Here is a 114,528-nt window from a genome sequence, read left to right as displayed (position 1 = left end):
GACATCGCCCTCCCGGGCCCGATCGGTGACCAGCTCCCACCCGAGACGGATGCCTTCGTGATAGATCCGGAGCATGTATTCGAGCCGGAAGCCGGCGCGGGCCCACTGGGCTGCGCTGCTGCGCAGGTCGGCGAGTTCCGCGTCGGAGGGTAGTTCTCCGGAGTCGAGGAGATGGATCGCGATGCGCAGGCAGCGCACGGTGACCTCGGTGACGTCACCGCGCAGCGATTCGCCCGGTCGCAGCGAACACGGCGCCACGTTGTCGGCGAAGTGCGCCACGAGTTTGCGAGCCACGGCGGGCAGATCGCGCAGCGGAACGGACGCGGGCTTCCCGTCCACCAGGAAGAGCGGAGCGTTGTCACCGTCCCCCCGACGATCGTGCCCGGTCACCCGGACCTGATCCGTTACAGACATCCCTCGAACCCCCATCGAAGTGAGTAGATCTACATACGGTGCAGTAGAGAATCCGCCTCGCAGTGTGACACATGCAACCCCTGTGGCCGATTTTCCACGAAGTTCCGGTGACAGGAACCTGCCCGCGGGCGCTCCCCACCGACCCTGTCAGCCCAGATTCTTCTTCTGCACCTTGCCCATCGCATTGCGTGGAAGGTCACCCACCACACGCACCTCCCGGGGCCGCTTGTGCACGGAAAGCTGTTGTGCGACAAGGTCGATCAGTTCCGACCCGTCGACTTGGGGGCCGTCGGCGGCGGGCACCACGAACGCGACGATCCGCTGACCGAGGTCGTCGTCGGGCAGGCCCACCACGGCCACCTCCCGCACCGCGGGATGACCGAGCAGAACGGTCTCGATCTCCCCCGCACCCACCCGGAACCCACCGGTCTTGATCAGATCGGTCGACTCGCGACCCACGATGCGGTGGAATCCGCCCTCGTCGACGGCCGCCACATCGCCGGTGACGAACCATCCGTCCTCGGTCCACGCGGCCGCGGTGGCCTCCGGCCTGTTCAGGTAGCCGTCGAAGAGCATCGGTCCACGCACCTGCAAGACGCCGATGCTCTCCCCGTCGTGGGGCACGTCGCGGCCCTGCTCGTCGCGCAGGCGCGTCTCGACCCGGGCCACCGGCGTGCCGACCCAGCCGGGACGGCGCTCGCCGTCGACGCGCGTGCTGAGCGTCAGCATCGTCTCGCTCATGCCGTAGCGCTCGATCGGAACCAGTCCCGTGAGCTCACGCAGTCGTTCGAAGACCGGCACCGGCAGCGGCGCGCTGCCGGAGACGAGCAGTCGCGCGCCGCTGAGCGCGCGGGCGGAGTCCTCGTCCTCGACGACGCGTGTCCACACCGTCGGCACCCCGAAGTAGAGGGAGCCCTGCGCTTCGGCGTAGGCCTGCGGAGTGGGCTTCCCCGTGTGGATCAGCCGGCTGCCCACCCGCAGGGCTCCGACCACACCGAGCACGAGTCCGTGCACGTGGAACAGCGGCAGCCCGTGGACGAGCGTGTCGCGCTCGGTCCAGGCCCACGCCTCGGCGAGCGCGTCGATGCCCGCGGCGATCGCCCGGCGGCTCAGCAGCACACCCTTCGGAGCGCCGGTGGTCCCGGAGGTGTAGAGCACGAACGCGATTCGCGCCGGGTTCGGCTCGGGCAGGTGGTGCCAGTCGCGGGCGTGCAGGCGGACCGGCAGGCTCGGCAACTGCGGAACGTCGGGATGCTGCACCTCCGGCGCCGGACCGAGCCAGGCCTGCGCGTCCGAGTCCGTCAGGATGTGGGCGAGTTCGGCGGGCCCCGAGTCCGGTGGCACCGGCACCACGGTCGTCCCGGCGAGCAGGGCACCGGTCACGGCGACGACGGTGGTCGCGCTCGGAGTCGCGAGCACGGCCACCCGATCGGCGCGCGCCACCCGCGCCGCGACGGCGGTGGCCGCGCCGAGCAGATCGCTGCGGGAGAAGGTGTGGCCGTCGATACGGACGACGTCCGGGAGATCGTCGCCGCGCGCGACGGCCAGCGGATTCAGCGAACGAAGCAGTGCAGACACGACAGTCACGATTCCATATCGATGCCGCAGCCTCGCGGGGGCGGTCGGGTGTGGCGGTCAGGTGTGGATGTCGCCGCGCGCCGCGGACATCGATGTCCGCGCCAGATGTGCCGGGGGAAGCACGGTGGCCAGGACCGCGCCCAGCAGCATTCCGATGAGGACGGCCACGCCGTGCGCATCGCCCGCGATCACGAGGACCACACCGAGAAGGAAGGTCGCCGCGGAGGCGACGAGCAGCGAGCGTGTCGCTCCGACGACCGGCCACAATCCCGCGAGGGTCGCGGCCGCCGCGAGCGTCGCGCCGGTTGTTCCCGCGCCGTCGGACGGGAAGACGAAGGTGGTGAACAACCCCCACAGCACCTGGCCGACCAGGAACAACCCGAGTGCGCGGCACCACCCCCACACCCGCACGATCGCGATGGCGACCACCGCGAGCAACAGCAGGTTCACGACGGTGAGGAGCACGCCGCCGTCCTCGATCAGACCTGCGGTGAGGACGCGCCACCACTCCCCCGAGTCCCGGGTGCGGACCGGCTGCCGCCGGAAGACGTCGAGCAGTCCCGGGAAGACCAGTCGCGCGAGCGAGGCCACCGCGACCACCGACCACAGGATCGTCGCCGCGACCGGCGGAGGCCACCAGAACGATCGCGTCGTCGCGTGCGCGGAGCTTCCCGAGTGGGGGCGCGACGCGCTCACCGCAGCGATGGCCACCACGGCGACGTAGAGCACCCACAGCAGCGGATCCTCACCGGACGAACTCACGGGGCCAATCTACCGGCGAGCTGCTCGCTGAGCGGTGCGTCGGCGCGCTCTATCGGCGCAGTCGGGCAGCGGCGGCGTCGATGGCGTCGTCGGTCGCGGTGAGCGCGATCCGGACGTGCAGGACACCTCCGGGACCGTAGAACTCGCCGGGTGCGACGAGGATGCCGCGGTCGGCGAACCAGTCGACGGTCGCGCGGCATCCCTCACCGCGCGTCGCCCACAGGTACAGGCCCGCCTCCGAATGGTCGACGGTGAAGCCGGCGCCGCGCACGGCCCCGAGGAGCACCTCGCGACGCTTGCGGTACTTCTCGCGCTGCGCGTTCTCGTGCTCGTCGTCGTTCAGTGCCGCGGTCATCGCGGCCTGGATCGGCAGCGGCAGCATCATGCCGGAGTGCTTGCGGACCTCGAGCAGGTCGGCGACGAGGTCGGCGTCGCCGGTGACGAAACCGGCCCGGTAGCTCGCGAGATTGGAGGTCTTCGACAGCGAGTGCACCGCGAGGAGGTTGGTGTGGTCGCCCCCGCACACGTTCGGGTGCAGGATCGACAGGGCCTCACACTCCCAGGTGAGCCCGAGATAACACTCGTCGGAGACGACGATCGCGTTGCGGCTGCGCGCCCAGTCGACGACCTTGCGCAGGTGGTCGGGTCCGAGCACCTTGCCGGTGGGGTTCGACGGCGAGTTCACGAAGACCAGCGACGCGACCTCGGGGCCGAGGCGGGTCAGCCCGTCGGCGCGGATGATGCGGGCACCGGCGAGCAGCCCGCCCACCTCGTAGGTCGGGTACGCCAGTTCGGGGATCACGACGAGATCGTCGGCACCGAGGCCGAGCAGCGACGGCAGCCAGGCGATCATCTCCTTGGTGCCGATCGCCGGCAGGATCGCCGAGTCGTCGAGACCGGTGATGCCGTAGCGACGTTCGAGCGCACCCACGGCCGCCCGCCGCAGTTCGGCGGTGCCGTGCGTGGTCGGGTAGCCCGGCTCCTCCGCGACGGAGACGAGCGCCTCCCGGATCACGGGGGCGACCGGGTCGACCGGTGTGCCCACCGACAGGTTGACGATGCCGTCGGGATGCGCCGCTGCCTTCGCCTTCGCGTCGGTCAGGGAATCCCAGGGGAAGTCCGGCAGGCTCTTCGCCACCGAACGGCGGACACGCGTGCTCACGAAAGTTCCACCGGTCCGTTCGTCACTCTTCGCCCATGGGAGGGAGATTCTTGACGAACGGCGGGTCGTAGTCGACCTTGCCGAGCTTCGCGGCGCCACCGGGCGAGCCGAGATCGTTGAAGAAGTCGACGTTGGCCTTGACGTACTCGGACCACTCGTCCGGGACGTCGTCCTCGTAGAAGATCGCTTCGACGGGGCACACGGGCTCGCACGCACCGCAGTCGACGCACTCGTCGGGGTGGATGTACAGCATGCGACCGCCCTCGTAGATGCAGTCGACGGGGCACTCCTCGATGCATGCCTTGTCCAACACGTCCACGCACGGTTCCGCAATCGTGTACGTCACTGCTGTTCTCCCTGCCTCTCTGTAAGCCCGCCGACCTGCGCGGTCTCGCCCGAGCGGGCACCCTCGGCGCCCACGGTCCTCCAGTATCCCCCGTGCCCGTGCCACACACCGGAGTAAGGGTCCCCTACTTCAGAGTGCAGACCGTCGAGGCGGGTCAGCCCGCGGTGACCGGGAGCTCGATCGGCGTGTACGCGGTGGTCCGTTGGCGCGCCGGCCGCCCGATGCCCTCGGCGATCGCGACCAGTTCGGCGACGGTCTTCTCCGAACCGTGCTGCGAGCCCGCCATGCGCGAGATCGTCTCCTCCATGAGCGTGCCGCCGAGATCGTTCGCCCCGCCCTCGAGCATGGCCTGCGTCCCGGCGACACCCAGCTTGACCCAGCTGGTCTGGATGTTGTCGATCCGGCCGTGCAGCATGACCCGGGCGAGGGCGTGCGCGGCACGGTTGTCGCGCATGGTCGGGCCGGGACGCGACGCGCCGGCCAGATACAGCGGCGACGACTGGTGCACGAAGGGCAACAGCACGAACTCGGTGAATCCGCCCGTGCGGTCCTGGATCCCGCGGATCACCTCGAGGTGGCCGACCCAGTGGTGCGGCTGGTCGACGTGCCCGTACATCATCGTCGAGCTCGATCGCAGGCCCACCTCGTGCGCGGTGGTCACCACCTCGATCCACTCGGCGGTCGGGAGCTTGCCCTTCGTGAGCACCCACCGCACCTCGTCGTCGAGGATCTCCGCGGCGGTGCCCGGGATGGTGTCGAGCCCGGCCTCACGCAGTTCGGTGAGCCAGTCCCGGATCGACGTGCCGCTGCGCGCGACACCGTTGACGATCTCCATCGGCGAGAACGCGTGGACGTGCATCGACGGCACCCGCGCCTTGACGGCGCGGACGAGATCGGCGTAGCCGGTCACCGGCAGTTCCGGATCGATACCGCCCTGCATGCACACCTCGGTGGCGCCGGCGACGTGCGCCTCCCACGCCCGGTCGGCGACCTCGCTCGCCGAGAGGGTGAACGCGTCGGCGTCGCCCTTGCGCTGCGCGAAGGCGCAGAACCGGCAGCCGGTGTAGCAGATGTTGGTGAAGTTGATGTTCCGGTTGACGACATAGGTGACGTCGTCGCCGACGGTGTCGCGGCGCAGCTGGTCGGCGAGCGCCACGAGTGCTTCGAGACCGGCGCCGTCGGCGTTGGCGAGGGCGATGTACTCCGCTTCGGTGCAACCGCCCGGATCCCGTTCGGCGGAGCGCAGCGCCGAGAGCACGTCGCTGTCGAGCCGCACCGGTGCGGAGGCGCCCAGCTCGAGCACCTGTTCGCGGACGGTCTCCCAGTCGCCGAAAGCGCTCCCGAGATCGGACCGGTGCTCGGTGTTGCGTCCGGTCACGTCGATCTCGGAGTTCAGATCGACGCGACCCGACGACTCCCAGTCGATGTCGGGTTCCTGCCAGGGCAGTCCGGACGGGATCACCTCGCGCGCGAGGCCCGTAGCCGGATCGGCGAGGGCGTGCACGTGCGCGGTGATGCGCGGATCGATCCACGGCTGCCCGGCGAGCACGTACTTCGGCTGCGCGGCGATCCGCTCGGTGAGCTCGAAGCCGGCCTCGGAGCTCAGGCGCGCCAGGGTGTCGAGATTCGGCCAGGGCCGTTCGGGGTTGACGTGATCGGGCGTCAACGGCGAGACACCACCCCAGTCGTCGACACCCGCCCCGAGCAGCGCGCGGCACTCGTCGAGCGAGACGAGATTCGGCGGGGCCTGGATGCGCATTCCCGGCCCGAGGACGAGCCGCGCGACGGCGATCGCGGCGAGGAACTCGTCGAGATCGGCGTCGTCGTGCTCGCGCATCGCGGTGTCGTCCTTGGCGCGGAAGTTCTGGACGATTACTTCCTGGATATGACCGAATGCCTTGTGCGACTTACGGATCGCGTGGATCGATTCGGCACGCTCGGTGAAGTCCTCACCGATGCCGACGAGGATGCCGGTGGTGAACGGCACCGCGAGTCGGCCCGCATCGGTGAGCACCCGCAGCCGCACCGCCGGATCCTTGTCGGGGCTGCCGTAGTGGCACTGCCCCTTCTCGGTGAACAACCGTTCGGAGGTGGTCTCGAGCATCATGCCCATCGACGGGGCGACCGGCTTCAGCCGCGAGATCTCGGCCCAGCTCATCACCCCGGGATTGAGGTGCGGCAGCAGACCGGTCTCCTCGAGGACGCGGATCGCCATCGCTCGCACGTAGTCGAGGGTGGAATCGTAGCCGCGCTCGTCGAGCCACTGCTTCGCTTCGGGCCACCGGTCCTCGGGCCGGTCGCCGAGTGTGAACAAGGCTTCCTTGCAACCCAGTTCGGCTCCCTGACGAGCGATCTCGAGGATCTCGTCGGGTTCGAGATACATGCCGTGACCCTCGGCGCGGAGCTTGCCGGGGACGGTGACGAAGGTGCAGTAGTGGCATCGGTCCCGGCACAGCCGGGTGATGGGGACGAAGACCTTGCGCGAATAGGTGACCGTGCCGGGTCGACCCTCCGCGAGAAGGCCGGCATCGCGCACCCGCGCCGCCGACGCACAGAGATCCTCGAGATCGGCACCCCGCGCCTGCAGCAGGACTGCCGCTTCGTCGACGTTCAGTGCGACCCCGTCGCGAGCCCGACGCAACGCTCGACGCATTCCCGAGGGAGTCGCCGTGGATCGGTGCGCAGCGCCGGGACGCACGGTGGGGGTCGGGAGCATCGCGGACTGCGGGGTGTCGTCTGCGGAATCGGTCATGGGCCCGATCATGCGCCTACGAGCACCCCCATGCCACTTCGGGGTCTATCCGCGCGGGTAGTCGTCGTCCGCCGGGACTTCGCGGGACTGCTCGTAGGTGTCTGCCGGGTCGGCTTCGAGGGGCACGTCCGAAGGCAGGTCGTCGGCAGGATCGTCGTAGACGGGAATGGCCTGCTCGAGCCGGTCGGCCTCGGAATCGTTGTCGGACTGGATCTCGATGCCGAGCGCATTCGACTCCGTCATTGCGATCTCCTCCTGATAGGGCCCGATCGTGAGATCGGATCGGGCGAGTCCGGCCGGGTTCTACGGATCCCAGCCTAGCGTGGAACCGGACACGGGGCCCGATGGAGCAGGAGGTGCGGGTGGAGGACGACGAGAGTTCGCCGGCGGGGTCGGCCGACAACACGGCAGCGACGAGCGTGGTGATGAGGGAACCGTCGTGGCGGCCGAGCCCGAAGGCGCGTGTGCTGTGGGCCGTGAGCGCAGCGCTGATGTGGTTGCCGCTGGTCGTCGCGCAGGTCGTGTGGGTGCTCGTCACGCCGGTGGGCGCCGGGTGGCACGTCGCCGCCGCGGCCGCGACCGTCGTCCTCGGTGGACTGCACGTCGCGGTGGTGCCGGTCTGGCGATACCGCGTCCATCGCTGGGAGATGGACGAGACCGCGGTCTACACGCGTTCGGGTTGGTGGACGCAGGAGCACCGCATCGCACCGATCTCCCGGATCCAGACCGTCGACACCGAGCGGGGACCGCTCGACCGGTGGCTCGGCCTGACCACCGTCACCGTCACCACCGCCTCGGCGGCGGGTGCGGTGGAGATCGTCGGGCTCGACAGCCGGGTCGCCGACGAGACCGTCGCTCGCCTGACCGCACTCGCGGCGAGCTCGGAGACGGACGCGACATGAACGACGCCCTCGTGGCCGGGACGGACGAGGAGGTGCCGTGGTCGCGTCTCGATCGCCGGATGCTGCTGATCCACCCGATCGAGGAGATCCTGCGCCTGCTGCCCGTCCTCGCAGGCTCGTTCGTCATCGGGTCCACCAGCGGCAATCCCGTGTGGGGCCTCGCGGCGACGGGCGTGCTCGTGCTGGTCGGTCTGCTGCGCTGGTTCACCACCACCTACCGCGTAGGACCAGAGCACGTCGAACTCCGCCGCGGCCTGCTGCAACGACGCGAGTTGTCGATCCCCCGCAGCCGCATCCGGTCGGTGGACGTCGAGCAACGCCTCCTGCATCGCGTGCTGGGCCTCGCGGTCGTGAAGATCGGCACGGGTCAGAGCGGGGGCGCCGATCGCAACCGGTTCGAACTCAACGGCCTTCCGATCGCAGCAGTCCCCGAGCTCCGTGCCGTTCTCCTGAGGGGTGGGCAGCAGGACGACGTGCCGGCCGAGACGACCTCGACCGCTGCCGTCACCGAGCGTCAGCTGGCGCGATTCGACCCGGCCTGGGTGCGCTACGCGCCGTTCTCCACGACGGGACTGCTCGCCGTCGCGGCCGTCGCCGGTGCCGCCTTCCAGTTCGGGCTCGGCCGGTCGATCGCCGAATCGCAGGTCGTCCGCCGCGCGGTGGAGACCGCGGAAGACCTCGGCCTGGTGGTCGCGCTCGTGATCCTCGTGCTGGTCGTCGTGCTCGTCGCCAGCCCGGCCGCGTGCGTGCGGTACCTGCTGCTCTACGGCGATCTGCGGGTGACCGACGACCAACGGGTCCTGCGCATCGCGCACGGCCTGCTCACGACCCGTCACACCACCCTCGACCGGGCGCGGCTGCGCGGGATCGCGCTGCACGAACCGCTGGCGCTGCGGCTCGTCGGCGCCGCACGGCTCGACGCCGTCATGACGGGCAGAACCGCGCAACAGGGCGGTTCGTCACTGGTCCTGCCGTCGGCGCCCGACGGGGAGGTCCGGCGGGTCGCGGCCGAGGTGCTCACCGGGGGGCTGCCGCTCGACGTTCCGCTGCGCAGTCACGGTCCCCGTGCCCGTCGTCGCCGCTACACGCGGACGCTGTGGCCGGTGGCCGTCGTGGTCGCCGCCGGGCTCGTCGCCCTGACCGTCACCGACCGGCACGTGCCGTTCGCCGTGATCGCCACGGTGGTCGTGGTGCTGGTCGCGGGGGCGTGCACGCTGGCGCAGGACCGCTACCGGGGTCTCGGCCACGCCGTCGTCGACGGACATCTCGTCGCCCGCAGCGGTTCGATCGACCGGCAGCGCATCTGTCTCGATGCGGACGGTGTGATCGGCTGGACGGTGCGGCAGACCTTCTTCCAGCGCCGTGCCGGTCTCGCGACCGTCGTCGCGGCGACGCCGGCGGGTGCGGGACGCTACGAGGTGATCGACATCCCCGTGGACGAGGCGTGGGCGCTTGTCCAGGAGGTCACACCGGGTATGGGAGAAGCATGGATCGACCGATGAAGCCGACATCCGGCAAAGGCCCCCTGCACGGCACTCCCCCGGCGACGCTGGCCGAGCTCGACGACGCGCTCGTCGACTGCCACGCGTGTCCGCGGCTGGTCGCATGGCGTGAGCAGGTCGCGCGGGAGAAACGAGCGGCCTTCCGCGACGAGGAGTACTGGGGCCGGCCCGTCCCGGGCTTCGGCCCGGCCGATGCGTCCCTGCTGATCGTCGGGCTGGCGCCCGCCGCGCACGGCGGGAACCGCACAGGACGGATGTTCACGGGCGACCGGTCGGGCGACGTGCTGTACGCGGCCCTGTACGACGCGGGACTGGCGTCGCAACCGACCGCGACGCACATCGGCGACGGCCTCGAACTGTTCGGCACGCGCATCACGTCGCCGGTGCACTGCGCGCCACCGGCCAATCGCCCCACGGTCGTCGAACGCGACACCTGCCGGCACTGGCTCGAACAGGAACTCGACCTGCTCTCCCCCACGCTGAGGTCGGTCGTCGTGCTCGGCGGGTTCGGTTGGCAGGCACTACTGCCGGTCCTGTCGGCGGCGGGGTGGACGATTCCGGTTCCCCGACCCAAGTTCGGGCACGGCGCACATGTGCTGCTCGCTCCCACCGAGGCGCGGGAGCACCCGTTGCACCTGTTCGGTTGCTATCACGTCAGCCAGCAGAACACCTTCACCGGCCGGTTGACGAAGGAGATGGTGACCGAGGTGCTCAGGGACGCGGCGCGGGCTGCGTCCCTCCCACTGCCTGGGTGATCTCCCTGATGCGGGCCGAGAACAGGTAGCCGCCGGCGGGGGCGAGCGCGGCCACGGGCAGCAGCAGGGTCCGCCAGTCGCCGAGCGCGAGCTGGTCGCCGCCCGGACCGCCCACGAGGCAGACGAGGAAGACGACGGCCCAGGCCAGCAGCGGCAGGGTCGCGCTGCGCAGGGATCCGGTCTCGGCGCGGAGGGCCATCACCAGCAGCAGGTTGACGAGGCCGGCCAGCAGGATGGTGATCGGGAAGGGCACTCCGGCGATGTACACGCCGAGATAGAAGACCGACAACAGGGCGCACAGCGCACCGTCGAGCACGAGCAGCGCGACGAGCCCCCGGCGGGGTTGGACGTCCACCGGTGACGCGAGGGGTGCAGCGGTTGCTGGATCGACCGTCATGCTTCGATGGTGCGCTACCGGACTCGCCCGAGCGCAACCGGGGTCCGCGGAACCATCCGCGACCCACGCACGGGACGTCAGGGAACCGGCGGGTATCCGAGCATGGTGAGCAGCGCGCTCTGCTGGTCGGCGAAGGAGTACAGAGCGTGCCAGTAGTCGGCCCGGATCTCGTCGGCGTACGGCCTCAACGACTCCACGAACGCGACGATCTGGTTCTGGACGGACCAGTTGTACATCGACAACCCCCTGACGGTGTGCCTGCGTGGTACGCGAGGCCGGGTGACGCGAACCACCCACAGCCTCGTTGATGACTCGGGTCACACTAGCCGATGCCGGAGAAGAGGTCGTCCTCTCGTCCCGTGGAGTCGGTCAGGCCGAGCTGCCCGCGCACGAGCACGAAGTGCTCCTGGTCGAAGACGGGCTGGGCGACGAGGTTGGAGAGCACGAACTGCTCGCCGTCCTCCGCGACCAGCACCTGGGTCGTGTGCGCGGCCATCGCGGTCCGCTTCGCGTCGAGAACCGAGCGGACGTCGACGACGGTGGTGACCTCGTCGTCGGGCACGCTCGGCAGTTCGCCGGCCTCCGGTCGGCGCCAGCCGTCGGGCAGCGTGCCCATGGCGGCGATGCCGCGTTCGAGCGCGGACCGTTCGGCGACGGTCCAGTACACCTTCGCGGGGGTCCACGCCGCCCCGGCGGACGGATAGTCCTCGGTGCCGGCCGCTTCGACGGCCGCGGTCACCCGTTCGTGCACCGCGATGTGATCGGGATGCCCGTAGCCACCGAACGGGTCGTAGGTGACGACCACGTGCGGACGCGTCTCGCGGATCACGGCGACGAGCGCCTCGATCGCCTCGTCGCGGTCGGCGTTGACCCAGGCGCGAGGATTGTCGGCGGACGGGGTGCCCGCCATCCCGGAGTCGCGCCAGTGCCCGGCACCGCCGAGAAAACGCGGTCGCTCGACGCCGAGCGCGTCGAGCGCCCGGGTGAGTTCGAGGATGCGGTATCCGCCGAGCTGATCGGCGCGGTCGGCGGTGAGCTGGGCCCACTCGTCGCCGATCACTTCGCCCTCCTCACCGAGCGTGCAGGTCACGACGGTGACCTCGGCGCCCTCGGCGACGTACCGGGCGATGGTGCCGCCGGTGGTGAGGGTTTCGTCGTCGGGATGGGCGTGGACGAGCAGAAGTCGTCGATCCGCAACGTCGGGGAGAGCTCCCGGAGCATCGGTCACGGTGTGGTCCTTCCCCACAGATGGGCGTCGCCGAGAATACCGGTGGCGACGGCGGCTGTCAGCGAGACGTTCTCGACGCCCGGACCGGCGGCGACAACGGCCCGGTCCTGCAGGATCGGCAGATTCACCGCGAGATCCCACAGCCTGGCCTGCGCGTCGGCGACGACCTTCGCCGGGTCGGTGGTGCCGTTCAGTGCAGCGAGCAGATCGGGTTCGAGACCGGGATCGCACGCACCCGAGAGGTTGCTCGGAGCCTCGAGCTGCGCTGCGAGCGCATCCTCACGTTCCTCGACGTCGTCCTCGTCGAGCGTGGTGGTCGCGGGGTCCGACGACTGTGCCGCCTCCGCCGTCCCGGGGGCGTCGGGCTGCGCCGGGAGGTCGGACTCGGGCACGGTCGGCAGGTCCTCCCCCGCCACGGTGGGTGCTGCGGCCACCGGGACGCATCCGAATCGGGACAGCGCGGCGGTGGCGGGGTCTCCACCGGCACGCATCCAGCCGACGACCGCGTGCACGGTGCCCTCGACGAGGGCTTCGCCGTACAGCTCGTCGGGGGGAAGTTCGTCGACCGATGCGTCGATCCCGGCGCCACGCCACAGGTCGACGGCGGTGCGTGCGACGGCGCGCGCGGTCTCGTCGCCCTCCGGCACGCCCACGACCAGCGTCAACGGCACGCCGGCCCGGGCCAGGGTGCCCTCGGGCAGGGCCGGCCCGTCGGGGGTTCTCGGTCCGGGAGTCGCGCTCGTCGGCGCCGCCGTCTCGGATGCCGCCGTCTCGGATGCCCCTGTCTCCGGTGCAGCGGCCTCCGGCGCTTCGGAGCCGGGTGCGTCGGGGTCCGTCGGCACCGGGGGCACGGCAGGCGGGACGGGTAGATATCCGGCCTCGGCGAGACGTCCGAGGGCCTGCTCCCGGGACAGACGCGCCGGCATCGTGTCGGTGTATCCCGGATCGGACGGCGCGAGCACCTGGGCCCGCGCCCGCACGACCCCGGTGCTGTTGGCCGTGGCGACAAGTCCGAGCAGCTCGGGGTCGAGCAGGTCGAGCATGCCTCGCCGGACGACCGGGTCGGCGAGTTCGGCGGTGCGCGTGTTGAGGGTCAGATCGAGGGTGCGCGGCTGGAGCTGGACGCCGGTCCGCACACCCGGCACGGCGGCGAGCTGCGCCTCGAGAGCGACACCGCCCGCGCTCTGGACCACTTGGGCGTCGTCGCTGCGCACCGATTCGGTCACCTGGGCGTCGGTGCCGGCGCGGCGCATGATCAGTTCGTCGGGTCCGGCCGGGGTGCCCCAGAACCGGTCGTTGCGTTCGAGCAGCACCTCGGCGCGCCCCCGATCGACGTTGTCGACGTGGAATCGCGCGCCGGACACGGGAATCGTCTCGGACAGGCCGGTGGAAAAGCCACCCGGAGTGTCCTTGACCAGGTGGGCGGGCAAGAGATTCGTGAACAGTTCGCGCCAGGCCGGATACGGCTCGCGCAGGGTGACGGTGACAATCTTGCCTCCGCCCGACGATCGGATGTCGTCGATGAGGCGGTAGCCGGCAGGATCGACGACGCCGGGCTGGGTGATCATCTGCCGCCACAGATACCGGAAGTCCTCGGCAACGATCGGCGCTCCGTCCGACCACTGGGCCTCGTCGCGCAGGCGGTAGGTGATGGTGAACGGCGCCTCGTCGGTGACCTCCGCGGACAGCAGCAGCGAGTCGTCCGGAACCCACAGTGCTGCAGCGGGATTCTCCGGATCGGGCACGGCCCGGAAGGCACTCGGGAGCACGAGTTCGGCAACCGCGTTCGCGACGGGCGACTGGTCTGCGAGCAGGTGGGGGTTGAAGCCCGAACCGACCTCGTCGATCGCGACCACCACCGTGCTGCGCTTCGGAGCGGGAGCCGGGGTCGTGGTCGGCTCCGTCTGCTCGATGGGCGGCGGCGGGTCGGCGGTGCAACCGGTGAGGACCAGCGCAGCCACGGCCAGGCCGGCCGTCGCCCCGATCAGTCGGCGACGAGCGCGCGTACGCGACACTCGGGCTCCTTCCGTGAGGCAGGTGGTACGTGGGTGGCCCCGGCCAGCATGCGCTCGCCGGGGCCACCCCACACCTGGACTACTTGTTACGGGCCTTCTCCCGCGACCGCGCACGCGCACGGTCGGTCTGCGAGAGGTGCAGCTTGCGCACGCGCACGTCCTCCGGCGTGACCTCGACGCACTCGTCCGCGGCACAGAACTCGAGCGCTGCCTCGAGGGTCAGCTCGATCGGCTTGGCGAGGGTCTCCATCACGTCGGCGGTCGAAGAGCGCATGTTGGTGAGCTTCTTCTCGCGGGTGACGTTGATGTCGAGGTCCTCGGCGCGCGGGTTGATGCCCACGACGTGGCCCTCGTAGGTGTCACTGCCCGGTTCGACGAAGAAGGTGCCGCGGTCGGCGAGCTGGATCATCGCGAACGGGGTGACCGAGCCTGCACGGTCGGAGACGAGCGAACCCGTGTGGCGGGCGCGGATCTCGCCGGCCCACGGCGCGTAACCGTGGAAGATGGCGTTGGAAATGCCGGTGCCGCGGGTCTCCGTGAGGAAGTCGGTACGGAAACCGATCAGACCGCGCGACGGGATGATGAACTCCATACGAACCCAGCCGGTGCCCTGGTTGGTCATCTGGACCATCTTGCCCTTGCGGTTCGCGAGCAGCTGGGTGATGGCGCCGAGGTGCTCCTCGGGGCTGTCGATGGTCAGCTCCTCGTAGGGCTCGTGGAGCTTGCCGTCGATGGTGCGGGTGACCACCTGCGGCTTGCCGACGGTCAGCTCGAAGCCTTCACGGCGCATCTGCTCGACGAGGATGGCGAGGGCGAGTTCGCCTCGGCCCTGCACCTCCCACGCGTCGGGGCGTCCGATGTCGAGGACGCGCAGCGAGACGTTGCCGACGAGCTCGGAGTCGAGCCGCGTCTTCACCATGCGAGCGGTGAGCTTGTGGCCCTTGACCCGGCCGACGAGCGGCGAGGTGTTGGTGCCGATGACCATCGAGATGGCCGGCTCGTCGACGGTGATGCGCGGCAGCGCCACCGGGTTCTCCGGATCGGCGAGCGTGTCGCCGATCATGATCTCCGGGATGCCGGCCACGGCGACGATATCGCCGGCGACCGCGACCTCGCCCGGCTGCCGCTCGACACCGACGGTCTTGAGCAGCTCGGTGATCTTGACGTTCTTGACGCCGTCGGCGTGCATCCACGCGACGGTCTGGCCCTTGCGCAGCTCACCCTGGTGGATGCGCAGCAGCGCGAGACGACCGAGGAACTCGGAGGCGTCGAGGTTGGTGACGTGGGCCTGCAGCGGCGCCGACGGATCACCCTTGGGTGCGGGGATGCACTCCATGAGGACCTCGAAGAGCTCGTCGAGGTTCTCGGCGTCGGGGACCTGGCCGTTCTCGGGCTGCTTCTTCGAGGCCTTGCCCTCACGACCGGAGGCGTAGAGGACGGGCAGCTCGAGGGCGAGCTCGGCGGCTTCGGCGGCCTCGTCGTCGAGGTCGGACGCGAGGTCGAGCAGCAGGGTCTGGCTCTCCTCGACGACCTCGGCGATGCGGGCGTCCGGGCGGTCGGTCTTGTTGACCACGAGGATCACCGGCAGCGACGCGGCGAGCGCCTTGCGGAGCACGAAGCGGGTCTGCGGCAGCGGGCCCTCGGAGGAGTCGACCAGCAGGACGACGCCGTCGACCATGGACAGGCCGCGCTCGACCTCACCGCCGAAGTCGGCGTGGCCGGGGGTGTCGATGACGTTGATGACAGTGACGGTGCCGTCCGGGTGGTGACGGTGCACCGCGGTGTTCTTCGCGAGAATGGTGATGCCCTTCTCGCGCTCGAGGTCGCCCGAGTCCATGACCCGGTCGACGAGTTCCGCACGTTCGGCGAACGCGCCCGACTGGCGCAACATGGCGTCGACGAGAGTGGTCTTTCCATGGTCGACGTGCGCCACGATGGCGACGTTCCGAAAATCAGCGGTGCTCACGCGATAGCTCTCCTGGCTGTAGTCCGGCCACACGGCACTGGACCCGGTCGGCACCTCGCCCGTACGGCGTTCGTCTCGATGGCCGCGACGCGAGATTGCGAGCTACCTGCCCCGTCCGATTCTCGGCGTGCAGGCACTGCGGCCGTCAATACACTTTACAGGCCGTTCGTCGGTCGCCGCTTCTACCTCATCAGATACCCGCAGGTCGGCGACGATCGGGGTGACGCTCGACACTCCCCCAGGAGACGTAACCGCCGAATCCGGCACCACATGCACCCCTGGGTCCACGAGTAAGGGGATGCTAACCTTCGCCCGCCGGTGATTCGCCGCGCGCTGGACCGTGGAAGGCAGGCGGGACGTATGGGGAAGGTGAAGGCGAGCAAAATCGCAGGCCTGAAGCCGAAGAAGAAGTGCTGCCGCAAGAAGACGCGGTGCCTCAAATGCCCCGTCGTCGTCATGCGCATGAAGAAGGTCGAGAACGACGGGCTCAGCAAGAAGGAACTGCGCAAATATCTCGACAAGGCCCGCGCCGCCTGACCACCAGGCGTGCGCCGTATGACCTCAGCGCCGCAGATGTTCGCGTAGATCGGGAATCCACGCACGATCGGCCGGGACGAGATCGACCTCCCCGAGTTCGTCCGCGTCGACCCACCGCAACGCCGCGTGGTCCAGCGGCTCGGGATCACCCGAGACGAGTTCGACCCTGTAGGCACACAACTCGCGACCTCCGGCCAACGGCACCGCGACCCCCAGTCGCTCCGCACCGCGCACCTCGACACCGAGCTCTTCCCTCAGCTCCCGCACGAGCGCCGCCTCCACGCTCTCCCCCGGTTCCGCCTTGCCTCCGGGCAGCTCCCACAGGCCCGCGAGGTCGACGGGCCGCGTGCGCTGGGCGAGCAGCACGCGTCCGTCCCGGATGACGGCGCCGGCCACGACGTGCCCGTCGGGCGCCGGTGTACTCGCGGACGATGTGCTTGCAGACATGACGTGCATCGTCCCAGAATGAGTCATGTCCCAGCTGCTGACGGACGGAGAGATCGACGCCGCGCTGGCCGAGTTGCCGCACTGGCACCGCGCGGGACAGTCGCTGGTCCGCACCATCGAGGCGCCCACCTTCCCCGACGCGATCGCACTCGTCGACCGGGTGGCCGTCGTCGCCGAGGAGGCGAATCACCATCCGGACATCGACATCAGGTGGCGGAAGGTGACCTTCGCGTTGAGCACGCATTCCGCCGGTGGCATCACGGAGTCGGATCCGGCTCTTGCGCGTCGGATCGACGAGGAGGCACGGCGCTCGGGTCTGTAGTCACCCGTTCGTCCTGCCCCTCACGTCCCCGGGCTGCGAGGATCACGACGACGTAGACGGCGAGGACACCGACCACGTTGACGGCGCCGAGCCAGGCGAGCGGAGCGGGACGTTCGACATCCCAGATCGAGTTCTGCGCCGTACTCAGTACCCACGGAACGCCGATCAGCGTGACCGCGGCCCAGCACGCGGCGACGATGCGGGCTCCGAGCGACCGCGCCAAGGGTCCGTAGAGAAGCCACAGCAGCAAAGGGACCACCCACACCCAGTGGTGGACCCACGAGATGGGCGAGACGAGCAGACCGAACAGCTGCACGATCAGCAGCGTGCCGAGACGGTCGCGCGTTCCGTCGGGCAGCGGTTCCAGCGACCGCCACGCCGCGAACGCGAGGACCGCGCAGACCACGACGCCGACCAGCCACACCGGCCCGAGTCCGACGTCCTCACCCGCGATACGACCCAGCGCTCCGCGCAGCGACTGGTTCCACACCGACACGACCGGCCCGATCCGATCCGCGTCGCCGAAGAGGGACCCGAAATAGGTGGCGGCTTGGGAGCCGAGCACGAGCAGGCTCACCAGGACGGTCCCCACGAAGACGACCGCGGAGAACACCGCCTCGCGCCAGCGTCGCTGCGCGAGGAAGTACAGGCCGGTGATGGCAGGCGTGAGCTTGATCCCGGCGAGCACGCCGACGAGCCCACCCGACAGCCACCACCGGGAACTGCGGGCCGCGAGCATCACGCCGAGGACGAGAAAGACGTTGATCTGGCCGTAGTCGAGGGTCGTGCGTACCGGCTCGGTCCATATGCCCGCAGCCGTCCACAGCATCGCGACACCGACCCACGACCGGCTCCGTGCCCGCGCGTCCACGACGAGTTCGAGCGAGATCCACACGACGGCGAACAGCGCCGCGACCGTCAGCAGCTGCCAGGCCACGCCCAGGATCCCGAACGGGATCAGGTGCAGGGGCAGGAAGACGAGCGCGGCGAAGGGCGGATAGGTGAACGGCAGGGGGAAGTCGGGGGTGTCCTCCGAATAGGTGAACCCGTAGAGGTCGCCCTGCAGCAGAGCGGCCGATCCGTCGACGTAGACGTGCAGGTCGACGAGGTTCATGCCGTTGGGAGTGATGAATCCCCAGGCGATCCGGACGACGACGGACAGCGCCAGTAACGCCGCGCACCACCACATCCGGTGCGAAGGAAACCCTCGTGGCACTGCGGTGCGGCCTCTCCCGTCGAACGTCCGTCCGGTGAACCGGACCCGGCGAAGGAGATTACCGTTCCGATAGGCATGCAAACGAACCGGAGTTCACTCCCGTAACGATTTCATCTACAGTCACAATCTTCTCAGGTCGAACGCGTTATGTTCGACAGGATCCGAGGGACGGAACACCCCGTGGTTAGAATCCCGAACCAGCGATGGGCGCGCCGTTCCGAAACGGCAGGCTTGTCCCGTGTGCGGGGGGTCCATAGAGTGTCTCCTCGAGCCGTCAGCATCCGGTCGTTCGTCCCGAACAACCGGATGCTTCAACGACAAGGATGGGGAACAGTGCTTCGTACTCGAGGAATGCGACGGGCGCTCACGCTGTGCGCACTCGCCGCCACCGCGGGATTGGCCGTGCCTACGCAGGCCGTCGCGCAACCGGCGCCACCCGTACTGCCGGACCTGGCAGGGCTCGTCGAACTGCCCCAGTTCGAGATTCCCGCTGATCTTTCCGTAGAGTCGTTGACCGACCTGCTCGCCGGGGTCCGGGCGAACCCCGAAGAGGCCGAGGCCCTGGCTTCCCTCGCGCCCGCGATCATCGGTGCGGCCGCGGGCCCCGCCGATGTCGCCGACGCGGCCGACGGCAAGAACGACCTGCTGGCGCAGGCCAAGGAACTGCTCGCGAACTCCGAGCTCCCCGAATCGGTGAAGAGCACGCTCCAGCGCGTCATCACCTTCCTCGATGGCAGCGGCGGCGGCGGACCCGAGATCCCCGAGCCCGGCGCCGTGGTGATCTCGCAGTTCCTCTACCCGACTATCGGCAAGGGCTGCATCGGCGACAGCCAGGACTCCGTGGGCACCGCCCTCGCGGTCGCGGGCCCGTCGCACCTTCCCCCTCCCGGACCGGGCGCAGGCCAGACCGGCTTCGTCTTCACCGCGCTGGGCACCGCACCCGCCGCCGGCGAACAGCAACAGCCGCTCACCCTGAGCTGGGTCAACGTCTCTAACGGACGCACGGGCACGCAACCGCTCACCAACGACGCGAAGATCAACCCCGACGGCCCGACCACGCTGAGCGCGATCGCCGACACCGGTTCGGGTCAGGTCCTTGCCGTGATCTCCGGTGGAATCACCACGCAGGACGAGGGCGCCGATCCGCGTTCGTGCACCTTCCTGCCCACCGTGGGTCTCGTCGCCGTTCCCTGATTCACGTACTCACCGAAGGCCGCCGGGAGTTTCTCCCGGCGGCCTTCGTGTCTTCCCCCGTCGACGCCGGGCGTGATAGACCGGAGCATGACCTTCACCGCGTCGCGCATCCCGTCGAAGCAGCGTCGTCTGCGGCACCCTGCCGGCGCCGCGTCCGTGAATTCCCGCCGCTCACTCCTCTCTCACCGCTCGATCCTGTCGATCGCCTCGGAACGGTCGATCCTGTCGATCGGTTCCTCGTACTCGATCCTGTCGATCGGTAGCTGCGGGTCGGTTCTGTCCATCGGCTCCGTCGGGTCGTTCGGTTCGGCGTTGTCCTCACTGTCGTTCGCGAGTCTCGGCTCGGCACTGTCCGGCCTGTCGCGCTGGTCGCTGCTGGCGTGGCGCGGCGATCATTCCGCGCCCGACGAGCATCCGCCGCTCTCGATCACCGTCGACGAATCCGAGCCCGACAAGCACTGTCAGTCCTGACACCGGACGCCGGTCGAACGGCCACGCAGGACCGGACGGCGGGAGGGTACTAGGGATCGACGGCCCTGCCGTGTTAGACACGATGGCAGCGTCGTTCGTATTGCGCACAAATTGTCGTTGTAGGCCGCGTCACCCCGGCCCCGGACCGAGGAGCCGCATGGCCGTAGAGACACCGCTCTCCACCCGGGAGATTCCTGCCCCGCGCGGCATCGTGCCGGTCCTCGCGACCGTCGGGATCAGCGTCGCGCTCATGCAGACCCTGATCGTCCCGATCCTCCCGCGGCTGCCGGTGCTCGTCGGCGCGTCACCCGAGAACACGTCCTGGGCTGTGACGGTGACTCTGCTCGCCGGCGCGGTGGTCACCCCCATCAGCGGTCGCCTCGGCGACATGTTCGGCAAACGCCGGATGCTGCTGACCTCGCTCTCGCTCATGGTGCTCGGTTCGGCGGTCTGCGCGCTCGCGACGAGCCTCGTCCCGCTCGTGGTCGGCCGGGCTCTCCAGGGCGCCGCGATGGGCGCGATCCCGCTCGGTATCGCGATCCTGCGCGACGAGCTGCCTTCCCGGCGACTCCCGGGCGCCATGGCCACCATCAGCGCCACGATGGGTGTCGGCGGCGCGATCGGCCTTCCCTCCGCGGCCTTCGTCGCCCAGGCGACCGACTGGCACATGCTGTTCGTCGCGTCGCTGGTCCTCGGGCTCATCGGGATCGCCGCGATCCTGTTCGTCGTGCCCGAGTCGTCGCAACGCAATCCGGGACGCTTCGACGTCGCCGGGGCACTGTTGCTCTCCGTCGCCCTCGTGTTGTTGCTGCTGCCGGTCACCAAGGGCAACGACTGGGGTTGGACCGCCCCGGCCACCCTCGGGATGCTCGCCGGGGCAGTCGTGGTGTTCGTCGGTTGGGGCCTGTACGAGCTGCGGGTACCGCGACCTCTCGTGGACCTTCGACTGTCCGCCCGCCGACCGATCCTCATGACGAATCTCGCGTCGGTCGCGATCGGCTTCTCGATGTACTCGAACATCCTGGCGTTCCCGCAGCTGCTGATGGCACCGACGGAGACCGGCTACGGCTTCGGGCAGACGATGGTCACCGCCGGTATCGCGCTCGCCCCCGCGGGGCTCGTCATGATGGCGCTGTCCCCCGTCTCGGCGCGCATCACGACGCGGTTCGGCGCGCGCGTGACCCTCGGTTGCGGCACGGTGCTCGTAGGCCTCGGATACCTGATGGCGTACGTGCTGTACCAGGAGGTCTGGCACATCGTCGGCGCGTCGATGCTCATCGGCGCCGGCATAGGCCTCGCCTACGCCGCGATGCCCGCACTCATCATGGGTGCCGTGCCGCTACGCGAGTCCGCCGCGGCCAACAGCCTCAACACCCTGATGCGGTCCATCGGCACGACGAGTGCCGCAGCGGTGGTGGGCGTGATGCTGGCGGCGATGACCCAGCGCATCGGCGACTCCGTGGTGCCCGCACTCGAAGGGTTCCGCGCCACCTTCCTGGTGGCGATGGGGGCGGCGGTGGTGGGACTGGTCTTCACGATCCTCATCCCGCCGCCGGGCCGCTCCGTGCGACCCGTCGACGACACCCGACCGGCTCGCTAACTGCCCGGCAGTCCTGGGTCGGAACTCGGTGCGCTGCCGGCGAGCGACCACTGGCCGTAGTCGGGCGTGAGCACGTGGTTGATGTCGACGCCGATGCCGTCGATCCGGACCTCGCCCGGAATCTGGTGCAGGTTCGCCCGCGGATGCACGTAGCCCTTGGGCGTGCCCCAGTCGTGCTGCCAGTAGAAGGACCCGAGGGAGACCGCCGACGCCCAGTCGATCGTCGGCGAGTTGGCGTACACACCGAGATTTCCGGCGCCGACCACTTCCTGCCAGCCCAGCAGATACGGCACGACCTGGAGCGTGAACTGCTCGAAGGTCGGGTTGTCGTCGATCGAGGCGTAGATCGGCCGGTTCTCCGGGCCACCGGCCGCGTAGTGGAGGTCGAGGCCGCGCCGGGCGTGCTTCAGCCCCGCCTCGTAACCACCGAGCCAGTCGGCGGTCGCGGCCTTGCCGTACTGGTAGCACGAGACCACTTCGAGTCCGCTGTCGAGCAGCGCATCCGCTTCCCGTCCGGTGAGCGGCTTGGCGCGCATCCAGGCGGCATCGGGTCGCGCATCGGACACGTACCGGATGGCGCCGATATGGCCGGCGGCGCGGATCGACGACGGCGAAGGTACGGCGGCCGAGTAGTCGATGATGGTCCCGAGCACCGGGCGTCCCTGGGCCAGACCCGGTGCGCCGAGCGCAGAGATCAACGCGACGCCCGATCCGAGCGTCGCGTACCGCAACATGTCCCGCCGCGAAAGGCTCATCGCAACCTGTCCTTCGTATTGCCGTCTGTACGTCCGCCGTATTGCATCACAATCACAGGCGTCCCACCGGCCACACCGAGAATTCGACAGGTCGCGGCAGGCGATATCCGCAACGGCGCTACGAGGTCAGCGGCCGGACAGTTCGGCGAAGAAGGCCGGCACCAGGGAAACGTCCTCGACCGTCCGCACCGTGGAACGGACACCGAGACCGTGCTCCTTGAGCAGATCGCACAACCCGTCGCCGTCGACGAGATCGATCGGCGGGGCGCCGTGCCGGTGGGCTTCGGCGCGCGCGTCCTCGGTGAACGATCCGGTGGCGACGAGCAGACCCTTCTCGCCCCGCCCGACCATCGCGGCGCGGAACTCGCGGACCACGTCGGCACCCGCCTTCTCCGGTGCCCGCAGGAAACGGAAGAACACCGAGAAGCTCAGCAGCGATACGCGCAGGACACCGGTGCCCTCGACGTGACCGGCGCCCTCGGGAGCGTGGGATCCGCCCGGGGCCGGAATCGTCAGGGTGGTGAATCCGGCCGCGCGCAGTACCGCGGTGGCGAGCCGTTCGAAACCGTCCTCCGACAGGTCGGCGACGGCACCGAGGACGGGTTCGCGCCACAGTTCGGGATCCTCGGGGGCGGCTGCGAGCGGCACGACCTGGGCACCCTGCGAGACGTTCCGCACCATGCGCTTGCGACGCTTCTCGGCCGTGTACGCGACCTGCATGGGCTTGATCTCCGACTCGCGCACGGCGCGGCCACGGTCGGTCACGCTCCACACACCGCGGCGGGTATTCGACAGCAGACCCATGCCCTTGAGGTAAGTCCGGGCCCAGGCCAGCCGGTATTCGATCTCCGTTCCGGGGCCGTCACCGTGGAGTACCGCCTGTGCGGCCTCGGACAGTCCCGTCCGGGAGATCACGGCGCAATCGATCTCCTCGATGACACCGGATCCGCCGAGTTCGATCACCGCCTGCACGGTCGGCCAGAGAAGATCCGTGTACGGCGGCAACGTGGCCTCGTCACCTCCGGTGTTCCGGACGGAGTTTCCGATCGCGTTCCGGCGCTGCACACCTTCCCCTAACGTCGCGGCCGTGCGGCCGCACTATCAGTCCTGCACGTAGGCAACAACCCTATCCGATGCACGGTCCCCGTCCGTGGGTGTGGGATCGGGCGCGCCGAATCACGAACCGATCGCCCTTCCCGGTCCTACGATTGCCCCACAGAAGAATCGCCTCCACCGAAGCGAGTCGTCATGCAACGTCCGGCGCCTGTCGACCTGGCACACCATCCGCATCTCAGTGGCCTGTTCGCGCCTCAACGCGAGGAAGTGGACGTCCGCGAGCTGGAGGTCCACGGGGAACTGCCCGCAGATCTGCACGGAAGCTATCTCCGCAACGGACCCAATCCGCGCTTCGACCCGATCGGTCACTACGTCTACCCGATCGACGGCGACGGCATGGTCCACCGCGTGCAGATCGCCGGGGGCACCGCGCGCTACACGAACAGGTTCGTGCGGACCCCGCAGGTCGTCGCGGAGGAGAAGGCCGGTCGCGCGCTGTGGGCCGGCATCACCGATCCGTACTTCCCTCCCGAGGAGGAGGTCGGGCCCGACCTGGCGAACACCATGCGCGAGCTGCCGGACATCAACATCGTCCGGCACGGCGGGCGGCTCATGGCGATGGCCGAAGCGGCGCCACCGTACACCCTGGGTTCCGACCTCGAGACGCTCGGACGCGAGACCTTCGACGGAACCCTGCCGGTCGGGCTGACGGCGCACCCGAAGATCGATCCGCACACCGGCGAGATGGTCGCCTTCTGCTACATGCTCGACCCGCCGTATCTGACCTGGTCGGTGGTCGCACCGGACGGGACGGTGACGCGCGCGCCCACCCCGATCGACGGCATGGACCGGCCGTTGATGATCCACGACATGGCACTGACGCCGACCTATGTCGTCCTGGTCCTGGCCCCGCTCGTGTTCGATCTCTCGCAGATCTTCTCCGGCGGGTCGCCGCTCGACTGGAAGCCGGATCTCGGAACGCGTGTCGCGCTCGTCCCCCGCGACGGCGGCGCGGTGCGGTGGTTCTCGACCGACACCTTCTGGATGTGGCACACCGCCAACGCCTTCGACCTGCCCGACGGCGACGTCGCGCTCGACTACGTCGAATGGTGTTATCCCGGCGGATTGACTCGGCAGAGCGAACCGAACCGGTCCACCCTGAGCCGTGCGGTGATCGGACGGAACGGGATCACGCGGACCGTCCTGTGCGAGCGCGACATGGAGTTCCCGCGCATAGACGACCGGTCCACAACCCTCGGTCACCGCGTGGTAGCGACGATCGGCAAGAGCGGATCCTCGAATCTACCTCCTGGATCGGCCGATTCGTTGTGCTGGTTCGACGTACAGGCGGGTACGGAGTCGGTGTGGACGCACGACAGTCTCGCTCCCGGCGAGCCGATCCTGATGCCGGGAGACGCGGCGGACCACTGGGGCACCATCGCCACCGACCGCGCGGACATGTCGAGCTGGTTCCTGATCTTCCCCGCATCCGACCCGGCATCGGGCCCGATCGCGCGGGTCCGTCTGCCGATCCGTGTCCCGGCCGGCCTGCACGGAGCCTGGCTCCCGCCGGACTGAGCGTCGCTCCGGCTAGTTTGGATGGATGGGTTTCACACGAGCCGAACTCGAGTCCTTCCGCGATGCGGTGATCCCCGATCTCGTCGCGCCCGGTTGCCGCCTGTTGTTCGTCGGCATCAATCCGGGATTGTGGACCGCGGCGACGGGAGCCCACTTCGCGCGGCCCGGAAATCGCTTCTACCCCGCCCTGTTCCGTGCCGGCATCGTCGACCGGCCGATCGACGCGTCGTCCGGTATGAGCGACGCCGACCGCGATCACCTGCTCGAGCGGGGTGTCGGCATCACGAACCTGGCGCCGCGTGCGACGGCCCGCGCCGACGAGCTCACCGACGAGGAACTGCGTGAGGGCGGACGCCATCTGGCGCACGTGGTGGCAGAGTTCCGCCCTCGCGCCGTGGCGGTCGCGGGCATCACCGCCTACCGCGCGGCCTTCGGCCGGCGCAAGGCGAAGGCCGGGCGGCAGGACGACACGATCGGCGACGTCCCGTTGTGGGTGGTGCCCAATCCGAGCGGGTTGAACGCCCACGAGACGGTGGAGTCACTGGCGCGGGCCTACGCCGAACCGGCCCGGGCGGCCGGCATCCTGTCCTGAACTACCGCTGAGCGCCGAACACCTTGTCGAGGAAGTGGGTGGCGCGGTAGCCGGGCGGTGTGCCCTGCACGACGACCGCCCATCCCTCGGAGTTCTCGGTGCGGAGCGGGAGGATCGCCTGGTACTCCGGGGATTCGTACCAGGACCGGGCACGGTCGACGTCGGGGAATTCGATGATCACGAGGTTCCCCTCGAAGGGTCCTTCCATCCCTTCGGGGTCGACGCCGTGGACGAGGAAGCGTCCGTCGTACGGGGCGAGGGTGTCGTCGATGGTCTCGATGTACCGGACGATGTCGTCGTTGAGGTCGACGTTGCGGAGATGAGCCACTGCGTATGCGTTCATGGGGACCACCCTGCGCCGCGTCGTGCACGGAATCGATTACCCCGGAAGTAATGGTGACCGTTCCCCGCCGGCTCTACTGTCGGGTGCATGACCACGGTCGACACTCCCCACGCCGGCGCCCTGCTGCGGGCATGGCGCGAGCGCCGCGGCCTGAGCCAGCTCACCCTGGCCCATACCGCCGGCATCTCGTCGCGGCATCTCAGCTTCGTCGAGACCGGCCGGTCCCGCCCGTCACGCGCGACCGTGCTGAAGCTGAGCGACCGGCTGGACATCCCGCTGCGCGAACGCAACACCATCCTGGTCGCGGCGGGACATGCGCCTGTCTACCCCGAGCATCACCTCGGCGATATGCCGATGGCGGCGATCTCCGACGCGATCACGCGAATCCTGTCGTCGCACCACCCCTTTCCCGCACTCGTCGTCGACCGGCACTGGACGATGGTCGATTCCAACGACGCCGTCGGGGTGTTCGTCGAGGGGTGCGCTCCGGAACTGCTGGAACCGCCGATCAACGTGCTGCGACTGACTCTGCACCCGCGGGGACTGGCGCCGCGCATCGTCGATCTCGGGCAGTGGCGCGGTCATCTGCTCGCCCGGCTGCAACACCAGATCGGTGCGACCGCCGACCCTGTCCTGCTGCGCCTGTACGACGAACTCGCCGGTTATCCCTGCGACGATCCGGTGGAGGAGATCGAACCGCATTCGCTGGTCGTGCCGATGCGGTTGCGGACCGAGGCCGGCGAGTTGTCGTTCTTCAGCACGACCACCCTCTTCGGGACCCCGCTCGACGTGACGGTGTCGGAACTGGCGATCGAGGCGTTCTATCCCGCCGACGAGGCGACGGCCCGGGTCCTGAACGGATCGTGATCGCCGAATCGGCCGATCACGAACGGTTTCCGCGCTAACGTGGGAGGTGCGCGTCTGCCGAGCGGATCATGCGGAGGACACCGACATGAGCACTGCGAAATGGTGGGTTCTCGATCAGCGGGAGTCCGGCTTCGCCCTCCAACACCGCCCCAGCGGCGACCTCGTACTGATGAACACCGCGACGTCGGAAGAACACGTCCTGCACGGCTACGTGTGGAAGCACTGTCCGCACTTCGGCCTGCAGATCCAGAGCGAGGGCCCACCCCCGTACGGACCGTGGGTGGAGAACCCCGAGGAGTGAGTTTCCCTCACGGGATCATCCGTAGCGGCGTGTGCTCGCCGGTGGCGGTGTCGATCAGCACCGCGCGATCGAGTGTCGCTTCGATGGGCAGCACGTCGTAGACGACCGCGCCCAGACGGTCGAGTTCCTCGCGCCGGGTTCGGGGACTCAGCGAACAGTGCGGGGTCCAGCGTCCCGGGACGTAGTAGCGGTGCAGGTCCGCTCCCGTCGTCTCCACGACCCGCACGACGCGGTCCTGTCGCTGCACGAGTTCGGACGAGGGGGCGGGCACGAGCGACGCCCGGCCGCGCCGGAACAGCCCGAGCGTGTCGATGTAGACCGGGACCGGTCCCCCGTCGGGCATGTCCTCGAGGGCCGAGACGACGGCGCCCCGGTCGTAGGTCCGCAGTACCGCGTACGACAGGTGCGGCACGTGCTTGCGGTGCGTGTGGGTGAGCAGGGTCGGGATGCCGCTCTCCTCGAGCCGGCCCCACAGGCGCCGGATCGCGCGGTCGGTCTCGGTGTCGAACAGGAGACAGACCGCCAGCGCCATCAGTTGAGTGTGGCGTGCCAGACGAGCGCGGCGGCGAGGGCACCGGCGCCGTTGAGCGACCAGTGCAGGGCGATGGGCGCGAGGATGCTGCCGCTGCGACGACGCAGCCACGTGAAGACGAAGCCCGCGGCGGCGGTCGCGATCACCGCGCCGACGATGCCGGCGATCTGCGCGAGCAGCCCGGCACCGAGGAAGGCGCTGAGGCCGGCGTTACCCGCCGTGAGACCGAACGACGAGGCGACGTGCCACAGCCCGAACAGCAGGGATCCCGCGGCGAAGACCCCGCGTGCGCCCCACACTCGCTCGAGGGTTCCGTGGAGCACCCCGCGGAAGGCGAGTTCCTCGGGGATGACGGTCTGGAGCGGGATGATGATCATCGAGGCGACGAGGGCACCGGAGATCGTGGCGTAGCGCTCGGAGAGGAAGAACTGCCTGGTGAACGGCAGGGCGATGCCGATCGCCACCACCGCCAGGACGAGGGCCACGGCTGCTACCGAGTAGAGCGTCCCCTTCTTCCAGTGCCGGGGTGAGAGGCCGAGTTCCGACCAGCGCATGCCGCGTCGACGCATCATCGCGACCAGCACGCATGCTGCGATCGGCACGGTCGCGATCGACGCCCACGCCGTGGTGAAGTGGGCGATCAGGTTGGTGGTGACGAGCACCGCGATCACGACGGCGAGATCGATCCAGGCGTGGAAACGGGAAAGCCAGGCCAGCGACGGCAGGCGTCCGGTCTCGGGCGAGGGCAACCGTTCGATTTCTACGGTCACGTGCGATCCCTCCGGAAACTCTCGAACATCCGGTCAAGTGTACGGATCGGGGCCTGCCGGCCGCCGTGACGGCGAACACTCCGGCCTCGACTCCCTTGCGGGATTTCCGGTCGTCGGCGACATAAACACGCCGCCGAAAGTCGCGAGACGCAGGTCACATCGAGTTTGCAGGTCGAGTCCGTCACATGCCCCGTTGTCAAGGCCTTGCGCCGGCGCCGCTAACGTGTACGGCGATCACCAGCCCTCTTCCAGGAGAAACAATGGCCGACTTCCTCTACGAGGACCTGCTGCCGATCGGGGAAGACCCCACCGAGTATCGGTTGCTGACCACCGAGGGGGTGTCCACCGTCGAAGGACCCGACGGCCGCACCTTCCTGAAGGTGGAGCCCGAGGCCCTGCGCCTGCTCACCGAGACCGCGCTGCACGACATCTCCCATTACCTGCGCACGGATCACCTGAAGCAGCTGGCGAGCATCCTCGAGGACCCCGAGGCGTCGAACAACGACAAGTTCGTTGCGCTCGACCTCCTGAAGAACGCGAACATTGCCGCCGGCGGCGTGCTGCCCATGTGCCAGGACACCGGCACCGCCATCGTCATGGGCAAGCGCGGCCAGCAGGTGCTCACCCCGGGTGACGACGAGGAGTCCATCGCGCGCGGCGTGTACGACGCGTACACGAAGTTGAACCTGCGGTACTCGCAGAACGCCCCGCTGACGATGTGGGACGAGAAGAACACGGGCAACAACCTGCCGGCGCAGATCGAGCTGTACGCGGACACCGCGAAGGGCCACGAGAACGCCTACAAGTTCCTGTTCATGGCCAAGGGCGGCGGATCGGCCAACAAGTCGTACCTGTACCAGGAGACGAAGGCCATCCTGAACCCGGACTCGATGATGCAGTTCCTCGAGGCCAAGATCCGGTCGCTCGGCACCGCGGCGTGCCCGCCCTACCACCTCGCGATCGTTGTCGGCGGCACCTCCGCCGAGTTCGCGCTCAAGACGGCCAAGTACGCCTCGGCGCACTACCTCGACGAGCTGCCCACCGAGGGTGCCATCACCGGCCGCGGCTTCCGCGATCTCGAACTCGAGAAGAAGGTCTTCGAGCTCACCCAGAAGATCGGCATCGGCGCGCAGTTCGGTGGCAAGTACTTCTGCCACGACGTCCGCGTCGTCCGCTTGCCGCGCCACGGCGCGTCGCTGCCCGTCGCGATCGCCGTCTCCTGCTCGGCCGACCGCCAGGCCAAGGCCAAGATCACGCCCGAGGGTGTCTTCCTCGAGCAGCTCGAGTTCAACCCCGGTCAGTTCCTGCCCGAGGTCACCGACAGCCAGCTCGACTCCGAGACGTCGGGCGTCTCGGGCACCGGCAAGGGTGCCGCGGTCAAGATCGACCTCACCCGGCCGATGCCGGAGATCCTCGCCGAGCTGTCCAAGCACCCGGTCAAGACGCGCCTGTCGCTCACCGGTCCGCTGGTCGTCGCGCGCGACATCGCGCACGCGAAGATCAAGGAGCGCCTCGACCGTGGTGAGGAGATGCCGCAGTACCTGAAGGATCACCCGGTCTACTACGCCGGTCCGGCGAAGACCCCCGAGGGTCTGGCGTCGGGTTCGTTCGGCCCGACGACGGCCGGTCGTATGGACTCCTACGTCGACCAGTTCCAGGCCGCCGGTGGCTCGATGGTGATGCTCGCGAAGGGCAACCGCTCCAAGCAGGTCACCGACGCATGCCACACGTACGGCGGCTTCTACCTCGGTTCGATCGGCGGTCCGGCCGCGCGTCTGGCGCTCGACTGCATCAAGAACGTCGAGGTCGTCGAGTACGAAGAGCTCGGCATGGAAGCGGTCTGGAAGATCGAGGTTGAGGACTTCCCCGCATTCATCGTCGTCGACGACAAGGGCAACGACTTCTTCGCGCACACCGGCGAGGTCACGCTCACGGTCGGCAAGCGCCCCGGTCTGTAGACCCGGCTCGCTGTAGACGCACTACTCCGAACGGCCCGGCAGGGTTCCTGCGGGCCGTTCGTGATGTCAGCTCCGGGGTGCTGCTCCGGCCGGTTGCCGGATCGTGGCGTTGACCCGGTTCCACATGTTGATCGTCGCGATCTGCATGACCAGCGCGGCCAGCTGCTTCTCGTCGTAGATGTCGGCCGCGGCGTCCCACACCTCGTCGGAGACGGCCTCCGGCCGGTCGGCGATCCGCGTGACGGCCTCGGTGAGCGCGAGTGCGGCGCGCTCGGCCTCCGTGAATCGTCGCGATTCGCGCCAGGCCGCGACCGCCGTGAGCCGTTCGACGCTCTCCCCGTCATCCAGCGCTTCGCGCGTGTGCATCTCCACGCAGAAGCTGCACCCGTTGATCTGGCTGGCCCGCAGGTGCACCAGGTGGACCGTGAGGGCCGGGAGCCCGGTGTTCTCGTAGGTCCGGCCCGCGGCCTGCAACGCGTCGAGGGTGCCGGGCAGCACCATCACGGGATTGTTCATTCGTGCTTCCATCGCCTGCTCCTGTCACATCGGTTCTTCGGAATCCGTCACTTCCTTGACGGATCCCGACGGAAGAATGTGACGACCATGGACGAGGAATTTCTGGCGAGGGAGTTCGACGCGCACCGCGAGCGCTTGCGCGCGGTCGGTTTCCGGATGCTGGGGTCGGCTGCGGAGGCGGACGATGCGGTGCAGGAGACGTGGTTCAAGGTCGCCCGCGCCGACACCGAGTCCGTGGACAATCTCGGCGGCTGGCTCACCACCGTGATGAGCCGCGTGTGCCTCGACATGCTGCGCGCACGTTCGGCGCGTCACGAGGTCGTCGTCGGCGAACCCGTCGAACCGCCTCGACGGAGCGACAGCTCCGAGGCACCTGAAGACGAAGCAGTGCTTGCAGATTCGATCGGTATCGCGATGATGGTGGTCCTCGACGCGCTCGGTCCCGCCGAACGTCTCGCCTTCGTGCTGCACGACATGTTCGGCATGCCGTTCGACGAGATCGCGCCCGTCGTGGGCCGCTCCCCTGCCGCGACGCGTCAGCTCGCCAGCCGTGCCCGGCGGCGGGTGCGCGGTGCTCGCACGGCGTCGGCGGGTGCCGGGGATCCGCGTCGGGTGGTCGACGCCTTCCTCGTCGCGGCCCGCGAGGGCCGCTTCGAGGATCTGCTCGCGGTGCTCGATCCCGACGTGGTGCTCCGCGCCGACACTGTGGCGGCAGCGAATTCCGAGACGGGCCGGCTGCACGGTGGCCCCGCACTCGAGCCGGAACTGCGCGGCGCCGACGCGGTGGCACACGCCTTCCACGGCCGCGCACGCGGCGCGGTGCCCGCGACGATCGACGGTGTGCCCGGGGCGGCGTGGGCGCCGGGCGGGATCGTGCGGTCGGTGTTCCGCTTCACCGTCGAGGACGGTCGCATCGTGGCGCTCGAGGTGATCGCGGATCCCGAGGCGATCACCACGTTCGACACGGCTCTGCTCTGACACCTGCTCCGATACGGGTCGAGCCCGGCGGGAGTGATCCCACCGGGCTCGAACGGTCGTGTGCTCGTCAGGCAGCGCAGGTATGCGTCCGCGCGAGCACCGCGGGCGACTGCACGACCACCTGCTGCAGGAAGTCGAGGACGATGCCCGGTGCCGGTTCGGCGCCGGGTGCGAGCACCGAGCACAGTGCGCGGTACTGGTCGTCGCTCATCACGGGCGCGATACGGAAATGCGTGGTCATCGCGAGCGTGAAGTCGATCCCGAAGTCGCGGGCGCGGACCTGCAGCTGCGGGCCGTGCTCCCCCGCGATCAGGCAGACGTCGAAGACGGCCCGTCCAGCGGTGTGCTCGAACGATGCGGCCGGAACGTTGTTGCGGACCATCTGCCGGTAGAGAGGTCGCAGTCCGCCGAGCACGACCGGCGGAAGCGTCACTGCTCGAGGACGGTCGGCGGTGAACATGTGATCACTCCTTCAACCCTGCGACCCCACCCGGGTCGCCCACTTCTTCTGGAATAAATCCAATAACTGGAACTATTCCAGAAAACTGTTCAAGACGCAACCACCTCGTTGGCCGATCATCCAACCGGCGCACCCGCGGCGAACCGAACTCTGTAGCGCTTGCACCTCCCCCGCCGCACGCCCACCGGACAGTATCGAATGCACCGACGAAAGGAGGGTCCGTGCAGCTCACAACGGCCCGGTTCGATGCGATGCCCGAGGACGAGGCCGTCGCTCTGTTGCTCGACTGCTGTTCGAGCCGGACATGGGCACACTCCGTCGTCGCAGCGCGCCCGTTCGGTTCGCGCACCGTGCTGCTCACCGCCGCCGCGGCCGCGGCCGAGAACCTCGACGGTGACGACCTCACCGACGCCCTCGCCGGCCACCCGCGCATCGGCGAACGCAGCGAAGACGCTGCTTCCCGTCGCGAGCAGTCCGCCGTCGCCACGGCCGACGCCGACATCCTCGACCGGCTCGCCGCCGGCAACCGTGAATACGAGGAACGGTTCGGGCACGTCTACCTCGTCCGCGCCGCCGGCCGCACGGCGCCGGAACTGCTGGAGATCCTCGAGCGTCGCCTCGACAACGACCCGGAGAGCGAGAAGGCCGAGATGCGTGCGGCGCTCGCCGAGATCACCCGACTCCGACTCGAGCGGATCGTCATCGAGACCGCAGGGAGCCGCGCATGAACACCCTGAGTACCCACGTGCTCGACGCGACGGCCGGTGCCCCCGCGGTGGGGTTGCGCGTCGCCCTCACCGATACGCACGGAACCTCGTTGGGCGCCGGTGTCACCGACGACGACGGTCGTCTCACCGGTTTCACCGATCCATTGCCCGAGGGCACCTACCACCTGACCTTCGCCACCGGTGACTGGTTCTCGCGCCGCGGAGTCGCGTCCTTCTATCCGGAGGTGACCGTCACCTTCCGTATCCCGGAGGGCAGCAGCCACTTCCACGTGCCGCTCCTCCTGTCGCCCTATTCGTATTCCACCTACCGCGGGAGCTGACCACCATGACCGAACTGACCGGCAAGATCGTCCTCGGACCGCACCGCTACGGCAAGGCCGAGAATCGGGTGGTGCGCATCGTGCGCGACACCGACCGGCACGAGATCCGCGACCTGAACGTCTCGTCCTGCCTGCACGGCGATTTCGACGCCGCACATCTCGAGGGAGATCAGGGCACGGTGCTGCCCACCGACAGCCAGAAGCAGACCATCTACTCCTACGCCAAGGAGAAGGGCGTCGAGTTCGTCGAGGAGTACGGCCTCGCGCTCGCGCGGCATTTCGTCGACGACGTCGAACCCGTCCGCTCGGCGCGCATCGAGATCGAGGAGTACGCCTGGGAGCGGGTCGTCGTCGACGGCGCCGAGCACGACCACACCTGGACGCGCAAGGGATCCGAGGTCCGCACCGCCGCGATCACCGTCGAGGGCACCGGGACCGACCGACGCGAATGGGTGGTCGGCGGCCTGAAGGATCTCGTCGTCCTCAAGTCCACCGGCTCGGAGTTCCAGGGCTTCCTCACCGACCCGTACACGGTTCTCGAACCGGCGGAGGATCGCATCATGGCGACGAGCCTCCAGGCGCGCTGGCGGTTCGCATCGACCGACGTCGACTGGGACACCGTCTACGCGGGCGTGCGCGCCACCCTCCTCGAGGTGTTCGCGAACCTGCATTCGAAGGCCCTGCAACAGAGCCTGTACGAGATGGGCCGCGCCGTGCTCGAGCGGTACCCATCGATCGCCGAGATCCGCCTGTCCGCACCGAACAAGCACCACTTCCTCTACGACCTGGCACGTTTCGGAGTCGAGAACGCCGGTGAGGTCTTCCACGCCGACGACCGGCCCTACGGACTGATCCAGGCGAGCGTGCTGCGCGAGGACGCCCCCGATGCCGGCATCTCCTGGGAGCCCTACACCGGCGCCATGTGACCACTCACGCGGCACGACAACGGATACCGCTCACGCGAGAGCGGGTTCCAACGAACGCAGCGCGAGATACAGATCGAAGCGGTCACCGGTGCGCGCGAGGGAACGCCCGGTGAGCGCTTCGACTCGCCCGATGCGGTAGCGGACCGTGTTCAGGTGCACGTGCAGTCGATCGGCCGTGCGCCGCCACGATCCGTCGCAATCGAGGAATGCCTCGAGGGTCGCGAGCAGACCCGCGTCGGTGCGTCGGTCGTGTTCGACGACGCCCCCGAGCAGCCGGTCGGCGTACGCGCGACGCAGTTCGTCGGGCAGGGTCGACAACAGGTCGAGCGCCGAATCGAGTTCGGCACGTCGCACCGCCACCGGACCCGGATCGTTGTGTGCTGCAGCGCATGCCGATGCCGCCGCGCGGACCGCGCCGGCCGGGTCGTCGTCAGAACTCTGCCCGCCGACACCGACGAACATCCGGTCGCCGCGCAACGCCGGCGCGAGACGCCCGAGGCGTCGGCTCAACAGCCGTGCCACGTCGACGTCGCTGCCGATCGCCGGGGCGACCACCCTGTTCGCCGCGTCGATCGACGTGACCGCTCCGTCCAGGACGTCCTCGACGAGACCGCGTAGGACGTCCGGCGAGATCCGGCCCTCGGCTTCGGCCACCACCGCGACCCGCGAGTCCGCAGCGCGCACGGTCGGGGTCCGGTCGGTGATCTCCCATGCCACCCGGCGCCGTTCGTCGCGCCGGATCCGATCGAGAGCGACCACCGCGGCGAGTTCGGAGAACGCCTCGACGCACTCCGGTCCGCTCTCGTCGTGCCGGATCACCAGGAACCACGCGTCGATCCGGTCCGTCAGTCCGCGTCCCACCGGCAGGACGGTGAAGTCACCGTCGAGCCGCAGTGGAAAGCGGTCGGCGGTCAACGCTGCTGCGGTGATCCGGTCGAGTTCGGCGTCGTCGAGCTCTGCACCTCCTGCGACCGTCACGCCTGTGGAGGTGATCAGCGCCGATTCCACCCCGAGCTGCTGCGCGAGTCCGTCGAGCAGCTCCCCCACACTCCGACCGTCGGCGACGGCGGCGAGCCATTGCCGCTGCCGTGCCAGTCCCGTCTGCAGACGATCCATCCGGGCTCCGGCCATATGCCCGGTCATGTATTCGATGACTCGGCTGAACGGCACCTCGTCGGGCACGACCAGCAGCGGCATGCGATGTCGTGCACACGCCTCGATCACGTCGTCGGGTATCCGGCCGTGCAGGGCCTCGCCGGCGGCCATCGCCGTCACCCCCGCTCGGACGAGCCGTTTGACGAACAGGTCGGAGTCCTCGGCGGAGCGTCGCCACACCAGGCCGGTGAACACGAGCGAGCCTGCGCTGACGTAGCGCGTGGGGTCGGGCATGTCGGTGGTGCACGCGCGCAGCACGGGACGGCTCAGGGCCTCCGCGTCGCCGTGCAGTACACCGATTCCCAGCCCCGGCGCCTCCACCACATCTCGAAGAAGCACGATGTTCACCTCCTGGTGACGGTCTTGGACGATCGCACAGTACGAGCCGCGGATTTCCGAGGTGTTTCGTGCGTGCTGCCGCAGAGGTACATCTGTTCGGCGCAGTTGACTGAAGACTCCCGACGATCCGAGGAGTCGACTATGCACGCGCATCCCACCACCCGGCCGCTCGTCATCCGCGGCGCACACGTGGTGAGCATGGACGCCGCCCGCGCCGAACACCGCGACGGTTATGTCGTCGTCTCCGGCAACCGGATCGTCGCGGTCGGGTCGGGCGAACCGACCGGCTACGACGATGCGCAGATCGTCGACGGCACCGGTTGCGTGCTCACCCCCGGCCTGATCAATACCCACCACCACCTGTACCAATGGATCACGCGTGGGCTCGCCGCCGACCACACCCTGTTCGAATGGCTCACCACCCTCTATCCAGTCTGGGGTGGCATCGACGCCGACGCCGTGCACGTCGCGGCCAAGGGCGCACTCGCGCATCTGGTGCGCACCGGATGCACGACCAGCACCGACCACCACTACGTCGTGCCCCGCGAGGGCGGTGACGTCTTCGGCGCGGAGATCGCCGCAGCGGCCGAGGTCGGTATCCGCTTCCATCCCTGCCGCGGGTCGATGGACCTCGGTGCGAGCGCCGGGGGTCTGCCGCCCGATCACATCGTCGAGGACATCGACGCGATCCTCGAGGGCAGCCGCGAGGCCGTCGACCGCTGGCACGATCCGTCGTTCGATTCGATGTTGCGGGTCGCGCTCGCGCCGTGCTCGCCCTTCTCGGTGACCGGTGAGCTGCTGAAGCAGTCCGCGTTGCTCGCCCGCGATCTCGGGGTGCGGCTGCACACCCATCTCGCCGAGACCCTCGACGAGGAGGACTTCTGCCTCGAGAAGTTCGGATGCAAGCCCGTCCAGTACATGGAGTCGCTGGGCTGGACCGGACCCGACGTCTGGTACGCGCACGCCGTGCACCTCGACGACCGTGACATCGGTGTGCTCGCCGCGTCGGGTACAGGTGCGGCCCACTGCCCCACCTCGAACGCCCGGCTCGGTGCCGGCATCGCCCGCGCCGCCGACCTCTACGCCGCGGGCGTGCCGCTCGGCCTCGGCGTCGACGGTGCCGCGAGCAACGAGTCGTGCTGCATGCTCGAAGAGGCCCACCACGCCGCACTGCTCGCCCGTGCCCGCAGCGGCCCCCGCGCCATGACGGTGCGGCAGAGCCTCGAACTCGCCACCATCGGCGGCGCCCGGGTCCTCGGACGCGAGGACGAGATCGGATCGATCGAGCCCGGCAAGCTCGCCGATCTGGCGTTGTGGCGGATCGACGGCCTCGCCCACTCCGGCATCGCCGACCCGGTCGCGGCCCTCGTCCTCGGCAGCACACCGCCTCTCGAACTGCTGTTGATCAACGGCCGTGAGGTGGTCGTCCGCGACGAGGTCCGGACCGTCGACGAGGACGTCGTGGCACGGCAGGTCGCGGCGGAACACGCCGCGCTGGTCGCCAAGGCGGGGTGAAGGCGATGGATCTGCACAACATCACCGCCTACGACATCGCCCGCGACCGCACCGATCTGACCTTCGAGGAGGGCGCGGCCCCGCTCGGCGGTGGCACCTGGTTGTTCTCCGAACCGCAACCGCACCTCCACCGACTCGTGGATCTGTCCGGTCTCGGCTGGCCTGCCGTGACCCGGCACCCCGACGCTCTCGAGATCGCCGCGACCTGCACGGTCGAACAGATGGCCGCACTCTCGGACGAGGCGGAACATACTGCGGCACCGCTGTTCCGGCAGTGCGCCGAGGCACTGTTGGCGTCGTGGAAGATCTGGAAGCGCGCCACGGTCGGCGGCAACATCTGCCTGTCCTTCCCCGCCGGTGCCATGATCTCGCTGGCGACCGCACTCGACGCGGACGCGGTGATCTGGACGATCGACGGCGGCGAACGGCGGATCCCGGTGGCCGACTTCGTCCTCGGAGTCGCCTCCAACGCCCTCGCACCCGGAGAGATCCTGCGGAGCATCCGGATTCCTCTGCGGGTCCTAAGTTCCCGCACGGTCTTCCGCAAGATCGCCCTCTCTCCGCTGGGACGTTCGGGGGCCGTCGTGATCGGACGCCGCGACGACGACGGCAGTGTCACGCTGTCGATCACCGCGTCGACGGTGCGTCCCTGTCTCCTGCGGTTCACGGAAGTCCCGTCGGCACAGGCGTTGTCCGACGCACTGGCCCGTCTCGTCCCGACGACGAGCTACTACACCGATGCGCATGGCGCCGCCGACTGGCGACGTGCCGTTACCGCGGTGCTCGCCGAAGAGATCCGCACCGAACTGTCGAACACTGCACTGCCGAAAACGGAGGTTCAGCCGTGAAACTCACCGTCAACGGCCGCGAACGCGACGTCGACCCCCGGCCCGGCCAGTGCCTGCGTACCCTGCTGCGCGAGACCGAGCACTTCGAGGTCAAGAAGGGCTGCGACGCCGGTGACTGCGGCGCGTGCTCGGTCCTGCTCGACGGCGAACCCGTCCACTCCTGCGTGGTCCCGGCCGTGCGGGTCGAGGGTCGCGAGGTCACCACGGTCGCGGGACTGGGAACCCCCGACGACCTGCATCCCGTCCAACAACAGTTCGCCGACGCCGCCGGTTTCCAGTGCGGCTTCTGTACCGCAGGCATGATCGTCACCGCGTCCACCTTCTCCGACGAAGATCTCGACGACCTGCCGAAACGCTTGAAGGGCAACCTGTGCCGGTGCACCGGCTACCGATCGATCGAGGATGCCCTGCGGTCGCGCACCAACGTCGAGCAGGTCGATGGACCGTCGTGCGGCCGCTCGCAGCGCGCACCGGCCGCGACGCGGGTCGTCACCGGCACCGAGCCGTACACCCTCGACACCACCGTCGAGGGTCTGCTGCACATCGCCGTCCTCGGCAGCCCGCACACCCATGCGCGGATCCTCTCCGTCGACGTCTCGGCCGCCGAGGCGTTCCCCGGTGTCCACGCGGTGTTGTACCACCGCGACGCCCCGGCCACCGCCTATTCGACCGCTCGCCACGAGAACCGCAACGACGATCCCGACGACACTTACCTGTTCGACCGGGTCGTGCGCTTCCGCGGACAGCGGGTCGCCGCGGTGGTCGCCGAGAGTCCGGCAATCGCACACCGGGCGCTCGCGTCGATCCACGTCGAGTACGAGGAACTGCCCTTCGTCCTCGATCCCGACGAGGCCCGGAAGCCTGGGGCTCCCCTCCTGCACGCCGACAAGTCCGCCGACGCGCGCATCGCCGATCCCGGACGCAACGTCGTCGCCGCGATCCACGGCAGCAGCGGGGACGTCGACGCGGCGGTCGCGTCCGCTGCGGCGGTGGTGCAGGGACGCTGGCAGACCCACCGCGTCCAACACACCCATCTCGAAACACACGGAGCCATCGGTCATCTCGACGAGGCCGGACGGCTCGTCATCCGCAGTTCCACACAGGTTCCGTTCCTGGTGCGCGACGAGCTGTGCCATATCTTCGGACTCGACCGGGACCGGGTGCGCGTGCACACGGCCCGGGTGGGCGGGGGTTTCGGCGCCAAGCAGGAGATGCTGGTCGAAGATGTCGTCGCGGCGGCGGTCCTGAAGACGGGGCGCCCGGTGCAGTGGGAGTTCACCCGTTCCGATCAGCTCACCGTCGCTCCGTGCCGGCATCCCATGCGGGTCGACGTCACCCTCGCCGCCGACGCCGACGGTGTCCTCACCGCCCTCGCGATCGACGTGCTGGCCGACGCGGGCGCCTACGGCAACCACAGCCCCGGGGTGATGTTCCACGGCTGCACGGAGTCGATCGCGGTGTACCGATGCCCGAACAAGCGGGTCGACGCCGAATCCGTGTACACGAACAACCGGCCGTCGGGCGCCTTCCGCGGCTACGGCCTCGGCCAGGTGATCTTCGCGGTGGAGTCGGCCATGGACGAACTCGCCGGCAAGCTCGGCATCGACCCGTACGAGTTCCGGCGCCGCAACATCATCGTGCCGGGAGATGCGCTGGTCGCGGCGCATCCCGAGGGCGCCGACCTGACGTACGGCAGCTACGGACTCGACCAGTGTCTCGATCTTGCCGAACGGGCGATGGCGCGCACCGGTGGCCGGCCCGCGCCGACCGGGAATCACTGGCGGATCGGCGAGGGCATGGCGCTCGCGATGATCGCGACCAACCCGCCCAACGGGCACATCTCCGAAGCGTCGATCGAACTTCTGCCCGACGGCCGGTATCTCGCACGGGTGGGCACGGCGGAGTTCGGCAACGGCACCACCACCGTCCACACCCAGATCGCGGCCACCGCGCTCGGCACCACTCCCGACCGCATCGTGATTCAGCAGTCCGACACCGACGTCACCACCCACGACACCGGCGCCTTCGGGTCGTCGGGCACGGTCGTCGCGTCGAAGGCCCTGCTGGCGGCCTCCCACGAGTTGCGACGGCGGATATCCAAGGCCGCCGCGGAGCTGACCGGCACCGACCCGGAGAAGGCCGAACTGCAGGCCGACGGCGTGCGGTGCAGCGATCGTCTCGTCACCCCCGATGAGCTACTGGAGGTCGCGGGCGGCCGGTTGCGTGCAGAAGGCCGGCACGGCGGTCTGCCGCGCTCGCTGTCGTTCAACGTGCAGGCCTTCCGCGTCGCCGTCGACACCCGCACCGGTGAGGTGCGGATCCTCCGTTCGATCCAGGCCGCCGATGCGGGCACCGTCCTCAACCCCGAGCAGTGCCGCGGGCAGATCGAAGGCGGCGCGGCGCAGGCGCTCGGTGCGTCGATGTACGAGGAGATCATCACCGACGACGCGGGTCGTGTGACGACGGATGTGTTGCGCAACTACCACATTCCGCAGTTCGCGGACGTCCCACGCACCGAGGTCTACTTCGCCGACACCTACGACGAACTCGGCCCCATGGGCGCGAAGTCGATGAGCGAGGCCCCGTTCAACCCGGTCGCCCCGGCGTTGGCGAACGCCGTGCGCAACGCCATCGGGGTGCGGCCGCACGAGCTGCCCCTGTCCCGCGACCGCATCTGGCGACTCATGCAGTGAGACCGATCCGCCGAGACCGGTGTCGTGTGCGATTTCCGGCCGAATTTCGCACACGACATCGGTCTCGTTCGTTGTACGGCCGAGTACGCAACGCAGCCGTAACACGAAGTTGATGCGGCGGGGGCGATTCGACCCATCGCGTTGTGTAAAGTACTGAACCACATCGGGAATCGAACCGATGATGTCCGTCCGGCCCAGGGCCGGTGAACGATCCGGAGCTCCCCTCCGGAGGAGGACTCTCCGGTGACGGGCGCGAGGGCCGTCGCAGACGAAGCACCCCACGTCCCCGGAGGTTTCCATGCGATGTTCCCCGACACCGAGCCCCTTCCACGGCCGGCGCACCCACTGCTGACATGTGCGGCACGATCTCGTCCATCCTCACGCTGGTAGGACGATTCGATCCGGGTGCCATGGCGCACTTCGTCGCCGCCCGCGCCGATCTGCTGCAGGTACGTGCCACCGTCGTCACTGCGACCCGGCATCGCATCGAGCTGCGCACCGAGGGCGAACCCGACCTCGTCGACGCCCTCGAAACGGCCTGCGCTCTCGCCCCCGGCACCAATGTCGTCCTCGATCTCACTTCGACCGAGAGGAACCCGACCCCATGACCGTCTGGACTCCCGTCGCTCTCGCCCGCGACATCGAGCCCGGCACCGCGACCGGCACCACCGTCGACGGGGACTCCGTCGCGCTGTGGCGCGGCACCGACGGAGCCGTGCACGCGTGGGCCGACCGTTGCCCGCACCGCGGCATGCGCTTGTCCTTCGGATTCGTCCGCGAGGACCGCCTCGTCTGCCTCTACCACGGGTGGCAGTTCGACGGGGCCGGCGCGTGCAGACACGTCCCTGCCCACCCGCGGATGGAACCGCCGAAAACCGTGAAACCGCAGCAGGATCGGACCGTCGAGAGCGCCGGCCTCGTGTGGGTCGCACCCACCGATGCCGACGGCACACCCGACGTTCCCGACACGGCGATCACCCCGGTGCGATCGGTATGGATCGACGGTGACCGGGACACCGCCCTCGCCCTCCTCGGCCTGGACGGAACCGGTGCCGTCGCCACCGGCACGATCGACGGAACCGACGTGATCGCCGGCATCCAGACGATCGACGCGCACACCACGGCCGTGCACGTCGTCGCCGCCGGCGTCGTCCCGGCCGACACCGTGAACGCCCTCGTCCACCGACTGCACGAACTCCGCGACTCCGTGTCGTCCGCGCGAGAGGTAGTGGTCTCGTGAGCATCCCGGTCCTGCACGACTTCCCGCTCGACCCGCGGTGCTACTCCGTACGACTGGCACTGGCGCTGCTCGGCGTCGAGCATCGCGTGCAACCGGTCGACGTGTTCCCCGGTGGCGCCCACCTCGAACCGCCCTACCGCGAGCTGACCCCCACCGGCGAACTTCCGGTGTTCGAGACCGGAACGGCGACCCTCGTCGGATCGATCGACGTCCTCGTCCACCTCTCCGACGGAACCGCATGGGCCGCACCGTTCGACGACTGGATCGACTTCGCGACCGGACCGCTCGAACAGTTCTACTCCTGCCGGGAACGATCGCTGTACACGACGGATCCCGTCGACACCACGGCCGCTCGCGCGGTGGTGCAGTCGCTCGACGACCTGCTCGCGTCCCGCACGACGGACGACGCGTGGGTGGCCGCCGACCGGCCGACCGTCGCCGACATCGCCCTGTTCCCCGCCGCTGCCCTGAGCCGGGACATCGCAATCGACCACGACCGCTACCCCGCCCTGCGCAGCTGGATCCGGCGCATCAAGCAGCTTCCCGGCTTCGTGGAGATGCCCGGAATCCCCGTCTTCCCCTGATCTTTCCGACTACCCACATTCCGAAAGGACGCCACATGCAACAGTCCACCGTTGACGCGGTGATCCGCGGCCTGGAGAAGGCCGGCGTCACCACCGTGTGCTACCTGCCCGACTCCTTGTTCAAGGAGCTCTACCCCGCCCTCGACGCGCACCCCACGATCCGCACCATCCAGGTCACCAACGAGGGCGAGGGCGCCGCGATCTGCGGCGGAATCTTCCTGTCCGGCAAGCGTGCCGCGCTCATCATGGAGAACTCCGGCCTGCGTGCGTCCGTCGAACCCCTCGCCCGCATGGGCCTGGGTGCCGGTATCCCGGTGATCATGCTCATGAGCTACCGCGGCGAACTCGGCGAGAACAACTGGTGGGCCGTGCCGCACGGCATCACGATGGAGCCGATCCTCGACGCCCTGCGCATCCCGTACCGCATCGTGCGGGAGGAGGACGCGATCGAACGCGCCATCCACGACGCGTTCGAGTGGTCCTACTCCGCCTACCACCATTCCGCCATCGCCCTCGGAGAAGGACTCGTCCGATGACCACCATGCGCATGACCCGATTCGAGTGCATGCAGGCACTCGCCGCTCGGCTCGAGAACGAGCTCGTCATCCTCTCCCTCGGCGCAAGCGTCGACGAGTGGTACAACGCCGCCCCGCACATGCGCGAGGCCAGCCTGTTCCAGCAGCAGCTCGGCTGCGTGACCCCGCAGGCGTTCGGTCTCGCGGTGGGCCTGCCGCACCGCCGGATCGTCTCGCTCGACACCGACGGCGGCATGCTGTTCAACCTCGGCATCCTCGCAACCCTCGCCAACGAGCAGCCCCGCAACCTGTTCACGGTGGTGTGGGACAACGAGTGCTACCAGTCCATCGGTGGGCCGCCGACCCACACGGCGAAGGGCAAGGTCGACATCGCCGCGATCGCCCGCGGAGCGGGAATCGAGAATGCCTACACCGCGGAGACTCTCGAAGAGTTCGACAAGCACTGCGTCGCAGGGCTGTCCGCCGACGAACCGTACGTGCTCGTCGCGAAGGTCTCGAGCGTCGTGCAACCGGGCATCAAGCGCAAGCACAGCGACGGCCGGGAGGACAAGTACATCTTCGTTCGCCACGTGGAGGCGACGGAGGGCATCACCATCATGGGTCCCAGTGAACACAACTGAAGTGAACACAACCGAAGTGAACACAACCGACGGCTTCGACTACGTCGTCGTCGGCGGCGGGTCGGCGGGGTGCGTCCTCGCCGCCCGCCTCACCGAGGACCCCGACACCACCGTGCTGCTCCTCGAGGCCGGACCGGACCACGCCGGTCTCGCCCCGATCGACGCGCCCGCGACCTGGGCGGGACTGCTCGGCGGCGACTACGACTGGGGGCACAGCTACGCCCCCAACCCGTTGCTCGACGGTCGCGCCGTGCCCATCCCCCGCGGCCGAGTTCTCGGCGGATCGAGCAGCATCAACGCAATGCTCTGGTATCGCGGGCACCCCTCGGACTACGACGCGTGGGAGACCGCCGGCGCGAAGGGCTGGAACTTCGCGTCGCTGCTGCCCTGGTTCCGCCGTGCCGAGGACTGGGAGGGCGGCGCCACCGCCTTCCGTGGCGCCGGAGGCCCGGTGCGCATCACCCGACCCGCCGACCCGCATCCCATCGCCACCGGATTGCTCGGCGCCACAGCCGAGCTCGGCATGACCGTGCTGGACGACTGCAACGGTCCGGACATCGAGGGTGCCTCCCTGGCGAACCTCACGATCGACGACGGCCACCGCGTCAGCACAGCTCGTGCCTATCTCGATCCGGCGCGGACCCGGCCCAATCTCACCGTGCGGACCGACGTCGCGGTGTCGGGATTGGTGTTCGACGGCGACCGGTGCGTCGGTGTGCGGTACGGCAGTGAAGGCACGGACATCGTGGTCCGTGCCGACTCCGAGGTCCTGCTCTGCGCCGGTGCGATCTCGAGCCCGCACCTGCTGCTGCTCTCCGGGATCGGCGATCCCGCGCACCTGCAGGAACACGGAATCCCCGTGCACACCGCACTTCCCGGTGTCGGACGCAACCTCCAGGACCACCCCCTGCTCATGGGCGTGAACTTCCGCGCCCGCAACCCGCTCGGACCGGCCCGCGACAACGGCGGCGGGGCAATCCTGAACTGGCGCTCGGACCCGTCGCTGGACCTGCCCGACCTGCACGCCTTCGTCGTCCAGGGTGCGCACGCCACCCCGGAGGTGGCCGCACGCTACGACGTCACCGGCGACGTCTTCGCGATCTCCCCGGGTCTCATGCGCTCCTACAGCGTCGGACAGCTGAGCCTGCGGTCCGCGGATCCGGGCACAGCACCGATCATCGATCCGCGCTATCTGTCCGATCCCCGCGACCTCGACGCTCTCGTCGCCGGCCTCGACCGCATCTTCGACCTCGCCGAGACCTCCGCGTTGCAGGGCCTGGTCGAGGCACCCGTTGCACCGGACCGTCGTCTCGGCCGCGCCGACGCCGAAGCCTTCGTCCGTGCGAGCTGCGCGACCTTCTTCCACACGGGCGGCACGTGTGCGATGGGCGTGGGACCCGACGCCGTCGTCGACCCGGACCTGCGCGTCCACGGCGTGGACGGACTGCGCGTCGTCGACGCCTCCGTCATCCCGGTGCTCCCGTCGTGCAACACCAACGCCCCCGCGATCGCCCTCGCCGAGCGCGCGGCCGCGCTGATCACCGGAACCGAGAGGAGACTGTCGTGACGACCAGCATCACCGCCCGCTGCGACGACCCGGTCGTGCTGAACCAGTGGTATCCGGTCTGTTCCGAACAGGAGGTCGCCGAGGCCGTCGTGCACACCCGACTGCTCGGCGCCGACATCGAGTGCAGCGTCGACGCGGACGGCGAACCGACGGTGCGCGACGGCGACGCCGTGCTTCCAGTGCAACGCCGATACGGTTTCGTGTGGACCACGCTCGGCGCCCCCGAGAAGGACGTCTTCCCCATCGACGAGGCCGACGAACCCGACCGGCGCTACGTGCCGTGCGGGTGGGTCACGCTTCGGTCGTCCCCCGGCCGGGTGGTCGAGAACTTCCTCGACATGGCGCACTTCCCGTTCGTGCACACCGGCATCCTTGGAGGCGAGGCAGCCACGGAGGTCGCACGCTACAAATGGGAGATCCGCCGGGAGACGGACGAGGTGTGGGCCACCGACTGCACGTTCTTCCAGCCGCAGATCTCCGCGGCGTCCGAGGGCACGTTCGCGCAACTGACCTACCGCGTCCCGAATCCGTATCAGGTGATGCTCTACCGGGTCTCGCCCTCCGATCCCACCCGTCTCGACGCGATCGCCCTGTTCATCCAGCCGATCGACGAAACCCTGTGCCGCGCACAACCGGTGATGTACCTCGTCGACCCGGATTCCACGCACACCGAACTGGTGCAGTTCGAGCAGGTGATCTTCCTGCAGGACCGCATCATCGTCGAGAACCAGCGTCCGCTGCTACTGCCGCTCGATCCGCGCGACGAGATCCCCACCCGCGCCGACGCCTCGTCGGTCACCTACCGGCGCTGGCTCAAGGCCAAGGGACTGCGTTGGGGCGCCCTGCCGTTCCGTCCCGTCCATCCCCGAGGAGCAGACACGTGATCACCGCCGCCCTCCCCCGGTACTGTGCCGACTTCCTCCGCGACAGCACGAAATCGCTGCTCGTCGACGGCCGGTGGATCCCCGGTTCCGGCAAGCCCTTCGAGACGAGCGACCCGGCCACGGGCGTGCCGCTCGCGACACTCGCGTCGGCGGGAGCCGGCGAGGTGGACACCGCGGTCGACGCCGCGCGCCGCGCCCTGCAGAACGAGTGGGCCTCGTGCACGCCCGCGGCCCGCGCTCGCGTGTTGTGGCGGATCGCCGAGGCCATCGACGCCCATGCCGACGAACTCGCCGAGCTCGAGACCCTCGACCAGGGGAAGTCCTGGGCGACCTCTCGTTTCGCGGAGATCCCCTCCGCGGCGGAGCAGTTCCGCTACTACGCGGGTTGGGCCACGAAGATCACGGGGACCACTGTCACGCCCTCGATCACCTACGCGCCGCCGGGACGGAAGGTCGTCGCGCACTCCGTGCGCGAACCGGTCGGTGTGGTGGCCGCGATCGTGCCGTGGAACTCGCCGCTGCTCATGGCGGCGATGAAACTGGCGCCGGCGCTCGCCGCGGGATGCACCGTCGTGCTCAAGCCGGCCGAGGACACCTCGCTGACCGCCCTGCGGTTCGGTGAACTGCTCGCGGAGAGCGGAATTCCCGACGGGGCCGTCAATATCCTCACCGGTGGCGGCGAGGTCGGGCGCATGCTGGCCGAGCACTCGGGGGTGGACAAGGTGACGTTCACCGGGTCCACGGAGGTCGGGAAGAAGCTCGTCGCATCGGCCGGAGCCCGCAATCTCTCGCGGCTCACCCTCGAACTCGGCGGCAAGTCCCCGGCGGTCGTCTTCGGCGACACCGAGCTGCCGCTGACGATCCCCGGCCTAGCGCGCGGCATCTTCGCCAACTGCGGCCAGGTCTGCGTTGCCGGTTCCCGGATCTACGCCGAGCGTGGCATCTACGAGCAGGTCGTCGACGGTCTCGCCGCTGCTGCGGACACCCTGCGGCTCGGCCACGGACTCGACGACGACACCGATCTGGGGCCGCTGGTGAGCCTGCGGCACCGCGAGACGGTGGCGTCCTACGTCGACGACGGAGTCCGCGCGGGGGCCACGGTGGTGACGGGTGGTCGCATGGTGGGCGAGACGGGCAGCTTCTACGAGCCCACCGTGGTGGTCGACGCGGCCCCGGATCTGCGGATGATGCGGGAGGAGATCTTCGGCCCGGTCGTGACGGTGACACCCTTCGACGATCCCGACGAAGTGATCGCCTGGGCCAACGACACCGACTACGGTCTCGCGGCGAGCGTGTGGACATCGGATCTGTCGCGTGCTCACAGGGTGGCCGACGCGATCCGCGCCGGCACCGTGTGGATCAACTGCCACTCCTACTTCTCCCCCGAACTGGTCAAGGGCGGCCACAAGCAGTCCGGCTGGGGTTACGAGAACGGCGCCGCCGGGCTGGAGAACTACTTGGAGACCAAGACGGTGTGCTTGTCGATCTGACCGTCGGTCGGGGCCCCGAGGTACGCGTGCGTCGCTTCGAACCGCGATTGCAGGTACTCGCCGGCCCCGATCGGTGGATGGATCGGCTCCGCGTCCGGTTCGACACAGGTCGGGATTGCCTCGATCACGGCGTGGTAGTCCGGGGTAACGAAATAGGGCAGCGAATAGCGGTGCCCGCGCGTGGGATTGAGCACACGATGACGGGTGGAGACGTAACGGTGGTTGGTCCACCGCGCGATCATGTCGCCGAGGTTGACGATCAACGCGTCGGGCGGGGTCACGACGTCGATCCACCCGCCACCTCGCGCGGCGACCTGCAACCCGCCGATGTCGTCCTGGGCGAGCAGCGTCAACGAGCCGTAGTCGGTGTGAGGCGCGATGCCGAGTGCGGTGTCGCCGACGGGAACGGGTGGGTAGTGCAGCATACGGAGCGACGCGAGCGGGTCGGTGAACATCGGCACGAAGGCGTCGGCGTCAAGACCGAGAGCGAGAGCGAGACCGCGCATGAGGTGGGCGTTGATGTCCAGGCACGCCTTCGCATACCCGTCGGCGACACTCTTGAAGCCGGGCATCAGCGAGGCCGGCCACTGCGCCGGACCGTGCAGCGGCGTGCCCGCGACCACCTCGGGATGATCGGCCGCGCGGTCGGTGGTGATGTCGAAGGCCTCCTTGCCGTCGGCTCCGACGGTGGGGTCGAGTGTCTCGGTCTTCGGCGGCACGTATCCGCTGTGGCAGGTGGATTTCGCGATGGCGATCTCCATCTTCTCCTCGAAGGGCAGCGCGAAGAAACGGCGTGCCTCCTCCATCGTCGCCGCCCGGAGGTCGGGGTCGAGTCCGTGACCGGTGACGACGAAGAAACCGAGGTCGGTACACGCGGCGTCGAGCGCGTCGGCGACGGCGTGCGGGTCGCTCCCGTCGCGCAACGGACGCAGATCGATGAGAGGCAGGGATTCCATGAGTGACTCCTGGCAGGAACGGACCGATGATCGCTCTGAGTTAATTCCTGCGATGCTGCGGGCCCGTCTCGCTGCGGTGAGGACCGTGTTACGGATCCTGGGAACGCGCTCCGACGCAGAGCACCAGGCGAGCCGGCACCGAACTCCGATGGCGCCACTGCATCTCGGTCCCCGCCGCAGCGAACAGGCAGTCCCCCTCCGCGAGTTCGACCGCCGGGCGTCCGCGTACCTCCACCTCGAGCCGTCCACCGGTCATCACCAGCACGAGATCGTCCGAGCGACGGAACCAACCGGCGATGTCGTCGTCCGGCCCGATCTCGTACTGGTACACCTCGGCGATCGCTCCGTTGCCGCGGGCCATCCAGGTCACCGGTGCCGCAGGGGTTCCCGTCACCGCCCGCGCGAGGCGCCCCTCGGCACGTACCACCAGCACGTCGTCGGCAGGCGCCGGATCGAGGAAGTCCGACGGCGACCGTCCGAGCGCGTCGGCGATCCTGTACAGCGTCGCGAGCGAGGGCGCGTTGAGGCCCCGTTCGACCTGACTGAGGAACGCCTGGCTGACCCCGGCGCGCGAGGCCAGCACCCGCGCGGTGAGTCCCTCCTGTCTGCGAACGGCGCGGATGACGCTGCCCACCCGGGCGACGCGATCCTGTTCCGGCCCTGCACTCTCCGTCGGCATCACGAATTTCATCCCCTCCCGCCGCCCGAAACACAATCGTCATGAATCGGACACGGCCGCTCAATTACAAACCTGGATCGTCTCGACTTAACACAGAGCGATTACTCGGAAGGTCCCACCGTATGGTGACAGCAACTTCGCCCGCGAGCATCACCACCGCTGCGGGAGCGACAGAATCGGTTCCCGCCGAGGGCGTCCTGATGCGCGGTATCCACCGGTCCTTCGGTGAGAACACCGTCCTGCGCGACGTGTCGTTGCATGTGCGGCCCGGCGAGGTCTACGCGCTGCTCGGGGAGAACGGCGCCGGCAAGTCGACCCTGATGCGCATCCTCACCGGGTTGCTCCCGCCGGACTCCGGTTCCATTGCAGTGGACGGAAAGTCGCTCGCCGACGGAGGACGGGAGCGGATCGCCATGGTCCACCAGCACTTCATGCTCGTGCCGAGCATGACGGTCGCCGAGAACTTCCTGCTCGGCCGGTCCCGCGGAGTGGTCGGCCGGAAACGTCTGCGGCGCACCGAAGCCGAGATCACCGCCCTCGCGGAGGACACCGGCCTCGCCTGCGACCCCACCGCACGCGTGGAGAACCTGTCGGTCGGCGAGCAACAGCGCGTCGAGATCCTGCGCGCCCTGCACCTGGGCGCCGGCTACCTGCTGCTCGACGAACCGACCGCGAATCTGGCGCCGGCCGAAGTGCATTCACTGCTCGCACAGGTCCGCCGACTCGCCGCCGAACGCGGCGTCGGGATCGTGCTCATCACCCACCATCTGGAGGAGGTCCTCGAGGCCGCCGACCGGGTCGGTGTACTGCGAGGAGGACGACTCGTCGCCGAACGCCCCATCCGCGGGGACGGCGCCGAGAGCGTCACCACCGCCGAACTCGCCCGCGACATGGTCGGCCGCGAGGTCGGGCTCGGTATCCGCCGTGCGGCCACCGAACCGGCCGGGAGTCGAATGCTCGAATTGGTCGGTGTGTCCGTCCCCGGTCAGTTGCACGACGTGACCCTGCGGGTCGCATCCGGGCAGCTCGTCGCCGTCGCCGGAGTCGAGGGCAACGGCCAGTCCGCCCTCGAGGACGTCCTGTCCGGACTCGCCCCCGACTCCACCGGCGCGGTGGTCGTCGCCGAACGAGAGATCGACGCCTCGTCCCCCCGCGCGATGCGCGAGGCCGGTGTCGGCATCGTCCCCGCCGACCGCTACACCCGGGGACTGATCAAGTCGCTGGGAATCGACACCAATCTCGCGATCGACAGCTACACCGATCCCCCGCTCGCCCGTCGCTGGGGCCGCCTGTCGCGGGCAGCCGTCCGCGAACGCGCCGAGCGCATCATCGCCGCCCTGTCGGTCAAGGCCCAGAGCCCGCGCACGCTCGCCGGCACCCTGTCCGGTGGGCACGCCCAGCGCGTGGTGCTCGGCCGGGTCCTCGACGGTGAGCCGGACGTCCTCGTCGTCGCCCAGCCCACCCGCGGTCTCGACATCGGCGCCACCGAGTTCGTCTGGGACACGCTCGTCGACCATCGCTCCCGGGGCGCCGCGATCCTGCTCATCTCGTCCGATCTCGACGAGATCTGCAGCCTCGCCGACAGGATCGTCGTGCTCTACCGCGGACGGATCGTCGCCGAGTTCGACGAAGGCCCGTTCGACCGCGAAGCCCTCGGCTCGGCCATGGGCGGATTCCAGGAGGCCGCAGCATGACCGCCACGCTCAGCCCACCGGTGACGACGCCACCCGAGCCGCCCACCGCGTCGCGGATCCGGAGTCTCACGACCACTATCGGGGTGCCGCTACTCGCCGTCGCCGTCGGTCTCGCGGCGGGCGGGATCCTCATCGTCCTCGCGGGCGGTGATCCGGGGCAGGCCTACGCGACGATGCTCGACGCCGCTCTCGGCGGCGATACGCAGCTCGGCCGCCTGCTCACGGGTATGACGCCGCTCGTCCTCATGGGTCTCGGCTACGCGATCGCGTACCGCACCGGCTTCATCACCATCGGCGCGCAGGGCCATTACGACGTCGGCGCGATCACCGCGACGGCCGTGGTGCTGAGCATGCCGTTGGGGACGAGCTGGATCGCGATCCCGATCGTCGCCGTCACCGCCGCGGCCGCAGGTGCGTGCATCGGCGGCATCGCAGGCGTGCTGAAGGCGCGGCTCGGGGTAAACGAGATCATCTCGTCGCTCATGCTCAACTACCTCGTCTTCTACACATTGGCGTGGGCGGTGCGCAAACCCCTCGCCAATCCCAACGGTTTCACCCCCGAGTCCGAACGCATTCCCGACTGGGCCGCACTCGCGACGATTCCCGGCACCCGCATCCACATCGGTGTGTTCGTCGCGATCGCGGCGGTGCCGCTGGTGTGGTGGCTCATGCGTTCGACCCGGTTCGGTTTCGCGTCGCAGATCGTCGGTGGGAGCCCGAGCGTCGCCGAGGCCAATGGCATCTCCGTCGCCCGCACCGTGGTCACCTCCGCTCTGATCAGCGGCGCACTCGGCGGTATCGCCGGCGCGATCATGTTGCTGGGCAGCGAGTTCCGACTGTCGCTGGCGATCTCCTCCGGGATCGGGTTCACCGCGATCGTGGTAGCACTGCTCGGGCGTCGCAATCCGTTCGGCATCGTGCTCGCAGCAGCATTGGTCTCCGGGCTGACCCTCGGCAGTCAGGCGGTGCAGCGTACCCAGGAGATCCCCGCGTCCATCGGCACCGTCGTCCAGGCAGTGATGATCCTGACGGTGCTGCTCGCCAACCGAATCGTGGAGCGTGCTCGATGAACTGGTCCGATGTCCTGGGCGCCGGTGCGCTCGTCCCGCTGTTCACCGCTGCGCTGCGGCTGGCGGTGCCGATCATCCTCGCCGCCGCCGGCGCGTGCCTCGCCGAGCGCTCGGGGCTGATGAACCTCGGTATCGAGGGACAGATGATGGTCGGCGCGATCATCGCGTTCGTGACGGTGTACTACACCGGGCAACCGATGCTCGGCGCCGCCACCGGCGCCGCCGCGGGCCTCGTGATCGCCGCGATCGTCGGCTACCTGACGATCACGATGGCCGTCGACCAGATCATCACGGGGATCTCGGTGGTGATCCTCGGGACCGGACTCGCGTCCTTCCTGTACCTGCAGGTGTTCGGCATGACCGGTACACCGCCGCGCATCCAGGGCACCATTCCCCTCGACCTTCCGGTGCTGTCCGACCTGCCGGTGCTCGGCCCGATCGTGTTCTCGCAGTCCCCGCTCGTCTACCTCGCGCTCGCACTCGTCGTCGCCCTGTGGTGGGTGCTCACCCGCACGGCCTTCGGCCTGTCGATCCGCGCGGCCGGGGAAAGCCCCGAGGCCGCCGACTCGGTGGGCGTCTCCGTCCCCCGCACCCGATGGAGCACGCTTCTGATCTCCGGCGCCGCAGCAGGTATGGCCGGCGCGCTCGTCATCGACAGCCTGGGCTTCTTCCAGGACGGCATCACCGGTGGTCGCGGCTGGATCGCGCTCGGTGTCGTCATCCTCGCCCGGTGGAATCCGCTCGGCGCCATCGTCGGTGGCTTCATGTTCGGTCTCGTCGACGCCTTCCAGCTGCGTGTACAGGCCGCGTCCGGTGGACAGGCCACGTCGGTACCGTACGAGCTGTTCCAGGCCATGCCGTACGCGGTGACGTTGCTCGCGGTCATCGCCACCACCGTGTGGTTCTCGCGCAGCAATTCCCCGAAGGCGCTCGGCATCCCGTTCGTGCCCGCGAAATAGCTTTCCGTCAGCTTTCCCGTCAGTCCTGGGGTTCGCAGTCGCGAGCCCTCCCTTCCCCGAGGAGAACCACGTGAAGAAACTGGGTACCGCTGTGGCGGCCGCCGCCGTCGTCGGAGCCGCCGTGACCGGGTGTTCGAGTTCCGACCCCGGTGGGAGCGGCTCGGCCGACGGGGTCGTCAAGGCCGCGATCATCACCTCGGGTCCGGTCAACGACGTCGGCTGGAACCAGGGCATGGTCGAGGGCGCCGAGAAACTCGAAGCGGAAGGTCTTATCGACCTGACCGTGGTGCAGCAGGATTCGGGCGCGACCTCGGAGCAGATCGCCCAGATCGTCACCGACCTCGCGGAGGACGGCAACCAGCTCATCGTCGGCCACTCGTTCAACTACGGCGAACCCATCAAGGGCATCATCGCCGACTACCCCGACGTGCTGTTCGCCTATCCCGGCGGCTTCGGCGACATCACCGCCAACCTCGCCGACTACAGCCAGCCGTTCTATCAGGGTTCGTTCCTCACCGGCATCCTCGCCGGCGACCTGACGGAGACCGGCATCCTCGCCGGCACCGCCGGTTTCGAGATCCCGGTGTGCAAGGCCCAGATCGAGGCGTTCGCCGACGGCGCGCGCCTGACCTACAAGGGCCCCGGTGAGATCCAGTTGCGTCCGTCCTACATCGGCGGATGGTCCGACGCGGCGGCCCAGACCCTCGAGGCCGTCAACGCCCTCGTCGACCAGGGCGCCGACCAGTTCTCCACATGCGGTGTCGACGCGGCCACCATCGAGGGCGCCAAGCAGCGCGGTGTCGGCGTCGCCGGCTACACGATGGATCAGACCCCGCTGGCACCCGAGAACGTCGTCTCCTCCGTCGTGTGGAATCTCGACGAGGTTCTCCGCGCGATGATCGCCGACGTCGAGGCCGGCAACGTCGACCCGGCGAAGTACTACGAGGTGGACATCACCGAGGGCGGTCTGGACGTCGTCATCAATCCGGCCTTCGTCGACAAGATCTCGCCCGAGGCGATGGCGCTGTTCGAGGAGTACCGCGAGAGGATCATGGCCGGCGAGTTCGAGGTCGAGTACAAGGGCGGCGACTGACCCGGAGCACCTCCTGTAGAACGAACGAGACCGACCTTGTGCGCGATTTCCCACCGGACTTCGCACACAACGTCGGTCTCGTTCCGTAGCTTCGGCCTTTGTGAAGATCCGACCTATGTTCGGACGCGCTCCGCGCACCACTCCACCAGCGCCGCCGCGAGGTCGTCGCGGGCGGACAGCTGTGGCGCATGGTCGGACTCGAGCGACACGACCTGCGCACCCGGGGTGAGGCGTTGCATCCCCCGTTGGGTGACGAGGGGAACCGAACGATCCAGTGTCGCTTCGACGTACAGGCGTGGCAGGCGCCCGAATCGTTCCGGTGTCCAGCTGGGCGCCATGAGCCGGGTGGTCTCGAGTTGCGGCACGAGTCGGCGCGCGGCACCGATCGCGTCGGCCGAATCCGCCTCGTGGAAGAACACCGCCGCACCGGCCTCCGGGGGCACGATCGTCCCGCGACCGTCCTCGGTGGGTTCGAGCCATCGCGAGATGCCCACCGGCGATTCGAGACCGATTCCGTCGCAGAGCATCCCGAAGTCGACCCCGGACGGAAGCATCATCCCCGCCACATAGGCGACCCCGGTGACACGCTCGGGTAGCATCTCCGCGACCTGCGTGACGACGATGCCGCCACCGGAATGGCCGACGAGGATCACCGGACCGTCGAGTCCGGCAACGTGGTCGGCCACGACCGCGGCGACGTCGTCGAGCGTCACGTCGTCGGCACCCCACGATCCGACACCGGGAAGCTCGAGCGGATGTGGGACGTGCCCGGCCCGACGGAGCGGTTCGAGCAGTGTGTCCCACACCCAACTTCCGGCCCACGCGCCGTGCACGAGCACGACATGACTCACTCGCGGTTCTCCCCCGTCGCCGCCAGCACCCGGGCGGCTTCCCGCACAGCAGCGGTGTTGGCCTTGCCGTGCCGCGACCCGGCGAGCTTCGCTTTGATGTGATCGCGGATCAGGATGGGTTCATAGGGTTCCGGGCCCGCATATTCGGGCAACGTGGAGACCACCGCGTCGACGTTGCCGTCGTGGAAGAACGCCACCGAACGACGGCGCCGGATCCTGCCGTCGACGATCGGCGGCTTGACGCGGTGCAGCGTCGACATCCACCGGTCGTCGGTGATGCGGGCGGTGAGATCGCCGAGATTGACCAGCAGGGCGCCGGGCAGCGGTTCGACGTCGTGCCAGATGCCGTCGGAACCGAGCACCTGCAGGCCCGCAACCCGGTCTGCCCACAGCACGGTGACGATCCCGAAATCGGTGTGCTCGCCCATGCCGGTGAGGTCGCCGTCGAGGTCGACGGTGCCCTCGGGCAGCGCGTAGTTGTTCATACGCAGCACGTCGATCGAGTGGTCGGTGAGCCGTTCGAAGTAGTCGGGGGCCTGCCCGAGTGCGTCGGCGAAGATCCGGGTGAGGGTCCGCGCGACCCGCGAGGCCTCGGTGAAATAGGTCTGCACGCGGCCCTCGAAGCCGGGGACGTCGGGCCAGACGTTGATTCCGTAGTCGTCCTCCGACAGGTCCAGGTGGGGGAACGACCGGGCCTCCACGCCGACGTTGTAGGCCTCGAAGAAATCGTTCATACGGCTGGCGGATTCGACGCCGAGGCTCAGGCTCAGCGACTCGCTCTTCGGCGGGCTGTACCCGCGGTTCGCGCCGACCACCCGGTACTGCTGCTTGTCGTCCATCGGCAGACCGAAGAAGTCGTCGAGGGCACCGGCGAGACCGTCGACCACCGGATCGGGGATGCCGTGTCCGAGAATCTGAACGAATCCCACACGGCTGCAGGCTTCGTCGATCTCACGGGCGACACGAGCGCGTTCGGCATTGTCGCCGGCCCGGACGTACGGGCCGATGTCGACGGCAGGAACGACGAAGGCGTCAGACGGCGACTGGTTCATGGGCAACTCCGTGGGGAGAGGTGGTGCCGGCCGAGGTGACGGGGGCCGGTGTGCCGGACCGGGACGCGCGAGCCAGTGTCCCGAGACGAGTGTGGTTGAACAGCAGGTTCAACGAGAACGCCGCGATCGCGGCGAGGGTGATGCCGCTGCCGAGCAGGATCTGCGCCGCGGACGGGAAGCGCTCGAACATGCCCTCGGCGAGTTCGGGCAGCAGACCCACACCCACCGCGACGGCGGCGATCGTGGAGTTGATGCGGTCGGACAGGTCCACCGAGCGCAGCGTGTTGATGCCCACCAGGGCGACGGTGGCGAACAGGATCAGGCCGACACCGCCGACCACCGGCTTCGGTAGCGCCGCGACCACCGAGCTCACCTTGGGCAACGCCCCGAGGACCACGAGGATCGCACCCGACGTGGCGGTGACGTAGCGGCTGTAGACCCGGGTGGTGGCGACCGCACCGACGTTCTGGGTGAAGACGGTGTCGACGAAGGCGTTGAAGACACCCGCGAGCACAGCGGACGCTCCGTCGCCGGCGAGTCCGCGGGCGATGTCGCCCTTGCTGACGCGCTTACCGGTGATCTCGGCGACGGCGAGCATGCTCGCGGTGGATTCGGCGAAGACCACGGCCATGACGATGCTCATGGCGACGACTGCGGTGATGGGGAATTCCGGTGCACCGAAGTGGAAGGGGGCGGGCAGACCCACCCACGACGAGCCGGCCACGCCGCCGAGGTCGATCAGGCCGAGCGGAACCGCGACGACCGTGCCGATGGCAAGGGCGATCAACACCCCGAGCTGCGCCCAGATGCCGCGACCGAGGCACAGGAAGGCGACGGCGACGACGATCACGAGCACGGCCAGGGCGATGTTGGTGGGCGAGGCGAAGGTGGGCGACGACGGGTCGGTGCCGACGATCAGCCCGCCTGCCACGCCGATGAGTGAGATCCCGACGACGGTGAGGACGGCACCGGTGACGAGCGGCGGGAAGAACCGGATGATCCTGGCGAAGGGCCAGGCCAGGGCGAGACCGACGATGCCGCCGATCAGCATGGAGCCGTAGACGGCCTGCAGGCCGTATTCCTTCGCGATGAGGATCATCGGCGTCAGGCCGGCGAAGGTCGCACCGCAGACGATGGGCAGGCGGACGCCGACGAGTTTGCCGACGCCGAGGCTCTGGACGATGGTGATCAGGCCGGCGATCAGCAGGTCGGCGCTGATGAGCATCGCGATGGTGTCGCGGTCGAGTCCGACGGCCGCGCCGAAGACCAACGGGACGGTGATGCATCCGGTGTACATGATCAGGACATGCTGGAGGCCGAACGCGAACTGCCGGAGGAACGGTAGTCGCGCGTCGACGGGGTGCGGTGAGGTCATGTGATCGCTCCCATTTCGGATGCAGTGCTGTATACGGTGCCGGATACAGCTTGGGGGCCGAAGTTTTCGGGCTCGAGTCATCGTGTTTCGCGCGGGTAAGAAACCGCTCACCGCACCCGCATCGGAGCTAGGTCAGTCGTCCGTTCACGCGCAGACGGGCGATGCCACCGTCGGGATAGACGTCGAGCCGCACGAACTCCACCGGCGTCGGCGAATCGACGCGGAAACGGTGCCGGCAGTCCGGCAGCAGTGCGGTCCGCGGGACGAGTTCGACCCAGGACGATTCGTCGGACATCGCGTCCCCGCTGGGGATTCCGCTCAGGCGCGCCGCTCCCGGTGCGTTGCCGACGAAATAGGAGGTGTCGACCTCGACGTGGTCGACGCATCCCTGCCCGGTGAGACGGATCACCACGTAGTCGTTGCCGTCGTCGCGGCGCCGGGCGTTCTCCCAGCCCTCCCCCATGTGCCGCGAGCGACCGAGGCCGATGATGTTGCGCGGCGACGAATAGAAGCGGTTCGAGCACGCGACGACGTCGCCACCGTTCTCGAGGGCCGCGAGATCGATCGTGCCCGTGAGGAAGGCCGGGTCCGGGCGTGCATATCCGTGCACCCGGAAGCGGGCCACACCGCCGTCAGGAAAGATGTTCAGGCGCAGGTGCGTCCAGCGCCGGTCGTCTTCCACCGCGAAGGCGTTCGCGGTGTCGCCCTTCAGGGCCACGCGCTCGAGGACCGGTTCCCACGGCGCGTCCAGCAACTCCTGATCGGTCGGGTAGCCGTCGAGGTTCACCCCGTCGACGGACGCGAAGGGCGGGTAGTTGCCCGTGAACCAGGCGGTGTCGATCACGACACCCTCGACGACACCGGGAACGCCTAGCCGGACCACCGCGAAGTCGTGCCCGGGTTCGCGGCGACGCCGGGTCTCCCACCCGTCGTAGACCTTTCCCTTGTGCCCGAACTCGGACGGATCGAAATCGGGTACGCCCGGCGAGATCAGGTTCTCGCGACTCGCGAAGAACTCGTCGTTCGCATAGACGACGGCCCCGCCCAGCGATCGCGCGGCGAGATCGGGCAGTTGCAGGAAATCTGCTTCGGTCAACGGTTTTCCTTTCGGGAGAGCAGCGCACCACGCGGTGCGGGGTCGGTGGCGCCGAGGGTGACCGTGAGCGGTTCACCGGCGAGCCAGGTCTGCCGCACGACCCCGGCGAGCGCGCGTTCGGCGTAGGGCGTCACCGCGTTGCGGTGGTGCAGCCGCTCCGGGAAGACCACGAACGCGTCGTCGGGTGCGAAGACACACAGGTCGGCACTGTTGCCCACGGCGATGGCACCGCGGTCGGCCAGTTCCACGAGATCTGCGCTGCGACCGGCCATCCAGCGCACCACGTCGACGAGTGTGTGCCCGCGCTTGCGCGCCTCCGACCACACGATGGGCAGTCCGAGTTGCAGCGACGAGATTCCGCCCCACGCCTCGCCGAAGTCGCCGGTGACGAACTTCTTCAACTCCGGCAGGCACGGCGAGTGATCGGAGACGATGCAGTCGAGTGTGCCGTCGGCCAGGCCGCGCCACAGCGCTTCCCGGTTACGGGCCTCGCGGATCGGCGGGCAGCACTTGAAATGTGTGGAGCCGTCGAGTATCTCCTCGCTGAACAACGACAGATAGTGTGGGCAGGTCTCCGCGGTGACGTGTAGCCCCTCGGCCTTCGCCGCGGCGACGAGCGGAAGGCTTCCCGCATCCGACAGGTGCAGGATGTGCACGCGGCATCCGGTCTGCCGCGCGCCGTCGATCACCTGGGCGACAGCGCGGGACTCGGCGACCGGTGGTCGCGAGTACAGGAAGTCGTCGTACCGGCGTCCGGCCGGCGGGTCCTGAGCGTCGAGGGTCGGCTCGTCCTCGGCGTGCACGATGAGCAGGCCGCCGAAGCCGGCGATCACGCGCATCGCCTCGATCATCTGCTCCCGGTCCAGCGGTGGGTACTCGTCGAGACCCGAATACGCGAGGAAGCACTTGAAGCCGTACACCCCTGCGTCCCACAGCGGTTCGAGCTCGGCGAGGTTTCCGGGGATCGCGCCGCCCCAGAATCCGACGTCGACGGTGACCTGCTCGGCCGCGACCTTCTGCTTCACCTCGAGGGCCGCCACGTCGACGGTGGACGGGATGGAGTTGAGGGGCATGTCGACGATCGTCGTCACTCCCCCGGCCGCGGCGGCACGAGTGGCCGTCGCGAAGCCCTCCCATTCGGTGCGGCCAGGTTCGTTGACGTGGACGTGCGTGTCCACCAGGCCGGGGAGCAGCACCTCGTCGTCGGCGAGGACGATCTCCCGCGCACCGGCCGGAGCGGCACCGTCGTACTCCTCGATCGTGACGATGCGGCCGTCGCGCACATGGACGGCGCAGCTGCGTTCCTCGTCCCCCACCACGGCGCGTCGCGCGCGGATCACGGTGGTCATCGCGTCACCGCCGTCGGTCGACCCGCAAGCCGGGCCAGGTGGTCGAGATTCGTGCCGGTGCGATCGCATACTTCCTTCTCGGTGAGGGCTCCGCAACTCGCTCCCCGCAGGAGGAAGGCGGCGAGAGCACGGGCGGTGGCGGGTTCGTCGAGATATCCCGACGACAGGGCCGGGTCGATGTAGGCCGCGATGCGTCCCGCGGCGGTGGACAGCGACCGGCGGTAGAACGCGAAGGTCGCGGCGTAGCGGGTGGGCAGTTGCGCCGGATGCAGGTCCCATCCCTGGTAGAAGCCGCGGCGCAGCGACCGGTCGATCAGGTGGGCGTGCAGCCCCCATGCCGCGCGGATCTCGTCGCGGGTGCCGACGGGAAGGCGGTTGGTGGAGCCGTCGGACAACCGCACCCCCGTGCCCGCTGCCGCAACCTGCATCGTGGCCTTGGCGTGGTCGGCGACGGGGTGGTCCATCGCCTGGTACTCGGCGGCGATGTCGCACGCGGCCGAGTAGTCGTAGGTGCCGTAGTGCAGTCCCGAACAGCGGCCCCGGGCCGCTCGGATCATGGTGGCGACGGCAGCGGTGCCATCGGGTCCGCAGATCGCCTGCGGCGTCTCGATCTGGATCTCGAACCGCAGGGGCGCGGCGAGCGGGTAGGTGGACTCGAGATGCTCGCAGACGGTCACCATAGCGGCGACCTGTTCGGGCGCGGTGACCTTGGGCAGCGTGACGACGAATCCGTCGGGGAGAGAGCACTTTCCGGTCAGTTCGGCGACGAAGGAGTCGAGCGTGCGCAGTCCGCGGCGCCGGGTGGCGGCCTCGAAGGACTTGAACCGGATGCCGACGAAGGGTGTCGCGGTGGGATCGGTCGCGAGCGCGGCGGCGGCGCGGGCGACGTGGGCGTCCTCGTCGGCGTCACGTTCGTGCTCCGGAATGCCGGGGCGGGTGAACCCGTCCTCGAAGTCGATGCGCAGATCCTCGATCGGTTCGGTGTGCAGTTTGGCCTCCACGAGCGGGAGGACCGTCTCGGCCAGTTCGGGTTCGATGCCGGTGACCGCGGCGAGGTCCGCGGGACCGTCGATGTGGGTGTCGAGGACGTCGAGCGCGTCGGCTCCCCACCCCGCCACGATCCCGGCATCGTAGCAGTCGGCCGGGACGTAGACGGTGTGTACCGGTTGGCGGGCACCGTCGGTCCCGGGATAGGTCGCGGCGTAGGCCGCGTCGGTGTCCGCGAGCTGCGCGTCGAGCGCAGCCGCAAGCCTGTGCAATCCTGTCGGCACCCGAACTCCTGTCCTGTATCCACGGCTGTATACGTCGCGGTGCGCCGACGTTATCGGCGCCAGGTCATGTGTTCGGTTAACTGCGGTTACGGGCCCGTTACACATCTGCCGGGGCGGTGTTCGTCCTCGGCTGAACCCGGTCCGATGCCGCCGGATCGACGGCACAATGGTCGGCATGGAGCCGGAGCAGGGTCGCGTGATCGATTTCGCCACTGCCGCGAAGGCGGCACGTGTGACTGCCGCGAACGCGGCACGTGCGACCGCCGCGAACGCGGCACGGACTCCCGGGCGGGGAGCCGACAGCACCGAGCCCCGTCTGCTCCGTCAGATCTACGGCGAGATCCTGCGCGACGAGCGTCGCGATCAGGACCGAAGCCTCGAGGACGTCGCCCGCACGGTCGGGATGTCGAAGCAGTACCTGTCGGAGGTCGAACGTGGGCGCAAGGAGGCCTCCTCCGAGATGCTGCGGTCCGTGTGCGATGCGCTGGAACTTCCGATGGATCAACTGCTCGCGCGCGGGATCCGCCGGATGACCGCGCACCGCACACTCCGAACCACGGGTCACGCGGGCGTCGAGTTGTGCGCGGCATGACGGTGCGACCACATGACAGCGTGACAGGTCATCCGTCCCGGTCGACGACGACGTGATCGGCGAGGCCGTAGGCCACCGCCTCGGTCGGCGAGAAGATCCGGTCCCGGTCGGTGTCGCGACGCAGTTGTTCGATGTTGCGTCCGGTGTGCGCGGCCAGGATCTCCTCGGTCTGGGCCCGTACCCTCATCACCTCCGCCGCCTGCAGGGCCAGATCCGAGATGGTGCCCTGCCCCTGCGCCGACGGCTGGTGCAGCAGCACCCGCGAATGGGCGAGCACGTGCCGGCGACCGGGGGCTCCGGCCGCGAGCAGCACGGCAGCCGCCGACGCGGCCTGCCCCATGCAGTAGGTCGCGACCTTCGGGCGCAGGAATTGCATGGTGTCGTAGATCGCGAGCATCGCGGTGGACGATCCGCCGGGCGAGTTGATGTAGAGCCCGATCTCCCGATCGGGGGATTCGGCCTCGAGGTGCAACATCTGAGCCATGACGACGTTGGCGACCCCGTCGTCGATCTCGGTGCCGAGGAAGACGATGCGTTCGTTGAGCAACCGGCTGAAGACGTCGAACGACCGCTCCCCCGCCGGTGTGCGTTCGATGACGTTGGGGATCGTGTAGGTGCTCATCGTCCCAGTCCCATCTGCCGTCCTGCGGCGAACGGCGCCAGTTCGGCGAGCGACCCGACGACGGTGTCGACGATGCCGTACTCGCGCGCCTGTTCGGCGGTGAACCACCGGTCGCGGTCGCTGTCGCGTTCGATCTCCTCGAGTGAATGCCCGGTGGCGTCCGAGAGGATCTGCTGCGACTGCAGTTTCATGTATTCGAGATTCTCGGCCTGGATCGCGATGTCGACGGCCGTCCCCGAGAATCCGGCCGACGGTTGGTGCATCATGATCCGGCTGTGGGCAAGGCTCGCGCGTTTGCCCTTGGTGCCCGCCGCGAGCAAGACCTGCCCCATACTGGCGGCGAATCCCGCTGCCACGGTGACGATGTCGTTGGGAACGAGTTGCATCGTGTCGTAGATGGCGAGGCCGGCGAAGACGGATCCGCCGGGTGAGTTGATGTGCAGGACGATGTCGCGCCGGTCGTCGGCGGAGGCGAGCAGGACGAGTTCCGAGCAGACGCGCTCGGCCATCTCGTCGTCCACCTCTCCGGTCAGTCGCAGGATGCGCTGACGGAAGAGTCTGTCGGCCAGTTGGTCCCGGTACGAGAGTGGTTCGGTGGTCGTCATGCAGCCAGCCTGACCCCCGGCGGGCACGAACCGGCGGTTCGTCTGCTCACGGCAGACGGACCGGTCGTTCCGGCAGATCAGTCCCCCGCGGACCGGAAGGCGCTGATCACCGCTGCGACGAGGACGGCCAGCAGAAGGAGCACGAGCAGGACCGGCCCGAGCAGCAGCACCAGCGTGATCACGACGGCCAGGCCGATCTTCGCCTTGGTGCTGAGTCCGGAAATCAGCCCGCCCAGCGCGGCGAGGGCCGGATTGCGACCCTCCAGCGCGGCTCGGATGCCGGCGAGGACCGCCTGCAATCCCACGCCGCCGCTGGTGACCTCGCCGAGGAGCGAGTCCACCCATCCGCGGATCTTCCGGATCAGTCTCGCCCCGAGTCCCCGGAGTTCGGCCAGTGCGCTGCGGACACCGGCCCGCAGCGCATCCTTCAACCTCTCGAGGAGCGATGTGGGTTCCGGCTGTGCCTGCTCGGGTCGGGTCTGCTCGGATCGTGTCCGCTCACGTCCGGGGCGGGTGGGTTTCCCTGCCCGGGCGTCGTTCGCCGGCGGACGCGGTCGTCGTCTCTCCTTCGGAGGCGCCGGCTTCACACGAGAGCGGGGCGTGGCGTCCGAACGGGTCGATGTCCGAGTGGTCGATCGGGATGAGGTTCGGGTCGAGGTGCGCCGCGAGCCGGTTCCGGGGTCGCGGTCCCGACGCCGTGCAGCGGGTTCGGGTTCGCGGGTGCGACGCCGCGCGGTGGGCTCGGGCTCGCGAGGTCGACGGCTGCGCGTCCGCACAGGCTCGACGGGAGTCTCCGTCTCCGTGGCCCTCGCGCGCGTCGCGGTCGGCCGCCGCGCCGGACGGGAGGTTCGGCGGGCTTCGTTCTGCCGAGCACTCATACCACTCGCCTTCTCTCGTGGACGAGCACGGTGCCTCTCAGTGAACGCCGGATTCCGGGTCCGGTCAACGGCAGACGGAGCGTTCAGCCGGTACGGAAAAGGGGTGGACCCTGTTCAAGATCGGTAACGGCTCTTGGAAGAATGGTCATCGCCCTCACAGCACACGGGGAGGTGTGCGCATCATCGTTCGCGATGGGGAGTGCGCGCGCGACGTAATCCGAAGGAGCACCGACAGACGTGACCGAGCAATTCAGTTTCGAAACACTCACGCCCACGGCATTTCTCGACCGCTCGGCCCGGGTCTTCCGTGACGACCTCGCAGTGGTGGACGGCGACATCCGTCGCACCTATGCCGAATTGCGCGATCGGTGCCTGCGACAGTCGGGCATGCTGCACGCTCTCGGTGTCGAGCCCGGCGACCGTGTCGCAGTACTCGCGCCGAACACCTCGCTGATGCTCGAGGCGCACTACGGTGTGCTCTACGCGGGCGCCGTGCTCGTCTCGCTCAACACGCGCCTCACCGCGCCGGAACTGCGGTTCATTCTCGAGCACTCGGGCAGCCGGGTCCTGCTCGTCGAGGAGTCGCTGGCCGACCTGGCCCGCGAGGCCACGGCCGATCTGCCGTCGATCACGGTCGTCGGCGACGACTACGAGGACAAGCTCGCCGCCGCCCGTCATCGGTGCGTGCCGCTCGCCGACGAGCGCACCATGATCGCCCTGAACTACACGTCCGGCACGACGGGTGATCCGAAGGGCGTGATGTACCACGCGCGCGGCGCCTACCTGCAGGCCCTGGCGATGGTCGCGCACTTCGGGCTCGACAGCGGATCCACCTATCTGTGGACGCTGCCTATGTTCCACTGCAACGGCTGGACGTTCACCTGGGCCGTCACAGCGGCCGGTGGCACGCACGTGTGCCTGCCCAAGGTCGACCCCGAGCGGATCTGGGATCTCGTGCGCACCGAGAACGTCACGCACCTGTGCGGCGCGCCGACCGTTCTCGCGTCGCTGGTCGACGCCCCGAATGCGGGCGGCATCGACCATCGTGTCGTCGCGGCGATCGGTGGCGCACCGCCGGCGCCCGCCCTCATCGAGCGGTGCACCGCGCTCGGACTCGACATCACGCACCTGTACGGGCTCACCGAGACGTACGGCCCGGCGGCGATCTGCGAGTGGCGTTCGGAATGGGACGTCCTCCCCGAGGACGAGAAGGCACGGCTGCGCTCGCGGCAGGGCGTGGGCAACGTCGTGGCCGGCGAACTCCGCATCGTCGACCCGATGGGATCCGACGTTCCCGCCGACGGTGAGACGACCGGTGAGATCGCGCTGCGCGGCAACAACGTGATGCTCGGTTACTACAACAACCCGGACGCGACCGCCCGCGCCGTGCCGGACGGCTGGTTCCGCACCGGCGACATCGGCGTCATGCATCCGGACGGCTACATCGAGATCCGCGACCGCGCGAAGGACGTCATCATCTCCGGTGGCGAGAACATCTCGTCCGTCGAGGTCGAAGCGGCGCTCATCAGCCATCCGGCCGTTCTCGAGGCCGCCGTCGTCGCGGCGCCGAGCGAGAAGTGGGGCGAACGTCCCGTCGCCTACGTGGCACTGCGCAGCGGCGCGAGTGCCGACGAAGCGGAACTGCGCGCGCATGTGCGTTCGCAGCTCGCCGGTTTCAAGGTTCCCGACAGCATCGTCTTCGGTGCCCTGCCGAAGACCGCCTCGGGCAAGATCCGCAAGGTCGAACTGCGCGAGCGTCTCTGAGCACCGGCCGGGGCGGTTCCCGACGTCACCTCTCGTCGAGAACCGTCCCGGCCCGCTCGGGCAGCGTGAATGCCGCGACCGCGGCGACGACGAACGATGCCGCGAACGCACCGAAGACGAGACCGTTGCCGCCGGCGCCCAGCAGCACCGGCACCAGCAGCGGCGCGATGATCGACGCGAGCCGCCCGAAGGCCGCCGCCGAACCGGTGCCCGCGCCCCGCACCGGCGTGGGATACAGCTCGGGTCCGATCGCGTACAGGGCACCCCACGCGCCCAGGTTGAAGAACGACAGCGCCATGCCCGCCGCGACGATCGTCGACGGAGTCTCGGCGAGCCCGAACAGCCCCGCCGAGACTGCCGATCCGGCGAGGAAGACCCCCAGAGTCAGGCGACGTCCCCACACCTCGATCAGCCACGCCGCGACGCCGTAGCCCGGTAGCTGGGCGAGCGTGATGAGCAGCGTGTAGCCGAACGAGGTGACCAGGTCGAAGCCCTGCGCGACGAGCAGGCTCGGCAGCCAGATGAACGCGCCGTAGTACGAGAAGTTGATGCCGAACCACACGATCCACAGCGCCGCGGTGCGGCGGCGTAGGTTCGGCGCCCATACCGATCCCCGGGGTACACGCTCGACTTCGGCGACAGGTCGGCCGGGTTGTTCGTCATCGTCCGGCACGGAGGTGACCCCGGCCGAACGCTCGTAGTCGCGCACGATCGCCTCGGCTTCCGCGTGCCGTCCGCGACTCTCGAGATAGCGCACCGATTCGGGTAGGCCGAACCGGACGACGAGGGCGTAGGCAGCCGGGACGAGCCCGACGGCGAGCGCCCACCGCCACCCGTTGTCGCCGGCAGGAACGACGAGATAACCGACGAGAGCGGCCAGGAGCCAGCCGACCGCCCAGAACGCCTCGAGGGCCACGACCACGCGTCCTCGCACCTTGCGGGGCGCGAACTCACTGACCAGCGTCGACGCGACCGGCAGTTCGGCGCCGAGACCGAGTCCGACGACGAACCGCAGGACGATGAGCATCGCCACCGAGGTCGACAGCGCCGCCGCGCCGGTCGCGAGACCGTAGACGAGCAGCGTCGCGGCGAAGACCTGCCGGCGTCCGATGCGGTCGGCGAGCAGACCACCGAGGGAGGCACCGATCGCCATGCCGACGAAGCCGATGGATCCGATCCACGAGAGCTGCGTCGACGACAGATCCCACTGCACGGCCAGGGCTGCCATGACGAACGAGATCAACCCGACGTCCATGGCGTCGAGGGCCCAGCCCACGCCGGAGCCGGTCAGCAGGCGGCGATGTCTGCCGGTGAACGGCAGGTCGTCGAGCCGCTGGGTGCGAGTGGTCATGCACCGAAACGTACCGCAGCGCTCGGGCGCCGATCAGCCGCGCGCGGCGGCCTCCAGCACCGACACGTCGATCCGGCGCATCTTCATCATCGCGGCGGTCACGCGCTTCGCGACCTCCGGATCGGGGTCGGCGAGCAGTTCGTTCAGCCGTTTCGGTACCACCTGCCACGACAGGCCGTACTTGTCCTTCAACCATCCGCAGGCGGATTCCTCGCCGCCGTCGACGGTCAGCGCGTACCAGTAGTGGTCGGCCTCCTCCTGATCGGCGCAGTCGATCTGGAAGGACACCGCTTCGGAGAACCGGAACTGCGGTCCCCCGTTGAGTCCGTAGAAGACCTGACCGTCGAGGAAGAACTCGACCGTCATCGGAGTCCCCGGCGGGACCGGGATGTCGCCTCCGGTGGACTCTTCGGTGTAGCGGGTGATCTCACCGATCTTGGAGTTGGGGAAGATGCCGATGTAGAAGTTCGCGGCCTCCTCGGCGTTCATGTCGAACCACAACCACGGAGTGATCCTGGGCATCGTGACTCCTCGTGTCGTCGAAAGTGTTCCACTGTCACGAAGGCAGACCCTGTCCGGCCCGGATTCTCATCGCCGTGCGCACTCGCAGGCCGAGCCGCAGGGCTCTCGCGCTCGTAGGGGGAAAGCATGTCCACGACGGTCATGACCGGAGGCACGTCGGGTTTCGGGACGATCACCGCCGAACGGATCTCGGGTGCGAACGGGGCACGCCTCGGACGACGCAGTTCGAGCCGGACGGATCACCGCGGTCGCCTTCGATCCCGGCCAGGTCTTCGGAACCGGTCTGGCACGAGCACTCCCCACTCCGATGCGACTGGCGTGGCGCGGCCTCGGGACGCGGGCCGGCATGTTCCTCCGCATCGTGCAGGACACCTTCAACACGCAGACCGAAGCCGGGAACACGCTCGCAGACCTCGTTCTCGGTGACATCGACGTTCCGGACGGCCGGGGGTTATCTCGCACTGCGCCGCGGCGAACCGTCGGTGCTCGCTCGCAGCGACGAGCAGGCCGAACGGTCGTGGCGCGAGAGCGCACGGCTCGTCGGACTGCCCGACCGTTAGGTGTAGGTCCCCCGGGCGTAGTATCGGGGGGCATGGGGAGCGCCTCGCGGTCCTCACGGCCTCTCAGCGATCGTCTCGCCGCACGGGCGGTGCTCGACGATCAGCAGCTCCTCTGGGAGCGGTTCACCGAGGCGTTCGGTTTCCGGCCCGGTGGGCGGGAGCCGACGCGGCCGGTGATCGTCGAGCCGGCGCCGTCGATCACCGTCGATCTCACCGTCCCCGACGATCGGGTGGGGGTGTGGCGCAGCCGCGTCGATGCGGTCAACGCCGAGGCGTTGCGGTGTTTCGTCGCCGAGTTCGCCGAGGATCCGATGTGGGTGGTGTTGGTCCGGCAGGACTTTTGTTATCGGCTCGATGCGGCCGTGCACGCGGCCACCCGTCACCCCGACTGGCGAGTATCGGCGTACCCCCAGGGGGACTACTCGATTTTTCTGCGTGAGGACTTCAGTGACGGCATCGTCGGGCAGCCGTGGGAGCAGAGCCTGTGCGTATTCGGTGAACGTCTCGTCGGGTCACTGGGCCGGACCTTGGCGACGTGGCTGCCCGTCATCCGCATCGATGGTCGACCCGTGGGATCCGTGTAGCTGCCGCGACCAGCACTGGTTCGTCGGTCAGGGCTGGTGGGGTTCGACGCGGGTGGCGCAGTAGCGGTAGCCGTCCTGGTCGGTGACCTGCCTCCAGGACACGATCACCGTGGCCCCTGGCTCTAGGGTCTGGAATCCGTCGACGGCGAGGTGGCTGAAGTGCGCCCAGCATCCGCCGGGGGTGTGCGGCGAGTCGATCACACCCCACCCTTCGTCGTCGTTCCACAGGCGCACGACGCCGGTCGTCTGCCCATCGAATGCCGCTGCGGGCGAATCCTGTTCGGGTGCGGCGACGGTGAGCGTGTCGGCGGTGCCGTCGGCGCGGATCGTCCACAGTCCGGTGCGGAACACGTGCCGGTCGCGGGTGGCGGGTTGTTGTTCTGCGGGCCAGGCTCGGGTGCATTCGTAGGCGTAACCCGAGGTCGGGTGCTCGAGCCGATGCCACTCGAAGTCGACCGGCTCGCCGGGGTTCAGTGCGGGAAATCCGTCGACTGCGACCGCAGCGAAGCGTACGAGGCAGCCGCCGGGCACGTCGTCCCCGTCGATCACTCCGTGCATGCGTTCGAGGTCCCAGCTGCGGACCACTCCTCGGCTCGTCACTGGCTCATTATTTCCTACGGTCATCGCTGGCCACTGCACTCCGACCATCCACAACCCAGCGTGCGGGGGGATGTGTAGGCTGGCTCTCTTCGTCACACTGGCGGGCGGAGTACCCGGGAGCTATGCCGATGACCGACCACCCCACGCAGATGCGTCCGCACCGGCAGGTGCGGCTGCTCGCAGGCCAGGACGCCATCCTCGACGGCCAGATCCCCCGGCCTACCGTCGGGCAGGTCGGGGTGTTCTGGCTGCTGTTCGACGAAGTACCCGCTGACCCTCACGATCCGACGCTGTCGACGATCGACGCCGACGCCGAACCGCTCGCACCCCCGCGCCTCGAACCCGCCGTCGACGCGCCCGCCACGATGCCGCGCTCGTGGGTCTGGCGGATCCTGCTGCGCGGCGACGGCTGGTCGGCGACCTGGTACAGCCGACGTCCCGCCACCGGCTGTGTCCGCCTCACCGGTCGGTTCGTCGGCGACTTCGCCTACGCCACCACCGGCTCGGTCCGCGGCCGCGTCACCTCGGCACGGAACATGAACGAGGCGGCCAGTGCCGGGCGGCACGAACCCGGCATCCTCGCCGACCTCGACCTCGACGATGTGCCACCGCTCCCGATCCGCCCCTCGATCATCCCGCGGGCTATCTCCGCCGCCGGGCTCATGCTGTGGGCCGCCGACGAACAACTCCCCCTGATCGCGCGCATCGACCTCGACCATCCCACCGAGGCGCGCCCGTTCGTGCTGCCCGCCCCGATCGCCCCGCAACCCGGTAGTACCCCCTGGCGGCTGCATGCCGACCCGGAAGGATGCTGGATCGCCGGCTGGTACGGCATCTTCCGGATCAGCACCACCGGTGCGGTGCAGCGCCGCGACGACCGCCGCGTCGATGCCTCGGCCGCACACGAGGGAACCCTGCTGACCTGCACTCACGAGAAGACCGCCACACGCATCGGCCTGTGGCACCCCGACGGGCAGTCCCACCACGACGACACCACCGTCCCGGCCGGGACCATCAGCGCGGTCACCGCCTATGACGACGGCTTCCGCATTCTCATGCGCCAGCGCGACACGTGGCCGATCACCACCGTCGTCGTCGCCGCCTACCTCGACGGACACGTCACCGTCGGTCCCCCTCTCGACGAGATAGACGACTACGCCGTCCTCACCCCCGAGCCGGCCGCCATCATCGACCTACGCGGCACCATCCGCACCCTCCACCCCGACCTGCACACCGAACCCCCGGCGCGCTGGCCGCTGCCCGGTCTGTCCGGCGGCACCGTCGGCACCCACATCTGGGTCGAACACCACGACCCCGACCGCGACCTCCACGACAACCGCCGGTACTGGCTGCTCAGCCTCACCGACTCCACCGGAAAAGTTATCTCCCGCACCGAAATCCACACCCCCACACCCGATGTCACCCTCGACGGTCACGGCACCGTGTGGATCACCGACAACCACGCCATCATCGCCGTGCACACCCCCACCGGCACCCTCCCGCCACCCATCACCCTCGCCGAACTCCTCACCCATCACCAGGCAGATCCACCACGTCCCCAGTGAATTTCGGCGACCACTGCACACCGAACTGCGCTAACCCTGCATGCGGAGGTTCCAGGATCTCGACTGCGCACTCGACCGGCGAGGGGGACGTATCCCCGGCGTGCCCTGCTGCCGGGCGAGTCACGGCTCGTGACAGATCTACTCGGTGCGCAGCCGTGCAGCGATGTCGAGTTCGACGAGTGTGCCGGCAGGATCGAGGAGAAGCACGTCTTTCTTGGTAGCCACCCACACCCTTTCCTGTTCGTCGATCGTCACTGCTGGTTCCGGATCGTCGATCGCCGCCACCACGACGACCCGATACATGGCGGGATGAGGCGGCAACAAAGGTGCATTCGCTCCCACATCGTCAGCAACAAGATCATCAGCCACATGGGCACTCTGCCCGACGTAGATAGTGCATACATCGCCGACCCACACCATAGGCTGCTCGTCGTGAGCCACCACGACCTCGACTCGCACACGATCCGGCAGATCCTGCTGGCCGCGGACAGCGACGACGTGCATCGGCTGGCGACCTCGACTCCACCCACCTCCATAGAGCGTCAGTGGAATCGACTGCGCCCGCTACTGACGACAAATCTGCGGGTGGAGTATGTCGGTGCCTCAGCCGAGGACGTTGCCGTTGCCGAGGACGCGACGTGCCCGTGGCCGGCGGAGGTCCGTGAGCTGTACCGACACGTGGCCGCCGCCGATGATCGACGAGGAATGCTGCTGCTCCCGCCCGGTTTCGAGCTGCTGTCGCTCGAGCGAGTGGTGCGGGTACACGCACTGTGGCAACGCCTGGCCAGGGAGCAGATGCACGAGGCGGGAGATGGCATCGCCGAGGAGATGGCACAACCGGCGGGTTCACCCACGGCGATCATGCTGCCCGGGTTCATTCCGTTCGCCCGCAGGGATGCCGACACCCTGTTCGTCGACACCCGGTACGGCCCGCTGCACGCAAGCGTCAACCTCTGGCCGGACCAGGACTGGGTTCACCGGCTGCCGCTGTGGCGATCGCTCAGCGCGATGCTCGATAATCTCGCATCCTGCCTCGAACGCAATGCTCCGATGGCGATGCGCATGTCCGAATGGGCGAGATATCAGCCGTACATCGAAGACGATCGGCTGGTATGGGAACCGGTGCCCTGAACGATGCCGTCCTCATTCTGAAACGAGCAGTAATGCCTGATCAAGCCAGTCTCGAGAAACAACTGTTGGCTGAACTCCGTGAGATGCGTGACTGGGTGTCCATCGCGGGCGTGCTGCACCTACTAGGAACATCATCCTGGGTGGCTGGGCGGGAGGCTGTCCGACCGGTTCTGGAGTGTATCGACACCAGCACTCGTCTCCGCATCGGTCGCGTCGACAGTCAGTACCGGGAAATACCCAAACCCCTCCCTGTGGAAGAGCTCCTCGACCGCATCTTCACCATCGATGATGCTGCCGACCGGTCCTTCGAGATGATGCAGTTGTTCATCGACGCCACAGACACTTCCGCTGACGACGCGCCCGGCCGTTGCTGACCGTTCACTGCGATGATCTCACCGACGTCGTCGTACGCAACCTGTCCACGTCTCTCGACGGCCATTGCGCGCCGACGAGCATCGGTCCGGGTGCGGCGGGGAGACAGGATCTCGACCCCACACCCGACGGGCGGGGCAGATCTACTCGGTGCGCAGCGGTGCAGCAATATCGAGTTCGACGAGTGTGCCGGCAGGATCGAGCAGGTACACGCCCCGAGCGGTGGCCACCCACACCCTTTTCTGTTCGTCGATCGTCACTGCTGGCTCCGGATCGTCGATCGCCGCCGCCGCGACGACCCTGTGCGTGGCGGGATCGAGCAGCACCAGCAGCCACCGCCCGTGCTCGCGGGCCGGAAGCTCGTGCGGGCTGTTGAACGGCCACCATCCTGTTTTTCCGGTGCCGTCGGGACGGTGGGTGGTCATCCACAGATAGTCCCCGGCTCCGCCGAGCATCAGCGGCCGAGCTGGGAGAGCGGGCACAGGCGTGCTCGTCAGATCCGCACCGATCGATACCGCCACACTGCGGCGATCGTAGATGGCCATCCGGTCACCGGTGGAGCCGACACGAACAGGAAACGACAACGGCATCTGCGGTCCGTCGGTGACCGTGCCGTCGACATCGATGCGCACCATGCGATAGGTCCGTGGGAACGCCGCCGCCCCGCCCTCGGGCACGGTCGGCACCACCGCGATGAACCCTTCCGCGGTAGCCGCCATCCATCGTGCGGTCGGCAACTCCACCCTCAGCGGTTCGATATCGGGGTGCAGCAGGAACACGCCCGCGCCGGCGGTGAGCAGCACCGAGCCACAGGCCGCGGCCGCTGCCATGCGGTGGCCCAGATCGATTCGGTGCACTTCGAGGGCGCCGGCCATGTCGAGGGTGCAGCGCAGTACCGTCTGCTCGGCGACGATCCAGCAGCCCGACGCGTCGGCAACCACCTGCCCCCGGGGCGGTGAGCCGGCCGTGGCGGCGATCGAGAGGGGCAGAAGATGCTCGGTCACTGCCGCGGTGCCGGCGGGGTCGTCGATCTGCAGCAGGACCGGCAGTTGCCGGTCGAGCACCCACAACATCCCGCCGTGGCTGCTGATGACACCGGGACGCACCCGCGGCCGCAATGAGGCGGGTTCGGCGGCATCGAGATCCAGCTCGATCAGCACCCCCAGCTGATGCACGACACCATGGCCAGCGGGAGGGGGGGTCCGGTGGGTCGGGGCGCTCGAACCACCGCGGCGAGGCGTCGATGTCGGTGTACCGGATGTCCTCGTCCGCCACCGCTGCCCAACTGCGGGTGTGGGGATCGAAGGTGGTCTCGCCGGTCATCAACTGCACCCGCCGCACCAACCCGCGGGCGGTGCCGCTGCCGCGCTCGGTATGGGCGAAGAACATCCCGGTGACCTCGACATGCTCGATCAGCGGCCGTTCCGATTGGCACACGGCGCTCCACCCGTCCCCGCGCAGCATCATCGTCCACCACCACCGCCCGTCACTGTCGACGATCGGCGGCGCGTCCGCCTCGAGCGGTTGCGCCCAGGCTCGCACCGTGCAGGTCCGCGGATCGGCCGGATCCGGTGTGTACCGGTGGAACTGCAACGCCACCGACACCGTGTTCCCCACCTTCGGGGGCACGATCGATCGGTCTTCGACCACCCACCCGTCGACCACCACCGTCAACAGACGCCGCGGCGTAGGCACAACCGAGGAAGTCTCCAGATCCTGGGGGCGGGAGTGTTCGTTGTCGAACGACATGACTATCTCCGTGCACTCGGCAAATCCGAGAGGCGACGCTCTCGGGCACGGAGTCACCGTGCACACTCTAACCGCGACGGACACGCCAGTTCACAAACCCACCCGAGTCCGCGGAGCGCGTCGTGTGGCACCCGTCTGTCAGGGCGCACCCGTCTGCCCGGGCGAACAAGCCCCGGTGCGAGGTTCTCGGGTCGGAGCAGGGTGTGGACCTCGATCGGCGCGGGGCGTCCGGATGCCCGGATCCGTTGAGGGTCGTCTGCTCTGGTCGCGACCGGTATCTCGAGCCCCTTCTTTCTGCGGGTTCAGTCGTGCAGGTTCGGATACCTGCTCGATGCCTGCGCGTGCTCGGTGGTGCCGGCGGCGTAGAGGTGCGAGAAGAGTCCCTCGAAATGCAGCCCCGCGTCGTGGTGGGCGTGGACGAGGTGGTCGCCGAGTTGATTTTCATCGCCTGAGCCGCGGATCCCGATGCGGATGTGCCACAACTCGTCGTCCGGGGCGAGTGGTTGCGGTCGGTGCTGGGCGTTGACTCGGGCATCGCCCATCACCCTGGGATCGGTGATCCGGTGGGGGTCGCTGATCTGCCAGCGTCCGATAGGTGCAAGAAGGTCGGTCAACACCGTTCGGAGGGCGACGAGGTAGCCGACTACATCGGCGGTGACAACGTGCAGGGTGTACTCGAGCAGGTCGTCGGGGTGGAACGGGCGTGGGGGATCCGGTTCGGCATCCCAGACGCTGCCACGGTAGATGCCGATTCCGCCGACCGGCGGAAGGTCGGTGGCACGGGTTTCGATCAGACACAGCATGGGATGGCCGTACAAGCCGGCCAGGCGTGCCTGTCGGGCGAAATTGTCGAGAAGCACGTGCGCGGTGCGAGGATCGAGGCCGAGCAGAGTGTCGAATCCGGCGATCGCCAGGACCGTGCCGGTGGTGGCGGGGTCGCTGCCGAACAGATAGGTGCCCACATCGGCGAACACATCCGCGAGCGCGTCGAGGCTCCCGCCATAAGAACGGCGGTAGGACAAGGTCTCAGCGAGAGCGTCGTACATGTCGCCGGTCGAGGTCCACGGGTGCGCGTCGATGCGGTGCACGAGATATCCCACCCGAGTTAGGACATTTGGCTTAGTGTCCCGATTCGAACCCGAGACGGGTGAGAATCTCCTGTTCAGCGGCCGAGATCTGCGGTGGGAAGTCCTGGACGGCGCCGTTGATGGCGATGGTGGAGGTGCGTAGCGGCCGGAGTTGTTTGACCAGCCTTGCAATCGCGATGCCGGTCTGGTCCTGGACACAGCGAGCGACCGCAAGAGCAGCGAAGACGATGGTCAGGTGCGCTTCGATTGCGTCGCGGGGGCGGTGGAACATCGGCCGTGCCCGCAAATCGGTCTTCGACATCCGAAACGACTGCTCGACATGCCATAGGTCGTGGTATTTGCCAATCACCTCACCGGGTTCCATGAGCGTGGCCGGGATGTTGGTGACATAGCCTTTGAGCCCGACCAGGGACCGGGCCCGGGCCAGAGCGGCGTCCTCGAGTTGCTGCCCGGCGGTGGTGGTCCTGACGAATCGGGTGGCCTTTGCCCTGTGAGTGCCGTCAACCACCGCCCGCGCCCGTGCTTCCTGCGCGTTCAATGTCTGGTTGTCGCGGACGGCACGTTTGCGGGTGTACTGCCAGATCGCTCGCCACGAGGTGGTGTCCCGAGTCGGGTTCCAGATCGGTTCGGCTCGTTTGTTCACGGCGAGAAGTTCGGGATGCCCAACTACGGCCCGATCACGTTCATCCACCGGGCCGGCCGACTGTGGGGTGGCCTGTTCCGTGGTGCCAACGCGTACGCGAGCGTCATGGCGGCCGAGGAGATCCTCGACATGATGCAGCGCGACTTCATGAAGACGAACGCGTCCAACCGATTACACGCACCGTCAGCAAGATTCACGTTCTCGAGGAGGCGCGGCACATCCGCTTCGCCCGTGAAGAGGTCACACGCCGCCTGCAGGGCGCTTCCCGTGCCCGCCGCGCGTTCGAGCGCGTCAGCACCGCCGCGACCGTCTACTTCGTCATGAAGAGCATGATTCACCCCGACGTGTGCGTGAACGCCGGTCTCGACAAGGACCGGGCGCCCGAGGTCGCGCGCACCAACAAGCACCACCACGACAAGATCCGCACGTCGGGCTCGAAGCTCATGAGCTTCCTCGACAGCGTCGGTCTGGTCGGCGGGCCGTCCAAGGTGCTGTACAAGAAGGTCCACCTACTCTGACGGGCAGGGTCACGGCGCGAGTGCGCGGTGTGCGAGCAGGGGGAGGTCCCGCGCACCGCGCATTCGCGTCTTCCGGGTCGATTGCCGTCCCGCGGCGGGCCGAGTACATTCACCCGAGCCCGCCTGACGTGACCGAGACGCGCCGCCGCTCGTTACGGTGACATTTCCGGTTCGCCCACCGGACCGACGGTCGTGCCCAGCACGCCACCTCCCGTCGATACTCGGCTCCTCTCAACGGGTTCACCGCACCCGACTCACCGAGACCTGGAGCCGCCATGACGACAGAAAGCCCACCCACCCCCGAGTGTCTCGCCGTGACCTCCGCGAACGGCGTCGCCACCGTCACGATCGATCGGCCTCCCGCCAACGCGTTCGATCCCGCGTTGATCGCCGAATTGCTCTCCGTCCTTCCTCCGCTCGTCACCGATCCCGACGTGCGCTGCATCGTCGTGCGCGGGACGGGTCGATTCTTCGTCGCCGGTGCCGACATCCGCGTCATGCGTGAGCTCACCGAGGAGACGCAGCGCGCGATGCGGCCGTGGACCGACGTGCAGAAGCTCCTCGAGGCCGCACCGAAACCCGTTGTCGCAGCACTGAACGGACATGCGCTCGGCGGCGGTGCGGAACTCTCGCTCGCGTGCGACGTCCGGGTGATGGCGCAGTCGGCGACCATCGGCTTCCCCGAAATAGGACTCGGGCTCTTCCCCGGTGCCGGTGGTAGCCAGCGACTACCCCGGCTCCTCGGAGCGCATCGCGCGAAGCTCCTCATGATCCAGGGGGCACGGCTCTCCGCCACCGAGGCCCTGGGTATCGGCCTGGTCGACGAGGTCGTTCCGGACGACCGATTCGATTCCCGCATAGACGAACTCGCGACCGAGTTGGCCGCGAAACCGACGCGCACGATCGGGATGCTCAAGCACATCGTCGAAGCGGGCCGCACGCTTCCGCTCGACGAAGCGCTCGATGTCGAATTCGCCGCCGTTCTCGAACTGATCCGCACCCGCGACACCGCCGAAGGACTGCAGGCCTTCCTCGACAAGCGGGCACCGTCGTTCACGGGCCGCTGAGCGCGCACCGATCCCCCCACCACGAAGGAAACCCATGACATCCAGATTCCGGCGCCGCGCACTGGCCGCCGTCGCGGCACTCGCCGCAGTCACCGTCGTCGCCACCGCATGTTCCCGGCCGGCGTCCGAGTCGGCGGCGTCCGCTCCCGACGGGCTGGTCCGCATCTCGGTCGGCGTCGATCCGTCGTACGCACCGTTCTTCGTCGCCGAGAAGGAAGGCCTGTTCGAGGCCGCCGGCCTGAACGTGCAGATCATCCAGACCGAGGGCGGCGCCGCGAGCGCCCAGAATGTCGTGGCCGGCACCTCCGAGATGTCCGGCAACGCCGACTCGACCGCGTTGACGGTGATGGCCGCCAACCCGTCCCTGCGCGCACTCGGTGTCTACGAGGAATCCGACCGCTACTTCCAAGTGGTGCTCCGCCCCGGCGTCACGCCGCAGTCGATCAAGACGATGGGCGTGTTCCCCGGTATCGGCCTGTACTTCACCGACGCGTACCTGGGCAGTGTGGGCCTCGACCCGGCGGCCGTGAAACTGGTGAGCACCAGCCCGCCGGAACAGCCGGCACTGCTCGCCCGCGGTGATATCGATGGCTTCATCTCGTTCGATCCGTGGGTCGCGCAGGCCGTCGCCACCGGGGGCCGCGTCGTCGGCACCAGCGGCGACTTCGGCGCCCGGTACTCGCAGTGGCTGCTCACCTCGGAGTCGTGGCTGGCCGCGAACGAGGATCTGGCGGCTCGAGTCTTTGCGGTGGTCGCCGACGCGGCCGCGATCGTGAACTCGGATCCCGACCGCGCGGCCGCGGCGATCTCGTCGGTGATCCAGATGGACCCGGCGGAGGCGAAGCGCACAGTGACCCAGATCGACTTCGTCGGACGCGACTTCACCGCCGACGACACGGCCCGCGCCGACGACCTGGTCACCTTCTTCCGCGGCCAGGGCAAGATCACCGGTTCTGTCGACACCGACACCGTGATGCTGCACGGCTGGGTGTCCGAGCACACCGACACCGAATGATCGATCCGTTCTGCCGGCCGGATCGCGCCCGGTTCGGTCAGCAGAACGGAATCGTTTCCCGGGGCCCGGCATCGCCATAGTGTCGGCGCACTCACCGAAGAACCCGCGTCACCGATTGGAGCAGCCGTGGTCGAATCCGCAATCCGGGTGGTCGAACTCTCGAGCCCCTTCACCCGCTTCGCCGGACGGATCCTCGTCGGCCTCGGCTACGACATCGTGCTCGTCGAACCGGCCGACGGCGATCCCAGCCGGCACGAGTTCGGTGGGCACGCGTACGGCCACTGGCACGCCGGCAAGAAATCCGTCGTACTCGATCTCGGGTCGGACGCCGGACGCGGTGATCTCGCACGGTTGGTCGCCGCATCGGACGTCTTCCTCGACGGCAGCGCCCCGGGCGCCGAACCGGTCTCGGTGCCCGCCGATTCGACCGTCCATGTGCGGGTGACCCCGTTCGGCGTCGACGGACCGCGCAAGAGTTGGGCGGCAACGGATCTCACCGTCGCCGCACTCGGTGGCATGCTGGCCCAGGTGGGCGACCCGGAAGGCCCTCCTCTGCTGCTTCCCGAGGGACAGGCCGAGCAGCTGGCGGGCGTGAACGCCGCGATCGGCGCACTGCTCGGTCTGCGCGCGCGTCGACTCGGCCCGGTACCGGCGATCGACGTCTCCGCTCAGGAGTGCGTCGCCGCGAGCCTCGAGGCGGGGACGCTCGCGTATCTGCACGAGGACCGGGTGCCGCCGCGCCCCGGACGGGTGCACCCGCTGGTGCCGCACGGGTTGTTCCGTGCCGCCGACGGCTTCCTGGGCGGCGGGCTGGGCGGCAGCCCCCGCATGTGGGACGCGCTGCTGGCGTGGCTCGTCGAGGAAGGCGCGGCCGACGACCTCACCGACCCCCGCTGGGGCGATCCGGTGGAGCGAAAGCGTCACCAGGAACACGTCTTCGAGGTGGTACAGCGTTTCCTCGACAAGTGGACGAAGGAGGAGTTCGCGGTCGCGGCACAGTCGCGCAAGCTGCCGTGGTCGGCCGTCGACCGGCCGGACGAGTTGCTCGTCAACCCGCAGCTGAACGACCGAGACTTCTTCGTCGACGTGGTCTCACCCGACGGCGTGACCCGCGATCTCGGCTTCGGGTTCGCGTTCCCCGAGGGGGCGCGCGCCCGGGATCTCGTGGTGGCGGAGCCGGGTGAGCACCAAGCCCTGCTCGACGACTGTCGGGTACCAGAAGATTCGGCGCCCGAGCAGAATTCGAGCACCCTGCCGCTCGACGGCATCAGAGTGCTCGACCTGACCTGGGTGCTCGCCGGGCCATATTGCACCCGCATCCTCGCCGATCACGGCGCCGACGTCGTCAAGGTCGAGTCGCTCGGCCGGCCGGATCCGACGCGGTTCGCGCCGTTCATGCACCTGTCCCGCGGACCGCACGACGACCCGGACACGAGCGGGTACTTCAATGACGTCAACCGCAACAAGCGCAGCATCACCCTCGACACCCGCTCCCCCGCCGGCCTCGAGGTCCTCGCCGACCTGATCGCGCAGAGCGACGTCGTCGTGGAGAACTTCAGTTCCACCGTCATGGAGAAGATGGGCTTCGGGTACGAGCGACTGCGCGAACTGCGCCCCGACATCGTGTACGTCTCGATGTCCGGCATGGGCCACACCGGACCGCGCAGCGGCTGGGTGTCGTACGCCGACATCGTCTCCGCCGCAACGGGCTTGACTGCCCTCACCGGCTGGAACAGCGACCAGGTGGTGGGCGTGATCTACGGGCACGGCGACATCGTGGCGGGACTGCAGGCCGCGACCGCCGTCCTCGCCGCACTCGAGCACCGGGACCGCACAGGCCGGGGCCAGCACGTCGACCTGTCGCAGTTGGAGGCCATGGCCTCGCACATGGGCACCAGCGTCGTGCAGGCGACCGGCACCGGACGATTCCCGGTCCCGATCGGCAACTCGCACCCCACGATGTCGCCGCACGGGGTCTTCCGATGTCTCGGCCCGGACCGCTGGTGCGCAATCGCCATTCGCGACGACACCGACTGGCGACACCTGTGCGACGTGCTCGGACGTCCCGACTGGGCCGACGACGACAGGTTCCGCACCGCGGCGGGACGCCGCGAACATGGAACCGAGATCGCCGACGCGATCGCGGCGTGGACGGCACCCCTGCCCGCCGAGACGGTCGCCGACGGCCTCCAGTCCGCCGGAGTTCCCGCCGGTGTCGTCCAGAACGGCCGCGACCTGGTCGACAGCGACCCACACCTGCGGGCACGCGGGTACTACGTTCCCGGCGACCATCCCAAGGTCGGTCGCTTCCTGCACGAGGGCGCACCGGTGCGGGTGGGCGCCGCGGTGACCGTCCGCCGTGCGGCGCCCCTGCTCGGCGCGGACACCGACGACGTGCTGCGCGACGTCGCCGGGTACCCGCCGGAGACCATCGCCCGCCTGCGCGCCGACGGCGTGCTGACCTGACCCGACGTCCGATCCACCCGGTCCGCCGACCGGTTCACTGCTCGAAAGATCCAAGAAGGACTCTCAATGATGGTGTCAAGCCACAGCGGGATGGTCGACGCTGAATTCTCGGCCGTCACGCAGCAGTGCCCACAGGACATCGACCAGGCGCCGAGCCAGGGCCAGTAGGGCTTGGGTATGAATCTGCCGTTCGCCGCGTTTACGGTCGTAGAACCGCCGCGACGGCCCGTTCTCGTACCGCAGACTGAACAGGGCTGCCATGTAGAACACCCTGCGCATGCGCCGGTTGTAGCGTTTCGGGCGGCGCAGGTTCCCGGCGACCCGACCGGAATCACGGGGAACGGGTACCAGCCCGGCGTAGGACGCCAAGCGTCCAGCGCTGGCGAAGCCGGCCAGATCGCCCCCGGTGCCGACAACAAACTCGGCGCCCAGTCCCGGTCCCATGCCGGGCAGGGATTCGATGATCCGCGCCCCCGGGTGCTGTCGGAATCGGGTGGTGATGAGCTTGTCGGTGTCCTTGATCTCGCGATCGAGATCGAGGAGCTTGCGGGCGATGCGCTTGATCAGCATCGCGGTGTCGGCTTCGCCCGGCAGGGTCAGCGTCTGCCGCTGCGCCGCCTCGACCGCCGTGGCCGCGGTTTTCGCGATGGCCGGCTTCCAGGCGCCGTGGTCAGCAAGATGTGTTGTGACCCCTACCGTTCCGGCATCGCGGATCTCGGTGGGGGTGCACATACCGGCGACCAGGATCAGTGGAGTGCGGGTCGAGTAGTCGAACGCGGCTTCCAGTGCCGGGAAGATCGATCCGAGCAGCGACCGCAGCCGGTTGATTCCGGCGACCCAGTCGGCTATCAGGTCGGTGCGGTAGCCGGTCAGTTGGGTCAGTCCGACCACCAGTTCGTCGGGCATGGTGACCTGGTTCAGGTCTCGGCGCAGGCGGGCGGTCTCGGCGATCACCTTCGCGTCCTTGGCATCGGTTTTCGCTTCGCCGCGGAATCCGTGGGTCATCGTGTTGACCACCCGGCCGGGCACATAGGTCACCGTCTGGTCGGCGGCGAGCAACACGCTGATCAGCAGCAGTGCCATCGGGCTGGTCAGATCGATCGCCCACCGCACCTGATCGCCGATCCGGCCGGCGCGGGCGATCACCGCTTCGATCGCGGCCTGGTCGTTGTCGACCTTCTGGCTGAAGACCGTCGTGCCTGCATTGTCGACGGCGCACGCGTGATGCGCTGTCTTGCCGACGTCGATCCCGACCCATATCTCTGGCCGAGTTGTCATCTGCGTGCTCCTGACCTCGCAGTTCGTGCCCGTGGACAACCCCGCCGACAGATCCCTAAACAGCGACGATCCGCAACAAGCTCTCAATCAGCAGCCGGAGGCGTCCAGCGCGGCGGGGCAGCCAGTCCTTCCGAGCCTCGACCGAAGCAGAAAACCATCAACTACACCCCACCGCTCTGGGCATCCAGGGCACCAACCCCAGACACCTACAAACTTAGGGAGAACCATGCGCGCCGCCCGGCTCCACAGTTTCGGACAGGCCCCCGTGGTCGACGACGTCGACGTGCCCGCCCGGGAAGCCGGCCAGACCCTCGTCCGGATCGATGCGGCCGCACTCGGTCACCTCGACATGACGGTCGCGAGCGGCAACTTCGACGTCCGTCCTCGACTGCCGCACATCGGTGGCACGGACGGTGCCGGCACCGTCGTCGAGTCCGACACCTTCGAGCCCGGGACCCCGGTCCTGGTGCGCGGCGGCGGCGTCGGTTTGTTCAAGAACGGCTGCTGGGCCGAGTTCGTGGTGGCCTCGGACAAGGCGTTCACGCCGTTCGATTCGGGACTCGACCCCGCGGTCGCGGCGACCTTCCTGCTGCCGAGCACCACCGGCTACGTCGCCGTTCACGATGTTGCCGACGTCCGAGTGGGCGAACGCGTGATCGTCGCGGGAGCCTCCGGTGCGGTGGGGGCGATGGCCGCCCAGTTCGCACAGCTGGCGGGGGCGTCCGAAGTGATCGGGGTGGTGCCCCGCGAGGATCAGGTCGCGCTGCTGCCGGAGGGCGTCCGGCCGGTCGTCGGGCGCGGCGCGGAGGTGGCTGATGCGCTCGGTCCGGATCCGGTCGCGGACGTCCTGATCGACACGCTCGGCGGGGACGCGTTGCCGCACCTTCTCGCCCGTGTCGTGCCGGGCGGGCGAGCCGCACTGATCGGCTACACCCTCGGCACGCAGCTCACGATCGACCTGCCGAACTGGCTGCTCAGTGACGTTGCGATCCTGCCCGTCAACATGATTCGCAAGACCGCCCGCCAAGCCGAGCTCGCCCCCGACATGATCGCCCGCCTCGTGGCCGGCGACATCCGCCTCGCGGTCCAGCAGTTCCCGCTCGACGACATCGCCGACGCGTTGCATCTGATGCGCGAGGGCAAGGTCGCCGGCCGTGCCGTCGTCGTCCCGTGACCATGTGACCGGGGCACTGCCGCTGCCGGGCCCGATGACGATCCCGGCGCTGCTCCTCGACCGTGCCGCCCGGCGCGGAGGCCACACCGCGCTGCGGGCGGGCGACGTGCGAGTGACCTACCGCGAACTGGTGGACCGCGCGGGCGCCATGGCCGGGTCGCTCGCACGTCGCGGGATCCGGCGTGGTGATCCCGTCGCCGCGATGACCACGAACCGCGTCGAGGCGATCGATCTGATCCTCGGGTGCGCCTGGCTCGGCGCCGTCGCGGTGCCGCTGAACACCGCCTTCCGCGGCGACGCGCTGCGTCATGTCCTCGCGGTGTCGGGTGCCCGGCACGTACTGGTTGAACCCGAGTACGTCGCCCGCGTCGAGGGAGCGGGCTTCCGAGGCGAGCTGTGGATCGTCGGCACCGAACGGGCGCCGCAACCGAATTCGCGGCCGTTGCCACCGGCCGAAGGGCTGTCGGCCCTCACCCCCGCGGCAGTGCTGTTCACCTCCGGCACCACGGGGATGCCGAAAGGCGTGGAGTGCCCGCACGCACAGTTCCTGTGGTGGGGAAAGGGTGTGGGCGCTTCACTCGGCCTCGGCCCGGACGACGTGCTCTACAACGGGTTGCCGCTGTTCCACACCAACGCCATCAATGCGTTCTTCCAGGCCGTGGTGACGGGCGGCACCTTCGTTCTCGGCCGGCACTTCTCGGTGCGGGAGTACTGGCGCCGCGTCGCCGACGCCGACGCGACCGTCGTGTATCTGCTCGGCGCGATGGTCGCCATGCTCGCCGGTCGTCCGCCGTCCCCACACGATCGCGCACATCGGGCGACCCGTGCGCTCTCCCCCGCGACACCCGAGCGGCTGTGGCGGCCGTTCCGGGAACGGTTCGGTGTCGAGCTGATCGACGGATTCGGAACCACCGAGACCAATCTGGTGCTCGGGACCGTTCCCGGTGACCGGCGCGCGGGCTACCTCGGCACGGTCATGCCGGGATACGACGCGCTCGTCGTCGACCCGGCCGGGGGCCCCGTCCCGGACGGCATCGCCGGCGAACTGCTGGTGCGCACCGAACTCGACGGCGCCTTCGCACTCGGCTACCTCGGTGACCCGCCCGCTGCGCCCGGAGCATGGCTGGCCACGGGCGACCGCGTGGTGCGGGAGGCCGACGGCTGGTTCCGGTTCGTCGACCGGATCAAGGACGTGATCCGGCGGCGCGGGGAGAACATTTCGTCGACCGAGGTCGAGGACGTGCTCGCGCAGCATCCTGCGGTTGCGCAGGTGGCGGTGTTCCCGGTGCCGTCGCAGTTGGCCGAGGACGAGGTGATGGCGGCGGTCGTCGTCCGGCCCGGGCACCGCGTCGAACCCGCCGAGCTGTGCCGGTTCGCCGAGCCCCTTCTCGCGTACTTCGCCCTTCCCCGGTACATCGACGTCGTGGAGGCGCTACCGCTCACGGAGACGGGCAAGGTACGCAAGGCGGCACTGCGGGAACGCGGCGTCGGGCCGAACACGTGGGACGCGGAAGCGGCCGGGATCGCTCCCGGCCGCTGACCGCGTCACCTACTTACCGCAACCGTTGAACGAACACATCGTGGGGCTGCAGGCCATCGCCTGGTCGGCAGGCGAATGCGTGCACTTCATCGCGTGCAGGGCGCGGCTGATACCCATCCCCGCCGTACGCAGCGCACCGGTCACCCGGCTGACGTTGAGCCGGACCGTCGGACCTGTCACCGACAGCGCCCCGGCGATCGTGGTGGGACCACTGAAGACCGGGACCGCGACGCTCATGTAGCCGAGGCGTGTCTCCTCGACCTCGACCGCTAGCTGTTCCTTGCGCATCCGGTCGAGCTGCTGACGCAGGACCGACACCGACATCGTCGTCCGCGCGGTGAGCGCGGTGAAGCCCTGCTCGACCACCTCGTCGAACACCGACTGCGGCGAGAACGCCAGGATCATCTTCCCGGTGGCCGTGCAGTACAACGGGAGTCGGCCCGCGACGCGGGACTGCTGGTTGAGCCCGCGGTGGCCGATGATCTTCTCGATGTAGAGGACGTCGATGCCGTCGCGCACCGCGAAGTGCACGGTTTCCTGTGTCGCGAGCAGCAGGTCCTCCATGTACGGGAGCGCCGCGTCACGGAGGATCCGTTGCCGGGGCACCAGCTGCCCCAGCTCGAACAGACGCAACCCCAGGCGGTACTTCGTGCCGGCCCGCTCGAGCAGACCCCACTCGACCAATTCCCCCGCGAGACGGTGCACCGTGGCCTTCGCGACCCGACTGCGGCGCGTCAGTTCGGTGAGCGAGAGATCGCTGTGGTCGCTGTCGAAGGCGTCGAGGATCGAGCGGGTCTTTCCCAGCACCGACGACATCTCACCGCCCTGTCCTCGCGCCGCCTGGATCGGCACCACCGAACCGAGATCGACCGATCGCTGCATCGCTGTCGTCACTGCGGCCTCCTAACACTCTGGGGTTCTCTCCGACTCGGAGGCCCGAGCGGTGTAACCCTGTCGGTGCCACTGACGCTAGGGACCGAAGTCCCGAGACGCACGTCACACGTTCCGTCCAGCGGACCGGTTTCACAGAGTTTACAAATGCCGCGCGACCAGGGTGTCCGCCGTCACCGGCGGGGCGGTGGTGTTCACATTCGCCAGAAACTCGCACACCGCTGTCGCGACCCGATCCGCGTGCCGTTCGACGAGGGCCACGGTGCCGTCCTCGATCACGACCTGCGTCACCGACGGTGCGGCCGTCAGACCGGTTCGCAACTTCGGGAGGGCCGGCATCGAGAAGGGGTCGGCACCCGCACCGATCAGCAGAACCGGCACCGTGACGGAGCCGATCCGATCCTCCATCCGGTACCGACCGCACGCACGGTGTCCCTCGGCCGGGTCCACCCCGAACGAGAGAGCGTCGTGAACGAACCGGTCCAGCAGGTCGGTGACGGGGTCCGGATAGTACGGACGACGCAGATCCCACAGCACCCGCAGGTGGGCGCCGTCCGGGACGCGCTCGGCGCAGTCCACCCCGCCCGCGCCCGTGTGACCGGCGCGGTACTCGGCGTCCGCCCACGGGCACGACGACAGCACGACCGCGTCGAGTCGTCCACCGTCCGCCGCCGCCATCTCGAGCGCCACGGCCGCACCAGTGTGGTGCCCCAGCACGGTGGCCCGGTCGACGCCCAGGGCGTCGAGCAGCTCCCACGCCCCCTTCGCGAAGTCCTCGATGGTCTGCGGGGCGGGAAGCGACGCGCTCGCACCGAAGCCCACCATGTCCATCGCGATCACCCGGAAGTTGCTCGCCAGCAACGGAATCAGCTCCCGGAACTCGTCCCACGAGCGCGGAGTCTGGTGCAGCAGCAGTATCACCGGCCCCCGCCCCTGCTCGGCGTAGTGCAACTGGCCGAACGAGGTGTCCGCGTAACCGAACCGCACGCCCATCAGTACGCCGCCACCATCGGGGTGTCGACGCCGATCACATCGATCTTGGCGGCGCCACCCGGATTGCCGACGGGCTCGGCCCGGGTCGGCAGGATCTCCAGGAAGAACCGCTTGGCGTCCTCCTTGAACTCGGGATCGGCCTTGCGATCCACAGTGATCGCCTCGACCGGGCACGCGAGTTCGCATGCACCGCAGTCGATGCACTCGTTCGGATTGATGTAGAGCTTGCGCTCCCCCTCGTAGATGCAGTCGACCGGGCACTCCTCCATGCAGGACCGGTCCATGTAGTCGATGCATGCCTCGCCGATGACGAATGCCATTGTTCAGCCCTCCTGTTCGGTGGAATGTCCGGGGAAGATCTCCGCGTCGGGGTCGATCACCGCGGCCGCGTTGTTGACCGCCGTCGCGGCCTCTCCGAAGCCGACCGCGATGAGTCGGACCTTGCCGGGGTAGTCGGTGATGTCGCCGGCGGCGTACACGCGCGGGACGGTGGTCTCCATGCGGGTGTTCACGACGATGTGGCGCGAGTCGATCTCGAGTCCCCACTCGGTGAGTGGTCCCAGATCCGCGGTGAAGCCGAGCGCGGCGATGATGGACTGTGCGGGCAAGGTGCTGGTGCTCTTCTCGAGCTTGTGTACGACGTCGACCTCGGAGATCCAGCCGTTGCCGCGGACCGCGGACACGTCGGCGTTGACGATCATCCGCACACTGCTCTGCCGAACCTTCGTGACCGTCGCCGCGTGAGCACGGAACTTGTCGCGGCGGTGCACGAGCGTCACCGACGACGCGATGGGCTCGAGGTGAACCGCCCAGTCGAAGGCGCTGTCGCCGCCCCCGACGATCACGACGTCCTTGCCGGCGTGGGCCGACAAATCCGGGACGAAGTAGCTGAGCCCGCGATCGAGGAAGTCGAGTCCCTCGGCGAGCGGGCGGGGTGTGAAGGTGCCGATGCCGCCGGTGACGATCACGGCTCCCGCAGTGACCTCGCGGCCCTTGCTCGTTCCGACGACGGCGCGACCGTCCGCGAGGTGCGCCAGGGTCTGCGCCTGCTCCCCGAGCAGGTACAGCGGATCGTACGGCGCGGCCTGCTCGAGCAGCCCGTCGATCAGATCGCGCCCCTTCACGGACGGAAATCCGGCGATGTCGAGGATGGCCTTCTCCGGGTACATCGCGCTCACCTGACCGCCGGGCTCGGACAGCGCGTCCAGCACGGCCACCCGGAGGCCACGGAAGCCGGCGTAGTACGCGCCGTAGAGACCCGCCGGGCCGGCGCCGATGATCAGGATGTCGACCTCGAGTTCGGTCGGGACGTTGGACGAAGCGTTCATGTCGGCAACGCTAATGACGTTGGTGCCCTTGGCATATGAAACCGGTCCGGTCAGCAGACTGTGTTCGGTCCGAATCACCGGTGCGCACACACGCCGAAAGGCGGGCCCACCGGCGAAGGGGAGGTCTGCCGGTGAGCCCGCCGCACGGGGCGCCGCGAGGTCAGCCGAAGATGTGGGGTTCCTCGACGGCGATCTTCTGGATGATGGTCGAGTACGCGAACCAGCCCACCTTCTCGGTGCCGACGGCCTCGTACGTCTGCAGGGCGACGTCGTGTTGCAGCGCAACAGGATCCCCCGCGGCACGAGCCGCGAGCTCGGCCTGCATCGATCGCTCCATCGACACGTACCACCACACGGCACTCTCGACCGATGTGCCGACCGTGAGGTGCCCGTGATTGCTCAGGACGACCGCCTTGCCAGACCCCAGCGCGGCCGCGATGCGCAGTCCTTCCTCCTCGTCGAGCGCGACACCGTGGTACTCGTCGTAGATCGAGTGGTCGTCGTAGAAGGCGCAGGCGTCCTGCGTGATCGGGCTCAGCAGACGGTGCAGCGACGAGAACGCCTTGCCCTGGAGCCCGTGCGCGTGCACGGCACCGACGACGTCGGGTCGCGCCGCGTGCACCTTGGAGTGGATGACGAACGCGGCCCGGTTGAGCGGCCCGTCGCCCGACAGGATGGTGCCCTCGGAATCGACGTGCAGCAACTCGTCCGGCCGGACCTGGGAGAAGTGCCGGCCGAACGGCGCCGTCCAGAACGTGTCGGGACGCTCCGGGTCGCGGGCCGTAATGTGCCCCGAGATGCCCTCGTCCAGACCGAAGCGCGAGAGGATCCGGTAGCCGCCGATCACGGCGATCTTGCGGCGTCGTCGTTCGCTCTCGACGTCGTCCGACTCGGGTCGTCCGGGGATCCCGGCCAACTCTGCGATGGTGGGTGCGTGAGTCATTGTGTCCCTTCTGGTTCGACGGATGGCGTGGTCTACTTGACGCCGTAGCGGGCGAGGTACCGCGTCGAGAGCAGGCGCAGGATCCGGTCGAACACGAAGCCCATGATGCCCAGCACGATGATGCCTACGAAGGTCCAGTCGATGCGGCCGTAGTTGCGCGCCTGCCAGATCATCGATCCGATGCCGTGGTCGGCGGCGACGATCTCGGCGGAGACGATCGTCAGGAAGCTGTTGCCCATCGCGAGGCGGGCACCGGTGATGATGCCGGGCACCGACGACGGCAGCACCACCGTCTTCATGAGCTGCAGCTTGCCCGCCCCCAGGTTCGTCGCGGCCTGCAGTTTGTTGTCGCTGATCGAGACCGTGGCGGCGATCGTGCTGACGGTGACGATGAAGACCGAGGTGTAGAAGATCAGTACGACCTTGGACGTCTCACCGATGCCGAACCACACCACCGCCAGCGTCACGAATGCGATCGGCGGGATGAAGCGGAAGAACTCGATGTACGGGTCGAGCAGCTGTCGCACGATGTTCACGCGACCCATCAGGATGCCGATCGGCGCACCGATCACGACACCGAGGCTCCAGCCGATGAGGATGCGCTGCGCGGACGCCCAGATCGACGTCCACAGCACGCCGCTCTCGGCCAGTTCCTTTGCCGCCGCCCATACCTCGACCGGGGAGGCGATGGTGGTGGGTCCGTACCACCAGGCCAGGAACGACCACACCGCCAGACCGATCGCGGCGGACGCGATCCCCAGGAGTGCGGTGCGAGCGGCGACGGTGGATGCGCCGGCACCGCGACGGCGGGTGCGGGATGTGCGCGCGGCGCGCACGGTGGTGGGGGTGTCGGCTACGGCGGTCACAGCTGGTCCTCCTCGATGCCCTGGTTGCGCAGCGACGCCACGACCTCGGCGCGGATGTCGTCCCGCAGTTGCTCGTATAGATCGATCACCTCGGGGTGGGCACGATCGCGCGGTCGCGGCGCATCCACCTCGTAGATGCTCTTGATGCGCGCTTTCGGTCCGGCCGACATGACGACCACGCGATCCGCCAGGGTGAGCGCCTCGTCAATGTCGTGCGTGACGAAGACGACGGTGCAGCCGGTGTGCCGCCAGATCTTGTCGAGTTCGGTCTGCAGGACCTGACGGGTCTGGGCGTCGAGCGCACCGAACGGCTCGTCCATCAGCACGAGCGACGGCTGGTTCGCGAGGACGCGCGCGATCTGCACGCGCTGACGCATACCGCCCGAGAGCTGGGCCGGGAACTTGTCACCGGCGTGCGGCAGGCCGACCATCGCGAGATACTCGGCGGCGATCCGCGCCTGGGCCGCCTTGTCCGCGCCGTGCATACGCGGTCCGTACGCCACGTTCTGGCTCACGGTCATCCACTCGAAGAGGGCCTCCGAGCTCTGGAAGACCATGCCCGCGTGCGGGTTGCTCCCGTAGACCTCGTCACCGTCGCACACGATCTCGCCGGCGGACGGCTTCACGAATCCCGCCATCGCCGAGAGCAAGGTCGACTTGCCGCATCCGCTCGGACCGAGCAGGCACACGAACTCGCCCGGTCGAACGTCGAGGCCGATGCCCGAGACGATCTCGGCGGCACCGAAACTGATGCCGAGATCGCGGACGTCGATCGGGACGCCCTTGGTGGTGGTTGTCGCTGTCACTGCTTGTCCTCCTGGTACCAATCGAGCAGCATCGTCGAGGTGAGGTCGGGCTGCTCGGAGAGAACGCCGATCTTCTTGTAGAAGTCGACGATCGACTGTGCGGACTCCACGTCCTTGTCGGTGAGATTCTCGACACCGAAATCGATTTCGCTAACTGCCGTGACGGTCTGGTCCTCGGCCACGTTGACGGCCTTCTTGGTCGCGGCTGCCGCCGTCTGCGGGTCGGACTCGACCCGTTCGCTCGCCTGGGCGAGCACCTTGGCGATCTTGCGGGCGGTGTCCTCGTTCTGCTCCAGCCAGGGGGCCGTCGTGATGGCCCAGTGGTGGTAGAGCCAGTCGTAGTCACCGGTGACGGCAACGACGTGCCCGCTGCCCTGCGACAGCGCGGTGGCCGGCCACGGCTCCCACAGCACGTAGCCGTCGATGTCGCCGCGACTGAGGAGCGCGGGCATGTCTGTCGGTGTGGCCGAGACCATCTCGACCGCGCCCGGGGCGATTCCGTTCGCCTCGAGGTACTTGTCCGTCGAGATCTGGCTCAGCCCGGGAACGATACCCATCTTCTCGATACCGGCCGCAGTGTCGACTCCGTTGCGCAGGACGACCTTGATGTAGTCGCCGGAGACCTCGTACGAGTACATGGCCCGCAGCGACGGATTCTGTCGCAGCTGGGCGATGGTCGTGGTGTCGGAGCTGCCCGCCACCTGGACCTGACCGGTGGCCAGTGCATCGACAGCCTCGCCGCCACGGCCGAACTGGACCAGTTGGACGTCGAGACCCTCGTCCGCGAACATCCCCTCCTGATCGGCCACAAAGAACGGCGCGTAGGACGCGTCGATGCCCACCGCGATCCGGAGCGGGCCACCGCCGCTGTCGGCCGTGCTCTGCGTTGCGGGCCGGCTGCACGCCCCCGCGGCAACCGTGAGAACAAGTGCTGCTGATGCAAGGGTCACCTTGCCGAATGTCGATCGCCAGGCCATGTGTGCACACCTTCGTTCCGTGATCTGCGCCGCATTTGCGGGGTCGTGGTGAAGAAACCTAACGGCGGGGGGCAGCGGCGAAAACCAACGCGGTCCATCGTGCGGACCGGGGCCGGATAACTTACCGGCGCGCAACATCGCACCTGGTCCGAGAGGATTGTTCGAAATACGAAGGAAACAAACTCGACGTGGTCACAGCGTCCATTCGGGGGCGCCGCCGTGGCACACGCGGGCGACGTTGGCCGCCGTCATCTCGTAGATCCGGCGCCGCGCGGTGGCGCTACCACCCGCGACGTGCGGACTGAGCAGGACCCGGTCGAGCCGGCGCAGCTCGCTGTCCGCTGCCAGCGGTTCGCGATCGAAGACGTCCAGCGCCGCCCCGCCCAGACGTCCGGAGCGCAACCCGGCCACCAACGCATCCGTCCGGACGACCGGGCCGCGGGCGACGTTCACGACGATCGCTCCCTCCGGCAGCCGGGCCAGCTCGGACGCACCGATCAGTCCGCGGGTCGACGGCGTCAACGGCACCGCGAGCACGAGGACGTCCGACACCGCGAGCAGGTCGTCGAACGGGAGATGCCGCGCCGACGCGTCGGACCTCGGGCGGCGTGCGGTGTACGCGACCTCGCAGCCGAACGCCGCGAACAGACCTACGCACCGACGGCCGATGTCCCCGAACCCGACGATCCCCACCCGGCGCTCACCGAGGTCGCGACAGTCGTGGTCCAGGATCCGCTCCTGCGGCCAGTCCCCGGCGCGGAGCCGGTCGTGCGCCCATCCCATCGACCGACTCAGGCTCGCGGTCGCGACGACGGCCCACTCCGCCACCGAGGCCGCGTTGGCGCCGGGGGTGTTGGCGACCGGCACCCCCGCCTGCCGCCACGCGTCCACGTCGATCCAGTTCACACCGACGCCCGGTTGCTGAAGCAGCCGCAGATGCCCACCGATCTCGGCTTCCGCTGCGCCCAAGGGCAATCGACCGCTCCAATCCCCGACCACGATGTCGACGTCGGGCAGCAGGGCACGCAGCTCGTCCCGGGATCGGGTGACCGGTCGGATCACCTCGACACCGGGGGCGGCACCGCGCAGCAGACCACCGAGGAGGTCACGCTCGTCCGGCGCCAACAGCAGTGTCCGCATCGCACACCGTCCTCTCGATGCGTGGAGCCCGCCGCACGATGCGCGGCCGGTTCCACGAACTGTGTTGCGGGAAGTCGACTCAGGCGACGCTGCGCGCGTGCGCGGACGCCTTCGCCAGGAACTCGAGGCTCAGCGGGTTGTACAGTGCCGCCTGCTCGTGCTGCGGCCAGTGGCCGCACTCGGGGTAGAGCTGCAGCTGCGCGCCGGGGATGTCCTCCGCCATCTTCTTGGCCTCCGGCACGTCACCGAACGGATTCTCGTGCCCCCACACCACCAGGGTGGGGGCCTGGATACGGGCGAGACGATCGGGACGCAGCAGGTTTCGCTGACGGGTCTCCATGTCCTGCAGAGACAGCAGGTTGTGGATGTTCGCGACGAAATCCGGCTGGTGGTAGATCCGGTGCCGCGCCTCGACGAGTTCCTCGGTGGCATCGACGGGATCGTGCATGAGCAGCCGCAGGCGTGCCCGGGTCAACTCGACGTTGTCGCTCTGCACCGCCTTGGTCGTCGAGGTGCGGATGCGCTCCATGATCTCCGGGTTGGCGACGGTGCCACCGGCCGCGAGCAGCTGCAGCGACAGCACCCTCTCCGGCTGTTCGCTGGCCAGGTGGGCAGCGACCCATCCGCCGAGTGACTCGCCCACCAGATGAACCTTGTCGAGTCCGACGGCGTCGAGGTAGTTCACGAGATGCTCGACGTATCGGGGGATCTCGTACGCGTAGTCCGGCTTTCCGGTGTAACCGTGGCCGAGCATGTCGATGGCGTGGCACTCGTAGTGCGCGGCGTGTACCGCGATGTTCCGCGCGAACGCCTCGAGGTGGCCGCTGGTGCCGTGCAGGAACACCACGGCCTCGTCACCGGAGCCGGCCTGCAGCGATCGGGTGGGGATGCCCGCGGCGTCGACGGTCTTGACCGCGAAGTCGATGCCGGCCAGTTCGTTCCAGATTGTCATGAGTGTGTCCTTTGCAGAAGAGATGGGAGGGGAAGTCAGTGCGCCGCCGGTGCCGCCGCGGGATCCAGGACGACGACGCCCATACCGGTCAGCCATTCCGGAACCGACTCGTAGGCAAGCCGTTCGGCGGGGATGTAGTCCATCATCGCGGCCATCATCAGCCAGGTGCGCAGTTCCTGGGCACCGTTGCCCGCCTCGGCTTCGATGGCCGCGCTCGTGTAGCCCGCGAGTTCACCGGCCTTGCCGACGGCGAACAGGTCGAGAATCCGGTCGTCGAACTCGGGTGAGATCGCAGCCTCGGCGGCCCGGATGATCTGGCGCCGGCGGACGTCGTAGTCGGACCAGTTCTCGCGACCGTCGAGCCAGGCCTGGACCATGAAGTCCTCGTCCTCGCCGTGCGGATCCCGCCAGTCCGGCCACGGCAGCCGGTGTGACAGCCCGCCCGAGGCGATGACGGCCACCCGCGTATCGCCGGGGTACGACGCGATCGCGTCGCGCAGTGCCAGGGCGAGCCCTTCGCACCGCCCGAACGTCGGCAGAGGAGGCGCGAACACGTTGACCACGAGCGGGACGATCGGGACGTCGAGCCCGGCCAGCAGGTACTGGATCGCGTGCGACTGTCCGTGATCGATCTGCAGACGCGCCGAGAACGCCAGATCGAACCTTCCGCCCTCCACCACCTCGTCGGCGAGGTGGCGGGCGAGGTCGACATCGACGTTCTGCGGGCCTTTCGGCGTGCCCGACTCCCCGCTCGCGATGCACTCCCCGACCCCGAGCGTGAACGGGGGGATCAGGTCGAGCCAGAAACCGCGAAAGTGGTTGGATCCTAGCAGGACGACGACGTCGGGTCGCGCGGCGGCGATGCGGTCGCGCGCCGCCCCCAGCGCGGCGCGGAACCGCTCGGCCTCCGCCTTGTGCGTCGTCTCCTCCCAGTGCGTGTTCATGAGGGTGCTGTGCGATGCACCCACCCCCAGCACCAGTTTCGCCATCAGTCGATCCCCACTTCCTCGAGAGACCGGGTCACGGTGTCGACGGCAACCCGGATCAGGTAGCGCGTGAGGCGTTCCGCCTCGCGCAGGTCCACGGTGTTCATGCCCATCGCGAAGTCGACCTCGAACGGGGCGTCGACCACCTTCGGCATACCGACCCGCACGGTCGGAATTCCGCGGCCGCGCAGGATGTTCGCGTCGGTCGCGCCACTGGCGTCGTGCACCCCGTCGTGCGGACCGCCCTCGAACGCCTCCCATGCCTGGATCGCGCTGCGACACAGCCACATCTGCTCGTCTGACGACTCTCCCGGGATCGCCAGGATTCGTTCGACATCGATCCGCGCGTCCAGATCGGCGGCGATGGTCCGTACCGCTTCCGTCAGTTCGCGCCCGGCCGCCGACGGTGTGGTCCGCGGGCTCAGCCGCAGATCCACCGTCATCCGCACCTGTCCCGGCGTGAAGGACGCGGTGCGCTCCCAACCACCTCGGATGTTCGCGACCATCCCCTGCGGCAGCACCAGCCCGTCCCCGTGCCGGTGCGAGTACTGCGGGAACCACTCCTCGAGCTGCAGCGCCACCGCACCGGCCAGCGCGACCGGATTCCGGTAGGGCAACCGGTGCCGCGAACCGACGTAGGTGTGGGTGCCGTGCACGGTGATCTCGAACCACGCGAGCCCCACCTCCTCCCACGACACCGTCCAGCCCGGCTTCGCGATGAGTGCGAAATCCGGCCACACGCCCTGCTCGAGCAGGAACGAGCAACCGACTCCCTGGCCGGTGTTCGTGCGCGGATTACCCACGCCCGGCCGAGCGTTGGTCGGCATGCCGCCGGCGCCGAAGCCGGCCAGTAGGTCGCCTGCCAGCGGGATCTCCGCGGCCCGGATCGCCTCCACAGCGGCTATGACGCAGGCCGCGTGCCCCTTCGGATTCGACGCCCCCAGACCGATGACGTAGTCGCCGTCGACGGCGGCCTCGGCGCGCAGATCCGGTCGCAGCGTCTCCGCGGCCCACGGCACGTCCTCGGCGGCGTCCCCGCTCGTGACCGTGTCGATCGGCGCGTACAACATCAGGTCCGGACCGGTGCCGGTGCCGCGCACCCGGGCCCACGAGTTCGCCTGCCGGTCGTCGAGGTACATCGTGTGCGCCTCGACCCCGCCAGTCGCCAACGTGTCCGTGATGTGTCGGGCGAGCGGTGCCTCGTCGCCGGTCGGGCTCGCGATGTCCACCAGCCCGACCGTCAGCTCGCGCAATCGCTCGCGATCCACCTCGCCCCATGCCCTCTCGACCCAGCGGCGGCGCTGTTCGTCGAGACCGGCGAGAGGGTCGGCGGTCCCGGAGGTCACGAGTTGACCTGGTGTACCTGGGTATTGCTGCGGGCCGCGACGAAGCGCCAAGCCGGCCGCGCACCCACGGCGAGCAGGACTCCGACCGTCACGCTCACGAGAGTCTTGAACATCGTCTTCTCCTCTAGTCCGAAGCGGCCGGGGTCCGCGGCGCCGGTTCGGCGCCGTTCGACTCGGCGGCAGGGGTGGCAGGGGTGGCACGGCGTCGCTCCCGTGCCGGGCGCGCCGGTGGCTGCGGGGTGTGTGCCACCGCGGCGGCGATCTTCTCGGCGTACTCCTCCTCGGCGAGGTTGCGCCACGCGGTGAGCGAGATGTCGGGGCGGTAGAGCTTCTCCGGCGGCGCGTCCGTCACCCGGACCATCCACTCGTCCTGACCGGAGAACTGGCCGTGGAACAGCCAGCGGATCGCGCCCAGGTACTTGGCGTAGAAGCCGAGCTTCGCCGCGCCGGTGACGAAGTTGACCATGAGACCCACGTACTGGTGGTTGTCCTCGTCGACGGGGACGTAGAACTCGTAGTGGATGAAGTTGGGGTATGCGATGCGCAGCACCCCGGGCATGGACAGCGACGCGAAGCCCGGGAACTTCTGGGCCTCGATCACCGGATTCACCTTCAGGCCGGCGCCGACGTTGCCGATCTGCGAGATCTGGCTCTCGTCGGGCTTCTTCTTCCACCAGCGCTTGTTGGTCCACTTGCCGACGCCGGGGAAGTCCGCCTCCCAGTACACCTCCTCCTGCACCCGGAAGAGCCACCGCCCCTCGGGCACGATGCTCGTGATGTTCCACGTGGGCATCGGCTTGAACAGCCGCCACAGCGCGGTGCGGTGCAGGTACTTGGCGTGGCCCTCGTCGAAGCCGTTCTCACACGCGAATCGCCAGTTGCCGCCGCGCGGTTGGATGCGGCCACCGACGATGCCCTCGTTCTCGACGAGTTCGCGGGGCAGCTGCTCGTCGATCGGCGGCGCGGGCTCCTCCGCGATCGGAATGTAGACCCACACCAGACCGAGCCGCTCCTCGACGGAGTACGTCCGGACGGAGAGCTTCCCGCAGATCTTCGAGTCGGGTCCGTCGGTGATGACCGCGGCGAGCTTGCCGTCGTTCAACCGGAACGTCCAGCCGTGGTACGGGCAGCTGACGGTGCCCGGGAACTGCTGATCACCCTCCGACAGCGGAACGCCGCGATGCGGGCAACGATCGTGCAGCGCATACACTTTGCCGCTGTCACGGATGATCGCGAGCTTCTCGCCGCAGATCGTGTAGCTCTTGGGGTCCTTGGTGATGTGGCTGGACCACGTCACCGGGTACCAGTAGCCCCGGTAGCCGCTGCCGGCCTCGTTGTATCGGGGCCACGCCGTCCAGTCCTGCCGACCGGCCGCACGCGGCCTCCCCGGGAGCGCCTGTGCGGCGTCCAGCGCCTCGACACCAGTCATGTGAAGTCCTCTCGACACGAGATCTTTGGTACGCAGATCTTCCTACGATTCCGTCGCTCTTCCAACGGATCCGGTTCGCTCAGCAGACCCGGTTCACCGCCGGGCCACGACGGCCTCACCGGCGGCGCACAGCGTCCCGTCGGAGTCGCGCTCCGCGAGGTCCAGAACGATCCGGTCGTCGTGGACCTCGCGCACGGTTCCTGTGACCGTGAGCGTCGTCCCGACGTATGCGGGCGCACGGTTCCGCCACCCGACGGACAGCACCGCATCCGGATCGCCGACGTACCGGGTGGCGGCACGGAAGAACAGGATGCCGTGCAGCTGCGCCATCACGACCCGGTCGGCCAGCCCCTCCGATCGCGCGTATGCGGTGTCGTAGTGGATCCGGTGGGCGTTGTGCGTGGCCGCGCCGAAGCGCTGCACGCGGTTCGGATCGGTTTGCAGCACAACAGGTTCGATTGTTGCTCCGACGACTGGGCCGGCATCGCCGATCATCGGACGATGAACCTCTCTGTGACGGTCGCCAGCGCACCGGCCGCGGCGGCGCGGTAGGTCTTGACGACGGTGATCAACAGGAACCGGGCGTCGCCGCCCCCCTTCCACTCGATCCGGTCGACGACCCGATCGGCGCCGATCCGCTCGCCCAGCGGCGTCGGCCGATGGAAGTCGACGTCCTGCCCGCCGGCCATGAGTCGGACGTCCAGGCCCGACGTCCCGGGCACCTCGTCCGCGAACATTCCGTCGGGTCGATAGTCCTCGTCCCGCGCGTCGCTCGGCCCCCGGAGCAGGCTGGGCACGTACATGGGGTGCACAGCGAAGTCCGGACGGTTCGGTTCCAGATAGCGGGGGTCGTCCTCCGCGCATGCGCGCGCGAAGGCGACCGCCTCGGCGGGGCGGACCGATCCGAGGTCGCGATGCTCGCGGGTGCCGATCGTCGCCGACACCCGCTCGTGGACGATGTCCAGTGGAGTTCTCATGCGGCGACGCTAGGGGCAGCACCACCTGCATTGCCACAGACCGGGACCGCCTGACGGACCGCGATCCTTTGCCCGCGCGCGGAGATCGGGTCAGGTATGCGCATGACGAATCGACCGAACAGCTTGTACGCCACCGCAGCCGGTGTGAAGTTCCATTACCACGACCTCGGTGAGGGTTCGCCCACCATCTTCCTGCACGGTGGCGGCCCGGGATGCACGGCGTGGTCCGACTTCAGCCCCGTCGCACCACTGTTCGCGCAGGACCGGCGCGCGATCCTCGTCGACATCCTGCAGTACGGTCTCTCGGACAAGTGCACGATCACCGGCCCGATGTGGGACTTCCACGCGGCAAAAGTGGTGGCCCTCCTCGACGAACTCGGCATCGACCGCGCCGACTTCGTGTGCAACTCGTGGGGCGGCACCATCGCACTGAACCTCGCGGCCAAGTACCCGGAGCGGGTGCGTTCGCTGGTGATCACGGGCAGTATGCCGGTGTTCTACGGGCCGCTCGCACCGCTCCCCGAGGACGGCCGCCGGGGACGGAACGCGCGGGACATCTACTACGGCGGGGAGGGCCCGACGCGGGAGAAGATGCGGCAGCTCATCACCAAGCTCGAGTGGTTCGACGGCGACCGCCTGCCCGACGAGACCCTCGACATGCGATACCAGCAGAGCCTCGACCCCGACGAGATGGCGCTGGCAGCGGCCTCTGACAACCCCCGCGGCGACTGGCAGGACCTCACCACGGAACTCGGAATGATCAAGGCACCGGTACTTTTCGCGTGGGGCATGCACGACGCCTTCCTCACCCCCGACTACCCGCTGATGCTCGCCCGGATGATCGAGCACGGCCACCTCTACGTGATGGACAAGGCGTCGCATCACCTCCAGGAGGAGCGGCCGCACGACTACTACACCGTGGTGACCGGGTTCCTGAACCAGCAGCATCCGTGACAGCCGACGCGACGACCGACGCGGTCCGGGACGGTGCCCGCGTCGCTGAGCCCGAGGGCTGGAGCCGGATCCGGCTGGTCGTGATCCTCGGCCTGCTCACCGCCCTCGGGCCGTTCACGGTGGACATGTACCTGCCGGCACTGCCCGCGATCACCGAGGACTTCCTGACGTCGGACGCCGCCGTGCAGCTGACACTCACCGGGACACTACTCGGCCTGGCCCTGGGCCAGTTGGTGATCGGGCCGCTCTCCGACGTCTTCGGACGTCGACAGCCACTCGTCCTCGGCACGTCGCTGCACGTCGCAGCGTCGGTGGCCTGCTGGTTCGCTCCGTCGATCGCGGTCCTCGGCGCGCTGCGCGCACTGCAAGGGCTCGGCGCGGCCGCGACCGGGGTGATCGCGATGGCCGTCGTCCGAGATCTGTTCGAGGGCAGGGACGCTGCCGTCGTGATGTCGCGACTGATGCTCGTGATGGGCGTCGCCCCGATCCTGGCTCCCTCGATCGGGGGCGTGCTGCTGACGGCGGTCTCGTGGCACGGTGTGTTCCTCGTCCTCGCCGGCCTCGGGCTGGTGATGATCGTCCTCGGCGGGGTCGCGATGCCCGAGACGCTGCCACCGTCCGCGCGCGTCGGGCGCGGCCTCGGGCCGGTGCTCCGCACGTACGCGACGTTGACCCGCGACGGACACTTCATGGTGCTCGTACTGGTGTGCGGACTGGGCCGGGCGGTGCTGTGGGCGTACATCGCCGGATCGTCGTTCGTGATGCAGGACCAGTTCGAGCTGGCACCCGAGGTCTACGGCATCGCGTTCGCGGCCGGAGCTGTCGTGCTGATCGGCGCCTCCCAGCTCAACGTCGTGTTGCTGGGACGCTTGACGCCGTTGGGCATCTGCGTGACATCGCTTGCGGTGAGCACCGTGCTCGGCGCCGTCGCGATCGCGTTGGCGGCGACCGCCACCGGGGGCTTCCTCGGCTTCGCGCTCCCGGTCCTGGCACTGCTGTGCGCGACCGGCTTCGTGATGCCGAACGCGCCGGCGCTCGCGCTGTCCCGGCACGGCGAGGCCGCCGGGACCGCGGCGGCGATGGTGGGATTCGCACAGTTCGGGGCGGCGGCGGTTATCTCCCCGATCGTCGGACTGCTCGGCAACACGTCGCTGGCGATCGCCGTCGCCATGACCGGATCCGCGGTCCTGGCGCTGCTCGCGCTGGGGACGGTCGTCAGGCCGTCCGCGCGATCTCGTGCAGCGCTCGACTAACGCCCTGTCCCGCGGTCCGCAGCGGGCCCGAGATCCGGGCGAGGTTCATCCGGGCCGTGCTGGTGGAGACACTGACGGCGCCGACCACGGTCGAACCTCCCGAAAAGATCGGGACCGCCGCGCTGGCCGTCCCGAGGCGGACTTCCTCCGCCTCGACCATCATCGCCTCGCTGCGAGCGCGTTCGAGTTGCCGCCGCAGCATCGCCGCCGACGCCACCGAGCGATGCGTGAATTTCGCGAGCCCGCGGGCGACGACCTGCTCGAACACCGCCGGCGACGAGAAGGCGAGCATGACCTTGCCGGTGGCGGTGACCTCGACCGGCAGTCGGCCGGCGACGCGGGACGGCACCTCCACCGACCCGTGGCCGGAGATCTTGTCGATGTACAGCACGTCGAGGCCGTCGCGGATCGCCAGGTGCACGGTCTCTCGGGTGATCGCGTGCAACTCCTGCAGGAACGGCAGCGCGGCCTCGCGCAGAATCCGCTGTGTCGGGACGAGCTGCCCCAGTTCGAATAGCCGCAGGCCCAGCCGGTAGTCGGTTCCGATGCGCTCGAGCAGTCCCAGTTCGACCATCTCGGCCGCGAGTCGGTGCACCGTCGCCTTCGCGACGCCACTGCGCCGCGACAGTTCCGTGAGCGACAACGAACCCGACTCGGCGTCGAAGGACTCGAGAAGTAGGCGCACCTTGCCCAGCAGCGATGTCATCATCCGGTGCCTCCTACGATCGCCGTCCCACCCAGCGGGGCCGGTGCGCAGAGCCTACCGAGAATCCGTCGAACGCTTGTTTCGATGCCGGTGGCGCCGGAAGGCCGACGGGATTCTCAGCCGATCGTCCACAGCGGATCGTCCCCGCGGCACGCCCGCGCGACGTTCTCCGCGGTCATCGCGTACATCCGGGCCAGCGCCGTCGAACTGCCTCCCGCGATGTGCGGGCTGAGCAGCACGTTGTCGAGGTCGAACAGCGGGCTGTCGGTCTCGATGGGCTCCCGCGCGAAGACGTCGAGTGCCGCACCGGCCACCGTGCCGGACCGGATCGCGTCGGCGAGCGCCGTCTCGTCCACGACCGGTCCGCGGGCCACGTTCACCACGAGCGTCTCGCGAGGCAGCAGTTCGAGCTCGCGTGCCGAGATCAACCCTCGGGTGTCCGCGGTCAACGGGACCGCGACCACCACGACGTCCGACGCCGCCAGAAGGTCGTCGAGCGGCAGGTGTGGCACCGGCGCGGCCGGCGCGAGTGGTAGGCGACCTCGCACCCGAACGCCGTGAACAGTTCTGCACAGCGGCGATTGATGTCACCGAACCCGACCAGACCGATCCGACGATCGCCGAGATCCCGGCAGTCCCGCTGTCGGACCGACGTCTGCGGCCACCGCCCACGGCGCATCTCGGCGTCCGCCCAGCCGATCGACCGGCACAGGTTCGCGGCGGCGGCGACCGCCCACTCGGCCACCGACGCCGCATTTCCTCCGGCAATTTACGCCTATCACCCCGCATCAACCATGAGTGACCATGGCCCGGAGCGCTTGGCTGTCCGATTCAACCGTTTTGTAGGTTGTCGAGATGTAGCGAAGATTGACGAGATAGGCCGGGCGGATTAACTACGCCCCCGAGGCTTATACGCGGCCGACCTGCGCTTTCCCGGGTGTTGCAAATAGGCCACGGCTTGGCGTAGGAGCGGAGGCCCGCCGAACGACTGGTCTGCCGTGCGCGGCACGGTGTGAAGGATTCTACGGACGCGGCCGGATCAGTGTCTGGCTGCGTGCGTACACGGACCTGCGCCGCGTGGGTGTTCGGCTACCGGAGGCGGGAGCGGTCGAGGAGTTCGGCGACATCGAGCAGTTCCGGTGGGTTCATGTGCTGGCGCGGCAAGGCGTGCACCCCCGCAGCGGTGACCCACACGGTGCCGGCTCCGTCGATGGTGACGTCTGGGTGGGGACTGCGGATCGGGGTGCTCGAGATCGGCTCCCAGGTGACCAGATCGAGGCGGGTGAACAGCCAGTATTGGTGGTGATCGGCGGGATACACGGCAGGTCCCGGCAGTGGCCACCACCGCCCACGGCCGGAACCGTCCGGGGGATGGCCGACGATCCAGAGCAGGTCTTCGATCTGTCCGCCGCAGAGGACATGATCAGGCAAGGGATCCAGCTGGGCGAGGGTGAGATCGTCGAGTATCCGGTATGCGGAGGTGCCGTCGACGATCGTCGGTGGAAGGCCGGTCAGAAACGGCCGATAGGACATCACCGCGGTCTCCAGCGGCGGACCGACGGTCACGGCGGCGTGCAGATCGACCCGGACCAGGCGCGCCGCTCCGAGCGCGCCGGTGCTCGGGTCACGCCAGCGAAACAGCAGGACAAACCCACCTTCGCAGGTGGTCATCGATTCGAGGTCGCCCCACTGCTCGGGTCCATGCCTTACCAGGTCCTGTCCCGGGCGAGCGAGGATCAGCTCGGCGGTGCCGCGGTCCGGGACCGCCACGGCGAGCAGCGTCTGGGCATGGGCTGCGCCGTCTCGAATCGGTGTGTCGGTGATCGCCTCGACGGTGCCGCCACGGGGGCAGTGGAAGATTCCGTCCCAGCCGCCCACCCAGCAGCCGTCGGCGTGTGCCCATACCGAGCGGGTGCGATCGGCCGGCGGAGCATCGAAGATCTGCCCGGGCACGATGTATTCGCGCACGCGCCGGTCGGCGTCGAGATGCACGACCAGGGGCAGTTCACGGTCGGCGATCCACAGGTCGCAGTCGTGCGCGGATATCGCGGCGGGGATCACGCTCGGCCGCAGCGGCGGTGGTGGCACATCGGTCAGGTCGAGATCCACCAGCACGCCCACCTCGTGAGTGCGTTCGATCTGCGGGTCGGGGCCGGTGGGCCGGGGAACCTGGGCGAACGATCGTGGAGAGGTGGTGACCTGCCGATAGCGACGGGTGCCGGGCACCGGCCTGAACGGCGAGTGCGGCTGATCGACCTCGCGCCGGTACCGATCGGATGCGACGTGGATGCGCCTGACCCGGCCGCGGATCCGCCCGGTGGTGGCGTAGGACAGATCACCGATCAGCCGGCCGGTGACCTCGACCTGACCGAGCACCGGACGACGGGTGTACCAGGTGGCCGTCCACCCCACACCGCGCAGCAGCACGGTCCAGTCCCACCATTGCCGTCCGTCCCCGGGGCCGCTGCAGCGCGGGCTTTCCCGAGTGCAGGGGCTCGGCCATAGCGCGAAGCGTGACGATCGACGGATCGGCCGGATCGGCGGGCGTCTCCTCGAACAACAGCGGAAACACCGCGATGGCACCGACTTCCGGGGGCGGTGTCTCCCCGTCTTCGATCGACACGGCGGTCACCAACACCGGCAGCTGAGTCTGCGGACGCCACACCTGGTCAGGCTCTGTCACCCTGCCAGCGTGCCCGACACGCTGCCACCGCGCACGATCGGCGATGCGCCCGGTCGAGCCGTGCATTTGCACGAGTACTGCCGACACCCCCGGGATCTGTCAATGTTCAGCGGTGTGTCCGGTCAGTCTTCGCTGCATCTCTACAGCTGTGTAGGTTCCGTCGGAACGTTGTCATTTCTAGATTCCGTTTCAGTAGGGGCCCCTCATCTCCGCGTTTTCCCCAGTTCAGGGGGTGAGCGCAGCGAGACGGGGTCGGAATTTCTGAGGATTCCGACAAGTTCGTTCTCGATCCACGGGTAGTCGCGGAGCACCCAAAAGAAATCCGATGCCGTTACGGAACACAGAATCGCGATCACCTCGGTATTCGGAAGAGATGATGCGTAACGGATCGTCGGGGACGGTGCGGTTCGGTATCGGACTCACCTGATCACCCCTGACCCGAAAACCACTGGCGTTGCGGCAGACTGTCCGAATGCTGTTGACCATCTCCGCTGAACGCTCACCGGCACTCGACATGCCGAGTGACTTGGGCTATCTGCTGCACAAGCACCCCGATCGGGTCCAGTCGTTCAGCGTGTACGGGGGGACAGCGCACGTGTTCTACCCGGAGGTCAGCAGCGAGAGGTGCACGGTCGCACTGGTCCTCGAGGTTGATCCGGTCGCGTTGGTTCGTGGGCGGTCCGGTTCGAACGACGGTTTCGCGTTGGGTCAGTACGTCAACGATCGACCCTATGTTGCGTCGTCTTTGATGTCGGTGGCACTGGGCAAGGTGTTCCGGTCGGCGCTGAACGGGCGGTGTGCCGGCCATCAAGAACTCGTTGATTCGGCGCTGGACCTGACGATTTCGCTGCCCGCCGTGCCCGGCGATCCCGACCTGGTGCGACGGTTGTTCTCACCTATGGGATGGGACGTGGTTGCGACACCGATCAGGCTGGATGCCACCCGGCCGGATTGGGGCGATGCACCATTGGTGTCGTTGACCCTCGTCGGGTCGCTGCGTCTGGTCGACGCGCTGAACCATCTTTACGTGTTGCTGCCGGTGCTCGACGACACCAAGCACTACTGGGTCGGAGACGACGAGGTCGACAAGCTCATACGGGCCGGCGCGGGCTGGCTGGGTACCCACCCTGAGCGGGACGTGGTGACACAGCGATATCTGGCTCACCAAGGTGGCCTGAAGGCTGCCGCACTACAACGACTCGCCGAGCTCGATGATCGACCGGTCGACGACGCGGTCGACGATGAGGAACCCGTCCGTGCCCGGCCGCTGGTCCGTCGACGTCACGATGCTGTGCTCGAGGTCGTGCGCACCCTTCGCCCCACCTCGATCGCCGATCTGGGGTGCGGGTCCGGTGCCCTCCTGGCATCGCTGCTCGAGGTGCACGGTGTGGCTCGGGTGATCGGCACCGAGGTCTCCGATGCGTCGTTGTCGAAGGCCGCCAAGCGTCTGCATGTCGCTCGGATGACCGAACGGCAGTCCGACCGGTTGACGTTGTTGCTGTCGTCGTTGCAGTACGAGGACGACCGCTTGAGTGATCTCGACCTGGTGATTCTCATGGAGGTCATCGAGCACATCGACCCGGATCGGTTGCCGGCGGTCGTGGGAAACGTCTTCGGGACGATGCGACCGCGTCATGTCGTGGTCACCACACCGAACAGCGAGTACAACGTGCGGTACCCCGCGCTGGCCCGTGGCGGCTTCCGACATCCGGATCACCGCTTCGAGTGGACACGCGAGCAGTTCGCGGCGTGGACCCGCGCCGTGGGTGAAGCACACGACTACGAGGTCGTCCTGCAGCCGGTGGGAGACTGCGACCCGCAGGTCGGATCACCCACTCAGATGGCAGTGTTCAGTCTGCGCGGACAATCGGAGGACGCAGCGTGAGCGAGTTGAGCATTCCCGAGCTGTCGCTGGTCGTGCTGATCGGTGTCAGTGGATCGGGCAAGTCGACGTTTGCGGCGACGCATTTCGCTGCGACCGAAATCGTCTCCAGTGATGCATGCCGGGCGATGGTCTCGGATGACTCGAACGATCAGGGTGCGACGACCGATGCCTTCGAGGTGCTCGAGTTCATTGCCGGTAAGCGTCTTTCTCGCGGCCGGCTGACCGTCATCGACGCGACCAACGTGCAGGCGTCAGCGCGCCGGTCGCTGCTGGCGTTGGCCAAGGCACACGATGTGCTGCCCGTGGCGATAGTGCTGGATCTACCGGTAGGACTTGCTGGTGAGCGCAACGCCTCACGTCCGGATCGCAATTTCGAGGCTCATGTCATCAAACGCCAGCACGACCAGTTGCGTCGGTCGATGCGCGGTCTCAAGCGCGAAGGGTTCCGCGCCATCCATGTCCTGGACTCGATCGAGGCCGTGGAGCAGGCCTCGATTGTGCGCACCCGCCTGTTCAACGACCGGCGGGACGAGCATGGACCGTTCGACGTGATCGGTGACGTTCACGGGTGTCGGGAAGAGCTGGAGATGCTGCTCGACCGGTTGGGATATGTGCTCGTGCGTGATGGCGAAGGTCGAGCGGTCGACGCCGCGCATCCGGACGGCCGGCGGGCGGTGTTCGTGGGTGATGTGATCGACCGTGGCCCGGACTCGCCGGGTGTGTTGCGTCTGGTGATGGGCATGGTGGCAAACGCGAATGCCTTGTGTGTGTCCGGCAATCACGAGGCCAAGCTGGCCCGGGCCCTGGGGCGGGGGGACGTCAAGGCCACGCACGGCCTGCAGGAGACGCTTGAGCAGCTCTCGCGCGAAGACGAGGCGTTCGTCATCGAGACACGGCAGTTCTGTGACGCGCTGGTGGCGCACTACGTCCTCGACGACGGCAAACTTGTGGTCGCACACGCAGGTCTGAAAGAGAAGTACCACGGTCGGGCCTCGGGCCGGGTCCGTGCGTTCGCCCTCTACGGCGACACCAGTGGGGAGACCGATGACTTCGGCCTTCCGGTTCGATATCCGTGGGCCGAGGACTACCGCGGGTCGGCCACGGTTCTGTATGGGCACACCCCGGTACCGGAGGTCGAATGGATCAACAACACGATGTGCCTGGACACCGGCTGTGTGTTCGGTGGCAGCCTGACCGCGTTGCGCTATCCCGAACGTGAGATCGTCTCGGTGCCGTCCCTGCGGATGTACTACGAGCCGATCCGCCCGTTGGCTCCGCCCGAGCGTGATCCGCAGGTCTTGAAGCTGTCCGATGTGCTCGGTCACCGCGTGATCGAGACCGAACACATGGGTCGGATCTCGTTGCGGGAGGAGAACGCGGCCGGGGCGCTGGAGGTGATGAGCAGGTTCGCCATCGCGCCGGCCGACCTGCTCTACCTGCCGCCGACGATGTCGCCGGTCGACAGCTCACCACGAGACGGACTGCTCGAACACCCCGACGAGGCATTCGACCATTACGCCAAACACTCCGTCGCTCAGGTGATGTGCGAGGAAAAGCATATGGGATCGCGGGCGATCGTGCGGGTGACCGTCGACGGGACCGGTGTCATCCATTCCCGCACGGGCCGTGCGTTCTTCGAGGCAGATCAGCAGTCGGCTGTGCTCTCTCACATCGCCGATGCTCTCGCCGCGGCAGGTGTGTGGGCGGACCTCGATGCGCACTGGTTACTGCTCGATACCGAGATAGTGCCGTGGACCGCGAAAGCCGAGGCGATGATCCGCGACCAGTACGCGAAAGTCGGGGCTGCGGCCACAACCTCCCTGCCGGCAACCGTCGCGGTGATCGAGGCAGCCGCAGCGCGAGGCGCCGATGTCGCCGACCTGCTCACCAGAACACATTCGCGGGCCGCCAACGCCGAACTTTTCGTGGACTCCTATCGCCACTACGTGCAACCGATCGACAACACGCTGGGCATCCAGGTGGCACCCTTCCAGATTCTGGCCAGCGACAGTGCTACCTACGAAAGACGTAACCATCAGTGGCACCTGGATCTGGCCGACCGGCTCGTCGCCGCAGATCCAGAACTGTTCCGGCCCACCCGCAGACTCGTCGTCGAGACAGCCGACGAGGCGTCTCGTGCCGCGGGGGTGAGGTGGTGGGAGGACCTCACCGCCGGCGGTGGTGAGGGCATGGTGGTCAAGCCATTCGACAATCTGGTCCGTGGACGAAAGGGGCTCGTGCAGCCGGGTCTGAAGGTGCGCGGGCGTGAATATCTGCGGATCATCTACGGCGCCGATTACACCGACCCGTCGACATTGTCCCGGCTCAAGCAGCGCAACCTCGGCACGAAACGATCGATGGCATTGCGTGAGTACGCTCTCGGCCTCGAGGCTCTGCGCCGTGCTGTCGGCGGCGAGCCCGTCTGGCGTATCCACCAGTGTGTGTTCGGTGTGCTCGCTATGGAATCCGAACCCGTCGATCCGCGCCTGTGAACGATTCGACCCTCACACAGCACACCCGAAGTCGGCCCGGGCGCCGATCGCATCCTGCGGGAGCCAGCCGCCGAACCGTCCTGTTCGACCACCCTGCACGCCGGTCTCGTAGACCCACCCGACCTCGGTCGTCGGAGGGCACGTCGCCGCGCAGCGGGGGCGTGGCAGCACCGCGGAACGTGCGACCGCGTCACGCCGAGCTCAGCGATCGAGGACAAGTCCGTGGTCTCGATCGCGTTCGGGACCGGCGGTGCCGTCATCCTCAACCGGCTGACGTCGTCCGCGAAGATCGCCGCAGCATCGACCGGACGCTGCGCGGATGCGCGGTTGGGTGTGGTCACCGCGGCGGAACGTCAATCGAGCACAGCCCTGTAGTCCTTGGTCGAGGACTCGTCCACCTGGTGCGCCGTCCTCGGAACGGTCCGGGCCGTTCGGAGCCTGACGACCTGCAAACCATGCGGTGAGGTGAGGTGGGGTGTCAGCCGGACTGCTGCTCGACTCGGGTGGCGCGGTACCGGTAGCCGTCCTGATCGGCGACCTGTTCCCAATCGAGGACCACGGTGGCTCCCACCGCTACGGTGCGAAAACCCTCACCGACGATGGTGCTGTAGTGCGCCCAGCATCCGCCGGGGGTCCGGTCGGACTCGATCACTCCCCAGCCCTGTTCGTCGTTCCACTGCCGGACCGTGCCGACGGTTTGGCCGGTCACCCGAGGTGGGACCGGTACGGGTGCGGAGGGTTCGCCTACGAAGTGCTCTTCCTCGATGCGGCCGTCGGGATGGACCGACCATGCGCGCGCCCCGAATCCGGCAGGACGACGGACGGGTTGTTGCCCGGCCGGCCATGCCCGTACACACTCGAATTCGAATTCGACACCCGCTGCCGGGTTCTCGAGGCGGATCCATTCGAACTCCACCTCGTGGCCCGGTGTGAGAGCGGGAAACCCCTCCACCGCAACGGCTGCGAAGCTGACATGGCATCCACCGGGAACCTCATCGCCGTCGATCACACCCTGCATGTGCTCGAGGTCCCAGCTGCGGACCACACCTCGACTCGGCACCGCGCCGTGATCTCCCGTCCCGGTCACGGCGACACTATCGCCGGCAACGGCAGCATCCGGGCCGGATACGGCACCGACGGTCCATACCCCCACGGCCACTGCCGCAGTGAGGACCACCGCGGCGGCAGTGGCGGCCCGTACCGCTGTGCGCACCACGTCTCCTTCCGCCTCGGTGATCGCCGCATCCTGACACTGGCGACGACTGCGGTGCGGAAAGCCCGGGTGTGCACCACCGGACTTCCCGCCGGCCCACGCACAACGGGGAGGAATGCGCGGACCCAGCGGCCCCACCGCTCCGAGGAGGGAGAAAAAGCAGGGACCACCGACAAACACATATGGACTTTCGCCTCTAGCGTTACATTTCGGCCACGCACCCGAATAAGGGCGGTGTCCGCCGTGTCGTGGGTGCCGGGTGGCGGTGTGACACCGGCAGTGCGCCGCTCATCAACGGCGCCGGCCGGAGGGGGAACGTGCGGTGATCCCTCCAGCTGGTTGGTGAGATGCGGCAAAGATCGACAAGCCTGACCGCCGGGATCGACGACGATCACTCGGACCGACCGCCCGTACCTGTGCTTGTTCGCACGAAGAGCAGCCAGCGAGATCTACTTTCTGTCGAAGTAGCCTGTCGATCGCCCCGCTGCTTCCGGATGCACCGGATCGAGATCGCTGCTTCGATACAGCTGCGATCATCGGCGTGGACCCGCATGGTTGTCGGGTAGGCGTGTCAAGATCACCGGCATGAACGCACAAACGAGCCCGATCCTGGAATCGACGGTGGTGCTGGCGATGGATTACGGGCAGTTCTGCCTCGACGGCGGACTCGGGGACATCGACAACGAGATCGAGCTGCTCGAGCAGGCCCAAGCGGAGCAGCCCAGCGCCGGCGACGGCACGATGATTGTGGTGGTGTGCCCGCATCAGAACAACTTCGAGATGAGCGTGGACGTGCAGGTCTTCGACCGCCGTCCCGCCGCCGATCGCTCGGAGTGGCAGCAGGTCAGCGAAGACCGCCTCGAAGTCGACGCGCCCGGGGTGCTGAGCCTGTCGTCCCCGACCACCGAGCCGGTCACCGTCGCGGTGCCGCCCGGGCAGTACGTGGTGCAGGTGTCCGGGCGTGGTTTCGTCAACTACGGCTGGCCCGGTTCGACCACCCCGGGGGATGTGTGGCGCCTGCGGCTGTGGCCCGACGACGACAGCGTCCTCGAACCCGCACAACTGTGGGAGATGCCCGGCTACGGCATCCCGGAGAACACCCCGTCCTCGACGCACGAATCCGGCGGCTCGGTGACGGACGGATCGTGAAGCCGCGACCGAGGTCGACGATTGTCGGTGACCTGCCGCTCACCGATCCGTCTGCAGCGACGATCAGCGAGGTGGACCGTACGGACTTCCCGTTGAGGTGGCGTGAGATCGGAAGAGCATCATGGTGATCGAAGCCGAACTCTATGTCCAATACGGATCCACCTTGCCCTTTCAGCAGGTCGGCATGCCGATGCCGGATCTTCCTGCCGCGACCGGCGACATCCTCACGTGGGATGGCGCCCAACGACTCCTGGTCGTAGCGACGGCGTCCTCGTTGGGGGCGGTCGCATTTCGCTCCGAGATAGTGACTGTCGAGCCTGCGATAGACGGTGCCGGATGGGACGAATGGCAGGAGGTATCGGTCCAGTTCGACAGCGGCGATGTCCGACTTCGGGATCTCGACGCCGACACCGTACTCCTCGACGCAAGCCTTGTTTCCCTACCGGGTCGGTACCGAGCCCGCCTCTACGCCACAGGTCGCGACTGCGCAGTTGAACTGCAGGAAGCCGGCGAGGATCTCGTCGAACGCTATCTCATGCAGCTATGGCCCGAAACCGCGCCGAGACCGCCGACCCCGGTGATGAAGGTCGATCGACGGGCTCGGTAGCACTGTGTCGATGATCCACCGGCCGTGCCTGGGTCACATGTAGTACGGCATGCTGTCGACCGAATAGCCGAACATGCCCATGCACAGGCCGGTCAGCAGAAATGCCACGAGAAAGCCCGCGAGGGCCAACCGGGCACGCCGCCACACCAGGAACGCGACCGCGCCCACTGTCGCCACTGCGACAAGCGGAGCGGCCCAGCACAGCCAGTAGTCGACGCCGCCGGGTGGAAAAGACGGCACGTCGAACGCGCGCTGCATGGCCATCACCGCCGGCCAGTAGCTCAATGCGCAGACGAGGATCCCGGCGAAGGCACTCCACCACAGCAACGCCAATCGGTATTCGCCACGCCTCTCGGACACCTCGTCAGCCTAGAAGAGTCGCGGTCCCGACAGCCGGTGGACACCGATGCTCTCCGTCCACCTGCCGGAACGAGCATCGAATAATGTCGCAGCATGCGCATACCCGGCTCGGAGATCGGTTCGCGGTGGGACATCGAGTTCACCTTCGAACCCACCGATCACATTCGGGACGTACTCGTCTCCGCGTTCGCCCGGCTCTCCCGCGACACGCTGCGCTTCGAGGCGATGAACACGTTCGATCCCGGGGTGTGGCGCATCGACATCCGACTCGAGGTCGTCCCCGTGCCGGGGTTGGTGTGCTCCCTCGTCGTCGGCGGCACGCCGCACAGCGGTTTCGGTATCTCCAGCGCGGTGGAGGACGTCGCAACCACAGTCGAGATCGCCTCCTACTTCCAAGACGTCGACGAATGGCTGCAATGGCCCACGCTGCCCGACGGCCGGCATCTGACACCCAGAATCGTCGACGGTCGAGCTGTGTGGGGACGGTACACAGGGGAGGTCGTCGCGCCGATCGGGGAACTCACCGACTACCTTGACCGCCTGCACCACTGAGCGCAGCCGGCATCGTCCATGCGGTGCGCTCCGGGCAGGGTCATTCATCTTCGAGGAAGGGCTCTTCCGCGTCGAGCAGTTCGGCGTCTTCGGGAGACAGGTTCTCGCCCGGTTGCACCGTGCGGGTCAGCGAGCCGTCTCGATCGAATCTCTCCGGTGCCTGGACGATCTGCAGACCCCGCACCAGTGTTTCGACCTGGTCCTCATCGGCACCGGCTCCCTCTGCGAAGAACGCTGCTGCGACCGCATCGTGGGCCAGCGCCTGCGCAAGCGACCAGTCCCGGATGTACTCGTCCAGAGGATCCGTGGGATCGCGCCTGCTCAACGACTCGGTGATGCACCGCTCGCAATATCAGTTTCAGATGCCTCCGTGCTGGCCCCGTCGAGGTCTCCATTCTGGGGCATGCCTATAAAAATCCTCAGTTCCCGGCCGTACCCGCTCAGAGTCGAGTCTGCACCGATGATGTCTTCCCGGAGCACCGGATCCTTATCAAGCGTCCATTCTGCAGCAATGATCCGGCAAAGTTGGTCCAGGAACCTCAACACGCTGCTGAAACATGTATCGAGGAGACGGCTCAGGTCAGCGACCAGATGACCTGAACCGCCGAGTTCTCGTGCATGCCAGTACTCAAGTCCCCCACCAGATTCGTCCCTCACTGAATCGACTGTTTCGGGAGGGATTACCAAGTCGAGACGACTGGCACTGAGTGCGGAAAGCCCATGTTCGCTCACAGTCAAGGACGCGATCGCTGCAAGAGTCCGACTATGGATCGAGTTCCGAAGGCTGAAGACCACAGCGAGATGCTTCTGGAGGGCATCAAGCAGATCCTTATTTGCAACATCGGCGTAAAAGGACATCAGCTTCCTGTAGCCGTCGAGGCGGTGAAGTTTCGCGTTACGTTCGTGCCCCGAGATCTGTAGTGCCGTATGAAGTGAGCGTCCAAGCACGTCCACTGCTCCGCACAGGGATACGAGCACGTGATCGAGCGCGTCAGCACCATCATCAATGACGTCATCGGTTTGTAGAGCACCCACTGAGGCAATGAGTTCGTCTCGAGCCCTGAGCGCGCGCGCCAACCGATCGATCAGTGATTCGCAGTCTGCGACAAACCGACGGCTGGATGGCACAAACAGCGCGGAACGTCGGCACTTTGCGAGCCAGTGCCAGATACCGGGCGCGAGCGCTGCCACGGTCTCCATGTAGTAGCCCTTGCGATTGATCGTCCCGCGGCCTATAGGATTGATGACGTAGATCTGCTGTCGGCGCATGTAGTGGGCAATGATCGGCAGCGCATCGGCACGCGTGACCACATTGGATCGGTCGTTGGCGGGAACGTCTCGACGGCCAGTCGTCTTCGTCTCCGAGATGATCAGGTCGTAGTCGATCGCGCGGGCAATCTCGGTCAGGAGAACCGCTCGTTCGATGTCGTCGGCTGTGATGCCTTCACGTTGTTCATCAGAGAAGCTGTTGTACGCAGCCAGTGAACGGAAGAGTTCGGGTTGGGGAGAGATGCTGCCGCGCTGCCCAAGAGTTTTCGATCCGTCGAATTTCGGACGTTCGGTGTCGATGCTCCAGCCGTAGCAGGAGCCGGGGTATGAGAAGGAGCCCTTGTGTTCGGTGACGTCTCGGACCCGAACGAACCCGACTTCATGAGAGTCTTCGTGATCGGTCAACTTGACCTGGCTCATCCGAACCTGGAGGACCTCGATGTTCTCGTATCTCATGAACCCATGCAGCAGCTCATCGATAAATGGATGGTCAGCGGTCCATGCCTCAATATCGATGAGGATGCGGAGTTTTCGGGGGCTCGGGCGGAGCGTAAACAGATCTCCCTCGTCTTTGGTCGGACTCGCGCCTCTGCCCCGCGCCGACCGCCGGTGGGGATCGTCATGGGTGAGTTCGCGGTACAGCTCCATCGCAGCCTCCTGCTCGAGTTGATCGCGCATCAAGCTATGGCCGCCCACCGACAAACTCGGGGACGACCTGGATGTATCCGGTCTATGTCCCAGGCAGGACCGGCACACGACATAAGAGCCGATACCGCCCGTGACAACACGGAGACGCGAGACGTGTCCGAGTGGGCGGGGTCCCACCGAAGTCCGTGTCACCGGTGATGTGACGAGGCTCAGGGAAACTCCCCAGCTGTGCTCAACGAAAATCCCCACCCGTGAGCGGTGTTCACTGTAGCGGTTG

112 protein-coding genes and 4 pseudogenes (1 of these 116 only partly in view) are annotated in these 114,528 nt (G+C 68.3%); 53 read left to right on the top strand and 63 right to left on the bottom strand.

Annotated features, from left to right (window positions below):
* The 7 genes from NVV99_RS12845 to NVV99_RS12815 form a co-directional block, all read right to left on the bottom strand.
* A protein-coding gene (locus NVV99_RS12845) for a CdaR family transcriptional regulator (RefSeq protein ID WP_006550569.1) crosses the window boundary here: on the bottom strand, positions 1-390 show its beginning. The gene continues 864 nt to the left of window position 1, outside the view; only the first 390 of its 1,254 coding nucleotides appear in the window; its start codon is at positions 388-390; its stop codon lies off the left edge, out of view.
* Between the two features lie 171 nt (positions 391-561).
* The gene (locus tag NVV99_RS12840; protein WP_041804032.1) at positions 562-1,992 is read right to left on the bottom strand and encodes an acyl-CoA synthetase; all 1,431 of its coding nucleotides are present in this window, start codon (positions 1,990-1,992) and stop codon (positions 562-564) included.
* A 57-nt stretch (positions 1,993-2,049) separates the two neighbouring features.
* Positions 2,050-2,754, bottom strand: coding sequence for a hypothetical protein (locus tag NVV99_RS12835; RefSeq protein WP_024103428.1), 705 nt, complete (start codon positions 2,752-2,754; stop codon positions 2,050-2,052).
* A gap of 49 nt (positions 2,755-2,803) precedes the next feature.
* Positions 2,804-3,916, bottom strand: coding sequence for a succinyldiaminopimelate transaminase (gene dapC, locus NVV99_RS12830; RefSeq protein ID WP_019288047.1), 1,113 nt, complete (start codon positions 3,914-3,916; stop codon positions 2,804-2,806).
* 22 nt (positions 3,917-3,938) lie between these two features.
* Positions 3,939-4,262, bottom strand: coding sequence for a ferredoxin (fdxA, locus tag NVV99_RS12825; protein WP_006550573.1), 324 nt, complete (start codon positions 4,260-4,262; stop codon positions 3,939-3,941).
* 154 nt (positions 4,263-4,416) lie between these two features.
* Positions 4,417-7,014 (bottom strand): bifunctional FO biosynthesis protein CofGH, encoded by a 2,598-nt coding sequence (locus tag NVV99_RS12820; RefSeq protein ID WP_024103426.1) that lies wholly within the window; start codon positions 7,012-7,014, stop codon positions 4,417-4,419.
* Between the two features lie 45 nt (positions 7,015-7,059).
* Positions 7,060-7,257, bottom strand: a complete 198-nt coding sequence (locus tag NVV99_RS12815; RefSeq protein WP_006550575.1) for a hypothetical protein — start codon at positions 7,255-7,257, stop codon at positions 7,060-7,062.
* Positions 7,258-7,358: 101 nt separating this feature from the next.
* On the opposite strand from NVV99_RS12815, the gene NVV99_RS12810 reads away from it, so the two are divergent.
* Genes NVV99_RS12810 through NVV99_RS12800 form a run of 3 tightly spaced genes read left to right on the top strand, consistent with a single transcriptional unit; the run spans position 7,359 to position 10,173 of the window.
* A complete protein-coding gene (locus NVV99_RS12810; RefSeq protein WP_006550576.1) occupies positions 7,359-7,916 on the top strand; it encodes a PH domain-containing protein in 558 nt (185 codons plus the stop codon).
* A complete protein-coding gene (locus NVV99_RS12805) occupies positions 7,913-9,418 on the top strand; it encodes a PH domain-containing protein (protein WP_024103424.1) in 1,506 nt (501 codons plus the stop codon). The genes NVV99_RS12810 and NVV99_RS12805 overlap by 4 nt, the downstream gene beginning before the upstream one ends.
* Positions 9,415-10,173 carry a uracil-DNA glycosylase gene (locus tag NVV99_RS12800; protein WP_024103423.1) on the top strand — a complete coding sequence of 253 codons (759 nt, stop codon included), beginning with the start codon at positions 9,415-9,417 and terminating at the stop codon, positions 10,171-10,173. The genes NVV99_RS12805 and NVV99_RS12800 overlap by 4 nt, the downstream gene beginning before the upstream one ends.
* On the opposite strand, the gene NVV99_RS12795 is transcribed toward NVV99_RS12800, so the two are convergent.
* The 5 genes from NVV99_RS12795 to typA all read right to left on the bottom strand — a co-directional run bounded on the left by NVV99_RS12795 (position 10,130) and on the right by typA (position 15,779).
* Positions 10,130-10,570, bottom strand: coding sequence for a hypothetical protein (locus NVV99_RS12795; protein WP_006550579.1), 441 nt, complete (start codon positions 10,568-10,570; stop codon positions 10,130-10,132). The two genes, NVV99_RS12800 and NVV99_RS12795, sit on opposite strands and share 44 nt — an antisense overlap.
* A 77-nt stretch (positions 10,571-10,647) precedes the next feature.
* A complete protein-coding gene (locus tag NVV99_RS12790) occupies positions 10,648-10,806 on the bottom strand; it encodes a hypothetical protein (RefSeq protein ID WP_006550580.1) in 159 nt (52 codons plus the stop codon).
* A gap of 86 nt (positions 10,807-10,892) precedes the next feature.
* A complete protein-coding gene (gene mshB / locus NVV99_RS12785) occupies positions 10,893-11,816 on the bottom strand; it encodes an N-acetyl-1-D-myo-inositol-2-amino-2-deoxy-alpha-D-glucopyranoside deacetylase (protein WP_050993397.1) in 924 nt (307 codons plus the stop codon).
* Positions 11,795-13,813 (bottom strand): ABC transporter family substrate-binding protein, encoded by a 2,019-nt coding sequence (locus NVV99_RS12780; RefSeq protein ID WP_024103422.1) that lies wholly within the window; start codon positions 13,811-13,813, stop codon positions 11,795-11,797. Before NVV99_RS12780 ends, mshB begins: the two co-directional genes overlap by 22 nt.
* Before the next feature lie 79 nt (positions 13,814-13,892).
* Positions 13,893-15,779 carry a translational GTPase TypA gene (gene typA, locus NVV99_RS12775; protein WP_006550583.1) on the bottom strand — a complete coding sequence of 629 codons (1,887 nt, stop codon included), beginning with the start codon at positions 15,777-15,779 and terminating at the stop codon, positions 13,893-13,895.
* A gap of 360 nt (positions 15,780-16,139) precedes the next feature.
* Here typA and NVV99_RS12770 point away from each other — a divergent pair, with 360 nt between their 5' ends.
* A complete protein-coding gene (locus NVV99_RS12770; protein ID WP_024103421.1) occupies positions 16,140-16,316 on the top strand; it encodes a hypothetical protein in 177 nt (58 codons plus the stop codon).
* 24 nt (positions 16,317-16,340) lie between these two features.
* Here NVV99_RS12770 and NVV99_RS12765 read toward each other — a convergent pair whose 3' ends face one another.
* Positions 16,341-16,763 (bottom strand): (deoxy)nucleoside triphosphate pyrophosphohydrolase, encoded by a 423-nt coding sequence (locus NVV99_RS12765; RefSeq protein ID WP_024103420.1) that lies wholly within the window; start codon positions 16,761-16,763, stop codon positions 16,341-16,343.
* A 25-nt stretch (positions 16,764-16,788) separates the two neighbouring features.
* Here NVV99_RS12765 and NVV99_RS12760 point away from each other — a divergent pair, with 25 nt between their 5' ends.
* Positions 16,789-17,085 (top strand): 4a-hydroxytetrahydrobiopterin dehydratase, encoded by a 297-nt coding sequence (locus NVV99_RS12760; RefSeq protein ID WP_006550586.1) that lies wholly within the window; start codon positions 16,789-16,791, stop codon positions 17,083-17,085.
* Here NVV99_RS12760 and NVV99_RS12755 read toward each other — a convergent pair.
* Positions 17,021-18,274: a mannosyltransferase gene (locus NVV99_RS12755; RefSeq protein ID WP_019288041.1), complete on the bottom strand. Its 1,254-nt coding sequence runs from the start codon at positions 18,272-18,274 to the stop codon at positions 17,021-17,023. The genes NVV99_RS12760 and NVV99_RS12755 overlap by 65 nt on opposite strands.
* A 378-nt stretch (positions 18,275-18,652) precedes the next feature.
* Here NVV99_RS12755 and NVV99_RS12750 point away from each other — a divergent pair, with 378 nt between their 5' ends.
* The 3 genes from NVV99_RS12750 (at position 18,653) to NVV99_RS12740 (ending at position 21,566) form a co-directional block, all read left to right on the top strand.
* Positions 18,653-19,495: a hypothetical protein gene (locus NVV99_RS12750; protein ID WP_006550588.1), complete on the top strand. Its 843-nt coding sequence runs from the start codon at positions 18,653-18,655 to the stop codon at positions 19,493-19,495.
* An 87-nt stretch (positions 19,496-19,582) separates the two neighbouring features.
* On the top strand, positions 19,583-19,966 hold the full coding sequence (locus NVV99_RS12745) for a hypothetical protein (protein WP_231911969.1): 384 nt from the start codon (positions 19,583-19,585) through the stop codon (positions 19,964-19,966).
* A 157-nt stretch (positions 19,967-20,123) separates the two neighbouring features.
* A complete protein-coding gene (locus NVV99_RS12740; RefSeq protein WP_024103416.1) occupies positions 20,124-21,566 on the top strand; it encodes an MFS transporter in 1,443 nt (480 codons plus the stop codon).
* Here NVV99_RS12740 and NVV99_RS12735 read toward each other — a convergent pair.
* Positions 21,563-22,321 carry a DUF1906 domain-containing protein gene (locus NVV99_RS12735; protein WP_024103415.1) on the bottom strand — a complete coding sequence of 253 codons (759 nt, stop codon included), beginning with the start codon at positions 22,319-22,321 and terminating at the stop codon, positions 21,563-21,565. The two genes, NVV99_RS12740 and NVV99_RS12735, sit on opposite strands and share 4 nt — an antisense overlap.
* A gap of 126 nt (positions 22,322-22,447) precedes the next feature.
* Positions 22,448-23,386 carry a winged helix-turn-helix domain-containing protein gene (locus NVV99_RS12730; RefSeq protein ID WP_024103414.1) on the bottom strand — a complete coding sequence of 313 codons (939 nt, stop codon included), beginning with the start codon at positions 23,384-23,386 and terminating at the stop codon, positions 22,448-22,450.
* Positions 23,387-23,569: 183 nt separating this feature from the next.
* Between NVV99_RS12730 and NVV99_RS12725 the strand changes: the two genes are divergently transcribed.
* Both NVV99_RS12725 and mug read left to right on the top strand, forming a co-directional pair.
* Positions 23,570-24,955: a carotenoid oxygenase family protein gene (locus NVV99_RS12725; protein WP_024103413.1), complete on the top strand. Its 1,386-nt coding sequence runs from the start codon at positions 23,570-23,572 to the stop codon at positions 24,953-24,955.
* Between the two features lie 25 nt (positions 24,956-24,980).
* The gene (gene mug / locus NVV99_RS12720) at positions 24,981-25,547 is read left to right on the top strand and encodes a G/U mismatch-specific DNA glycosylase (RefSeq protein ID WP_019288033.1); all 567 of its coding nucleotides are present in this window, start codon (positions 24,981-24,983) and stop codon (positions 25,545-25,547) included.
* Position 25,548: 1 nt separating this feature from the next.
* Here the strand turns inward: mug and NVV99_RS12715 are convergent, their stop codons facing one another.
* On the bottom strand, positions 25,549-25,890 hold the full coding sequence (locus NVV99_RS12715; protein ID WP_006550595.1) for a DUF1330 domain-containing protein: 342 nt from the start codon (positions 25,888-25,890) through the stop codon (positions 25,549-25,551).
* An 87-nt stretch (positions 25,891-25,977) separates the two neighbouring features.
* Here NVV99_RS12715 and NVV99_RS12710 point away from each other — a divergent pair, with 87 nt between their 5' ends.
* Together NVV99_RS12710 and NVV99_RS12705 are read left to right on the top strand one after the other, a co-directional pair.
* Entirely contained in the window at positions 25,978-26,757 is a 780-nt protein-coding gene (locus tag NVV99_RS12710) for a helix-turn-helix domain-containing protein (RefSeq protein WP_006550596.1), read from the top strand.
* Positions 26,758-26,842: 85 nt separating this feature from the next.
* The gene (locus NVV99_RS12705) at positions 26,843-27,058 is read left to right on the top strand and encodes a hypothetical protein (protein ID WP_024103412.1); all 216 of its coding nucleotides are present in this window, start codon (positions 26,843-26,845) and stop codon (positions 27,056-27,058) included.
* A 7-nt stretch (positions 27,059-27,065) separates the two neighbouring features.
* Here the strand turns inward: NVV99_RS12705 and NVV99_RS12700 are convergent, their stop codons facing one another.
* Both NVV99_RS12700 and NVV99_RS12695 read right to left on the bottom strand, forming a co-directional pair.
* The gene (locus NVV99_RS12700; protein ID WP_024103411.1) at positions 27,066-27,590 is read right to left on the bottom strand and encodes a 2'-5' RNA ligase family protein; all 525 of its coding nucleotides are present in this window, start codon (positions 27,588-27,590) and stop codon (positions 27,066-27,068) included.
* Entirely contained in the window at positions 27,590-28,339 is a 750-nt protein-coding gene (locus tag NVV99_RS12695; RefSeq protein ID WP_228045102.1) for a CPBP family intramembrane glutamic endopeptidase, read from the bottom strand. Before NVV99_RS12695 ends, NVV99_RS12700 begins: the two co-directional genes overlap by 1 nt.
* A gap of 281 nt (positions 28,340-28,620) precedes the next feature.
* On the opposite strand from NVV99_RS12695, the gene NVV99_RS12690 reads away from it, so the two are divergent.
* Positions 28,621-30,318, top strand: coding sequence for a fumarate hydratase (locus tag NVV99_RS12690; protein WP_019288028.1), 1,698 nt, complete (start codon positions 28,621-28,623; stop codon positions 30,316-30,318).
* A 66-nt stretch (positions 30,319-30,384) separates the two neighbouring features.
* Here the strand turns inward: NVV99_RS12690 and NVV99_RS12685 are convergent, their stop codons facing one another.
* Positions 30,385-30,846, bottom strand: coding sequence for a carboxymuconolactone decarboxylase family protein (locus tag NVV99_RS12685; protein ID WP_024103409.1), 462 nt, complete (start codon positions 30,844-30,846; stop codon positions 30,385-30,387).
* Between the two features lie 75 nt (positions 30,847-30,921).
* Between NVV99_RS12685 and NVV99_RS12680 the strand changes: the two genes are divergently transcribed.
* The gene (locus tag NVV99_RS12680; protein ID WP_024103408.1) at positions 30,922-31,812 is read left to right on the top strand and encodes a sigma-70 family RNA polymerase sigma factor; all 891 of its coding nucleotides are present in this window, start codon (positions 30,922-30,924) and stop codon (positions 31,810-31,812) included.
* A 67-nt stretch (positions 31,813-31,879) separates the two neighbouring features.
* Here the strand turns inward: NVV99_RS12680 and NVV99_RS12675 are convergent, their stop codons facing one another.
* Entirely contained in the window at positions 31,880-32,272 is a 393-nt protein-coding gene (locus NVV99_RS12675) for a hypothetical protein (RefSeq protein WP_024103407.1), read from the bottom strand.
* Positions 32,273-32,493: 221 nt separating this feature from the next.
* On the opposite strand from NVV99_RS12675, the gene uraD reads away from it, so the two are divergent.
* From uraD to pucL, 3 genes are read left to right on the top strand one after another with little or no spacing between them, the layout of a single operon-like run.
* The gene (gene uraD / locus NVV99_RS12670; RefSeq protein ID WP_024103406.1) at positions 32,494-33,000 is read left to right on the top strand and encodes a 2-oxo-4-hydroxy-4-carboxy-5-ureidoimidazoline decarboxylase; all 507 of its coding nucleotides are present in this window, start codon (positions 32,494-32,496) and stop codon (positions 32,998-33,000) included.
* Positions 32,997-33,320, top strand: a complete 324-nt coding sequence (gene uraH, locus NVV99_RS12665) for a hydroxyisourate hydrolase (RefSeq protein ID WP_006550603.1) — start codon at positions 32,997-32,999, stop codon at positions 33,318-33,320. Before uraD ends, uraH begins: the two co-directional genes overlap by 4 nt.
* A 5-nt stretch (positions 33,321-33,325) precedes the next feature.
* A complete protein-coding gene (gene pucL / locus NVV99_RS12660) occupies positions 33,326-34,246 on the top strand; it encodes a factor-independent urate hydroxylase (RefSeq protein ID WP_006550604.1) in 921 nt (306 codons plus the stop codon).
* Positions 34,247-34,276: 30 nt separating this feature from the next.
* Here the strand turns inward: pucL and NVV99_RS12655 are convergent, their stop codons facing one another.
* A complete protein-coding gene (locus NVV99_RS12655; protein WP_231911970.1) occupies positions 34,277-35,740 on the bottom strand; it encodes a PucR family transcriptional regulator in 1,464 nt (487 codons plus the stop codon).
* 141 nt (positions 35,741-35,881) lie between these two features.
* Between NVV99_RS12655 and NVV99_RS12650 the strand changes: the two genes are divergently transcribed.
* The 11 genes from NVV99_RS12650 to NVV99_RS12600 all read left to right on the top strand — a co-directional run bounded on the left by NVV99_RS12650 (position 35,882) and on the right by NVV99_RS12600 (position 47,717).
* Complete coding sequence (locus tag NVV99_RS12650) at positions 35,882-37,255, top strand: 8-oxoguanine deaminase (RefSeq protein WP_024103404.1); 1,374 nt, start codon at positions 35,882-35,884, stop codon at positions 37,253-37,255.
* A 5-nt stretch (positions 37,256-37,260) separates the two neighbouring features.
* Complete coding sequence (locus NVV99_RS12645; protein ID WP_024103403.1) at positions 37,261-38,103, top strand: xanthine dehydrogenase family protein subunit M; 843 nt, start codon at positions 37,261-37,263, stop codon at positions 38,101-38,103.
* Positions 38,100-40,796 (top strand): molybdopterin cofactor-binding domain-containing protein, encoded by a 2,697-nt coding sequence (locus NVV99_RS12640; RefSeq protein WP_024103402.1) that lies wholly within the window; start codon positions 38,100-38,102, stop codon positions 40,794-40,796. Before NVV99_RS12645 ends, NVV99_RS12640 begins: the two co-directional genes overlap by 4 nt.
* 353 nt (positions 40,797-41,149) lie before the next feature.
* Positions 41,150-41,404, top strand: a complete 255-nt coding sequence (locus tag NVV99_RS12635; protein ID WP_024103401.1) for a hypothetical protein — start codon at positions 41,150-41,152, stop codon at positions 41,402-41,404.
* On the top strand, positions 41,401-42,036 hold the full coding sequence (locus NVV99_RS12630; protein WP_024103400.1) for a Rieske (2Fe-2S) protein: 636 nt from the start codon (positions 41,401-41,403) through the stop codon (positions 42,034-42,036). The genes NVV99_RS12635 and NVV99_RS12630 overlap by 4 nt, the downstream gene beginning before the upstream one ends.
* Positions 42,033-42,620 carry a glutathione S-transferase family protein gene (locus NVV99_RS12625; RefSeq protein WP_024103399.1) on the top strand — a complete coding sequence of 196 codons (588 nt, stop codon included), beginning with the start codon at positions 42,033-42,035 and terminating at the stop codon, positions 42,618-42,620. Before NVV99_RS12630 ends, NVV99_RS12625 begins: the two co-directional genes overlap by 4 nt.
* A gap of 35 nt (positions 42,621-42,655) precedes the next feature.
* Entirely contained in the window at positions 42,656-43,156 is a 501-nt protein-coding gene (locus NVV99_RS12620) for a thiamine pyrophosphate-binding protein (protein ID WP_024103398.1), read from the top strand.
* A complete protein-coding gene (locus NVV99_RS12615; RefSeq protein WP_051424893.1) occupies positions 43,153-43,776 on the top strand; it encodes a thiamine pyrophosphate-dependent enzyme in 624 nt (207 codons plus the stop codon). The genes NVV99_RS12620 and NVV99_RS12615 overlap by 4 nt, the downstream gene beginning before the upstream one ends.
* Before the next feature lie 16 nt (positions 43,777-43,792).
* Positions 43,793-45,343 carry a GMC family oxidoreductase gene (locus tag NVV99_RS12610; RefSeq protein ID WP_024103396.1) on the top strand — a complete coding sequence of 517 codons (1,551 nt, stop codon included), beginning with the start codon at positions 43,793-43,795 and terminating at the stop codon, positions 45,341-45,343.
* Entirely contained in the window at positions 45,340-46,227 is an 888-nt protein-coding gene (locus NVV99_RS12605) for an aromatic ring-hydroxylating dioxygenase subunit alpha (RefSeq protein WP_041803589.1), read from the top strand. The genes NVV99_RS12610 and NVV99_RS12605 overlap by 4 nt, the downstream gene beginning before the upstream one ends.
* On the top strand, positions 46,224-47,717 hold the full coding sequence (locus NVV99_RS12600; protein ID WP_041803588.1) for an aldehyde dehydrogenase: 1,494 nt from the start codon (positions 46,224-46,226) through the stop codon (positions 47,715-47,717). The genes NVV99_RS12605 and NVV99_RS12600 overlap by 4 nt, the downstream gene beginning before the upstream one ends.
* Here the strand turns inward: NVV99_RS12600 and NVV99_RS12595 are convergent.
* Complete coding sequence (locus tag NVV99_RS12595) at positions 47,681-48,673, bottom strand: isopenicillin N synthase family oxygenase (RefSeq protein ID WP_024103393.1); 993 nt, start codon at positions 48,671-48,673, stop codon at positions 47,681-47,683. The genes NVV99_RS12600 and NVV99_RS12595 overlap by 37 nt on opposite strands.
* A gap of 88 nt (positions 48,674-48,761) precedes the next feature.
* Positions 48,762-49,352 carry a helix-turn-helix domain-containing protein gene (locus NVV99_RS12590; RefSeq protein ID WP_080678602.1) on the bottom strand — a complete coding sequence of 197 codons (591 nt, stop codon included), beginning with the start codon at positions 49,350-49,352 and terminating at the stop codon, positions 48,762-48,764.
* A 122-nt stretch (positions 49,353-49,474) separates the two neighbouring features.
* On the opposite strand from NVV99_RS12590, the gene NVV99_RS12585 reads away from it, so the two are divergent.
* The 4 genes from NVV99_RS12585 (at position 49,475) to NVV99_RS12570 (ending at position 54,168) form a co-directional block, all read left to right on the top strand.
* Positions 49,475-51,046, top strand: coding sequence for an ABC transporter ATP-binding protein (locus NVV99_RS12585; protein WP_041803586.1), 1,572 nt, complete (start codon positions 49,475-49,477; stop codon positions 51,044-51,046).
* The gene (locus tag NVV99_RS12580; RefSeq protein ID WP_006550610.1) at positions 51,043-52,116 is read left to right on the top strand and encodes an ABC transporter permease; all 1,074 of its coding nucleotides are present in this window, start codon (positions 51,043-51,045) and stop codon (positions 52,114-52,116) included. Before NVV99_RS12585 ends, NVV99_RS12580 begins: the two co-directional genes overlap by 4 nt.
* Positions 52,113-53,075, top strand: coding sequence for an ABC transporter permease (locus NVV99_RS12575; RefSeq protein WP_006550611.1), 963 nt, complete (start codon positions 52,113-52,115; stop codon positions 53,073-53,075). The genes NVV99_RS12580 and NVV99_RS12575 overlap by 4 nt, the downstream gene beginning before the upstream one ends.
* Positions 53,076-53,145: 70 nt before the next feature.
* Positions 53,146-54,168 (top strand): BMP family protein, encoded by a 1,023-nt coding sequence (locus NVV99_RS12570; RefSeq protein ID WP_024103389.1) that lies wholly within the window; start codon positions 53,146-53,148, stop codon positions 54,166-54,168.
* 113 nt (positions 54,169-54,281) lie between these two features.
* On the opposite strand, the gene NVV99_RS12565 is transcribed toward NVV99_RS12570, so the two are convergent.
* The 6 genes from NVV99_RS12565 to NVV99_RS12540 form a co-directional block, all read right to left on the bottom strand.
* The gene (locus tag NVV99_RS12565) at positions 54,282-55,019 is read right to left on the bottom strand and encodes an alpha/beta fold hydrolase (RefSeq protein ID WP_006550613.1); all 738 of its coding nucleotides are present in this window, start codon (positions 55,017-55,019) and stop codon (positions 54,282-54,284) included.
* Complete coding sequence (locus tag NVV99_RS12560; RefSeq protein ID WP_024103388.1) at positions 55,016-56,071, bottom strand: isopenicillin N synthase family oxygenase; 1,056 nt, start codon at positions 56,069-56,071, stop codon at positions 55,016-55,018. The genes NVV99_RS12565 and NVV99_RS12560 overlap by 4 nt, the downstream gene beginning before the upstream one ends.
* Positions 56,052-57,446, bottom strand: coding sequence for a uracil-xanthine permease family protein (locus NVV99_RS12555; RefSeq protein ID WP_024103387.1), 1,395 nt, complete (start codon positions 57,444-57,446; stop codon positions 56,052-56,054). Before NVV99_RS12555 ends, NVV99_RS12560 begins: the two co-directional genes overlap by 20 nt.
* Positions 57,447-57,573: 127 nt before the next feature.
* A complete protein-coding gene (gene alc, locus NVV99_RS12550) occupies positions 57,574-58,542 on the bottom strand; it encodes an allantoicase (RefSeq protein ID WP_024103386.1) in 969 nt (322 codons plus the stop codon).
* Positions 58,539-59,891 carry an allantoinase AllB gene (gene allB, locus NVV99_RS12545; RefSeq protein ID WP_024103385.1) on the bottom strand — a complete coding sequence of 451 codons (1,353 nt, stop codon included), beginning with the start codon at positions 59,889-59,891 and terminating at the stop codon, positions 58,539-58,541. The genes alc and allB overlap by 4 nt, the downstream gene beginning before the upstream one ends.
* Complete coding sequence (locus tag NVV99_RS12540; protein WP_024103384.1) at positions 59,888-61,162, bottom strand: aldolase; 1,275 nt, start codon at positions 61,160-61,162, stop codon at positions 59,888-59,890. The genes allB and NVV99_RS12540 overlap by 4 nt, the downstream gene beginning before the upstream one ends.
* 166 nt (positions 61,163-61,328) lie before the next feature.
* On the opposite strand from NVV99_RS12540, the gene NVV99_RS12535 reads away from it, so the two are divergent.
* On the top strand, positions 61,329-61,754 hold the full coding sequence (locus NVV99_RS12535) for a helix-turn-helix domain-containing protein (RefSeq protein ID WP_041803584.1): 426 nt from the start codon (positions 61,329-61,331) through the stop codon (positions 61,752-61,754).
* A gap of 28 nt (positions 61,755-61,782) precedes the next feature.
* Here the strand turns inward: NVV99_RS12535 and NVV99_RS12530 are convergent, their stop codons facing one another.
* The 3 genes from NVV99_RS12530 to NVV99_RS12520 form a co-directional block, all read right to left on the bottom strand.
* Positions 61,783-62,376 (bottom strand): ATP-dependent Clp protease proteolytic subunit, encoded by a 594-nt coding sequence (locus NVV99_RS12530; RefSeq protein ID WP_024103382.1) that lies wholly within the window; start codon positions 62,374-62,376, stop codon positions 61,783-61,785.
* Positions 62,373-62,981, bottom strand: coding sequence for a ClpP family protease (locus NVV99_RS12525; protein WP_024103381.1), 609 nt, complete (start codon positions 62,979-62,981; stop codon positions 62,373-62,375). The genes NVV99_RS12530 and NVV99_RS12525 overlap by 4 nt, the downstream gene beginning before the upstream one ends.
* A gap of 77 nt (positions 62,982-63,058) precedes the next feature.
* Positions 63,059-63,412, bottom strand: a complete 354-nt coding sequence (locus NVV99_RS12520) for a hypothetical protein (protein WP_024103380.1) — start codon at positions 63,410-63,412, stop codon at positions 63,059-63,061.
* Between the two features lie 646 nt (positions 63,413-64,058).
* Here NVV99_RS12520 and NVV99_RS12515 point away from each other — a divergent pair.
* A pseudogene (locus tag NVV99_RS12515) lies at positions 64,059-65,623 on the top strand (acyl--CoA ligase family protein).
* 25 nt (positions 65,624-65,648) lie between these two features.
* Here NVV99_RS12515 and NVV99_RS12510 read toward each other — a convergent pair.
* Entirely contained in the window at positions 65,649-66,974 is a 1,326-nt protein-coding gene (locus NVV99_RS12510) for an MFS transporter (protein WP_024103379.1), read from the bottom strand.
* 33 nt (positions 66,975-67,007) lie between these two features.
* Entirely contained in the window at positions 67,008-67,496 is a 489-nt protein-coding gene (locus NVV99_RS12505; RefSeq protein WP_024103378.1) for a VOC family protein, read from the bottom strand.
* Between the two features lie 422 nt (positions 67,497-67,918).
* Here NVV99_RS12505 and NVV99_RS12500 point away from each other — a divergent pair, with 422 nt between their 5' ends.
* Together NVV99_RS12500 and NVV99_RS12495 are read left to right on the top strand one after the other, a co-directional pair.
* Positions 67,919-68,056, top strand: a complete 138-nt coding sequence (locus NVV99_RS12500; protein WP_024103377.1) for a hypothetical protein — start codon at positions 67,919-67,921, stop codon at positions 68,054-68,056.
* 32 nt (positions 68,057-68,088) lie between these two features.
* Positions 68,089-68,640 (top strand): DUF2716 domain-containing protein, encoded by a 552-nt coding sequence (locus tag NVV99_RS12495; protein ID WP_051424892.1) that lies wholly within the window; start codon positions 68,089-68,091, stop codon positions 68,638-68,640.
* 27 nt (positions 68,641-68,667) lie between these two features.
* On the opposite strand, the gene NVV99_RS12490 is transcribed toward NVV99_RS12495, so the two are convergent.
* Positions 68,668-69,240: a hypothetical protein gene (locus NVV99_RS12490; protein ID WP_242411696.1), complete on the bottom strand. Its 573-nt coding sequence runs from the start codon at positions 69,238-69,240 to the stop codon at positions 68,668-68,670.
* A 128-nt stretch (positions 69,241-69,368) separates the two neighbouring features.
* Here NVV99_RS12490 and NVV99_RS12485 point away from each other — a divergent pair, with 128 nt between their 5' ends.
* Positions 69,369-70,805: a hypothetical protein gene (locus NVV99_RS12485; protein ID WP_144376979.1), complete on the top strand. Its 1,437-nt coding sequence runs from the start codon at positions 69,369-69,371 to the stop codon at positions 70,803-70,805.
* Positions 70,806-70,943: 138 nt separating this feature from the next.
* On the opposite strand, the gene NVV99_RS12480 is transcribed toward NVV99_RS12485, so the two are convergent.
* A complete protein-coding gene (locus NVV99_RS12480; RefSeq protein WP_144376978.1) occupies positions 70,944-71,246 on the bottom strand; it encodes a hypothetical protein in 303 nt (100 codons plus the stop codon).
* Between NVV99_RS12480 and NVV99_RS12475 the strand changes: the two genes are divergently transcribed.
* Together NVV99_RS12475 and NVV99_RS12470 are read left to right on the top strand one after the other, a co-directional pair.
* A complete protein-coding gene (locus NVV99_RS12475) occupies positions 71,238-71,936 on the top strand; it encodes a hypothetical protein (protein WP_024103372.1) in 699 nt (232 codons plus the stop codon). The genes NVV99_RS12480 and NVV99_RS12475 overlap by 9 nt on opposite strands.
* A 32-nt stretch (positions 71,937-71,968) precedes the next feature.
* Complete coding sequence (locus NVV99_RS12470; RefSeq protein WP_144376977.1) at positions 71,969-72,310, top strand: hypothetical protein; 342 nt, start codon at positions 71,969-71,971, stop codon at positions 72,308-72,310.
* 141 nt (positions 72,311-72,451) lie between these two features.
* Here the strand turns inward: NVV99_RS12470 and NVV99_RS12465 are convergent, their stop codons facing one another.
* The 3 genes and pseudogenes from NVV99_RS12465 to NVV99_RS12455 form a co-directional block, all read right to left on the bottom strand.
* Positions 72,452-73,483: a hypothetical protein gene (locus NVV99_RS12465; protein WP_024103370.1), complete on the bottom strand. Its 1,032-nt coding sequence runs from the start codon at positions 73,481-73,483 to the stop codon at positions 72,452-72,454.
* Between the two features lie 876 nt (positions 73,484-74,359).
* A complete protein-coding gene (locus tag NVV99_RS12460) occupies positions 74,360-75,157 on the bottom strand; it encodes a barstar family protein (protein ID WP_024103369.1) in 798 nt (265 codons plus the stop codon).
* 19 nt (positions 75,158-75,176) lie between these two features.
* Positions 75,177-75,788 (bottom strand): annotated as a pseudogene (locus NVV99_RS12455) (IS1634 family transposase); the annotation flags it as partial.
* Here NVV99_RS12455 and NVV99_RS12450 point away from each other — a divergent pair.
* The 4 genes and pseudogenes from NVV99_RS12450 to NVV99_RS12435 all read left to right on the top strand — a co-directional run.
* Positions 75,789-76,306 (top strand): annotated as a pseudogene (locus NVV99_RS12450) (diiron oxygenase); the annotation flags it as partial.
* 275 nt (positions 76,307-76,581) lie between these two features.
* Positions 76,582-77,373 (top strand): enoyl-CoA hydratase/isomerase family protein, encoded by a 792-nt coding sequence (locus NVV99_RS12445; RefSeq protein WP_041803580.1) that lies wholly within the window; start codon positions 76,582-76,584, stop codon positions 77,371-77,373.
* A gap of 34 nt (positions 77,374-77,407) precedes the next feature.
* On the top strand, positions 77,408-78,388 hold the full coding sequence (locus NVV99_RS12440) for an ABC transporter substrate-binding protein (protein ID WP_024103364.1): 981 nt from the start codon (positions 77,408-77,410) through the stop codon (positions 78,386-78,388).
* Between the two features lie 126 nt (positions 78,389-78,514).
* Complete coding sequence (locus NVV99_RS12435) at positions 78,515-80,854, top strand: CoA transferase (protein WP_024103363.1); 2,340 nt, start codon at positions 78,515-78,517, stop codon at positions 80,852-80,854.
* Between the two features lie 75 nt (positions 80,855-80,929).
* On the opposite strand, the gene NVV99_RS12430 is transcribed toward NVV99_RS12435, so the two are convergent.
* Positions 80,930-82,132: an IS110 family transposase gene (locus NVV99_RS12430; protein WP_024103362.1), complete on the bottom strand. Its 1,203-nt coding sequence runs from the start codon at positions 82,130-82,132 to the stop codon at positions 80,930-80,932.
* Between the two features lie 226 nt (positions 82,133-82,358).
* On the opposite strand from NVV99_RS12430, the gene NVV99_RS12425 reads away from it, so the two are divergent.
* Positions 82,359-83,306 carry a zinc-binding dehydrogenase gene (locus NVV99_RS12425; protein WP_024103361.1) on the top strand — a complete coding sequence of 316 codons (948 nt, stop codon included), beginning with the start codon at positions 82,359-82,361 and terminating at the stop codon, positions 83,304-83,306.
* Between the two features lie 34 nt (positions 83,307-83,340).
* Complete coding sequence (locus NVV99_RS12420; RefSeq protein ID WP_024103360.1) at positions 83,341-84,846, top strand: AMP-binding protein; 1,506 nt, start codon at positions 83,341-83,343, stop codon at positions 84,844-84,846.
* A 9-nt stretch (positions 84,847-84,855) separates the two neighbouring features.
* On the opposite strand, the gene NVV99_RS12415 is transcribed toward NVV99_RS12420, so the two are convergent.
* The 15 genes from NVV99_RS12415 to NVV99_RS12345 all read right to left on the bottom strand — a co-directional run bounded on the left by NVV99_RS12415 (position 84,856) and on the right by NVV99_RS12345 (position 98,480).
* Positions 84,856-85,740 carry an IclR family transcriptional regulator gene (locus tag NVV99_RS12415; RefSeq protein WP_024103359.1) on the bottom strand — a complete coding sequence of 295 codons (885 nt, stop codon included), beginning with the start codon at positions 85,738-85,740 and terminating at the stop codon, positions 84,856-84,858.
* Between the two features lie 138 nt (positions 85,741-85,878).
* On the bottom strand, positions 85,879-86,730 hold the full coding sequence (locus NVV99_RS12410) for an alpha/beta fold hydrolase (protein ID WP_024103358.1): 852 nt from the start codon (positions 86,728-86,730) through the stop codon (positions 85,879-85,881).
* Positions 86,730-87,050: a DUF362 domain-containing protein gene (locus NVV99_RS12405; protein WP_005517222.1), complete on the bottom strand. Its 321-nt coding sequence runs from the start codon at positions 87,048-87,050 to the stop codon at positions 86,730-86,732. The genes NVV99_RS12410 and NVV99_RS12405 overlap by 1 nt, the downstream gene beginning before the upstream one ends.
* 3 nt (positions 87,051-87,053) lie before the next feature.
* A complete protein-coding gene (locus NVV99_RS12400) occupies positions 87,054-88,058 on the bottom strand; it encodes an NAD(P)/FAD-dependent oxidoreductase (RefSeq protein ID WP_024103357.1) in 1,005 nt (334 codons plus the stop codon).
* A gap of 160 nt (positions 88,059-88,218) precedes the next feature.
* The gene (locus NVV99_RS12395; protein ID WP_024103356.1) at positions 88,219-89,001 is read right to left on the bottom strand and encodes a class II aldolase/adducin family protein; all 783 of its coding nucleotides are present in this window, start codon (positions 88,999-89,001) and stop codon (positions 88,219-88,221) included.
* A gap of 32 nt (positions 89,002-89,033) precedes the next feature.
* Positions 89,034-89,867, bottom strand: coding sequence for an ABC transporter permease (locus tag NVV99_RS12390; RefSeq protein WP_024103355.1), 834 nt, complete (start codon positions 89,865-89,867; stop codon positions 89,034-89,036).
* A complete protein-coding gene (locus tag NVV99_RS12385; protein ID WP_005517218.1) occupies positions 89,864-90,673 on the bottom strand; it encodes an ABC transporter ATP-binding protein in 810 nt (269 codons plus the stop codon). Before NVV99_RS12385 ends, NVV99_RS12390 begins: the two co-directional genes overlap by 4 nt.
* Positions 90,670-91,650: an ABC transporter substrate-binding protein gene (locus NVV99_RS12380; RefSeq protein WP_024103354.1), complete on the bottom strand. Its 981-nt coding sequence runs from the start codon at positions 91,648-91,650 to the stop codon at positions 90,670-90,672. The genes NVV99_RS12385 and NVV99_RS12380 overlap by 4 nt, the downstream gene beginning before the upstream one ends.
* Positions 91,651-91,842: 192 nt before the next feature.
* Positions 91,843-92,790, bottom strand: coding sequence for a 2-hydroxyacid dehydrogenase (locus NVV99_RS12375; protein WP_024103353.1), 948 nt, complete (start codon positions 92,788-92,790; stop codon positions 91,843-91,845).
* A 79-nt stretch (positions 92,791-92,869) separates the two neighbouring features.
* Positions 92,870-93,742, bottom strand: a complete 873-nt coding sequence (locus NVV99_RS12370; RefSeq protein ID WP_024103352.1) for an alpha/beta fold hydrolase — start codon at positions 93,740-93,742, stop codon at positions 92,870-92,872.
* Positions 93,743-93,777: 35 nt separating this feature from the next.
* Positions 93,778-94,731 (bottom strand): 3-carboxyethylcatechol 2,3-dioxygenase, encoded by a 954-nt coding sequence (locus NVV99_RS12365; RefSeq protein ID WP_024103351.1) that lies wholly within the window; start codon positions 94,729-94,731, stop codon positions 93,778-93,780.
* Positions 94,731-96,074, bottom strand: a complete 1,344-nt coding sequence (locus NVV99_RS12360) for a M20 family metallopeptidase (RefSeq protein ID WP_024103350.1) — start codon at positions 96,072-96,074, stop codon at positions 94,731-94,733. The genes NVV99_RS12365 and NVV99_RS12360 overlap by 1 nt, the downstream gene beginning before the upstream one ends.
* Positions 96,075-96,198: 124 nt before the next feature.
* Complete coding sequence (locus NVV99_RS12355; protein ID WP_024103349.1) at positions 96,199-97,503, bottom strand: Rieske 2Fe-2S domain-containing protein; 1,305 nt, start codon at positions 97,501-97,503, stop codon at positions 96,199-96,201.
* A gap of 93 nt (positions 97,504-97,596) precedes the next feature.
* Positions 97,597-97,950, bottom strand: a complete 354-nt coding sequence (locus NVV99_RS12350; protein WP_242411695.1) for an acyl dehydratase — start codon at positions 97,948-97,950, stop codon at positions 97,597-97,599.
* A gap of 44 nt (positions 97,951-97,994) precedes the next feature.
* Positions 97,995-98,480, bottom strand: coding sequence for a MaoC family dehydratase N-terminal domain-containing protein (locus NVV99_RS12345; protein WP_041803576.1), 486 nt, complete (start codon positions 98,478-98,480; stop codon positions 97,995-97,997).
* A 102-nt stretch (positions 98,481-98,582) separates the two neighbouring features.
* Between NVV99_RS12345 and NVV99_RS12340 the strand changes: the two genes are divergently transcribed.
* Together NVV99_RS12340 and NVV99_RS12335 are read left to right on the top strand one after the other, a co-directional pair.
* Positions 98,583-99,434, top strand: coding sequence for an alpha/beta fold hydrolase (locus NVV99_RS12340; RefSeq protein ID WP_197481811.1), 852 nt, complete (start codon positions 98,583-98,585; stop codon positions 99,432-99,434).
* The gene (locus NVV99_RS12335) at positions 99,431-100,687 is read left to right on the top strand and encodes a multidrug effflux MFS transporter (protein WP_024103345.1); all 1,257 of its coding nucleotides are present in this window, start codon (positions 99,431-99,433) and stop codon (positions 100,685-100,687) included. The genes NVV99_RS12340 and NVV99_RS12335 overlap by 4 nt, the downstream gene beginning before the upstream one ends.
* Here the strand turns inward: NVV99_RS12335 and NVV99_RS12330 are convergent.
* From NVV99_RS12330 to NVV99_RS12320, 3 genes and pseudogenes are all read right to left on the bottom strand, one after another.
* Positions 100,650-101,396 carry an IclR family transcriptional regulator gene (locus NVV99_RS12330; RefSeq protein WP_024103344.1) on the bottom strand — a complete coding sequence of 249 codons (747 nt, stop codon included), beginning with the start codon at positions 101,394-101,396 and terminating at the stop codon, positions 100,650-100,652. The genes NVV99_RS12335 and NVV99_RS12330 overlap by 38 nt on opposite strands.
* Before the next feature lie 113 nt (positions 101,397-101,509).
* Positions 101,510-102,072, bottom strand: a pseudogene (locus NVV99_RS12325) (NAD(P)-dependent oxidoreductase).
* Positions 102,073-102,482: 410 nt separating this feature from the next.
* Positions 102,483-103,820, bottom strand: coding sequence for a hypothetical protein (locus tag NVV99_RS12320; protein ID WP_231911972.1), 1,338 nt, complete (start codon positions 103,818-103,820; stop codon positions 102,483-102,485).
* A 728-nt stretch (positions 103,821-104,548) separates the two neighbouring features.
* On the opposite strand from NVV99_RS12320, the gene NVV99_RS12315 reads away from it, so the two are divergent.
* From NVV99_RS12315 to NVV99_RS12305, 3 genes are all read left to right on the top strand, one after another.
* Positions 104,549-105,961: a 3' terminal RNA ribose 2'-O-methyltransferase Hen1 gene (locus NVV99_RS12315; protein ID WP_024103343.1), complete on the top strand. Its 1,413-nt coding sequence runs from the start codon at positions 104,549-104,551 to the stop codon at positions 105,959-105,961.
* Positions 105,958-108,453 (top strand): polynucleotide kinase-phosphatase, encoded by a 2,496-nt coding sequence (locus NVV99_RS12310; RefSeq protein ID WP_024103342.1) that lies wholly within the window; start codon positions 105,958-105,960, stop codon positions 108,451-108,453. Before NVV99_RS12315 ends, NVV99_RS12310 begins: the two co-directional genes overlap by 4 nt.
* Positions 108,454-108,675: 222 nt before the next feature.
* A complete protein-coding gene (locus NVV99_RS12305; RefSeq protein ID WP_024103341.1) occupies positions 108,676-108,828 on the top strand; it encodes a hypothetical protein in 153 nt (50 codons plus the stop codon).
* A 103-nt stretch (positions 108,829-108,931) separates the two neighbouring features.
* On the opposite strand, the gene NVV99_RS12300 is transcribed toward NVV99_RS12305, so the two are convergent.
* Positions 108,932-109,666: a cold-shock protein gene (locus tag NVV99_RS12300; protein WP_242411694.1), complete on the bottom strand. Its 735-nt coding sequence runs from the start codon at positions 109,664-109,666 to the stop codon at positions 108,932-108,934.
* Between the two features lie 585 nt (positions 109,667-110,251).
* On the opposite strand from NVV99_RS12300, the gene NVV99_RS12295 reads away from it, so the two are divergent.
* Both NVV99_RS12295 and NVV99_RS12290 read left to right on the top strand, forming a co-directional pair.
* Positions 110,252-110,815, top strand: a complete 564-nt coding sequence (locus NVV99_RS12295) for a hypothetical protein (RefSeq protein WP_051424956.1) — start codon at positions 110,252-110,254, stop codon at positions 110,813-110,815.
* 121 nt (positions 110,816-110,936) lie between these two features.
* Positions 110,937-111,422 carry a hypothetical protein gene (locus NVV99_RS12290; RefSeq protein WP_024103338.1) on the top strand — a complete coding sequence of 162 codons (486 nt, stop codon included), beginning with the start codon at positions 110,937-110,939 and terminating at the stop codon, positions 111,420-111,422.
* Between the two features lie 33 nt (positions 111,423-111,455).
* Here NVV99_RS12290 and NVV99_RS12285 read toward each other — a convergent pair whose 3' ends face one another.
* Entirely contained in the window at positions 111,456-111,782 is a 327-nt protein-coding gene (locus tag NVV99_RS12285) for a hypothetical protein (RefSeq protein WP_024103337.1), read from the bottom strand.
* Between the two features lie 93 nt (positions 111,783-111,875).
* On the opposite strand from NVV99_RS12285, the gene NVV99_RS12280 reads away from it, so the two are divergent.
* Positions 111,876-112,334, top strand: a complete 459-nt coding sequence (locus NVV99_RS12280) for a hypothetical protein (protein ID WP_024103336.1) — start codon at positions 111,876-111,878, stop codon at positions 112,332-112,334.
* A 40-nt stretch (positions 112,335-112,374) separates the two neighbouring features.
* Here the strand turns inward: NVV99_RS12280 and NVV99_RS12275 are convergent, their stop codons facing one another.
* Positions 112,375-112,659, bottom strand: coding sequence for a hypothetical protein (locus tag NVV99_RS12275; protein ID WP_024103335.1), 285 nt, complete (start codon positions 112,657-112,659; stop codon positions 112,375-112,377).
* On the bottom strand, positions 112,656-114,299 hold the full coding sequence (locus tag NVV99_RS12270) for a hypothetical protein (RefSeq protein WP_024103334.1): 1,644 nt from the start codon (positions 114,297-114,299) through the stop codon (positions 112,656-112,658). The genes NVV99_RS12275 and NVV99_RS12270 overlap by 4 nt, the downstream gene beginning before the upstream one ends.
* Positions 114,300-114,528: the final 229 nt, after the last annotated feature.

Source organism: Rhodococcus sp. PAE-6, from assembly GCF_025290685.1.
Classification (GTDB): Bacteria; Actinomycetota; Actinomycetes; order Mycobacteriales; family Mycobacteriaceae; genus Rhodococcus; species Rhodococcus pyridinivorans.
This window is presented reverse-complemented; position numbering and strand designations above follow the sequence as displayed.

Bases quoted from the DNA above. Each gene is read 5' to 3' on its own strand.
- NVV99_RS12615 (WP_051424893.1), top strand. From the start codon at position 43,153: ATGACCACCATGCGCATGACCCGATTCGAGTGCATGCAGGCACTCGCC.
- NVV99_RS12380 (WP_024103354.1), bottom strand. From the start codon at position 91,650: ATGGCCTGGCGATCGACATTCGGCAAGGTGACCCTTGCATCAGCAGCA.
- NVV99_RS12715 (WP_006550595.1), bottom strand. From the start codon at position 25,890: ATGAACGCATACGCAGTGGCTCATCTCCGCAACGTCGACCTCAACGAC.
- NVV99_RS12555 (WP_024103387.1), bottom strand. From the start codon at position 57,446: ATGACCTCACCGCACCCCGTCGACGCGCGACTACCGTTCCTCCGGCAG.
- NVV99_RS12405 (WP_005517222.1), bottom strand. From the start codon at position 87,050: ATGGCATTCGTCATCGGCGAGGCATGCATCGACTACATGGACCGGTCC.
- NVV99_RS12750 (WP_006550588.1), top strand. From the start codon at position 18,653: ATGCGACGGGCGCTCACGCTGTGCGCACTCGCCGCCACCGCGGGATTG.
- NVV99_RS12425 (WP_024103361.1), top strand. From the start codon at position 82,359: ATGCGCGCCGCCCGGCTCCACAGTTTCGGACAGGCCCCCGTGGTCGAC.
- NVV99_RS12395 (WP_024103356.1), bottom strand. From the start codon at position 89,001: ATGACTCACGCACCCACCATCGCAGAGTTGGCCGGGATCCCCGGACGA.
- NVV99_RS12650 (WP_024103404.1), top strand. From the start codon at position 35,882: ATGCACGCGCATCCCACCACCCGGCCGCTCGTCATCCGCGGCGCACAC.
- NVV99_RS12290 (WP_024103338.1), top strand. From the start codon at position 110,937: ATGGTGATCGAAGCCGAACTCTATGTCCAATACGGATCCACCTTGCCC.
- NVV99_RS12525 (WP_024103381.1), bottom strand. From the start codon at position 62,981: ATGACGACCACCGAACCACTCTCGTACCGGGACCAACTGGCCGACAGA.
- NVV99_RS12375 (WP_024103353.1), bottom strand. From the start codon at position 92,790: ATGCGGACACTGCTGTTGGCGCCGGACGAGCGTGACCTCCTCGGTGGT.
- NVV99_RS12365 (WP_024103351.1), bottom strand. From the start codon at position 94,731: ATGGCGAAACTGGTGCTGGGGGTGGGTGCATCGCACAGCACCCTCATG.
- NVV99_RS12315 (WP_024103343.1), top strand. From the start codon at position 104,549: ATGCTGTTGACCATCTCCGCTGAACGCTCACCGGCACTCGACATGCCG.
- NVV99_RS12770 (WP_024103421.1), top strand. From the start codon at position 16,140: ATGGGGAAGGTGAAGGCGAGCAAAATCGCAGGCCTGAAGCCGAAGAAG.
- NVV99_RS12700 (WP_024103411.1), bottom strand. From the start codon at position 27,590: ATGGCGCTGGCGGTCTGTCTCCTGTTCGACACCGAGACCGACCGCGCG.
- NVV99_RS12295 (WP_051424956.1), top strand. From the start codon at position 110,252: ATGAACGCACAAACGAGCCCGATCCTGGAATCGACGGTGGTGCTGGCG.
- NVV99_RS12585 (WP_041803586.1), top strand. From the start codon at position 49,475: ATGGTGACAGCAACTTCGCCCGCGAGCATCACCACCGCTGCGGGAGCG.
- uraH (WP_006550603.1), top strand. From the start codon at position 32,997: ATGAACACCCTGAGTACCCACGTGCTCGACGCGACGGCCGGTGCCCCC.
- NVV99_RS12760 (WP_006550586.1), top strand. From the start codon at position 16,789: ATGTCCCAGCTGCTGACGGACGGAGAGATCGACGCCGCGCTGGCCGAG.
- NVV99_RS12595 (WP_024103393.1), bottom strand. From the start codon at position 48,673: ATGGAATCCCTGCCTCTCATCGATCTGCGTCCGTTGCGCGACGGGAGC.
- NVV99_RS12440 (WP_024103364.1), top strand. From the start codon at position 77,408: ATGACATCCAGATTCCGGCGCCGCGCACTGGCCGCCGTCGCGGCACTC.
- NVV99_RS12705 (WP_024103412.1), top strand. From the start codon at position 26,843: ATGAGCACTGCGAAATGGTGGGTTCTCGATCAGCGGGAGTCCGGCTTC.
- mug (WP_019288033.1), top strand. From the start codon at position 24,981: ATGGGTTTCACACGAGCCGAACTCGAGTCCTTCCGCGATGCGGTGATC.
- NVV99_RS12805 (WP_024103424.1), top strand. From the start codon at position 7,913: ATGAACGACGCCCTCGTGGCCGGGACGGACGAGGAGGTGCCGTGGTCG.
- NVV99_RS12355 (WP_024103349.1), bottom strand. From the start codon at position 97,503: ATGACTGGTGTCGAGGCGCTGGACGCCGCACAGGCGCTCCCGGGGAGG.
- NVV99_RS12575 (WP_006550611.1), top strand. From the start codon at position 52,113: ATGAACTGGTCCGATGTCCTGGGCGCCGGTGCGCTCGTCCCGCTGTTC.
- NVV99_RS12635 (WP_024103401.1), top strand. From the start codon at position 41,150: ATGTGCGGCACGATCTCGTCCATCCTCACGCTGGTAGGACGATTCGAT.
- NVV99_RS12495 (WP_051424892.1), top strand. From the start codon at position 68,089: ATGGGGAGCGCCTCGCGGTCCTCACGGCCTCTCAGCGATCGTCTCGCC.
- NVV99_RS12535 (WP_041803584.1), top strand. From the start codon at position 61,329: ATGGTCGGCATGGAGCCGGAGCAGGGTCGCGTGATCGATTTCGCCACT.
- NVV99_RS12690 (WP_019288028.1), top strand. From the start codon at position 28,621: ATGGCCGACTTCCTCTACGAGGACCTGCTGCCGATCGGGGAAGACCCC.
- NVV99_RS12820 (WP_024103426.1), bottom strand. From the start codon at position 7,014: ATGACCGATTCCGCAGACGACACCCCGCAGTCCGCGATGCTCCCGACC.
- NVV99_RS12680 (WP_024103408.1), top strand. From the start codon at position 30,922: ATGGACGAGGAATTTCTGGCGAGGGAGTTCGACGCGCACCGCGAGCGC.
- NVV99_RS12340 (WP_197481811.1), top strand. From the start codon at position 98,583: ATGACGAATCGACCGAACAGCTTGTACGCCACCGCAGCCGGTGTGAAG.
- NVV99_RS12765 (WP_024103420.1), bottom strand. From the start codon at position 16,763: ATGTCTGCAAGCACATCGTCCGCGAGTACACCGGCGCCCGACGGGCAC.
- NVV99_RS12330 (WP_024103344.1), bottom strand. From the start codon at position 101,396: ATGATGACATCGCTGCTGGGCAAGGTGCGCCTACTTCTCGAGTCCTTC.
- NVV99_RS12630 (WP_024103400.1), top strand. From the start codon at position 41,401: ATGACCGTCTGGACTCCCGTCGCTCTCGCCCGCGACATCGAGCCCGGC.
- NVV99_RS12620 (WP_024103398.1), top strand. From the start codon at position 42,656: ATGCAACAGTCCACCGTTGACGCGGTGATCCGCGGCCTGGAGAAGGCC.
- NVV99_RS12800 (WP_024103423.1), top strand. From the start codon at position 9,415: ATGAAGCCGACATCCGGCAAAGGCCCCCTGCACGGCACTCCCCCGGCG.
- NVV99_RS12530 (WP_024103382.1), bottom strand. From the start codon at position 62,376: ATGAGCACCTACACGATCCCCAACGTCATCGAACGCACACCGGCGGGG.
- NVV99_RS12710 (WP_006550596.1), top strand. From the start codon at position 25,978: ATGACCACGGTCGACACTCCCCACGCCGGCGCCCTGCTGCGGGCATGG.
- NVV99_RS12470 (WP_144376977.1), top strand. From the start codon at position 71,969: ATGCCTGATCAAGCCAGTCTCGAGAAACAACTGTTGGCTGAACTCCGT.
- NVV99_RS12345 (WP_041803576.1), bottom strand. From the start codon at position 98,480: ATGAGAACTCCACTGGACATCGTCCACGAGCGGGTGTCGGCGACGATC.
- NVV99_RS12510 (WP_024103379.1), bottom strand. From the start codon at position 66,974: ATGACCACTCGCACCCAGCGGCTCGACGACCTGCCGTTCACCGGCAGA.
- NVV99_RS12590 (WP_080678602.1), bottom strand. From the start codon at position 49,352: ATGCCGACGGAGAGTGCAGGGCCGGAACAGGATCGCGTCGCCCGGGTG.
- NVV99_RS12410 (WP_024103358.1), bottom strand. From the start codon at position 86,730: ATGGGCGTGCGGTTCGGTTACGCGGACACCTCGTTCGGCCAGTTGCAC.
- NVV99_RS12815 (WP_006550575.1), bottom strand. From the start codon at position 7,257: ATGACGGAGTCGAATGCGCTCGGCATCGAGATCCAGTCCGACAACGAT.
- NVV99_RS12505 (WP_024103378.1), bottom strand. From the start codon at position 67,496: ATGCCCAGGATCACTCCGTGGTTGTGGTTCGACATGAACGCCGAGGAG.
- NVV99_RS12560 (WP_024103388.1), bottom strand. From the start codon at position 56,071: ATGAACCAGTCGCCGTCTGACGCCTTCGTCGTTCCTGCCGTCGACATC.
- NVV99_RS12810 (WP_006550576.1), top strand. From the start codon at position 7,359: ATGGAGCAGGAGGTGCGGGTGGAGGACGACGAGAGTTCGCCGGCGGGG.
- NVV99_RS12485 (WP_144376979.1), top strand. From the start codon at position 69,369: ATGACCGACCACCCCACGCAGATGCGTCCGCACCGGCAGGTGCGGCTG.
- NVV99_RS12580 (WP_006550610.1), top strand. From the start codon at position 51,043: ATGACCGCCACGCTCAGCCCACCGGTGACGACGCCACCCGAGCCGCCC.
- NVV99_RS12430 (WP_024103362.1), bottom strand. From the start codon at position 82,132: ATGACAACTCGGCCAGAGATATGGGTCGGGATCGACGTCGGCAAGACA.
- NVV99_RS12795 (WP_006550579.1), bottom strand. From the start codon at position 10,570: ATGACGGTCGATCCAGCAACCGCTGCACCCCTCGCGTCACCGGTGGAC.
- NVV99_RS12755 (WP_019288041.1), bottom strand. From the start codon at position 18,274: ATGTGGTGGTGCGCGGCGTTACTGGCGCTGTCCGTCGTCGTCCGGATC.
- NVV99_RS12685 (WP_024103409.1), bottom strand. From the start codon at position 30,846: ATGGAAGCACGAATGAACAATCCCGTGATGGTGCTGCCCGGCACCCTC.
- NVV99_RS12740 (WP_024103416.1), top strand. From the start codon at position 20,124: ATGGCCGTAGAGACACCGCTCTCCACCCGGGAGATTCCTGCCCCGCGC.
- NVV99_RS12420 (WP_024103360.1), top strand. From the start codon at position 83,341: ATGACGATCCCGGCGCTGCTCCTCGACCGTGCCGCCCGGCGCGGAGGC.
- NVV99_RS12790 (WP_006550580.1), bottom strand. From the start codon at position 10,806: ATGTACAACTGGTCCGTCCAGAACCAGATCGTCGCGTTCGTGGAGTCG.
- NVV99_RS12370 (WP_024103352.1), bottom strand. From the start codon at position 93,742: ATGACAATCTGGAACGAACTGGCCGGCATCGACTTCGCGGTCAAGACC.
- pucL (WP_006550604.1), top strand. From the start codon at position 33,326: ATGACCGAACTGACCGGCAAGATCGTCCTCGGACCGCACCGCTACGGC.
- NVV99_RS12400 (WP_024103357.1), bottom strand. From the start codon at position 88,058: ATGAACGCTTCGTCCAACGTCCCGACCGAACTCGAGGTCGACATCCTG.
- NVV99_RS12745 (WP_231911969.1), top strand. From the start codon at position 19,583: ATGACCTTCACCGCGTCGCGCATCCCGTCGAAGCAGCGTCGTCTGCGG.
- NVV99_RS12645 (WP_024103403.1), top strand. From the start codon at position 37,261: ATGGATCTGCACAACATCACCGCCTACGACATCGCCCGCGACCGCACC.
- NVV99_RS12735 (WP_024103415.1), bottom strand. From the start codon at position 22,321: ATGAGCCTTTCGCGGCGGGACATGTTGCGGTACGCGACGCTCGGATCG.
- NVV99_RS12675 (WP_024103407.1), bottom strand. From the start codon at position 32,272: ATGTTCACCGCCGACCGTCCTCGAGCAGTGACGCTTCCGCCGGTCGTG.
- NVV99_RS12445 (WP_041803580.1), top strand. From the start codon at position 76,582: ATGACGACAGAAAGCCCACCCACCCCCGAGTGTCTCGCCGTGACCTCC.
- NVV99_RS12280 (WP_024103336.1), top strand. From the start codon at position 111,876: ATGCGCATACCCGGCTCGGAGATCGGTTCGCGGTGGGACATCGAGTTC.
- allB (WP_024103385.1), bottom strand. From the start codon at position 59,891: ATGACCACCGTGATCCGCGCGCGACGCGCCGTGGTGGGGGACGAGGAA.
- NVV99_RS12725 (WP_024103413.1), top strand. From the start codon at position 23,570: ATGCAACGTCCGGCGCCTGTCGACCTGGCACACCATCCGCATCTCAGT.